Genomic DNA, 114882 nt, shown 5'->3' with positions numbered 1-114882 from the left:
TTGATATTTTAGATGAGGAGGCGCTGGAAGCGTTGGGAGCAGGCTCACTGCTTTCTGTTGGACGCGGCAGTCAAGAACCGACACGCCTTATCGTGATGAAGTACCAGGGTGCGGAAAATCCTGAAGAAGCGCCCCATGTGCTCGTGGGCAAAGGCATCACCTTTGACACCGGTGGTATTTCGCTGAAGCCCGGCGAAGGCATGGATGAAATGAAGTTCGACATGGGCGGTGCGGCTAGCGTATTCGGCACCGTCAAAGCAGTGCTCGCCATTAAGCCCAAGCTAAACGTGGTGTTTATTGTTGCCGCCGCTGAAAACATGCCTGACGGTGCGGCCACTAAACCCGGCGATATTATCAAAACCCTGAAAGGGTTGACGGTTGAAGTGCTGAACACCGATGCCGAAGGCCGCTTGGTGCTCTGCGATGCGCTGACCTACGCTGAGCGTTTTACCCCGGCCAGCGTGGTTGATATTGCCACCCTGACCGGTGCTGTCATTATTGGCCTTGGCCACCACGCAACGGGCCTGCTTTCCAACGACGATGACCTGGCGCTCGATTTGCTCGACGCTGGCGAAGCAGCCTGGGATCGCGCCTGGCACCTGCCGCTATGGGATGAGTATCAGGAACAACTAGAGTCCAATTTCGCCGACTTAGCCAATATTGGTGGCCGCCCGGCCGGTACCATTACAGCAGCGTGTTTCCTATCGCGCTTTGCCGATCACTTCCCATGGGCGCATCTGGATATCGCCGGCACCGCTTGGCACTCCGGCAAACAAAAAGGCGCCACTGGCCGCCCAGTAGGGCTATTAACCCAGTATTTGCTTGATCGTGAGACCGATGCCCAAGTAGAAAATAGCGACAGCTAACATCACAATCAGGCGATCAACGGTTGCCATTGGTTGACGTAAACGTTACATCTAAGGGCATTAGCGTGCGTGCTGTTCTCAGAGCGCACGCTACACCAAATAAACACTAACACTTGCCCTTCGGGGCTAGGCTATAGCGGAGAGAATACGCCGTGCCCACAGCTTCAGATACCCAGCTTGAGTCTCATTTTGAAACGCTGCCGTCTAATCAACCGATGGCTGATGAGATTCGTGACAACATTCTGCAAAACCCAGGTTTTGGCAAGCACTTCACTGACCATATGGCCCACGTCCGCTGGACAGTCGACGCCGACTGGCACGGCCATCAAGTGCGCCCCTATGGCCCACTAACCCTCGACCCAGCGGCCTCTGTGCTGCACTACGGTCAGGAAATTTTTGAAGGCATTAAAGCGTATCGCCATGCCGATGGCTCTATCTGGACATTCCGCCCAGAGAAAAACGCCGAGCGTTTTCGCCGCAGCGCCCGCCGTTTAGCGTTGCCGGAGCTTTCCGATGAAGATTTCATCGGTTCACTGAAAGCGCTGCTGGCCCAAGACCACACCTGGGTACCTACACCTTCCAGCGATGCCGACGAGTGCAGCCTCTACCTGCGTCCGTTTATGATCGCCTCCGAAGCCTTCCTAGGCGTACGTCCGGCTCATGAAGTCGACTACTACGTGATTGCCTCACCGGCGGCGGCTTACTTCAAGGGCGGCATAGAGCCGGTGTCTATCTGGCTCTCTTCCCACTACAAGCGCGCAGCCCCTGGCGGCACCGGCTTTGCCAAGTGTGGCGGTAACTATGCAGCCTCCCTGGCAGCCCAGAAAGAAGCCGCCGCAAACGGCTGCAGCCAAGTAGCGTTCTTAGACGCCGCTGAAAACAAGTGGATTGAAGAACTAGGCGGTATGAACCTGTTCTTCGTTTATAAAGATGGTCGTTTAGTGACGCCCCGCCTCACCGACACCATCCTGGAGGGCGTTACCCGCAACTCCGTGCTTACCTTGGCAAAAGATGCGGGCCTAACACCGGAAGAGCGTCCCATCAGCATCGATGAATGGCGCGAAGGCGCTGCGTCTGGCGAGATTACCGAAGTGTTCGCCTGCGGCACAGCAGCGGTAATTACCCCGGTCGGCGAACTGGTCACTGAAAACGAGCGTATTCGTTTACAAGGCAATGGCAACAACGAAATTGCCAAGCGCATCCGTAAAACGCTGCTCGACCTACAATATGGCCGCAGTGAAGATAAATACGGCTGGCTCACCCGATTGGTATAAATCAGTTGGTATAAATCAACGGGTATAAACCGACACCCTACCGCCGCTAGCCGCGGTGGTAGGGACGGGTTTTGAAAAAAGCGGGAACCGCTGGAGCCTTTGATGGCACGTATCGATTTTTATATCCTTCCTGACACCACCCTGGAAGCGCGTCTGCAGTTTGCTTGCAAGCTAGCAGAAACCATCCACCGCAAAGGCTATCGGTTACACCTGCACTGCGAAGATAAAGCTCTGGCCGAACAGGCTGACGAGGCCCTTTGGCAGTTCCGTGAAGATGCCTACCTCCCCCACGCGCTGGAAGACAGCGACATGGCCGCCAGCGTGCCGATAACGCTAGGCTGGCAGCAACTCCCTGTGCCAACGCAAGAAACCGCTCTACTGAACTTACACCCCGACATTCCCGACGGCGTGGAACGCTACGTCCGCATTGCCGAAATTATCAACCAGCACCAGCAAGTTCTGGTCGCCAAACGCGCCTGCTGGCAGCGCTATAAAGAAATGGGCCATGAAGTGGTGCCGCATAAGTTGGGGTAACCTTTTTACCATCTGGCCACGGATGCATAACCACTTACACTAGCGCCATACATAACAATAACTCAGAGGAAGAGTCACTCAATGCGCTTTCCTACTCGGCTTGCATCCACCCAACCTTCCCATGCTTTTTTAGCGCGCGCCCCGTTGGCGGTAATTGTCATCGCCCAGCTGTTTGGCACTTCACTGTGGTTCAGCGTTAACGGCGTAGGGCTTGCGCTTCAACAGGCCGTTGGTTTGAGTGAAAGCGACCTGGGGCTGCTCACCATTGCGGTGCAAGCAGGTTTTATTACCGGTACGCTGCTCATTGCTACCACCGGCCTTGCCGATCGCGTACGCGCCAGCCACTTGTTTGCTATCTCAGCAGTAGCAGGCGCGCTGATTAATGCCGCGTTTATTGGCGTCGCCGACAGCGTCAGCTTAGCGGTAGCAGCACGCTTTTTGGTCGGGCTGTGTCTTGCCGGTATTTATCCACTCGGTATGAAATTGGTAGTGAGCTGGACACCCAGCAACGCAGGCTCGGCACTGGGCTGGTTGGTCGGCATGCTGACTCTGGGCATTGCCTCGCCCCACTTACTGCGCGGGCTAACGCTGCACTTGCCATGGCAGTGGCCGCTGTTGCTGGCTTCTGCCCTGGCACTGCTCGCCGCACTAATGATTTTTAAACTAGGCGTGGGGCCACACCTGCCCGCCAAAGCCAGCGGCGGACGCCCCTGGGCGGGGCTGTCTGCATTCAGGCAAAAGCACTTCCGCGCCGCGGCACTTGGCTACTTTGGCCACTGCTGGGAGCTATACGCCCTGTGGGCGCTGGTGCCCTTTTTAGTTACTAGAGAGCTGGAACGTCTAAGCGCAGCGCCGGGCCTTCAGCCATGGCTAAGTTTTGCGGTGATTGCGTTGGGCCTACCTGGCTGCGTTTGGGCTGGCCGCTGGAGCCGCCGTGTGGGCAGCGCGCGAGTGGCCGTTGTGGCGCTAGCAACCTCCGGCATGCTTTGTTTGCTCTATCCACTGTTAGGTGGCACATCGCCCTGGCTACTGCTAACTCTGCTAGGGATTTGGGGCATTAGCGTGATTGCCGATTCCGCGCAATTTTCCGCGCTGGCGGCAGCCACCGCGCCACCTGAGCGCCTCGGCGCAGCGCTGGCGATGATGAATGCCATTGGCTTTGGGCTAACGATTCCGTCTATCGCCCTAGTCACTGCCCTATGGGTAAGCCAAGGCCCCTGGGTGATATGGTGGCTACTACCTGGCCCAGTGCTTGGATTAATCGCCATGCGTGGGCTCTCTTCAAGTAAATGATTAGCGCGTGTTCTTGGTAAGGTAGCCGCCTTATTATCACCACCACAAAGGTTTTCCTATGGCCCACGCTGCCCACTGGGTGCCGCTTGACGTTAAGCGCCACAGCGGTTTGATGTGGCAACGTTTTACTGCCTACCATTTTGCTCAGCACATTACCCAGGCAAGCCTAGCAGAGGCCGAATTACGCCATGCGGCCGCTAGTTTTCCAATTGGGTTCACCCAGACAGCACTAGGCTGGCAGGCCGTCGCACTGCTGGGGCTGCGCGATGAACAAAATCTCATCGTCGATAGCCAAGGGCGCTGGCGCGCGGCGTATGTGCCCGCCGCCCTGCGCAGCCACCCCTTCGGACTGCATGCTGAATATCCTGAAAAGCTATGCATCGACCAGCACTCACCCTTTGTGGTGGCGCACCTGGATGCCGAACCTTTCTTTAATCAACACGGCGAGCTAGCCAGCTTCCCCCAACACGTACTGGCTTTTCTCCAACAGCGGGAAGCGGGTTGCCAGCGAGTTGCACAGCAGCTTGATGCATTGGCCAATGCCAAGCTGCTCACGCCTTGGCAGCCAGAAGGCTATCAAGGCAGCACGCCGTTATATCAAATTGATGAACCCGCCTGGAAGGCACTATCCGCTGAACAAATGGGGCTTTTCTGGCAATTGGGTGCCGTCCCTTTAGTGTACGCTCAGCTCATATCCCAACAGCAGCTTGGCGTTCTTCGCAGCCTCCTTCAACGGCCAACGACACCGCTGCCAGAAGCAAGCGCTTCCCGCCCCCTTTCCGAGTGGCAAGAAGCGTTCAGCAGCGAAGAGCGCTATCAATGGCCGGATCCCTCTTAATTGGGTGCCAAGCACCGACGTTATTCAGGAACGTGAATGTCTTTTAATGTTGATACGCGGACACGCAAACGGCTATTACTGAGCAGCGTGGCCGCTGCGCTTTTGCTGGTAAACCCACTGTTGGCGGCTCAAACGGCGTTTGATGAACCGATTCCCGAGGCTACGCCTTTACCCGCTTCATCGCTGGAGGGCCCGGCATTTTCACCGGAACTGACGCAACTGCTAACGCGCTTTCGCTGGCAAGCAAGTCAACCAATGGAAGCCTCTCCTGCGCTAGAGGCGCTACGCCAAAAAATCCAGCACGCCTTAGAGCAACAGCCTCGCATTCTGGCCCAGCGCTCTCGTGAGCGTGAGTCGGTGCTACAAATTGATGAAGTGCGCGCCGTGCGTCGCCCTCAGGTGAACGCTGGGCTTGAGTACCGTAACGACTTGCAGCGCACTGAATCTCTGCCTGACCGCGGCTCACGCGTTGACGCGGTCGTTACGCTCAGCCAGCTGTTGGTAGATTTTGGAGCCAGCGGTGAGCGCATACGCGCGGCCGACCTTAGCGCTGAAGCGGCGTACTGGCAGTCCCAGGCAAGTGTCGAAGAAGAAGTTCTCTACGCCCTGAATGCCTACCTGGATGTTGCCCGTGTTACCGCTCAGCGCCAGCTAGCTGAGCACAATCTGCAGCAGCATCAGCGCATTTTTGAAGACGTTCAACTTCGCCGCGAGGCAGGCGCCGGTTCGCGAGCCGATGTACTGCGTGCCCAGAGCCGCTTAAGCGACGCCAACTCACGGCTAATCTCCTTAGAGGGTGAGTTAGCCCGGGCGATTAACGTCTATCAAGAAGCGTTCTTTACCCCGCCCGACGTACTGGCCTTGCCTCAAGGCGGAGCGTTGCTAAGCGAGACCAGCGCCGACCAACTGCTGGATAACGCCCTTGCCCGTAACGCCTCGCTGCGTAGCCAAACCCTTACCAGTGAGGCCAGCGAAGCCGAAGCGCAAGCTACTCGTAACGCCCGCTTGCCTAGCCTGAGCGTAGCCGTGGAAGGTCGCCAGTTCGATGTGAATGAGTTCAACGAATCGGATAATGACGTGGCGCTGTTGTTTAACCTTGATTACACACCCTACAGCGGCGGCGCGACCTCGTCGCGCATTGCCCAGGCGGTTGAACGTCAGCAGCAGAGCCAATTTGAACGCCAAGCCTTGCATCGCGAGCTGGAGCGGGAAGTGCGCTCTGCCTATACCGACACGCGCACCCGCCTAGCGGAGCTTGAAGCGCAAACCGCCACGCTTGCCGCTGAAGAAGAAGCGCTACTGGCCTACCGCGATCAGTTCGCCGTAGGGAGAAGCAGTATTAACGATTTGCTGGACGCCCAGCGGGATCTATTCCAAACCGCGCTAGAGCTAATCAATCGCCGTGTGCGCTGGGAGCAAGCTAGCTTTCAGCAACTTGCGGTAACCGGGCAGCTACTCGATGTGATGGAGATTCACCTTGAACACCGCTAATCCGCCCGCAGACGCCCTTGAGCAATGCCTGACCTTTGTGGCGGCTCGGCTTGAACTACCGGTCTCAGAAGCGGCTGTGCGCGCCCAACGGGTAGGCGCACACACCCCGCTCACTCCCGACGGCTTTATTGATGCTGCCGAGCGTCACGGCATGGTCGCTGCGCTGGGCGAACATGCCCTGGCAACGCTGGGGAACTCGCTGCTGCCAGCGGTCGCGCTGCTAAAAAACGGGCGCGCCGTGGTCATCATTGAGCGCATTGATGATAAGCGTTTTGCACTGTTTGACCCGGCATTAGGCAAACAGCCGGTCGAAACCGCGTTAAGTGCCCTGCAAGCAGAGTACATTGGCCACCTGATTGCAGTGCGCGCCCGCTACCGGCCGGTAGCCCTGAATAGCGAGCCAGCCATACAAGGCGGCCACTGGTTTTGGAGCGCCCTCTCGTCTAATCGTTGGGTGTACACCCAAGTGGTGATTGCCGCTGCGCTAACCAACTTCCTTGGGCTAGCCACCTCACTGTTTATTATGGTGGTTTACGACCGCGTATTGCCCAACGAGGCCATTGAATCGCTCGTCGCGCTAACCGTGGGTGTGAGTATCGCATTGCTGTTTGATTTTGCGGTAAAAACGTTGCGCCAACTGTTTATTGAACGGGCGGGACAAGAAGCTGACCTGCGCATGGGCAGGCGCATTTTTGACCATGTGCTCAACCTACAAATGAGTGCCAAGCGGGGCTCTACCGGTGGGTTTGCCAACACCCTGCGGGAATTTGAGTCGCTGCGCGATTTCTTCGCCTCAGCATCGCTGGTAGCCCTCGTCGATTTGCCGTTTATCTTCCTGTTTATCGGCGTGATTTATCTGATTGGGGGGCCGCTTTTTATGGTGCCGCTGATTGCCGTGCCGTTGGTACTGCTGATTGGCCTGGCGGTGCAGCCCTTTCTTAAACGCCTGTCCGGCCAAGCCTTTGAAGAGAGCCGTTCCAAGCAGGGCGTTCTGATTGAAGCGGTAGCAGGGCTGGAAACCATTAAAGCCAGTGGCGCTGCGCCAATGATTCGCCAACGCTGGGAAGAGAGCGTTCAGCAGCAATCTAACGTGGGCCGTAAAGGCCGGGCAATTCAACAGTTTGCCCTGAATGCCACCGCGTTCGCCCAGCAAGCCGCTCAGGTGAGCATTGTGGTGTATGGGGTGTTTTTAGTCGGTGACGGGGTGATTTCCATGGGTGCAATGATTGCCTGTGTGATTCTCACCGGCCGTGCACTCGCGCCGCTGGCGCAGCTGGCTCAAACCATGACCCGCATTAACCAAGCCCGCACCTCTTACCGCGCGCTTGACCAACTAATGAATATGCCTTCCGAGCGCCCCGCTGGCCGTCACTACTTAAGCCGCCCTTCTCTGGAAGGCAAAATCAGCCTGCAAGATGTGAGCTTCCGCTACCCAGAGCAAACCACTGCAGCATTGGCCAATATCAATCTGACGATCGAGCCTGGAGAAAAGGTTGCGCTACTGGGCCGCGTGGGTTCCGGTAAAAGTACCCTGGCGCGGCTACTGCTCGGCATTTACCCGCCCGAAAAAGGCGCGGTACTAGTAGACGACACCGATATTCGCCAAATTGACCCTGCGGATTTACGTCACAACATTGGTAGCGTGTTGCAGGAAGCGTGGCTGTTTTCTGGCACTGTTCGCCAGAATATTGCGATTGGTGCCCACCACCCTACCGATGAACAAATTCTCCAGGCCGCCAAACTGGCCGGTGCCCACGACTTTATCGCCCGCCACCCCCAGGGCTACGACATGCCCATTGGTGAGCGCGGCGAAGGGCTTTCCGGTGGCCAGCGGCAACTCATCTGCCTTGCCCGCGCGCTGCTGGGAGCCCCACCGATGTTGCTGATGGATGAGCCAACCAGTGCAATGGATATTCAAACCGAAAAAGAGGTGATCTCACGGCTAAAAGCCGCTAGCCAGTCGCAAACCCTGGTGGTCGTGACGCACCGCACCAGTCTGTTAGCGCTGGTTGATCGGGTGATTATTGTTGATCAAGGCCAGATTATTGCCGATGGCCCCAAGGCCCAGGTGATGCGCCCCGTTGAAGCAGCGCCCCACCGCACGCGTGAAGGAACAGCATTGTGAGCCGCCCGACGTCCCAGCTTGATTTTGAACACTTTGTACGCCATGGCCGCACCAAGCGGCCAATTGCTAGCAGCCTACTCCTGCTCACCATTATTGGCTTTTTACTGATTGGCTTCTTGTGGGCTTATCTCACGGAGGTGGACGAAGTGACCCGAGGGCAAGGCAAAGTCGTGCCCTCGCGCAGCCTGCAAGTAGTAGAAAGCCTGGAAGGCGGCGTGGTAACCGAGATTAACGTACGCCGTGGGGATACGGTCGAACAAGGCGACACGCTGATGGTGCTTAGTGGCGGCACGCTGGAAGGCGACTACGAAGAGAGCCTACAGCGCCTACGTTCCCTGCAACTACGCTTGCAACGCCTGGAAGCCGAAATCAACCAAACGCCGCTGGCACTCGATGATGCACTCAGCCAAAGCGCACCTAGTGTGGCTGCGAGCGAAACCCGCCTGTTTCATGGGCGGCAGTTGGAGCTAAGCGCCGAACTTCAAGTATTAGAACAGCAGGGCTATCAGCGCCGTCAGGAAAAAGCGGAGCTCGAAGCCGCGTTAAGCACCGCCCGTTCCGGCGTGCAGCTGGCCGAACGAGAGCTGGCCATCATTCAGCCACTGGCTCAGCGCGGCATTGAGCCAGAGACCTCGCTGCTGCGAGTACGTCAATCGCTCAACGAACTGCGCGGCGAGGTAGCCCGCCAACAAAGTGCTGTTGCCCGCGCAGAATCTTCCATCGCTGAAATTGAAGACCGCAAAGCAGCCGCTCGCAATGCTTTTGAAGCCGATGCGCTCGCCCAACTGGCCGAAGCGACCTCACAGGCCGCAGAGCTACAAAAGACGCTTCCCGGCCGAGCGGATCAGGTGGCACGCACCACCATCCGCTCGCCAGTCGCAGGGGTCGTGAATCAAGTGCATATTAGCACCGTAGGTGGCGTAGCAGGCTCTGGTGAGCCGCTCGTGGAGGTCGTCCCAGCCGATGACGCCTTGGTCGTAGAAGCGCATATTCGCCCCTCGGATATCGCCTTCCTCTACCCCGGCCAGCCGGTGAAGGTAAAACTAACGGCCTACGACTTTGCCCGTTACGGCGGCCTGGATGGCGAGCTGGTCACTATTGCCGCCGACGCCGTTCAAATGCCAGAAAGCGGTGAGTTGATGTACCCCGTTGAGGTGCGCACCGACGGCTATCTCTTCGACGCTGACAATGAACCGCTGACCATTATTCCTGGCATGGTGGCGGAAATCGATATTCTCAACGGTAAGCGCAGCGTACTGGACTACCTCATGGAACCCGTGGTGAAAGTACGCGACCGCGCCCTACGCGATTAACCGCTGTGCGGTTTCATCAACGCCCCTGACGCCAGGGGGTCGTTCGCGGTATACTTGCCACCATTTTTTTTGCAAGCCGTGAGCCGACTCCCCATGGAAAAGACCTACCAACCCGAACAGATCGAAACCCGCTGGTACGAACGCTGGGAAGCCGACAACCGCTTCGCCCCAACAGGCCGCGGTAAGCCGTTTTCGATCATGATTCCACCGCCTAACGTGACCGGCAGCCTGCACATGGGCCACGCGTTCCAGGACACCATTATGGATACCCTGACGCGTTGGAAGCGGATGCAGGGCAACAACACCCTGTGGCAGGTAGGCACCGACCACGCCGGAATCGCCACGCAAATGCTGGTTGAGCGTAAAATTGCCGCGGAAGAAGGCAAAACCCGCCACGACCTGGGCCGCGATGCGTTTATCGACAAGGTATGGGAGTGGAAAGAGGAGTCCGGCGGCCACATCACCCGCCAGCTGCGCCGCATGGGCGCCAGCGTTGATTGGTCCCGCGAGCGCTTCACGATGGATGACGGCTTCTATAAAGCCGTGCAAGAAGTGTTCGTGCGCTTGCACGAAGAAAAGTTGATCTACCGTGGCAAACGCCTGGTTAACTGGGACCCTACCCTACACACCGCGATTTCCGACCTGGAAGTGGAAAACAAAGAGCAGCAGGGCAGCTTCTGGCACTTCCGCTACCCGCTGGCCGATGGCGTCAAAACCGCCGATGGTAACGATTACCTGGTCGTGGCAACCACTCGCCCTGAAACCTTGCTAGGCGATACGGGTGTCGCGGTTAACCCCGATGATGCTCGCTATGCTTCGCTGGTCGGCAAATTTATCGAATTGCCGCTGGTCGGCCGCCGCATTCCTATCGTTGCCGACGAGCACGCCGATATGGAAAAAGGCTCCGGCTGCGTAAAGATCACCCCGGCCCACGACTTCAATGACTACGAAGTCGGCAAGCGCCAGAACCACCTGCTGATCAATGTGTTCACCAAGGATGCCACCATCCTTGAGCGCGCTGAAATCTTCGACCTAAAAGGCACTCCCCAGCCCGACGAAGACGCCACCCTGCCCGCCAAATACGCAGGGTTGGACCGTTTTGAAGCGCGTAAGCAAATTGTTGCCGATATGGACGCTCTGGGCCTTTTGGAACAGGTAGAAGCCGTCAACAACACCCTGCCCTATGGCGACCGTTCCGGCGATGTGATCGAACCGCTGCTTACTGATCAATGGTTTGTTGCGGTAGAAACGTTGGCCAAGCCCGCCATTGAAGCGGTAGAAAACGGCGACATCCAGTTCGTACCGAAGAACTACGAAAACATGTACTTCGCTTGGATGCGCGACCTGCAAGACTGGTGTATCTCCCGCCAGCTGTGGTGGGGCCACCGCATTCCTGCCTGGTACGACGCGGAAGGCAATGTCTACGTTGCCCGTAGCGAAGAGGAAGCCCGCGAGAAGCACGGCCTTTCGGCAGACGTCACCCTGACCCAAGACGAAGACGTCCTCGACACCTGGTTCAGTTCGGGCCTGTGGACGTTTGGCACCCTAGGCTGGCCAGAAAAAACCCCAGAACTGGAAACCTTCCACCCCTCCAGCGTGCTGGTGACCGGTTTTGACATTATCTTCTTCTGGGTCGCCCGGATGATCATGATGACCCTCAAGTTCACTGGCGAAGTCCCGTTCAAAACCGTTTATGTGCACGGTTTGGTACGCGACGGTCAGGGTCAGAAAATGTCCAAATCCAAGGGCAATGTACTGGACCCAATCGACCTGATTGACGGCATCACGCTAGATGCGCTGCTGGAAAAGCGCACCGGCAATATGATGCAGCCGAAACAGGCCAAGGCCATCGCCAAAGCAACCAAGGACGAATTTAAAGACGGCATTGAAGCCCACGGCACCGATGCCCTGCGCTTTACGTTCCTTTCCCAGGCAACCACCGGGCGCGATATTAAGTTTGATATGAACCGCCTGGATGGCTACCGCAACTTCTGCAACAAGCTGTGGAACGCTTCACGCTACGTGCTAATGAATGCCGAAGGTGAAGACTGTGGAACAGAGGGTGGCGACGTTGAGCTTTCACTGGCCGACCGCTGGATTATTTCCCAGCTGCAGCAAACTGAAACCCAGGTCACTAAAGCGATGGACGAGTACCGCTTCGACCACGCCTCCCAAGCGCTGTATGAGTTTGTCTGGAACGAGTACTGCGACTGGTACCTGGAGCTTTCCAAACCTGTTTTATGGGACGAAAACGCCAGTGCAGAAGCCAAACGCGGTACCCGCCGTACGCTCGTGCGCGTACTGGAAACTATTCTGCGCCTCGCTCACCCGATGATGCCCTATATCTCAGAAGAGATCTGGCAGCGCGTTGCACCGCTGGCCGGTACCTTCGTCGGTGATGGCGCGTCGATCATGCTCCAAGCCTGGCCGGAAGCCGACGAAAGCAAAATCGACGAACAGGCCACTCGGGATATCGAATGGTTAAAAGGCGTGATTATCGCAGTGCGTAACATCCGCGCCGAGATGAACATTGCCCCTGGCAAACCGCTGGACGTACTGCTCACCAAAGGCAAGCCGGAAGACGCCCAGCGCTTGGAAAGCAACCGCCACTTCCTCGCCAAGCTGGCCAAGCTGGAAAGCGCCACCTGGCTGCCCAACCCAGACGACGCACCGCTCTGCGCAACGCAGCTAGTGGGCGATATGGAAGTGCTGGTGCCCATGGCGGATCTCATCGACAAAGACGCCGAACTCAAACGCCTGGCTAAAGAAATTGACAAGCAGGACAAGTTGATCGGCGGCATTGAGAAGAAGCTCGGCAACGAAGGTTTTATCGCCAAAGCCCCAGAAGCCGTGGTTGAAAAAGAGCGTGGCAAACTCGCTGAATTCCAAGCTGCCAAAAAGCTGCTGGAAGAGCAACAATTGAAGATCGCGGCGCTGTAGAGTGAACGATTAGCTAGGTTGATTAGCTAGATTAAAGGCGACACCTCGAGGTGGAATGCTTGTCAGTTAAGCTTGCGATAAGTGGGCTTAGAAGGAGACCGTATCGGATACCGACCCGGTCTCCTTTTTACTGAAGTCATCCGAGGTGAAATCCTGAAGAGCTTCCAGTGCCTGGCTTAAGAACATAAAAAAACCCGTAGTCAGTAAACCTGACTATGGGTTTTGAAGGCTCCGAAAAAATCGGTCAGCCGATCATATTAATTTTCTTAACTGATCGGCATTACGCCATGGCGTGATTTTTTGCAAAACACATTGTGTGTATGCAATAGCGCAAATCCGTTAGGATTAGCCGCGCTTAACAGCAGCGCCAAAACGCTTGTTAAAGCGTTCTACACGGCCACCAGTGGTCGCTTGCTTCTGCTTACCAGTGTAGAACGGGTGGCAGTTGGAGCACACGTCCAGAGAGAAGTCCTGACCAGAGGTAGAACCAACCTGGAAGCTTGCACCGCAAGAACAGCTAGCGGTGACCGTGTTGTAATTCGGGTGGATACCTTGTTTCATCTTGAGCCTCATGAGCTGTATGCCGCCACCTGATCCGTTGCCAGGCACCGCATACGGGTTTGAAAAAACTGCTAACCGGTTAACCGCTCCATCCTATAGATTCAGAGCGGCCGCGCATTCTAGCAAACTAAACGCCGGAGGCCAATTGTCCGACTCTGTTTCTACCCAGGCACGCCCTCAAGACGCGACGTCATCACCTTTTCAAGTATTAAAGGTCGCACTGCCATCGCCGCTGCGACGATTATTTGACTATTTGCCAACACGCCAGCCTCCCGCGTGCGGCTGGGTGGTGGGTCTTAGAGTGCGCGTACCCTTTGGCCGCAGAGAAGTAGTCGGCGTGGTGGCAGAGCTTGCCAACGGCAGTGAATTGCCTCGCACAAAGCTACGTGCTATCAGCGAGGTGCTAGACGACGCCCCACTGCCCAACGACTGGCAGTGGCTATGCCATTTTGCCGCCCGCTATTACCAGCACAGTTTAGGCGACACGATGCAGCTAGCCATGCCCGCCCGGTTGCGCCAGGGCCATCCCATGGGGGGAAGAATGCAGACGCTGTGGCTCCCGCTGTCACGGGGTGATGAACTATCGCTTCAGCGAGCACCCAAGCAAGCCGAGCTGTATGCCCTGCTGTGCCAGCACCCACACGGGCTGGCTGGCCGGGCAGTCACTGCCCATGGTTTTACCCGGGAGCAACTTCTAGCTTTGCAGAAAAAGGGCTTCGCCCAACCCCAAGAAACCACATTAGCCGCAACACCGCCCGCTGGCGGCAACTTGCTGGCCTCGCCATCGCTTCCGCTGAATAGAGAACAAGCCTCGGCACTTGCTGTATTGCATGAAAAACTCGAAAACTACCATCCTTGCTTACTTGAAGGCGTGACTGGAAGCGGTAAAACTGAAATTTACCTTCAGCTAATTGAAGCCCTCGCCGCTAAGGGCAAACAGTCACTGGTACTGGTGCCTGAAATAGGCCTCACGCCGCAAACCCTAGCGCGTTTCAAGAGCCGCTTTAGGGTACCGGTCATGGCGCTGCACTCGGGGCTTACCGACTTGGAGCGACTGGATGTATGGGAAGCCGCTGCCAATGGCCGCGCACTCGTCATTATTGGCACCCGCTCAGCTATTTTTACTCCGCTCAAAAACCCAGGCGCCATTATCGTTGACGAAGAGCATGATGGTTCTTATAAACAGCACGATGGGCTTCGCTACAACGCTCGAGATTTAGCCGTTGCCAGGGCTCACTACCACAATATTCCCCTGCTATTAGGCAGTGCCACGCCCTCCTTCGAAAGCTTGCAGCAGGCGCTTTCAGGAACGTATCGTCATCTGCGGCTTACCCAGCGCCCTAGCCGTCACCCGCCTGCCAGGCTTGAATTGATTGACCTACGCCACCAGCGGCGCCAAGGCGGGCTTCTGCCTGGCGCTATCACCGCCATCAAAAACACCTTAAAGGCAGGCAAGCAGGCACTGGTGTTTATCAACCGGCGGGGGTTTGCACCAACGCTTGCCTGCCATAGCTGTGGCTGGATAGCCGAGTGCGGGCAATGCGATTCACGCATGACGCTGCACCGGCAGCCGCCACTACTAGCCTGCCACCATTGTGATAGTCGGCGCGCGCTGCCAGACGCTTGCCCCGAGTGTGGCAGCGGTGACCTGCGCGCTCTGGGCAGCGGCACCGAACGCACCGAAGAAACGCTTCAAGGCTTGTTCCCAAACGTTACTGTGCACCGTATTGACCGCGACAGTACACGTAAAAAAGAGAGTTTTGAGCAGATACTCAAGGAGATTCAGCGGGGCGAGCCTTGCTTGCTTGTTGGCACCCAAATGCTCGCTAAAGGCCACCACCTGCCCCATGTCACGCTGGTGGTGGTGGTCAATGCCGATGGCGGCCTCTATGCTGCTGACTTTCGCGCCATGGAACACAGCGCGCAGTTGCTCGAACAAGTCGCCGGACGCGCTGGGCGCGCAGCTCATCCAGGACGGGTTTTGGTACAAACCCTACACCCCGATGACCCGCACCTGGGCCAGCTTGCTGAGCATGGTTATGGCGCACTCGCACGCAGCTTATTAGAAGAGCGCCGTATCGCAAAACTGCCGCCTTTTTGCTTTATGGCCCTGCTACGCTTTGAAAGCCCTAACGAAGAAGCTGCTATCTCTTTGGCTCAGCAAGCTGCTCTGGCTCTACGGGAATGGTTAACAATGGTAAATCTAGCGGTTCGCTGTTTAGGCCCTGTTCCTGCCCCCATGGAGCGCCGCCAAAACCGTTATCATATACACATCATGCTGGCAGCGGATAAACGTAGCCAGCGTCACACGGCAGCTAACTGGCTGGTACAGTGGTTAGAGGCAAACCGAGACGCTCGCAAAGTACGTTGGTCTATCGATATTGACCCGCAAACTCTTGCGTAAAGATAGGCGTATTAGAGGCAACCGGCTCACCCTGTAACGGAATACGGCTTTGAAACTGCGCGCCAATTGCCGATAATGACCACTTTGCCGCTACTTGATATGAGCGCACGCACACGCCGCCACCGACGACATCCGGATATTTAAATGAAAGACACCATTATTACTTTGCTAGAAGGCGCAGTTGACGCGCTTAAGCACCAAGGCGTGCTGCCCGACGATCTACAGCCGACGATTAAAGTTGATCCGACCAAAGATAAAGCCCACGGCGACTACGCCACCAACCTAGCCCTTATGCTGGCAAAGCCTGCAGCAAAGAAACCTCGCGAGCTTGCCGACCTATTGGTTGCCGCCCTACCCGCCAGCGATGCCATTCAAAAAACCGAGATTGCAGGCCCTGGTTTTATTAATTTTTTTGCCGCTACTGATGCAGCCGCGCAAATTGTTGCTCAAGTGCTCGATAGCGGCGATGCCTTTGGACGCAGCCTGATTGGCAAAGGTGAGAAGGTTCAGGTGGAGTTTGTTTCTGCCAACCCGACAGGGCCACTGCACGTTGGCCATGGTCGAGGCGCAGCAATAGGCGACTGTATTTGCCGCCTATTGGAAGCCACGGGCTACGATGTGACTCGCGAATTTTATTACAACGATGCCGGCGCTCAGATCAAAAACCTAGCGCTGTCTGTCCAGGCTCGCGCTAAGGGCCTTGGGCCCGATGACCCAAGCTGGCCAGCAGACGGCTATCGTGGTGAGTACATTGTTGATGTGGCTAATGACTATATGGCTGGCAAAATGGTGACAGCCGATGATCGTGAAGTCACTGCGAAAGCAGATGCTAATGACCTTGATGCCATTCAAGCCTTTGCTGTGGCTTGGCTGCGCCGTGAACAAGACTTAGACCTGAAAGCATTTGGCGTTGAATTTGATGTCTACTTCCTTGAGTCATCGTTGTATCAAGATGGCAAAGTCGAAGCGACCGTCGAAAAGCTCGTTGCTAATGGCCATACCTACGAAGAAGATGGCGCTATGTGGCTGCGCACGACTGCCTTTGGCGATGACAAAGACCGAGTAATGCGTAAACGGGAAGGAGGCTATACCTATTTCTTGCCGGATGTGGCCTACCACCTGAATAAGTGGCAGCGCGGCTTTAAAACCGTGATTAATGAGCAGGGAGCTGACCACCACTCCACGGTTACTCGTGTTCGTGCAGGCTTGCAGGCACTGGAAGTTGGCATTCCAAAAGGCTGGCCCGACTATGTCCTCCACCAAATGGTCATGGTGACCCGCTCAGGCGTAGAGGTAAAACTGTCCAAACGTGCTGGCAGCTATGTCACCGTGCGCGACCTGATTGATGAAGTTGGCCGTGATGCTACCCGCTTCTTCCTTGCGGCCCGCCGAGCGGATTCACAGCTCACGTTTGATATTGACCTGGCTCGCTCGCAATCGAACGATAACCCGGTTTACTACATCCAATACGCCCATGCACGGGTATCTAGCATGCTGCGTAAAGCCGAAGATGCAGGCCAGCCCTTCAACCACGGTGTTGCTCTAGCTAATCTTGCGTTGCTTGATAGCGACCAGGAAAAGGCCGTGCTTAACCGCTTGGCACGCTACCCAGAAGTGGTTGAGAATGCTGCCAAAAATCGCGAACCGCAGCAGGTTGCTCAGTACTTATTGGATCTTTCAGGGGATTTCCACACCTGCTACAACGCCGTTAAGGTCATGGTCGAAGATGACACTCTGCGCAACACACGCTTAGCCCTTGGTTTAGCAACCAAGCAGGTGCTACGCAATGGGCTGGACCTTATGGGGGTTAGCGCCCCAGAGGAGATGTAAGCGATGGCGAGCCCTAAAGAAAAGCCTACCCGCCGAGGTGCAACCACTCAGCGTAAAGCCAGCAAACGCTCAGGGGGTGGCGGTTTCAAAATTCCCGGCTGGCTTTGGGGGATAGCAGGCGTAGCAGCAGGCTTTTTTCTGGCACAGCATCAACATGGCACGGCCCCCTGGCAAGCGCAGGAAGACACACCCCAAGCAACGGTGTTACCCAAGCCTGCCGGTAGCGATGAACGTAGTGCAGCGCGCCAAACAGAGAGCGTTACCGAACCGGCTATGCCCACGTTTGAGTTTTACACGCTGCTGCCAGATACGGAGGTTATTGCTCCAGGTGTGTCGCTACCATCAACTGTAAACCGTCCTGAAGCGGCAGCACAGCAGGCTCAAACGGCCTCAAGTAATGACGACACGGCAACCAGCGAAACAACGACTAGCAACGCCAGTGCGCGTCAAAACGATGATCCTATCGCACAGGTTATTGCCGCTAACATGCGCCCTGAAGAGCAAGTGGCTGCGGCTCAGCAAGCAACGGCTAGCCCCTCTAGCACACCTAACCGCTATATGCTGCAGGCTGCCTCATTTCGGGAATTAAGCGATGCCGAGCAGCTGCGCAGTCGTCTACGCAATTTAAGTCTGCTTGCCCAGGTTAGCGAAGTGAAGGCCAACGGCGATACCTGGCACCGCGTTCAAGTAGGCCCTTATGAAGACACCCGTGAGTTAAATCGCGCCCAGGATTTGATGAGTACACAAGGTATTGAGCCTCTACTGATCCAATTACAGAACTAGCCTATCCAAAGAACTAGCCTATCCACAGAGCTGCGTTAGCTACCTGTAACGCTAAACAAATAACGACAGGCAACTCTAAACAACGGCTAGGCGGGCTTTTATTTTCATAAACACCGTTTAAAAAACACTTTATCTGAAGGCTTTACTTAGCGGGCGGTTGATTTTTTATCAGCCGCCCGCATTTTGTTGTGAATCGCCTTTTTTGCGGTCGCGTGACGTGACCGATCAGTCATCGGGAGCTTATGCCTCCCCCAAGGAGTTATCTCCATGACCACTATTGTATCCGTACGCCGTGGTAACCACGTTGTTCTGGCAGGCGACGGCCAAGTATCGCTGGGCAACACCGTAATGAAAGGAAATGCCAGCAAAGTACGTCGTCTTTACCGTGGCAAGGTGCTAGCAGGCTTTGCTGGCGGCACCGCCGACGCCTTCACGCTATTTGAGCGATTTGAAGCGCAGCTCGAAAAATACCAAGGGCACTTAACCAAAGCCGCCGTTGAGTTGGCAAAAGACTGGCGTACCGACCGAGCGTTACGCCGCCTGGAAGCACTACTGGCCGTAGCTGACCACAGCGCCTCACTGATTATTACCGGTAACGGTGATGTGGTTGAGCCTGAGCGCGGCATTATTGCGATTGGCTCTGGCGGCAACTTTGCCCAGGCAAGCGCCCGTGCGTTGCTGGAAAACACTGAGCTTTCTGCGCGTGAAATTACTGAAAAGTCACTCGAAATCGCCGGCGACATCTGCGTGTTTACCAATCACCACGTGACGCTCGAAGAGCTGAACATCAACGACCGTTGAGGCCCCTTTTTATGACCCAGATGACCCCCCGCGAAATCGTCCATGCCCTGGATCAATACATTATTGGCCAGCAGGATGCCAAACGCGCCGTCGCTATTGCCCTGCGCAACCGTTGGCGCCGCATGCAGTTAAACGATGAGCTACGCCCGGAAGTGACGCCAAAAAATATTCTGATGATTGGCCCTACTGGCGTTGGTAAAACGGAAATTGCTCGTCGCCTTGCCAAACTGGCCAGAGCACCCTTCATCAAGGTCGAAGCCACTAAATTTACTGAAGTGGGTTATGTGGGCCGCGATGTTGAGTCGATTATTCGCGATTTGATGGAAGCTGCGATCAAAATGGTTCGCGAGCACGCTAAGGAAGAAGTTGGCCATCGCGCTGAGGATGCCGCTGAAGACCGCGTTCTAGATGCATTACTGCCGCCGCCCCGTGGCCAGGAAGATAAGCCTCGGGAAGATAGTGGTACGCGTCAAACCTTCCGTAAGAAGCTGCGAGAAGGCCAGCTGGATGATAAAGAGATCGACATTGAAGTCTCTTCACATGGGCAAGGCATCGACATAATGACGCCGCCTGGCATGGAAGAGATGACCAGCCAACTACAGAGTCTGTTCTCTAACATGGGTCAACAAAAGCGTGAGCAGCGCCGCGTGACCGTTAAAGAAGCGCTGGTGTTACTACGCGACGAAGAAGCTAGCAAACTGGTCAATGAAGAAGAGATCAAAGCTCGTGCTGTCGAAGCCGTCGAGCAGCACGGCATTGTGTTCTTGGATGAGATCGATAAAGTTGCCAAGGGTAGCGGTCAGTCCAGTGGCGGTGAAGTCTCTCGTGAAGGCGTGCAGCGTGACCTGCTGCCGCTGATCGAAGGTTCTACCGTCTCGACCAAATACGGCATGGTCAAAACAGACCATATTCTATTTATCGCTTCCGGTGCCTTCCACCTGTCGCGTCCCTCGGACCTTATTCCTGAACTACAGGGACGCTTGCCGATCCGTGTAGAGCTAGACGCGCTGACACCTGGCGACTTCAAGCGCATCCTCACTGAGCCATCAGCGTCACTTACAAAACAGTATCAAGCGCTGCTGGCCACTGAAGGACTAGATATTGAGTTCACCCCTGACGGTATCGAGCGCATTGCCGAAATTTCCTGGCAGGTGAACGAAGGCACTGAGAATATTGGTGCTCGCCGTCTACACACCGTGCTGGAACGGTTGCTAGAAGAGGCCTCGTTTAAAGGTGGCGATATGGATAGCCCGCTGGTCATTGATGCCGATTACGTCAATGCCCAACTGGGTGAGCTAGCAGTAGACGAAGACCTATCGCGCTATATTTTGTAAACGCGCTTATATCGGTATAGTCCGCAGCAGCTTGCCCGCTTTTTACACACGCAAATGCTGCTGTTCAGGCTACGCTGCGGCTAACGTTGCGCACGAGAACAACACCCCTGTTGCTCGTGCTTGATCGACGTCCTGTCGATCAAACGTTAGCCGTGGCGCTTGCCTTCACGCATTCGCTAAAGCGTAAATAGTCGGTCAACCCGTTTTAGCTCAATATCGTAAAAGGTGACGTCATCAATGAACGCTCCTATTTCTACGAATGCCCCCACCCCAACGCGGGTTCACTACCATAAACAGGCTCGCGAGCTAGAGCTTGGCTACGCAAACGGCGAAAGCTTTCGGCTGCCGGTTGAGTTTTTGCGAGTTTACTCACCATCAGCGGAAGTACGTGGCCATGGTGGCGACACCGCCGTATTGCAGGTAGGTAAAAAAGATGTCGGCCTGCAAAACATTACCCAAGCCGGTAATTATGCGCTGAAGCTGCATTTTGACGATGGCCATGATAGCGGCCTGTATAGCTGGAACTATCTGTACGATTTAGCCCAGCACCAATCAGACTACTGGCAAAACTACCTGCAACGTTTAGAAGAGGCAGGGGCTTCCCGCGAGCCCGCCAGTATTCAATTCAAACAGCTGTGACCCTGCGACTCAGGTGAAGCGCAGACAAATCAGGGGTGAGAAGGCTACAATGTCGCTAACCATTTATTGCGACGACCTTTTGGTCGATTATTACCGCCTCGAACTCGGGAGCTAAAGCCCCATGAGCCCCACAGAAAAACGCACCACCCATTTTGGCTATCAAGAAGTGTCAGTTGACGAAAAAGCCTCTCGCGTCGCTGATGTGTTTCATTCGGTAGCTGCCCGCTACGACATCATGAACGACTTGATGTCGATGGGTATTCACCGTGTTTGGAAACGCCTTGCTATTGAGCGCGCAGGCGTTCGCCCTGGCCACCATGTCCTCGATATTGCTGGCGGCACCGGCGATTTAACGCTCAAGTTCTCCCGCCTCGTCGGCCCTCGGGGCAAAGTCGTGTTGGCCGATATTAATGCCTCCATGCTCAGAGTAGGCCGCGACAAGCTGATGGACAATGGCGTTGGGGGCAACGTTGAGTATGTGCAAGCCAACGCGGAATGCCTGCCATTTCCCGATAATAGTTTTGATTGCATCACCATTGCTTTCGGCCTGCGTAACGTCACCGATAAAGATGCTGCTCTGCGCTCAATGACACGGGTACTAAAACCGGGCGGGCGCTTACTGGTACTTGAATTTTCCAAGCCCAACAATGCGTTACTATCGAAAGCTTACGATGAGTACTCATTCCGCTTGCTACCCAAAATGGGCGAGCTAGTGGCTGGCGATGGTGAGAGCTACCGCTATCTTGCCGAGTCGATTCGCATGCACCCCGATCAGGAAACCTTGAAGGCCATGATGGAGAGTGCCGGCCTGGACCGGGTGGAGTACACCAACCTGACCGGCGGTATTGTTGCCCTTCATCGTGGCATTAAATTATGACGTCAATGACTAAGAGGTCAGCATGCTAGTCACCCCGACCCTATTGCTGGCCGGATGTGAACGCACGTTGAATGCCCTGCTTGCCCGCGACCCAGCTGCGCCTGGGCGACTTGCGGCGTTAGCGGGTAGTCGACTATTGGTCAGGCTAGAAAAGCCTCATCTCCAGTTGGTGCTCCACTATCATCACGCTGGCATTGATCTGCTACGCGGTGATGATCTAGACGAAACCGATGTTGATGCCATCGTTGAGCTTACCCCAGAAACACTCTCTGAATGGCTCAGCGGTGCTTCTGTCGAGCGACTGATGTTTGATGGCAAGCTTTCCGTACGCGGTCGCATCCATCTACTGGAAGCCACCCGAGACCTGCTATTTGACTTGGATATTGACTGGGAAAGCGAGCTAGCGCGCTGGCTAGGCGATATGCCCGCCCATTCACTGGCCGAAGGCATCCGCCGCGCCGCTCGTTGGGGGCTAAGAGCAAAAGACGAACTGCTGCAAGACGTTTCTGAGTATGTCTTTGAAGAAGCGCGTTTGCTCCCTGGTCGTCAGCAGCGCGATGTGCTGCGTGACCATTTAACGGAGCTTGAGATCGCGACCGACCGTCTTGAAGCAAGACTTAACCGTCTGCATAAGCGCTTGACGCAGTTGACGGCCGACCCGTCACTAAATAAGCAGTTACACTCTGAGGAGCCGCACTGATGAGCCTGCGGTTATTGAAGATTTCTTGGATAGTGGCTCGCCATCGTTTAGATACGCTGATCCCCGCTGAACGGCTTCCGCTCTGGATGCGTATCTTAATGAACTTTTCACCTTTTAAGCTTTTTCCGGTGGGGCAGCGTAGTCGCGGCGAGCGATTGCGCCTAGCTTTAGAAGCGCTTGGGCCGATTTTTATTAAATTTGGCCAAATGCTCTCGACCCGTCGAGACCTATTGCCTGAAGACATCGCCGATGAATTAAAACGCCTGCAAGATCAAGTGCCGCCCTTCCCCGGCGAGTTAGCCGCCGCACGGGTTGAAAAGGAACTTGAAATGTCACTCGCCGAGGCATTTGCCGCCTTTGATCGCACCCCCCTCGCCTCTGCATCGATTGCCCAGGTGCATGCAGCCACGTTACATAGCGGTGAAGACGTGGTCGTCAAAATTATTCGCCCAGGCATTGACCGCATTATGCGACAGGATATGGCGCTGATGTATCAAATTGCCAAGCTGCTGGGTAAAGTACCGGACGCCAAACGCCTACGCCCGGTTGAGGTCATCCGCGATTACGAAGCCACTTTGTTTGACGAACTTGATCTCTATAAAGAAGCGGCCAATACATCGCAGCTCAAGCGTAATTTCAAAGAGTCACCACTACTGTTCGTACCAACGATTTACTGGCCTTACACTCGTCGCCACGTCATGGTACAAGAACGCATTCGCGGCGTGCCTGTGGCCGACCTAGACACGCTTATTGCCCGAGGCACCAACCTCAAAAAGCTAGCTGAACGCGGCGTTGAAATCTTCTTCACTCAGGTCTTCCGCGACAACTTTTTCCATGCCGACATGCACCCCGGTAACATCTTTGTTAACTGCGATGACCCTGAAGACCCACAGTACATTGCGATTGATTGCGGTATTGTGGGCAGCCTTACCCGCGAAGATCAGGACTACCTGGCGCGTAACTTGCTGGCGTTCTTCCATCAGGATTATTACGAAGTAGCCGCGCTGCATATCGAGTCTGGCTGGGTCGGTGAAAACACTCGTGCCAACGAGTTTGCAGCCGCAATCCGTACTGTGTGCGAGCCAATACTTGAAAAGCCGCTTAAAGATATTTCGTTTGGGCAGGTGCTGTTAGGGCTGTTTCAAACCGCACGGCGATTCAATATGGAAGTACAGCCACAGCTAGTTTTATTGCAAAAAACGCTGCTTAACATCGAAGGGCTGGGCCGCCAACTTTACCCCGACCTAGACTTGTGGAGTACTGCTAAGCCCTATCTTGAAAAGTGGATGAAAGAGCGCGCAGGTATTGGTGGCTTGTGGGAGTCGCTTAAACGCCAAGCACCAGAGCTTTCTCACCAGTTGCCTGAACTGCCGGTATTAGCCCATCAGGCTCTGAGCCGTATGGAACACGAGCACCGTCAGCGCCATCAACAGGTAAGCTCTATTAGCGCGGTTCAACAGCAATTGACGCGCCAACAAAAACGTCATTACCGTTTACGCCTCGGCTTGATTTTGATTGCCATTGCCCTGGCTTGGCAGCCGCTTATCGGATGGGCAGCGACTCAAGAGTGGCCCGTATTAGCGGCGGCGGGCGTAGGCTTACTGTTGTTATTGTGGCAATAACAAAGGCTTAGCGATAATGATAAACATCATAGCGCCGAAAATGCTGTGCCAATTGATAAAAGGATGTTTATGACTGATCCTACCCAAAGCACATATGTGCTAGATGCACTCGCCGAGGTCTTAAAGCAGCGCCGCCATGCTGATGCAGAAGATTCTTATGTTGCCTCCTTGCATCACAAGGGTTTGAACAAGATACTCGAAAAGGTTGGCGAAGAAGCAACCGAAACGGTGCTGGCTGCTAAAGATGCCGAACACGGTAATGATCAACAGCGTCAAGCGTTGATCGCTGAAACCGCCGACCTGTGGTTTCATAGCTTGGTGATGCTGTCGCACCTTGATCTTGATCATCAATGCGTTTTAGATGAGCTAGCACGGCGGTTTGGTATTTCTGGCCATGATGAAAAAGCGTCCCGTACACAACGTTAACCTGTCCCAATGAGGAAATGCATATGTTAGGTGGTATCAGTATTTGGCAGTTGCTGATTGTTCTGGGCATTATCATCCTGATTTTCGGCACCAAGAAACTGCGTAATGTGGGCACCGACTTAGGTGGTGCAGTCAAAGGCTTTAAAAAAGCAATCAACGAAGAAGAGAAAGATGCTGACAAAAAAGATGCCGACCAACCTCAGGCAAAGGTAAGCCACGAAGAGGCTGGTAACACCTACGATGTTCAAGCAGAAGAGAAACGTGCAGCCGAAGGGCGACCCACAGAACGTAACGAAGAGCGCAAATAACCCATGCTGGATATCGGCTTTCTTGAACTAATGCTGATTGGAATCGTCGGGCTTCTGGTGCTTGGCCCGGAACGCCTGCCAAGAGCCGCTCGCACAGCAGGCATGTGGATCGGTAAAATCAAGCGAACGGTATCCGGCATGCAGCGCGAAATTAGCGCCCAGCTGGAAGCAGAAGAGTTACGTCAAAAACTCAACGAGCAGCAAAAAAAGCTCGATGACAGCCTGAAGAAAGCCAAACAGGATGTTGAGGGCATTGTCGAACCGTCCGCTTCTGCTGCAAAACCTTCTTCACACTCTACGTCGTCTGACAGCCAAAATGATACCGAACAGCGGGTTGCTAACGCCAGCGCACGTCTAGACGATGCTTTGCAGACGGTACGTGAAGAAGCGCCAGCCGCGTCTACATCGACATCTTCATCACCCGCCACCTCAACGCCCCACCAAGCTACTTCCGATGAGCTACGTGCGGTCAATGCGAGTAACGAAGCGTCTAGCCAGGCTAATTTCCAGGCGGATGTTAACAAGACAGATAGTAAAAACACAGATTGTAAAAAGGCAGATATTAAAAAGGATAGTAATCACCAATGAGCATGTCTGGCGATTCACATGAACCGCGTAATGAACAAGCCCAAGCGCCTCTTATTGAGCACTTAATCGAACTACGTACGCGGCTAATGAAAGCAGTCGTAGTCATATTAGTCGTGTTCCTTGGTCTTTACGCCTTTGCCAATGATATCTATAGCTTTGTGGCTGAGCCCTTAATGGCACTTTTGCCGGAAGGCTCACAGATGATCGCTACCGAGGTAGCCTCGCCTTTCTTGGCACCCTTTAAGCTCACCTTGGTAGTGGCCGTCTTTATCGCTATTCCCTTTGTGCTACATCAGGCATGGGCCTTTGTGGCACCAGGGCTGTACGATAACGAGAAAGCACTGGCGATTCCTATTTTAGTTTCAAGCATAGCGCTGTTTTACGCAGGTGCGGCCTTTGCTTATTATGTGGTCTTTCCGCTGTTATTTGAGTTTTTCACCCAGACTGGGCCGGAAGACGTTGCCGTAATGACCGACATTAACCAGTACCTTAACTTTGTACTGAAGCTGTTTTTCGCCTTTGGCGTTGCCTTTGAAATCCCCATCGCAACGTTTCTGCTGATACTGTCTGGCGCGACCACGGTCGAAAGCCTTTCCAAAAAGCGCCCCTACATTATTTTAGGTTGTTTCGTGGTGGGCATGCTGCTTACCCCTCCCGATATTATTTCTCAAAGTCTGTTAGCCATACCGATGTATCTACTTTATGAAGTGGGCCTACTGTTTGGCAGATTGGTACGCCGTAAGGCAAAGGCAGATGACGCTGAGGAACAAGAGACCTAAAAGCACTATTAAAGATACACTGCTCAAAAAAAGCCTCTGCCATTGAAAAATGACAGAGGCTTTTTGCTCTTCATACGAGAGGCTTTTTGCCCTTCATACGCATAGTTCGGTTACCTAGAGAGCACTAGCCCATCATTTCATCCATACGGTCTACCAACTTAAAAATACCTGTGGCGGCCTCGCTGATACGGGTGGCAAGCATATAAGCAGGCGTTGTGACTACCCGGTGCTCATGATCCACCACGATCTCTTCAACGCCGCAGCTACGATGCAGGCCACCCATCGCACTAATAGCACCTGAGACACCCGGATCATGGCCAACAGTAACGGCCACACCCTCGCCCAAAAGGCGTGGCACCAGAACCGGTGCAATACACATCAGACCAATGGGCTTTGCCTCTTCTTTAAAACCTATCAGTGCTTCTTTTACGCTCTCAAGTACCTGCATGTTGTCACCCTGATCGGCAAAATCAGACAGGTTTTTAGCGACACCAAACCCACCAGGCACAATAACCGCATCAAAGTCGTTAGCGTCTAGCTCAGTAATTGGACTAATATCACCACGAGCAAGGCGCGCTGACTCCTGCAGCACATTTCGCTGTTCACCATCTACAGGCTCTTGAGTTATATGGTTAATCACATGGTGCTGAGCGACATCCGGCGCAAAGCAACGATAGCCAATCCCCAACTGATCAAGGCGCAGCAGCGTTAACGTTGTTTCGTAGATTTCAGAGCCATCAAAAACGCCGCAGCCTGCTAATACGATTGCTACCTGTTTTGTCATACTTATCTCCTTGTTGTAGCGCTTATTATCGCGGTTAAATCGTCGCCGCTTTGCGTCGCCGAGCAGCTCACTTTAGTCAGTCTATAAAGCCACTACAAGCCAGCTATCACAAGCTCGCTTTCGCTGTAGTACAAGACTGATATACTCACATTAAGCCTTTTAGGGCATCCACTTCGTGACTGTTTGGAGAACGCCGTTGAACACCTCTGCCCCCCGCCACTTCCCTGCTACACGACTACGCCGTATGCGACGTGACGATTTCTCCCGTCGCTTAATGCAAGAGTCAACATTAACGCCCAATGATTTGATTTTGCCGGTTTTCGTACTCGAAGGCGAAAATCAGCGTGAAGCGGTTGCCTCTATGCCTGGTGTTGAGCGTCTTTCCATCGATCTGTTGATTGAGCAAGCACGGGAAGCTTATGCGCTCGGCATTCCCGCTTTAGCTCTATTCCCTGTTATCGGTGCAGAGCAAAAAAGCGAGTTGGCAGAAGAGGCTTATAACTCCAGCGGCCTTGTACAGCGCAGCGTGCGGGCGCTAAAAGAAGCGCTCCCTGAGCTTGGCATTATTACCGATGTGGCTCTTGATCCGTATACCAGCCACGGCCAGGACGGCATTCTTGATGAGCATGGCTATGTGCAAAACGATCGTACGGTAGACACCCTGCTCAAACAGGCGCTCTCTCATGCCGAAGCAGGTGCCGATGTAGTAGCGCCTTCCGATATGATGGACGGTCGTATCGGTGCCATTCGCCAAGTGCTAGAGCAGGAACACCTGCATAATGTGCGCATTATGGCGTATAGCGCCAAGTATGCCTCTAAATATTATGGCCCCTTCCGCGACGCCGTGGGCTCTGCCGCCAACCTTGGCAAAGCGGATAAACGCACTTACCAAATGGATCCTGCCAATAGCGATGAAGCGCTGCATGAAGTCGCTATGGATATCGCCGAGGGTGCCGATATGGTGATGGTGAAACCCGGCATGCCTTACTTAGATATTGTACGTCGTGTAAAAAGCGAACTTCAGGTACCTACGTTCGCTTACCAAGTGAGCGGCGAATACGCAATGCATCGCGCCGCTTTCGATAATGGCTGGCTTGAGGCTGAACCAGTGATTCTTGAATCACTAATGTGCTTCAAACGAGCAGGAGCCGACGGCATCTTGACGTATTTTGCGTTAGAAGCTGCACGCTTGTTACAACGATAAAATAACGTCTTACGCTTTAAAGATGACAAACAGGTGACACCTATTTGTCATCTTTTCCCGGCATACTCCCATTAACAATAGTTATCAACGATAGTTATTAACAAGAGCTATCAGGCTATGATGGGTATGAACCACCACCGGGGGCAACCATGGACGATCAGTCAATAGATTCCACTCCAGCAGTTTCAAACGAGCCCACCAGTAGCGAAGGTGATATTTTACCATTGCGCATTAATCGTACGCCTACTGGCGTTCACGCCAGAGAATCGCACTCAGAAGCTGACTTGGATGACCCTCAGCTTTATTTCAATCGTGAACTGTCCCATCTGCAGTTCAATATTCGCGTACTTGAACAAGCACTTGATGATGCGCATCCGCTACTCAATCGGCTGATGTTTTTGCTGATATTTTCATCCAACATGGATGAGTTTTTTGAAATCAGGGTTGCTGGGCTTAAACACCAAATGGCACTAGGTGACGATACCACTGCCGCCGATGGTCGCTTGCCTAAAGCTTTACTAGCTGAAATTTCCGAAATCGCGCATCAGCAAATTGCACGTCAATACCAGATATTAAATGATATTTTGCTGCCTGCCTTAGAAGCGCAAGGCCTACGTTTCCGTCGTCGCGATCAGTGGACCGACGAACAAAAAGCCTGGGTACATGCGTTCTTTGATAATGAAATCATGCCGGTGATCAGCCCTATCGGCCTAGATCCTTCGCACCCATTCCCACGGCTAGTTAATAAAAGCCTCAACTTCATTGTTGAACTAGAAGGAAAGGATGCCTTTGGTCGCGCTGGTGGCATGGCAATCCTTCCTGCGCCTCGCTCGCTGCCTCGCTTAATGGCGTTACCAAAGGAGCTGTGCGCTGAAGGTTTTTCTGAGTATATTTTCTTATCGTCGATGATTCACGCCCATGCCGAGGAACTATTCCCCGGTATGCGTGTGCGCGGTTGTTATCAGTTCCGGCTGACCCGCAATGCCGATATGACCGTCGACCCCGAAGAAGTCTCAGATCTGGCATCTGCGTTACGTGGCGAACTATTGGCGCGTCGCTATGGTAGTGGCGTAAGGCTTGAGGTTGCCGACAATTGCCCAGATGACTTAACCAGCTTTTTATTACGTCAGTTTGAATTAGAAAATAGCGATTTATACCGTGTCCAAGGGCCGGTGAATTTGACTCGCATGATGGCTGTATTGGGCGATGTCGACCGCCCGGAGCTACTTTACCGCCCTTATTCGCCTAGCGTGCCAAAAGCACTGAAAGGCGGCAGCCTGTTTAGTGCGATTGCCAAAAGCGATATTTTGCTCCACCACCCGTTCCAGTCCTTTTCGCCTATCGAAGATTTACTGCGCGAAGCCGCCCGCGACCCAGACGTACTGGCCATCAAGCAGACGTTGTATCGCACTGGTGCTGATTCAACAATAGTCAGCGCGCTAGTCGATGCCGCTAGCCAAGGTAAAGAAGTTACCGTAGTTATTGAGCTACGGGCACGGTTTGATGAGGCGGATAATCTACAGCTAGCATCACGCTTGCAAGAAGCTGGCGCCATTGTGATTTACGGCATTATGGCCTATAAAACCCACGCTAAAATGCTGCATATTGTGCGGCGTGAGAAAGGCGAACTGCGCCACTACGCACATTTAGGCACTGGCAACTACCACTCTAAGACCGCAAAACTGTATACCGATTACAGCCTACTGACCGCCAATAAAGCGCTATGCGCCGATGTACATAAAGTCTTCCAGCAGCTTTCTGGCATGGGCCGCGCGCGTAAGATTGATACGCTGTTGCACGCGCCCTTTACACTTCACGAGCGCTTAGTCGAAATGATTGATCGTGAAGCTCAGGTGGCGCTTAGGGGTAAGCGTGGGCATATTATTATTAAGTGCAATTCACTCACCGAACCCAAGCTTATCAAGGCGCTATATCGTGCATCTCAAGCAGGCGTCGAGTGTGACCTGATTATTCGTGGTATGTGTTGTTTGAAACCCGGTGTTGAGGGTATATCAGATAATATTCGCGTAAGGTCGATTATTGGTCGTTTTTTAGAACATACCCGCGTTTTCCACTTTCACAACGACGGCAAATCAGAGACCTGGTGCTCAAGCGCTGATTTTATGTCACGCAATATGTTTCATCGCGTAGAAACCTGCTTTCCGCTGCTGGATAAAAAGCTGGCCACGCGGGTGCGTAAAGACTTGGAGACCTATCTAGTCGATAACTGCCAAAGCTGGCTGCTTAAAAGCGATGGCAGTTATCAGCTACAAGACCCTGGCAATGGTGACGCGATTAGTGCCCAGGAAACGCTGCTCTATGCCTATGCCTCAAAAAGCTAGCCATCACCGCTAGATACACAATAAGCCCCGTTGCCTGTTGCAGCGGGGCTTAATTAAATGGCAATTAGCTATGTAGTCAGAATTAGCTTTTGGCACCCATACTTACTTATCTAGCGGATGATCGGTTAATGCTGGTTCTACCACGTTACGCTTATCGTCTTTACGCATAACGCTCACGCAGTTGATTTGCAGCTTCCACCATATTAGCCAATGCAGGCTCCACTTCTGCCCAGCCACGGGTTTTCAGACCACAATCAGGGTTTACCCATAGCCGCTCAGCAGGAATTTTTTCCAGCGCTTTTTCCATCAACGCCACCATCCATGCGACATCTGGAATATTGGGCGTATGGATATCATAAACTCCCGGCCCAATTTCGTTCGGGTAAGCAAAATCCTGGAAAGCGTCCAGCAGTTCCATATCGGAACGTGAGGTTTCAATGGTGATCACATCCGCATCTAGCGCGGCGATGGCCACAATGATGTCGTTAAACTCCGAGTAGCACATATGCGTATGAATTTGGGTGCTGTCTGCAACGCCTGCAGCGCTTAGCTGGAAGCTTTCTACTGCCCAATCCAAATAGGATTGCCACTCGTTCTGCCGCAGCGGTAAGCCTTCACGTAGCGCGGGCTCGTCAATTTGAATGATCTGAATACCCGCTTTTTCCAAATCGACAACTTCGTCACGCAGTGCCAGCGCAATCTGACGGCAGGTGGTTGCACGGGGCTGATCATTACGCACAAACGACCATTGTAAAATCGTCACAGGCCCTGTCAGCATGCCTTTCATGGGTTTTTCGGTGAGCGATTGAGCGTATTCACTCCAGCAAACGGTCATTGGTTTGGGGCGAGAAACGTCACCGAAAATAATCGGCGGTTTTACGCAGCGGGAGCCATAGCTTTGCACCCAGCCAAAGCGCGTAAAAGCAAAGCCATCAAGTTGTTCACCAAAGTACTCCACCATGTCGTTGCGCTCGGCTTCACCGTGAACGGGCACATCTAGACCAAGCGCTTCCTGGCGCTCAACGACATATGCGATCTCTTCGCGCATACGCGCTTCGTAATCTGCCTGGCTCAGCTCACCGGCTTTAAATGCCCGACGGGCGGCGCGTATTTCACCTGTTTGCGGAAAAGAGCCAATGGTGGTGGTGGGAAACAGTGGCAGTGCAAGCGCTCGACGCTGAGACACGCTGCGCTGGGCATAAGGCGACTGACGCTGACTATCTTGAGCCGTTATCGCCGACAAACGGCCACTCACGGCAGGCTGATGAATGCGACGCGATTCCCGGCGCGTATCCAAGGCACGCGTTGCCTCACTCACCCGCTGTTCATCAACAGGTGTGGCTCGGTTATCAATCAGCCGGGTAAGAGTCACTACTTCATCCAGTTTTTGACGCGCAAATGCCAACCAGCTGGTTAGTTCACTATCCAGTTCAGTTTCTTGAACCAAGTCTACCGGCACATGCAACAATGAGCAGCTGGGTGCCAGCCATAGTCGCTGCCCTAAACGTACTTTTAGGGGCAGCAGACGCTCTCTTAGGGCCGCCAAATCAGCACGCCAAATATTACGCCCATCCACCAAGCCAATCGAAAGCACTTGATGAGGGCTTAAACGATCAACCACGCTCTCTACCTGTTCGGCTGCACGAACAGCATCAATATGCAATCCCGCTACTGGCAGGCGTGTCGTAAGCGAAAGGTTATCACCTAACCCACCAAAGTAAGTGGCAACAAGCAATTTTAGCGGGGCGGATTGTAGGCGATGATAAGCACGCTCGTAAGCCTGTTGCCACGCTAAGGGCAGGTCTTGCACCAAAGCAGGCTCGTCTAGCTGCACCCACTCAATGCCTTGTGTCGCTAAGCGTGAAAGAACTTCGCTGTATACATCCAGTACACTATCCAACAAGCTCAGCCGATCGAACTCACCACCTTTGGCTTTACCCAACCACAGCCAAGTGAGCGGGCCAGTCAGCGTCACTTTCGGCGTAAAACCTGCCTGTAAGGCCTCATTAACTTCGTTGAATAAGCGGTCAGATGCTAAAGTAAACGCCTGCCCATCATGCAATTCAGGGACTAGGTAATGGTAATTAGTGTCAAAATACTTAGTCATTTCACAGGCGGCGGCAGGCTCACCGCTTGGGGCTCGGCCACGGGCCATACGAAAAGCGGTATCTAAATCAACGTTGCCTTCACTCACTTCGTGCTGCGCATTAAAACGTGCGGGGACCGCTCCCAGCATGACGGAAACATTAAGTACTTGGTCATAAAACGCAAAATCGCCAACGCTGACAAAGTCGAGGCCAGCGTTTTGCTGGGTCTGCCAGTGAGAGAGCCTCAATGCCTGCCCTGTTGTTTCAAGCTCGTTCCGTGAGATGTCTCCTTTCCAATAGGCTTCGGTGGCTTTTTTAAGTTCGCGCTGAGCGCCAATCCGGGGATAGCCGAGAATATGAGAAACTGTCATGATGGAACCTTTAAACATGAATGATTTCGCACAGTCTGCTTATCTTAAAATCATGAATCAAACTAAAGTTTTTAATACAAAACATGAAAAATACTCACAATGATTGAATTACGCCATTTGCGCACGCTGCTCGCCCTGCGGGAAACCGGTTCTTTAGTGGAGGCTGCAGAGCGGGTTCACCTAACCCAGTCGGCGCTTTCCCATCAGTTAAAAGATTTGGAAGGCCGCGTTGACAGCGCACTGTTTGTACGTAAAACACGCCCAGTGGAATTCACTAGAGCGGGGCTTCGCCTGTTGGCACTGGCAGATGAGATTTTGCCTGAAGTACGTAAGGCTGAGCGTGACTTAGCGCGCTTGGCAGGTACGGAGCAGGGTCGGCTGCATATGGCCATCGAGTGCCACAGCTGTTTCCAATGGCTGATGCCAACCGTGGATTACTTTCGCGATCACTGGCCAGAGGTCGAAATTGATATCCCCAGTGGCCACCACTTCGACCCGCTGCCTGCCCTTGCTAGAGAGCAGTTAGACCTGGTGATCACCGCCGATCCTCAGCCATTGGAAGGAGTACACTACGCGCCGCTGTTTCGTTATGAAGGTCTGCTAGCGGTTGCTCGGCAGCACTCTTTTGCAGGCCGTCCGTTTATCGAACCAAAAGCATTAGCCGAGGAAACACTAATCACCTATCCGGTCGAACACGCTCGGCTGGATGTGTTTACCCAATTTTTGGCTCCCGCCAATGTTCGACCAAAAGAAATCCGCACTGCAGAGCTCACCATCATGATGATGCAGCTCGTTGCCAGCGGTCGAGGCGTCTGTGCACTGCCCAACTGGGCACTCACCGAGTATTTAGAGCGGGATTATGTTAGCGCCGTAAAACTGGGCGAGAACGGCATTTGGAGCACGCTTTATGCCGCTATTCGAGAGGAGAATTTAGAAGCGCCTTGGATGCAGGACTTTTTGCGCACCGCTAAAGAGACCTCATTTGCAGTGCTATCAGGCATTAAGCCGGCGACTCGCGACGAGGAATCAGCAACGTAAAACGCGCGCCACCAAGTGTAGGGCTGGTATCAACAGTGACGCTACCCCCGTGGCCTGCCATAATTTTTTGCACAATGGACAGACCCAATCCATAACCACCAGAACTACGTGCGCGGCTATTATCGAGTCGAGCAAACGGCTTAAAAATATCACCGCGGGCCTCAGGCGGTATGCCGGGCCCATCATCTTCAATATCGATACGCACCAGGTGAGGTTCGTCACACAAACGAATCACGACGTGGGACTTGGCATGGCGGCAAGCATTGCTGACTAGGTTTTGCAGTGCGCGCTGTAAATAACGTGGCTCTGCGTAAAGTTCAACCTCTGAGTTGCTTTCTAACGTTAATGATAAACTTTGGTGAAGCGGTGACAGCGTATCAATAACGCGCTCGGCCATTGCCCGACACTCAACCAGCGCCATTTCCAACTCTACGCCATTAATGGATTCCCCTCCTAAACGCGCGTAGGTGAGAATTTCATCAACCAACTCGTCTAGCTCGGCGATATCAGCATCAATTCCCTGAAGCTGACGACGAATCGCAGGCTGATCCGTCATATCTTCGACCATTTGTACTGCAAAGCGTATGCGAGCGACCGGCGTGCGTAATTCATGAGACACTGCACGAATCATCTCTTGTTGGCCTCTTAGCAAACTTTGGACCTGATTCGCCATGCCATTAAAGGCCATGCCTACTCGACCTAAAAAATCACCGCTCTCTACTTTTACACGGGTTTCCAAACGGCCACTGGCGATTCTGGTTGCCGCTAGCTCTAAACGCGCCATGCGCGCTTCGATACTGCGCATAATTAAGTAAATAATCAGGCTGAGCACCACCATCAACCCTACCAGTAAAGGAAGGTGCAAGTTGACCGGCAGCGTATCACCGCGAGAGGTTGGGCCAGCCTGTAACCATTGGTTCTCGCCTGGCAGTTGATAAATTAGCAACAAGGAAAGCTTATCCGAAACCAAACGCGTCAGCACACCTCCTAACGCGAGCTGAAACTGCTGCTCTGAGGTGAGCCCGTGAGGGGCAGTAACAAGCAGTGAAAGCGGCCAGCTGCCAGTGTTCAGAGAAGCCAAAGCGTCAGCTCTTGCTTCAGGAGGCATACTGGCAAGCCAGTCTCCAATCAATACCATACTGCCTTGCCACTGTTGCTCACTCCACGCGGCAAACGTCGCTTCTAGCATCCACTCATCATTGGGTATGCGTTGCCGCAGCTTCCAAGGGTCTCCGGTCACTAAAACGGACCCCCGCTCGACACGCGATCGTTCAAAGTAATTCAGCTCTGCATCTTCAATTCGTTGAAGTGAGAGTTGCATGCCGAGCTGTTCTGAAAAGCGCGCAAGTGAGGCTTCTCTTTCAGCCACTTGGCTTGACGCTAGCTGCTGCGTCATTAACGACATAGGTAACGCGGCGAGTTGTTCACGATAATCTTCGCGACGAACCTGCTCAATAAAAGAGCGCCCACCCAGCGCAATAAAAAACACGACGCAAAGTGCCAAGCCCAGCAGAAGATAAAATCTCAAAAAAGAACCGTGGCCCAACACTCGCCGCATACGGTTAACCTCGCTCGATTAATTAACTATCTTTAACAAAAAGATAACCTTTGCTGCGCACCGTTTTAATGCGGTGTGGCTGATTAGGATCATCGCCTACTTTGGGACGAATACGCGATACGCGATACGCGAACATCGATCGAACGATCCTGTCCATCGTATTTGATACCACGCAGCTCATTGAAAATTTCTTCGCGCGTCAAGACTCGCCCCGCGTTGCTTGCCAATAGCCACAGTAGATCAAACTCGGCACTGGTAAGGTCAATGCGCTCGCCAGAAAGCCACGCTTCGCGGGTGGCGTTATCTATCTCTAGATTTTCGAAGCGCAAGCGCATTTCACCACCGGGTGCAGGCGCATCCGCGCGACGAAGTAACGCCCGCATACGCGCTAAAAGCACACGAGGTTGAACCGGTTTAGGCACATAGTCATCAGCCCCCATCTCCAAGCCCAGCACTTGATCAAGATCATCAGTACGGGCCGTTAACATCATAATAGGGCCGGCAAAATTAGGCCGTACACGACGACAAATAGCCAAGCCATCTTCACCCGGTAGCATTAAGTCAAGAATCACCAAGTCAGGCTGAAGCGTTAAAATACGATCAACGCCTTTAGCCCCATCCGCCTCCAGCGTCACTTGAAAGCCATTCGCTTCTAGGTAGTCGCGAGTAAGCTCTGCCAAACGCTGGTCATCTTCAATAATCAACACATGATCTTGATCGGGATAATCTGGTGTTACGGCGTCTTGAGCCCCAAGCGCCTGAAATTGCTGTTCCAAGTGGTCTACCATCCTGTATGTTCACTCCGCTTAGGCAGTTTGTGTTATCACCCGCTCACCCTTACATAACCGCAGGCTGTAATATTTCCCAGGATACCTCAAAACCACTCAAACGCCTGCCCCTTGGCTATTTCCTAATCGTATATTCAATGATTTGCCTGCTAGGTACCTTGATTCTGAAGCAACCAAGCGCTAATGTGAGTTGGCTAACTGTCGGCAATCTGACAGGAGGAGGATTTCATGGGAAACAGCAAAGCCAAAAGTATTATCAAACGTGTTTATGTACCCACCCAAGTGCGCGACTTGCCTAATGGGGAAAAGCTAACGATTCCTGGGCATTACAAGGCACCTCCACGCGGGTAAAACGATTGATGCGCTCATCCACGTTGCGCTTCATTAAGTAACCTAATAGTTGGGTTACTAAAAAGGCAGCCCACCATAGTGGACTGCCTTTTATTATTTAGAGATAGCGTGTTGCTCGCTACCCTTTGGGACCAAGTAGAAACCACGCGATCAGCCCAACCAGTGGAAAAAACAATAACGCCAAGATCCACAATAGCTTTGCAAGGCCACTGGCTGAACTCTTAGCGACTTTAACAATGGCCCATATAACGATAATCAGCCAAATAAGACCCAGTAATCCACCTACTTCAATACCCATAACGACTCCTTAGCGGGTTTACTTCCATGAATTTTCAGCTAAGCACATCGTGCCGATGCCGACAAGTAAGTTTCACTCTTTAGGCAGGCTTAGCAGCATTTCTCCACTACGTATCTCAATCGTTAATAAATTAAGAAAACTCATGCCCAGCAGCACAGTGTCGTTCTCCATACCGGGGCTTATAGAGCCTTGCACATCATTCATACGTATGTTGCCTAAAACCACTTCATTTAACTGTGTCAACGTTCCCTCTGCACGCCCATTTGCAGTGTTAAACCATGCACTGCGCCCTGGCGACAACCCCAGCTCGCTAGCTAAGTTGCCGGGTACTGCAACATAGGTAGCTCCAGTGTCCAACAAAAATGTAACCGGTTTACCATTAATTTTACCTGGCGCTTCAAAATGGCCTGCACGGTTGCGCGTTAAACTAACAGGCCCATCCTCGGGAGAGGCATACATTACATGGGCATTCGGGGTCATTACCTTTTCAAAACCCCCATCCAGCAGCCATGTACCCCCGGCCAATAGTAGCATCCAAAAGAGTAGCATTAGGGCGATACCACCACGCTGCATAGCGAGGATTTTCATATGCCACCTCCGAGCTAAACGCTCCTTTCCCAGGCGAGTGCAGCATCGCGCCCCCGTTGTTCATTAACCACAGCGCATATCAGCATCGCGATAACAAACAGTGCCACACATAGTAGGATAGACGCTTGCAGACCAATTAACGTTTGCAAAACGCCTAGCATGACAATTCCAAATACCCCTGCCAATTTATTAGCAAGCCCCCAAAAGCCGAAAAACTCGGCGGACTTCTCCAGTGGCGAAAACAAGCCTACCAGCGCCCTGCTGGCTGACTGGCTAGACCCCAGGCTAAGACCTGCCAAACAGCCAACTACCAGGAAAACGTGCTGTGCCTGCCACTCTACGGCATAACGGCTATTCACCCAGTCGGTTAGCTCTGGCGTCGCCCATATTGCGATAATAGCGATGACCCAAAGTGCCAAGGTCATTTGATATGTGCGTTTAGCACCCAGCTTATCCTGTAGAAACCCGAACCCCAACGCGCCTGCCGCTGCCGTTACTTGCACAATAATAAACATAATATTGCGCACACCCTCTTCCCAACCAATTACTTGAGCGCCATAAATAAAGGCAAACGCAATAATGATGTAGACACCTGCCATCGAGAATAGCAGCGAGACTAAGAAGATGGTTAAGTCTTTAAAATAGCGCAGCTCGGCAAACGTTGAACGCACACGCTGCATCGCAATACGTCGATAGGAAACACCATGGGGCTGAGGAACACCACGCTCTTTCATCCACAGAAAAGTGGGTATAGCCGCCACCAAGAAAAAACCTGCAGCAAAGGGCCCCACCCAACGTATGCGCTCAAAGTTGTCGGCGGTGGCCTCCCCCAGCACCATCAGTGTAAAACCAGCAGCAAAAAGGCCTCCAATATAGCCAAGCGCCCAACCAAATCCTGAAATTTTACCTAGCGCATCAGGCGGCCCTAACTCTGGCAAAAAAGCGGCAATAAACGACTCACCCATCGAATAAGCGTAGTTTGACAGTATGATTAACAGCAGCCCCACCACCACATAGCCAGGCTCAACAAAGTACAGCATGGCAGTAGTTGCCACGGTGGCGAGGTAACTAATTAATAAAAATCGCTTTTTTTCTGCTCGATAATCCATCACCGCGCCGCATAGCGGGGCAGTTAATACGACCATGAGATAGCTCAATGCCAACGCGAGACTCCACAAAAAATTCGCTAGGCGAAAGCCATCTCCTCGATCGCCTACAATGACCGTTGTGAAAAGCTCTCCAAACACAACGGTGATAATCAGCAAGGTGTAAGCTTGGTTGGCAAAATCAAACATTGCCCAGCCAAATATTTCACGTCGCGATGCGTAGGTGGGAGCAACCTTGGCGGGGTTAGCAGGCAGCATGCAGGCTCTCTCAAAAAGTGTGTAGTAGCGTCATCACCATATTAACGGCAGTTAGTTCATGACGATAAGATGGCATGTGTTTATTCAGAAAAGCGGCTTAACCGCGGTCGGGGCCTTAAAAACAAACGCTCGGCATAGCCGAGCGTAACGCGCTGATCGTTGTTGCTGAACCATCCATGGCAATCCAATTCATAGCAACCAGTGGGCTGCCACGGCCGCAGTACCCACCACCATCGCTGTGACCACAGCAACGGTGACAATGCGATCCAGCCAGCGATCAAAAACCACTCTTTTGGGCTTTTTCCTCGTGGCACCGTGGTGTCCTTGCCGGGCCATTAGCACGCCTTGTCCATGTGTGCGTTCCCTGTAAATAAGCGAATGATTTAGCTATTAATACGCCGATTGACGACGTTTGGAGCACGGCGTAGGCGCTCTTCTTCACCCAACTGCTCCGCTTCAAACGCATCGGCACCCACTGGCGTTTCCCCATGGCGACGATATAACTGCGTCAGCATCGCTTTGCGGTCAGCCCTTAGCTCGCGAACTAACACTACAATCATCATATACAAAATAAAGGTAAACGGTAATGCTGAAAGCACTGCTGCCGACTGGAGACCAGAAAGCCCCCCCGCCACTATTAACGTTAAGCAAATCGCCGCGATCAAAACTCCCCAAATAATGCGCTTGTATAGAGGTGGATTGATAGAACCGTTATCGGTCATTTGCGCCACGATATAAGACGCAGAGTCAGCTGACGTTACCAGGAAAATAAAGATAAGCATCATAGCTACTACCGACAATACCCCGGTGAAAGGCATCAGCTCGAACATCTCGAATAACGCTACGGTAATATTGGCTTCAGTAGCGGCCGCCAACCCTACATCACTGCCCGACATTTCCAAATTAAGCGCAGCACCGCCAAATACGCCAATCCATAAACAGGCCAATAGCGGCGGCACAAACAGTACGCCAAAGACATACTCCTTAATCGTACGACCTCGAGAAACCCGTGCCACAAAGGTACCGACAAAGGGAGACCAGGCAATCACCCATGCCCAATAGAAGATAGTCCAGCTGCTCGCCCACTCGTTATCGCTATAAGGGGAAATCCGCAGACTCATACCGATAAAATTTTGTAAGTAATCACCAATACCTAAGGTAATAGTCTCTAAAATAGCAACGGTAGGGCCGGTAATTAACACATATAGCATCAAGCCAATACATAAAATCATGTTTAGGTTTGATAATCGCTTAATCCCTTTATCCAAGCCTGACCAGGTCGATGCCATATAAGCACAGAACATGACAAACAGAATAACAAACTGCCAAAAGCCATTTTCCGGCAAACCGAACACCGCATTAAGGCCACCATTCATTTGCAACACACCTAAACCAAGCGAAGTGGCAACCCCCATAACGGTGGCAACCACGGCAAAAATATCCAACCATGATGCGTAAGGGCGAACGCGGGGATGTTTAGCCGTCACCGAAGAGAGTACAGAAGACACCAGCCCGGCTTGCCCTTTCCGAAATTGAAAGTAGGCAATAATCAAGCCCACAACAGAAAACGCCGCCCACTGGTGGATGCCCCAGTTAAAGTAGCTGTATTGGATGGCATAGCGTGCGGCAGCATCCGTTTCGGCAGGAACATCGCCATAAGGGGGATTAATATAGTGAGTCATTGGCTCAGCCATCCCATAGAACACCAGCCCGACGCCAAAACCGGCAGCCAGCAACATGCTAATCCAAGAGAAAAAACTGTAGCTAGGCGTGCTATCTTGAGGGCCAAGACGCACTTTTCCGTACTTACTCAGTGCAAGTCCGATCAAAAAAACCACAAAACCAAATACTGAAAATAAGTAAAACCAGCCAAACAGCTCAGTAATTGATGTAAGCGCTGCTTGGGCTGCATTACCAAAGCCTTCTGGAAATGCAGCGCCAATAATAACTAAGCCGAATATAATGATCGCTGATGCGACAAAAACCGACTTACCGCCATGATTTGCCATATAACCATCCTGTTAGATGAGCGTTGTGTACCATAATGCAAACGGTACAGATAAATGCTGGCATTATGAAATACCGAATGTATACCAGTTACTTAACATCAAACGTACCAAGTTAGGCCATTAACCTAACATAGGCATATAACGGGTTGCCGCCCCCAAAATAAAGAAATGTTAACCCAGGCCAGGAACTTGACACCCCGTCTGTGTTCCAACAAATGCATACGAACGATGGAGGCTTTCATGCCGCAAATGAATCGCGATCAACGCAATGCCGCGTGGCAAGCTGCTAACCAGTGGCGTGCACGGGCAGCCCAAACCCAGCCAACTGGTCTAATGGGTAGCTTTAAACTGCTACTAACATGGCTAGCGTTTGGAGCGCTGATGATCGTTGGTGTCGTGCTCGGACTTTTTTTCCTGCTTATCGGATGGGCAATGATGCCTTTTGTCCGCCATAAAATGAAAAAACGCATGGAGCAAATGCGCGCTGACCATGCTCAGGATATCGGTGGTGGTTACGCTCACAGTGATGCATCTAAGGGCCAGTACGATGCACTAGAAGGTAGTTACGAAGTTAAAGACGAACACCGCCGTTCTTAATCAACCGTTGAATATCGCCGCTGTTAAGGCGGCGCTTGTATCCAGGCAAATGCCGCTGCTAATGTCAGCGGCATAACGATTAAGCTACCTAAATTGCCGATCAGCACCAATGAAGCCACTTTTTGTGGGGCGAGTTTATACTGCTCTGCCACTAAGTAATTCAGAACTGCAGGTGGCAGTGCAGCAAACACCAGTAGCACGGCCGTTTGTAGCGGATTTAACGGCAGTAACCACATGAGTGGAAGTGCGATCACTATGCCAGAAAGCGGACACAGCACCGCGCCTAACAGGCCAGTCCGCCAGTCACTAAAGTCAATTTCTAGTAGCCGAACGCCCAGCGCGAACAGCATCAGTGGAATACAGATACCACCAAGCATATGCATTGCTTCCAACAACCAGCTCGGCAGCGGCACGCTTCCCACATTAACTACCAACCCTGCTAGGCTTGCAGCAACAATGGGCATGCGTAACAGTCGCCAAAGTGACGTGCGTGGGTCCAACATATAAAGACCCACTGAGAAGTGCAGTAGCATCTCGACAATAAACACGACCACTGCGGCTGGCAGCACCTCTGGCCCAAAGGCAAGCACCAATAGTGGCACCCCCATATTGCCAGAGTTATTAAACATCATTGGCGGCAAAAACACTTTTGTATCCAGCGACAGCCATTTAGCTACCGGCCAAAGCACCAAACCAGACCCAAGCACTACGGCCACCGCCGCAATGGCAAGCCACGCATAATCTGCTAAAGGGGCTTGGCGATCTGCCAGCACAGCAAATACCAGCAGTGGAACAAATAGCTCCATATTGAGCGTATTGAGACTACGAATATCAGGGTTACGGTAACGCCCATAGACCGCACCACAGCCAGCAATTAAGAACACCGGTAACAAAGTGGCAAGAATATGACCGATCATGCGCCCTCCGCCGATCGGAGGGCGTAAAGACGAACTGTAGCTGGCATAGGGAGTACATCCTTATTGTTATCAGGCTATCTTCCCTATCGATGCTACTGAAAAACACTCACCTCGCCAATCAAGGTTCAAGAAAACGCTGCCAAAGTGCGATAACCACATCACGATGGGCTTTGAATGCCTGTGCATCAACGATGGTTTTTTCCCCAGTTAACGCCGCACGATGGGTATGGCTACGATAAGCGAGATACGCTTCCCGAAGCTGCTCCGCTTCTGACTCGGTGAGATGCCCACTCTGCGCGAGAGTTTCTAAAATGCGGATATTATCGCTATACGTTATTAATGCAGGTGTGTCGTGAGCGAGTGATAACACTGCGTACTGGCAGAGAAATTCGATATCGACCATGCCTCCCGCATCATGCTTCAGGCTAAACACTTCCCCTTCTGCATTATCTGGCTGTCCTTTTGAGCTCTGTCCTTTTGAACCCTGCCCTTTTGAACCAAGGTGATCACGCATTTTATGGCGCATGTTAACAACATCGTCTCTCAGAGCGTGTGGGTCACGCTCACGACACAACATTTCACCACGGATTGCATCAAATTTTTCCGCAAGCTTAGTATTTCCTGCTACGACGCGAGCGCGTACTAACGCCTGATGTTCCCAGGTCCAGGCGTTTTGGCGCTGATACTCTGCAAAGGCATCTAATGAGGTAACCAACAAACCTGCGTTGCCCGAAGGGCGCAGGCGCATATCCACTTCGTAGAGACTACCCGCCGGAGTTATGGCCGTTAATAGATGAATAATGCGCTGGCCTAATCGCGTAAAAAAGACTGGCGTATCAATAGGCCTAGCGCCATCGGTGACTCCCTTCCCATCACTATCATGAAGAAAAACCAAGTCCAGATCAGAGCCATAACCAAGCTCAATGCCCCCCAGCTTGCCATACCCTACAATCAGAAACGCTGGCTCCTGTGTATTGAGACCTTCTGGCACACCATGTTTACGCGTGACATGTTTCCATGCCATCGCTAGCACGGCATCCAAAATAACTTCAGCGATATACGTTAAGTAGTCGCTCACCTTCATCAAATGGCGTGTTCCGGCGATATCCGAGGCAGCAACGTGAAGCATCTGCGCATGCTTAAACACGCGAAGTGCTTCCAGCTGCGCCTCATCATCTTCTTCTGGCAAGCGGCTCAACGTTTGGCGTAGCTCGTCTGCCAAACGTGACTTGTCAGCGGGGGTGTAGAGCGTGTCCGGCGTTAGTAGCTCATCAAGCAGGATGGGGTAGCGCGCCAGCTGTTCAGCAATCCAGTGACTGGACGAGCACAGTTTCATTAGGTGTTCAAGCGCTTGGGGATTTTCACGCAGCAGTGCAAGGTAGGCGGTACGCCTTAACACTGATTCGATCAACGGTTGAACGCCGCTAAGCGCGTTATCCGGTAAGTCACTTTCCGCAACCGCAACCAGCAGTAGTGGCATAAGCGCATCCAGCCGTTCAAAGCCAATACGCTGCATACTTTGTACCTGGCGGGAGTGGTAAAGACCATGCAGTCGTTTAAGCGCTTTCGCAGGTTCAAGAAAACCGGCATCAGTCAACAATGCTAACGCTTCTTCTTGCTCTAGCTCGCCGCGCCACAGTAACCGCCACTGCGACAGGCCAAGGTTGTCGTCGCTGCTTTCTGAATCGCTATCCTCTTCTGGATCCGCGATCACTGCATCAAAGTGCTGACGGACGCGTTCGCGCACTTCATCCAACTGCGCGATGAGCCCAGGCCAGTCTTCATGCCCCAAGGCAAAAGCGACCCGTTCACGGTCTTCATCATCAACGGGGAGCGTTTGGGTTTGGCGGTCTTCTAGCGCCTGAATAGCGTGCTCCACATCACGAAGATACTCATAATCCGGCAGCAGATCGTCAACGACCGTTTGGGGTAATAGCCCCAGCTCGGGCAGCCGGTTCAGGGCAGTCTTAAGCGACGTCACTTGAAGCTCGGTATCGCGCCCACCGCGAATCAACTGAAACGCCTGTACCACAAACTCAACTTCTCGGATTCCACCAGGGCCTAGCTTGATATTACTTTGCATACCCTTGCGCTTTACCTCGCGATTGATCATCGCCTTGAGTTCACGTAGCGACTCAATTGCACCAAAATCCAGGTAGCGGCGGTAAACAAACGGTCTGAGACTAGCGAGCAGCTCATGCCCCCCGTCAATATCTCCTGCGACGGGGCGAGCCTTGAGCATGGCATAGCGCTCCCACTCACGGCCCTGGTCTTGATAGTAACTGGAAAGCATCGAAAAACTGCCCACCAGTGGGCCACCGTCTCCCAGTGGGCGTAGGCGCATATCGACTCGAAAGACAAAACCGTCGGCCGTCATGGCATCTAAAGCAGCAATCAGCTTCTGGCCAAGCTTGGTGAAATACTCCTGGTGTTCAAGAGGCTTACGCCCCCCTTCGGTCTCGCCTTTTTCAGGAAAGGCGAAGATCAGGTCGATATCAGATGAGAGATTGAGCTCTCCCGCGCCGAGCTTACCCATGCCTAGTACGACAAGCCGCTGATCCGAGCCGTCCGCGCGCGTCGTAGGCCCCCCCCAGCGAGGGGCATAAAAACGCTCAAGCCAGCTTAGCGCAGCTTCAATACAAATTTCCGCCAGCCACGAGACCGCCTGAGCGGTGTCCCACATGGTGTAACCGTCAGGGCGATTCAGGTCACGCCATACAATGCCAAGCATGCGGGCACGACGAAAACGGCGGATAGCACGATGCATAGCCTCTTCTTCATCGGCATTCTCCAGCGCATCATCCAACCAGCTTGCTTGCATTTCTTTACTTGCCGTCGCATCCAGCTCACCAGCCACATCCAAATCAATTAGCCAGTGGGGAAAGCGCGCTAAGGTATCTAGGGCAAAGCTTGAGATAGAAACGACTTTCGCTAACGCTTCACGGCGCGTGTTGGAAAGTGCCTCCCAACTGCTAGAAGGCAACGGTTGCTTGGTCATTGAGGCAATATTATCAGCTTGGCTAAGCGCTTCACTTAACCGCTGCCATGCACGCTGTGCAGAAGGCCTAAGCGCTATTGGCAACTCATCCTGGGGTAAAAACGCGTCGTTTAACTGCATAACCACCTCTCCGCCAAGCATCTATTATGTTTGTTAATGGAGCTAACCACTGTATGAGTTGCGTGGCAGCAAATTAGCCCATCAGTTTTTGCCAGCCTAACAGCCCCCAGGTTAAGCCTGCCATGATCAACGACAGCATAACCGCCGCCGAGCCAATATCTTTAGCACGCCCTGAAAGTACGTGATGCTCGGTGCCAATGCGGTCAACAACATTCTCGATGGCACTATTAAGCAGCTCCACAATTAGCACAAGAAACAGGCTGCCAACCAGCAGCAGCCAGCTAATAGGCCCTTCTCCAATCCACCAAGCCAGCGGCAGCAATACCGCTGCAATAACCACTTCTTGTCGAAACGCAGCTTCATTTCTGAAAGCGGCTTTTAGCCCTTTCCATGAATAGCGCGTTGAGTGCAGTAAATGGGTTAATCCCGTATGTCCTGGCTTCATGCCCGTTGCCTCGGCGGTAAAATTAAGATTAATTAGCCAATATCATCGCATCTAAATCCAGCGACAGCGGATCTAACACCTCGGGCCAACTAAGATAAGGGGTACTGCCGCTACCGTTAACTAGCACACTAAACACGCCCCAACGCCCCTGAGAAGTACGGAAATAGCCAGCGACAGCACGAACAGCAAACGGCTGATTGAGCGTACCTGTTTTCAACATGACGTTATTCTGGAAGGTCGGTGATCCACGGCGAATAAAGCGCATAACCCCATTGGCGGGCGATTGAAAGGAAGCAACAAAGCTAGGGAACAAGGCACTTTGGTGAAACATGTCCTCCAACATCACATTGACACCATGAGCGGAGGTACGGTTATCCGTCGTCAACCCACTACCGCTATGTAACGTCAGCGGCCCGTGGCCGGACAAGCTCTGCGCATAGGCTTCTATCGCCTGTCCTGCCTGGCGCAGTTGCGCCTGGGGTGTTTCCACCAGATTCAGCGCCAGCACATCAGCCATATAATTATTAGAGTAGTTCATGGTACGCAGCAGCAGCTCCTGGAGCGGTTTACTATCCACTGCCGCTAAACGCTGCGCACTGCTAGGTGGTTGTGTTGAACTAACCCGCCATGGGTCACGCACGCTGACACCTGCCTGATTTAGCATGCTCAACAATACTTGTGCCGTTTTCTCTGCTGCATCGCCGGCGCCACGGTAAACATCACGGGCGGAAGCATTGGTTGAAATCTGCCCAGTGAGGCGCAGGACATCACCACGCTCGTCGGTAATGCGCTCTGCACTGATGTCAGTGCCGCTATTTGCCGGGCGCGTGATAACTTGGTTATCAATCGCAACTAGCGGCGCCTGACTATCGCATAATCCCACGCGTGCAGGCTCTCCCGCTGCTGCCGCAGGGGCTATATTGGCGCACCAGCTACCAAAGTTGACACCTGCCGAGGTGAGCGGCGCACTGTAAGCGTTGGTGACACGGGTACGTGCATTACAACGGTCTGTGGTAATACACTCCACAGGACCAAAGCGCCACTGACTAACAATCAACGCGCCATCCACTTCGCGCACACCGGCCAGCTGCAGGCGCTGAACTAACCGCCAAAGGTCTTCAGTAGTCAGTCCTGGATCCCCCCCACCTTCGAATACCAAGTCGCCGCGCAACACGCCATTATCCACGTTGCCTGTGCTGACGAGTTGGCTGGTAAAGCGATGCTGGGGCCCAAAACGATTGAGTGCCGCAGCAGACAGATAGGCTTTAGTGACCGAAGCTGGCGACAGCTGACGATCAGGGTTTAGGCTACCCAATAATGCATTACTGCCGGTATCCGCATCGAGTAAGCGCGCTTCAGCGCTAATAGAGAAACCTTTGCTTTCTAGCTGACCAAGGCGGCTGAAGTCGGCATACAGTGCTGGGCTTGCACACAATACAGTGCTGGCTACACCAATGACTAACGCCCGACGCCAGCGGCATATGGATGATTTAACCAAATGATTAACCGCTGAAAACTTCATATCCGAGCACTTAATATCTGAGCACGTCACGCTTACCTTCCTCAATGCACGTTCATTTTTGAAAAGACTTGAAGTACGACTACTCCAGCCACGATCAAACTAATGCCAATAACGGCGGGTAAATCAGGTTTTTCGCCGAAAACCACAATACCAACCAGCGTGACCAATACGATGCCCAAACCTGCCCAAATGGCGTAGGCAATACCCACAGGCAAGGTCCGTAACACGAGGCTCAACAAATAAAACGCTACGCCGTAACCAACAACAACCATGACGCTTGGAAGCGGTCGCGTGAACCCCATTGAAGACTTGAGAGCACTAGTAGCGATAACTTCGGCAACAATAGCCAGCACTAGATATACAAACGTCATGTCCGCTCCAATTCAATCTGCAACTGCCAAAGCGCTTGCCCGCTTTGATCATACTTTGCTTCAAATGGCGTTAAATAGCTGCCGTTAGGAGCCAACGAGGCAATCAATGCCTGCTTACCCGTTACCAGAGCGGTCGCCAGAGCAAACTCTTCCACATATAACTGCCAGTTGGTTCGCACTTCTAAATGCCCACCAAGGGCTAGCAGTGTGGGGAAAACAGGATGTCCATGCCAGCGCATTTTTAAATGCGCTGCTTTTGGGTAAGGGTTGGGGTAAAGCAGATAGTGGCGCTCGGGCGCCCAGTTTGCTTGTTCAGCTAGACGCCAGAAATCGACAAGGTCAGCCCGCACCAACAGCGCGTTAGTAGGCAGCTCACCATGATCTCGACGTAGCCGATCCTCGCTGCGGTCGATGCCGATCACCGCATGCGCTGGAAACCTCTCTGCTAAGCGGCGGGTCGAAAGACCCACGCCGCAACCAGCGTCTAAAATCAACGGCGCTTGCTGATTTATTAACCACGTTTGGGCGTATTGAAACGCTTGTTGCGTATGCGCAGCGATTGGCTTCCGCAGCGGGTTTTCCAAGGCACGTGCCACCCGGCGTGCCACATCTTGATGCGGGCCTGGCTGATTGGAAACCACGGGTCGTGATGTATGCTGCATGCCATCCCCTGCTTAAAAAAAACGTGATTCTACCAGTCTACCGCGCACGCGGCATGACGCCGTTGTATGCCCGGTGCTATGATCACGCCCAAGCGTATTATTAAGCTCAGATGAGCAGCACTTTTTTGCTACGCCTCTGACAATAACTGTTACTAAAACCACCGCACCACGAGGAACCCGGCTTGTCACACTTACCGGTGATTGTCGGCATGGGCGGCATCAATCCCGCCGGCAGAACCTCGGGCCATCAGGCCTTCCGCCGCACCGTGCTTGATGCTCTTCCAGCTGACCAACAGCGCCAAACACTGGCAAGCTTGGCAGCGCTAATGCGCCTTGCCGAGCATTACGATAACGGCGGGCATGATAGTGCTGGCCAGGCCATTGCCCCTGCCGCTCAAACCCTGCGCGATCATGTGCTTAATCACACATTGATTCGGCGCAACGAAGACCCGCGCTTTCTCGCTCCCGGCTTGCCAGCCAACCGACGGGCAGAAATGACGCTAACCGAGCCGATGCGCTTTACCTTGCGCCGCCGCCAGCTTCCCGAACAGTTACCTGAAGGATGGCAGGTAGAGGACCTTGATGCGAAGGAAGTCGCTGTCACCGTGCCTGCGGGAAACTTTAGTGCCCTACTGCCTGACGCCTTAGAACCAAAGGTGCGTGCGGCTGCCCAACTGCCCAGTGGCTTCGACCCCGCCAGCCTTTACCGCAGCGTGCATCATCCACGCGGGCTGTCTATGGCAATATTTGCTGCTAGTGACTGCCTAGGTGCTAGCGGGCTCGCTTGGGAATCGATTCGCCAACGGCTAGACCCTGACCATATTGCGGTATACGCGGGCAACTCCATCGGCCAGTTGGATGAGCAAGGATGGGGGGGGTTGCTCAAGAGCTTGGTTAGCGGTCAGCGCGCTACCTCTAAGCAAATGCCGCTAGGCTATGGGCAAATGCCTGCCGACTTCCTCAATGCCTATGTATTAGGCAGCGTGGGTAGTACTGGTGCAGCCTTAGGTGCCTGCGCCAGCTTTTTATATAATCTGCGCCTGGGTATTGATGACATCCGTGCCGGACGATGCCGGGTCGTTATGGTAGGCACCGCCGATGCGCCAATCACCCCCGAAATCATCGAAGGCTTTCGTGCCATGGGCGCATTGGCCGATGATGCCAGTCTGAAAGCACTGGATTCTTTAGAGCTGCTTACCAACGCCGACTACCAGCGCGCATGTCGCCCATTCGCGCGTAACTGTGGCTTCACCATGGCGGAAGCGAGCCAGTTCGTGCTGTTAATGGACGATGCGTTAGCGCTTGAATTAGGGGCGGATATTTTAGGTGCGGTGCCCGATGTATTCGTTAACGCCGACGGTTTTAAGCGCTCTATTTCCGCCCCCGGCATTGGCAACTACATCACCTTAGGTAAAGCCGCCGCTTTAGTAAAAGATATGCTGGGCGAAAAAGCGCTCAAAGAGCGTACATTCCTGCATGCCCATGGCACCAGCACCCCTAAAAACCGTACTACCGAATCCCATGTTTTCGATGAAATTGCCCGCGCAAATGGTATCGAGAACTGGCCAGTGGTCGCCATTAAAGCATTTATCGGCCACTCCCAAGGGTCTGCAGCAGGCGACCAACTGGTAAGTGCACTGGGTAGCTTTGCCCATGGGCTGCTGCCCGGCATTCCCACCTTGGATGCAGTCGCGGATGATGTGTTCGCTAAGCGGCTTCGCTTTTCTACCACCCCAGTGGCGTTTGACGCCGATGCCGCTTTTATTAATGCCAAAGGGTTTGGCGGCAATAATGCCACCGGCGTAGTGCTCTCTCCCCAGGTCACCGAGCGCTTGCTCATAAAACGTCATGGTAGTGCAGCTATCAACGCTTGGAAAACACGTCGGGAAGCTGTTCGAGCAAATGCTGAGGCTTATTTAGAAAGTGCTGACCGTGGGCACTATGCGCCTCGCTATCAGTTCGGTGAAGCGGTACTCGAAGGCCCAGAGCTTGAGATTCATGCCGACCGTATTCATATTCCAGGTTATGAACACGCCGTTTCGCTCACGGCGGACAACCCTTTCGGTCAGCTTGACGAACAGGAGACACCAAAATGAGCGATCAACGTGTAAACATTGCTGTTTACCCTGGCACTTTTGACCCTATCACCAACGGCCACTTTGACCTTATTGAGCGCGGTGCGCGGATGTTCGATAAGGTAGTTATTGCGGTCGCAGCCAGCCCCGGCAAGCGGCCTAGCCTTGAGCTAGAAACTCGCATCGCGCTGGCCAAAACAGTGTGTGCTTCGCTACCTAACGTAGAGGTCATCGGCTTTTCAACACTGTTGACTACCATGATGCATGAACAGGGAGCCACCATTATTCTACGTGGCCTACGGGCTGTCTCGGATTTCGAATACGAACTACAGCTAGCCAATATGAATCGTGCGCAAAACCCTGAACTTGAGAGCGTATTTCTCACCCCAGCGGTGGAAAACTCCTATATTTCGTCCACTATTGTGCGTGAAATCGCCAAGCTGGGCGGCGATATTTCACCGCTTGTTCATCCGCAGGTCGCAGAGGCACTGCGTAAGCACTACACTATCTAGCTATCGATAATGTTGAGTAAAACGCTCAGGTATATCACTACCTGGGCGTTAAGCCATTCGTGAGGTATGCCCATGGCCCTAATGATCACCGACGAATGCATTAACTGCGACGTCTGCGAACCTGAATGCCCCAATGACGCCATCTCTCCTGGTGATGAGATTTACGTTATTGATCCCAATTTATGCACAGAATGTGTAGGGCACTTTGATGAGCCACAGTGCCAACAAGTGTGTCCAGTGGACTGTATTCCCCTCGACCCAGAGCGTCCCGAAAGCCACGAGAAGCTCATGGAGAAATACCGCATTATTACTGCGGCCTAGAGCCCTAAGACGTGCGTATTTGGACCCTTGCTTGGCCCATTATTCTTTCGAATATAACCGTTCCCTTATTGGGCCTGGTTGATACGGCGGTCGTCGGGCATCTGCCCGACTCTCGCTATTTGGCTGCCGTGACCCTCGGTGCAACGCTATTTAGCTTCCTCTACTGGGGATTTGGTTTTCTACGCATGGGCACCACCGGCCTAGTGGCCCAGGCAATTGGGCGCGAAGCGCATAGCGATGTGCGCAACTTGCTAGGTCAGTCACTCATTATGGCGTTCGTTATTGGCGCACTGCTGATTATCTTTGGCTCGCCGCTGATTTCGCTCGGCCTATGGCTGTTAGATGGCAGCGAAGCGGCGACGCCACTGGCACGTGAGTATGCTGAAATACGGCTTTGGTCAGCCCCGGCAGTGCTTGCGAACTACGCCATCCTCGGTTGGTTTTTGGGCCAACAGAATGCCCGCGTCACGCTAATGATTTTAGTGCTGACCAACAGCGTCAATATCGTGCTCGATCTTTGGTTTGTGGTGGGGCTAGGAATGACCAGCGGCGGCGTTGCCCTGGCCAGCGTAATTGCCGACTATAGCGCGCTCACCTTTGGTGGCTATTTAGTCCTACGCCAGCTTGGCCATCTGGAAGGCTGCTTTCAACGGCAGCGTCTTTTGGTGCTATCAGCCTATTCAGCGCTATTTAGTGTTAACGCCAATTTGTTTGTGCGCACCTTAGGGCTGCTGTTTGCCATGGCCTTTTTTACCGCTCAAGGAGCGCGCCAGGGCGACACTGTATTAGCCGCTAATGCCGTGCTGTTGCAATTTATTATGCTGACTAGCTATGCACTCGATGGCTTCGCCCACGCGGCGGAATCGCTGGTGGGGCGCGCCTATGGGCGCCGAGACTGGGGTGAATTTGCCGCAACCGTTCGAGCGGCTGCGCGTTTCTCGTTATGGACAGCCACGGCAGCCACCCTTGCCTTCGCATTAGGCGGAAATTACTTAGTCGCCCTGCTGACAGGGCTAGCAGAAGTTCGTGCTACCGCCGCGAGCTACCTGCCGTGGATGATAGTGATGCCATTGATTGCCGTATGGAGCTATTTACTCGACGGCGTCTTTATTGGCACTACCGCCGTGCGCGAAATGCGCAACAGCATTTTTACCGGTTTAGCAGTTTACTTACCTGCTTGGTGGCTTTTTCAAGGGCTTGGCAACCATGGTTTGTGGCTAGCCTTTTCGCTCTTTATGCTCACACGCTCAGCGGTACTGATTGCCTACTATTACCACTATCGCCAACGCCATTGGTGCCCTCAAAATTAAAGCTTCCTATCGTGAAACCTACAACGCTAATCGCATGGCTCCGTTCCACCGTTGAAGCCCATCACGCTTAGTAGTTGCCAACTGGGCTACCGTAATAGTGTGTATCTAAGCAAGCGCCTAAATAAGCATCGGCATAAGTACCAGAGCAAGCACCTGACAATGGATGAAAAAATCGCTGTACCGCCGTATATTAGCCACGCACTTCCTAATAACGAATAAAGAGAGCACTCATGCTAAAACTCATATCAAAACCAGCCGTTAAGCTGGTTGAGCGCTACTTGCCAGATCCCTATATCTTTGTTCTGCTCCTTACGTTAATTGCCTCCATTGCTGCCATCGCCGTTGAGCGCCAAACGCCGTTGGCCGTACTGCGTATGTGGGGTGATGGTTTCTGGGGACTACTTACCTTCTCCATGCAGATGTTACTGGTGCTCGTCACTGGCTTTATGCTGGCAAGCTCGCCACCGGTAAAACGCATTCTGCAGAAAATCGCTAGCACCGCGAAAAGCCCTGGTGGCGCGATTATTTTAGTAACGCTCGTTTCGCTTGCTGCCAGTTGGATTAACTGGGGATTTGGGCTGGTTGTTGGGGCACTATTTGCCAAGGAACTCGCCCGTTTGATACGGGTCGACTACCGTCTTCTAGTTGCCAGCGCTTACTCTGGTTTCGTTGTATGGCATGGTGGCCTTGCGGGTTCAATTCCGCTAACCATTGCAACGGAAGGCCACTTCTCCGCTGACCAAATAGGCGTTATTGGTACCGGCTCGACTATTTTTGCCTTCTTTAACTTAGCAATTGTGATTTGTCTGTTTATCGCCGTACCGCTGGTTAACCGCTTGATGCTGCCAGATGAAAAAGACAGCGTGTATGTAGATGCCAAACTGCTAGACGATGAACCTGAAGTTCAGGGCCGTATTACCCGCCCAGCGGAAAAGCTCGAGAATAGCATGCCGCTAGCCCTTTTAGTGGGCGTACCAGGGCTTCTGTTCCTGCTTGACCACTTTCTACTGCGTAGCGGTGGTTTAAACCTCAACGTCGTCAATTTCCTGTTCTTATTCTTGGCTATTGTGCTGCATCGTACCCCACGCAACCTGCTCAATAGCTTAAATGAAGCTATTAAAGGCGGCGCAGGTATTGTCATTCAATTCCCCTTCTACGCAGGCATTATGGCCATCATGGTGCAGTCGGGATTGGCCCAAAGCATGTCGGAGTGGTTAGTCTCTTTCGCCACCGCGACTTCACTGCCTTTCTGGTCATTTCTAAGCGCGGGCATCGTAAACCTGTTCGTACCTTCCGGCGGAGGCCAATGGGCCGTTCAAGCGCCTGTTATGCTACCTGCCGCAGAAGCGCTGGGTGCTGACATTTCTCGTGTGGCTATGGCAGTCGCCTGGGGCGATGCCTGGACTAACTTATTACAGCCTTTCTGGGCACTGCCAGTATTGGCTATCGCAGGTCTGAAAGCGAAAGACATCATGGGCTTCTGCCTCATTCAGCTGTTTATCACCGGCATTATCATTTCTGTTGGCCTAGTATGGTTTTAAGAAGTGATAGCCACTAACGTCGCGATAGTTTTAGAACACTAACTGTCTGTTTAGCGCCCGCCCCTTGGGGCGGGCATTTTTCTCTATGTAGGTTTTTATGTATGTCAGACACCCACGTTGAACATAGCGCCCTACCCGGCCAGCATGAACTCTCCATGACCGTGTTAATGACACCCGACATGGCCAATTTCAGTGGCAAAGTACACGGCGGTGCTATTCTTAAAAAACTCGATGAGGTGGCCTACGCTTGCGCAAGCCGCTATTCGGGTCACTATGTTGTCACGCTTTCCGTCGATCAGGTGTTGTTTAAACAGCCTATTCATGTCGGCGAATTGGTGACTTTCTTAGCTAGCGTTAACCACGTAGGGCGCTCTTCTATGGAGATCGGGGTTAAGGTAGTGGCCGAAGATATTCGTGAAAAGCTGATTCGTCACACCAATAGCTGCTATCTCACCATGGTGGCGGTAGATTCAAATGGCAAGCCCGCGCTAGTGCCACCACTCGCCCTTAAAACCTCGCTACAGAAACTACGATTTGAAAAAGCAGCACTGCGTAAAAAACTACGTAAGCAAGCAGAGCAAGAAGAGTTGCTTACCCATCAACACCACCATCAACACCACTCTTAACGCTAAAACACACCGCAGAGCAAGGAGCCCTCATGCCCGTCAGGGAGCGCTACCCACACCTACCTAAAACCGTTGAGTATGCGCATATCGGTTGGGATTTTTTTATTCTCGCTGCGGTTATTATCAACCTTAGCCTGCTACTGTTTGACTCGCTGTTTCTGATTGGGCCAATTAACGATGCTATTGCCAGCCTTACGCCCAGTTTCCACGCGTTTTACGACTCAGTAGTTCACAGCCGCTTTATTACTATTGATTTATTTTTTGTCGGTATCTTTATAGCGGATGTACTGCTGGGATGGGCGGTAGCGATTGCCGAACGCCGTTATCACCGCTGGTTTTTCTACCCCTTTGTCCACTGGTATGACGTACTGGGCTGCATTCCACTCAGCGGGTTCCGCTTATTGCGCGTGCTGCGCGTGGTATCGCTATTAAATCGGCTGCATCGACTGCGCTTAATTGATGTAACAAGTTGGGACAGCTACCGCTTTTTTGCCAAGTATTACGATATCCTGCTAGAAGAGCTTTCCGACCGCATTGCACTGCGCTTACTAGGTAATGTACAAGAGCAAATTGTGGCTAGCGATTCACTAACAGAGCGGGTCATTGATCGCGTTATCCTCCCTCGCAAGGCCCAGCTAATTCATGAAATTGCTCAGCGATTAGAAACAACGGTGGGGCAAGCCTATCAACAAAACCGTACCACTATCATGGCGGCGATTGATGACTTAGTTAGCCGAACACTACGGGAAAGCCCAGAAATTCAAAAACTACACCGCCTCCCCATGGGAAACACAGCCTCAAACGCTATGCAGGCCTCTCTTAGTGGGGTTGCTCAGCGGCTAGTGGATGAACTCGCCCAGGGCATTCACTCAGCTGAGTTTCGCCAACTGGTTGAGCGTACGGCTGAAACGGGCTTCAACAGTTGGCTAACCGTGGATGAAACAAGCGCGCATGTCACCGAACAAGTGCTTTACGACATTCTCGAAATGCTCAAAGAGCAGGTACGCCACCAAGGATGGAAAGACCGTTATAAATAGCTTGTTATGAGTAGCTTGTTTATCAACAACAGGGCTATTAATAGCCCTGTTATACGGTAATAGTTGCCAACGGCGGCTGAGCCAAGCACTGCTTAATAACATTCAGTGCCTGGGTTAATGTCTGCCTGTCTGCAGCAGCCCCAATGCAAATCCTAATTGCCTGGGGCGCTGGCGTACTTCCCACACAAAAAGGCTCCGCACTTGAAACTTTAACGCCTTGCAGCTGCAAGCGTTCACACAGCTCAATGGCACGACTTCCCTCCGGCAACGTAAGCCAGACATTGCTGCCGTTATGACTTCGGCCCAGCGTGTAACCGAAAAATATCTCTGTCACTATTTGCTGTCGCGCGGCTAGCTCCTCGGTTTGCCACGTAAGCAGTGAAGCAGCCTCGGGCTGAGCGATCCAATAACAGGCAATATCAACCATCAGTGGCGGCACCATCCAACTTTGTGCCCTTAATCCGGCGGCAAGGCGTTCAAGCAGTTTATTAGGCGTCCGCAAGACACCAATACGCAGCCCACCCGCTAGTACCTTTGCGGTACTGAAGACAAACAGCGTTCGCTCTGGCGCTAACTGATACAGCGGTGTGCCGCGCTGCTCAGCAGGCAAATACTGCACACCATCTTCCAGTAGCCAACTGTCATAACGTCTGGCAAGCGCCACTAATTGCTCTCGCCGAGCCTCGCTAAGACAAGCGCCGGTAGGATTATTCTGATCAGGTGTCACATAGATTAACCTGGGTGCCTGGCAGGCGCACTGAGCCTCCAGCGCCTCCATACACATTCCCGATTCATCAAAGGCAATGCCCACCATTTTTAGGTGTGCTTGCTGGGCAGCGCTAATTGCGCCTGGATAGGTCAAGGCATCGGTCGCTATCAGTTCACCAGGGCGCAGCAACGTGCTAAGCACAAGACTAATGCCATGCTGCCCTCCCTGAGTAATCAGCAGTTCATCTGCGTTCAGCGACATACCTAACTGCGCTAGCCATTCTGCCAACCTCTCGCGGTGACCTTCGGCTCCCCTCGCATCAAGATAGGAGACTCCTCGCGTTACTGCAGAAGGCGATTCGCTCATTGCCTTTAAAGCAGCACTGAACGCCTGCAAACGAAGTGGGTGAGGCGGCGGCAAACTTAAGCTTAAATCGATGACATCACTGTCATCACCCGTCCGCCATGCCATGTCAAAAACGGTTTTTGGCGCAGGTTGCTTGACGAAGGTTCCACTGCCTACTCGAGCGGTTACCCAGCCATGGTGCTCTGCCTCAGCATACCCCCGGGTAACGGTGCCTACGGTCACCCCCAATGCATCCGCTAAGCGCCGCTGAGGTGGCAAGCGTTCGCCTGGGGCAAGCTCGCCGGCCGAGATGGCTGCGCCAATGGACTGGGCAATAGCGCGATAGCGTGGCCCAGAAAAACACTCAAGTGAAGGCACCCAAATTGTCATGGTGACAATAAAACCTTTGACGTAGATTTACCCGCCATTATGCTTACAAAAGCGATCAAAAAACAATCTAAACCACAAAATTGTATGGATACAAAATGAACAACGAATGGCTACTGCTTGGCCCGGCTGCGCTTTATATGATGTCGATGACGCTTACCCCTGGGCCAAACAATATTATGCTGACCGCCTCTGGGGCGAATTTTGGTTTTCGCAGAACTATGCCTCATATGTGGGGCATTTTAGGCGGCTGTTTTCTGCTGTTTTCCGGTATCGCGCTGGGGCTTGGCGTCTTGTTTGAACGCTTTCCTATGGTGCAAATAACACTCCGCTGGGTGGGTAGCGCCTATCTGCTGTATTTAGCTTGGAAGATAGCCACTGCACCGCCGCCGAATCTCAAAGGAACTCAACACGGCGTGCCGCTAACTTTTTTGCAAGCCGCAATGTTTCAATTCGCTAATCCTAAAGCTTGGGTAATGGGGCTGGCGTTGATGGCAGGATTTCTCCCCGAAAACGGGCAGCCAGTAGTAAATGCGCTAGTGTTAGCTGGTTTTGCAGAATTGGTCGCGCTGCCGTGTATTGCTTTATGGGCAGCGTTTGGCAGCGCTATTGGGCAGTGGATAAAAAGTGATAAAGCTTGGCGGCTGTTTAATATCACCATGGGGTTATTAACGGCCGCCTGTGTTGTACTGATCTTACGCTAGCCGCAGCGCAACGCTTCAATCATGTCGTTACTTTCAAGCAGAATATTTAAGCGATCTTCTCGGTAGTCTAAGGTAGCGGCACTGTTAGGCCTGAGTACTCGTACCTGCTGAGCGCCGCTCTCATTTTGTAGAGTGGGTACATTGGCTTCATCAAAAGGAGCGCCAATAGCGTACTGAACTGCTTCAGCATCGCACCTAGTGTTCATCTCAGCAGAAGGCTGGCCTACAGTAGGTGGCTTTGGGGCAGGGACATTCTCGGGAGAACCAGCACATGCCACCAACAAGACCGAGACTGGTAATACCGATGCGAGTAATACCGTAAGGCTACCCAATTTTTTCTTAGCGTAGCGTAATGGGTGATTCATGATGATTCTTCCTTGTTTGGCTAATAACTACCCACAATGCAAAACGGGTTAGACAACTATGCCTAACCCGTTCATTCACGCCAAGACGTACCAATAATAAATCGCCTTAACTTGCCGCATCCTGTACCGCTTGACCGCCCTCTTCAACATCCTGTCCTGCACCTGAAATAGTGTTGCAGCCCGCTAGAGCGCCCGCCGTCATTAAAAGAATAAAGCTAATACCCATGAGTTTTTTCATCTGTGTTCTCCTTAACAAAGTATTCAACAATCGGGAAGCTCCGACGGCAGCCTTACCGTCTGGGAGTGCTTTCAGCGTAACAGATTTTAATAATTTTGCCTGTTTCGGTACCGACTTAGCCGTTATTGGCAAGAGGCAGAGGAACTGAGCAGCTGCTATGCTAGCTTTTATTATGTAAAGGAGTACTTAATTGAAAACGTTTGAACTTGATCCGCGACTAGAAGCGGATACATTGCCGCTTGCCGACCTTCCTCTATGTCGTGCGCTGTTAATGAACGATGCACGCTACCCTTGGGTAATTCTGGTACCTAAGCGCGATTCAATTAGCGAAGTGTTTGAACTTAGCCACGAGGACCAGACACAGCTATGGCGGGAAGCCACGCTGCTAGGAGCTGCGATGAAGGAGGCTTTTCACGGTGATAAGCTCAATATTGCCACCTTAGGCAATGTTGTCAGCCAGCTGCATATTCACTTGGTAGTGCGCTATAAAGATGATGCCAGCTGGCCTGCACCGGTATGGGGAAACGGCAGCCCTGAGCCTTATGAGCTAGCCCTTCAAGGCAGCCGACGTGAGCAGTTGCTTGCCCAGATTGAGGGGTTGAAGTTTTAACAAACAAAGCATTGCTTAATTCCCTAGCAATGGTCCCTGCCTTGATGGTGGCTCGCTGAGCAATGGGCCACTAGCAGGCTGGGCAGCGCCAGCCATGGAAAGCGATATGCCTAGCGCAACAATGAGCGCACCGCCAGTAAGCGCTGCCCAGCCAGCCGCTTTTTCAACCACCTGTCGGCTGCTCTGTTGCTGTAACCGTTTAGCCGCCCAACCGCGAGCTAAGATGCTTGCCAGCGCCAGCACAGAAACGGTAATACCGGTACCCAGCGACATGGCTAACACCGAAGCGACTCCCACATAAAACTGCCCCAGCAGGCTAGCAGCCCCCAACATCAACACTGCCCCAGTACAGGGTCTCATACCGATCGCACCGACGGTCATCAATGCGGTGCGCCAGTCGAGCGCTTGCTGAGGTTCAATATGATGAGCGCCTCCGCAGCAGTGGGAATGATCATGGCTATGACTGTGTTCAGCAGCATGGCTAGCGTGTGCGGAATAAGCGTGGCGCAATTGTTTAATGGCGCGCCAGCATAACCAGCCACCTAACAGTGCTACTAACATAAAACTGGCTTGTTCCACCCACGCTACGCTACCCATTGCCTGACGGGTCAGCCAGCCAAGGCCATGTACGAGTACAGCCACCATGGCAATCGCTGTAATCCCTTGTAGCAAGGCTGCCGCAAAGGAAAGCCCCAAGGCGCGCCGGGTGGCACCACCGTGAGACGCTAAATACGTCGCTAATACCGCTTTACCATGCCCAGGCCCTGCAGCATGAAAAACGCCATAAGCAAAACTTACCCCTAGTAGCGTCAGCCACGTAGTGGCAGAAGGCGTGCGGGAAAGCTCGGTAATAGCAAGTGTCAGAGTACGGTGTAAATCTCGCTGCCAAGCCAGCAGTTGAAGACTAACCCCCTGCAAATTAGCCTGTACGATGACGACCAACAGCAGCGCCCCAAACACGGTCAGCGCTCCCCATAGCAGTTGTTGCCGCGTTAAAGGCATTGCCCCTCCACTGAAAAGTTATAAAGTAACACTGCTGTCAAGTAACACTTTATACACGACCTTTCAGGTTTTCCGCTAGTCGCATTCAACCCGCCCCGTTTCTGCAAAATGGCGGCCCAATCCTGGCTCACCTTCTTCGTCCACATCTAACAGCGCGGCTTGCATAACCAGTTCCGGATCAGGGTCAGCAGGTAACACGCTTAAACGACAGTCAGGTTCACCATTAAGAATCAGTGCCTGCTCAGAGGGTGCCCCTTCCTCTTCTTCGTGCACCACTTCGATATAGTAGGTTGGATCAAAGACCTGATACTCCAGCATTCGTCCGGCCAATGGCTGAGGCGTTGCTAACGGCAGAATAAACATAAAGGTTAAGCGGCCATCACGCTCCAACGCCGTGTATTCAGACACCTCACCCAGCGCTTGTGGTTCGCCATCTACACGAATCTCCGTAAAGTAGTGCTGCTGCGACAAGTTGTCGCGGATGTCGCTGCCTAGCTGGTCAAGGCCTTCTTGCAGATTGCTGCCTTGAACCTGCTGTAACTCTTCGAACACCACCAAACTGTAAAAAGGGTCCATTCGCCACGTTTGATGAAGCCCTGTTGCAATCCCCTCATTGTTTGTTATCACCCGCACACTGAGATCGACCCAGCCATGGGGGTGAGCCATCACCGGACTGCTGCTTAACGCGCCGCTAACACCTACTGCCAACACTACCCAGTAACCGCGGAGTTTATTCAGCAAATTTCCATGCGCGGGCAATACGCCTATCACGGCAATTCTCCTAATTTATGTTGCAGCTCAACCAACCAAGGATCTAATACACGCGGTGGCAGTGGCTGATTCCCACGCAACGCCGATAAGCTGACATAGCTACCACCAGCCACCTCACTTACCTGTAGTTGCAGGCGATACTCAGGCCAGCGGGCTAGCGTTGCCTCTGCGCGCCCTAGCGCTAAATCAGCGTGCCGCACGATATAGCCCTGCTCCATCATTAACTCAATGGCTTCGCGGAACGTTTGCTCTGGGGAAGCGTTGTAACGTAGCTCTCGCGGCTCTAGTGGCTGTGTCGTTGCACAGCCTGCCAGCGTAATAGTCATGAGTAGCGCGGTGGCCGTTAAAAAGAAGTGCTTACGTAGTGGTTTCATAACGCCCCCGGGGTAGCTGCTGCTTGCTTAAACGCAGTTTGGAAACGCTGACAAAAATCATCATTGCTCGCGCTGTAAGATTCACGCAGATCCCCTAAGTGGTCAAAGCGACGAATATCTCGTGAAAGCCGGATATAGCCATCGCGAGCCAGTAGCGACACTCGCTCTACTTCGACGGGTTGGTGCCGGAAACCAGCTCCAAACCCACCACCAATCCCCAGCCCAATGCTTGAACCACCGCGCCCCAAACCGAAGCCACCAAATACCCGCATGTTTCGCCCATACCCAAAGTCGTTATCATAAGGGTCATAGTAACCAATTAAATCTCGCTGCCGACTAGCGGTCACAAGCCCTAGATCGGTGTCAGTAGTTTCAAGCTCAAAACCCCATGTTTCCAATACGCCAATACTTTGTGTCAGCACCTCCAACGATGGAGTCTTTTGACTAGGCTGATCGCTTGGAAAATAGCAGGCTGCCGAAGGGGCTGGCTCCGCTTGAGGAAGGCGCTCAGGCACTGTTTGGCAGCCTGTCACTAGTAACAAGCACGTCATGCTAATCGGTAGTATTGCCTTCATGAGTGATCCTCTCGCCCCAGTGGCGGCTGGTGTGTCATCGAACGCCGCGCTAAGCTCGCTGGCAACCATTAAGATAAATGATAAAAAACTACGACAAATAGTTATGACAACGCATTAAGGAGGCTGTGCGATGAATGTTCTGCTTTGCCCCGATAGTTTTAAAGATGCGCTTAGCGCTGAACAAGCGGCAAGCGCCATGGCAAGCGGTATTCAGCGGGCTGCGCCAACCGCCACGATTAACCTTTGCCCGCTGGCCGATGGCGGCGAAGGCAGCTTGGAAGCGCTTATTGCCGCCACCAACGCCGAACGCTGTCAGCTAACCGTACAAGATGCCTTGGGGCGGCCGCGACAAGCATCTTGGGGCTGGCTAAGCGAGCAGCGTACCGCGTTTATCGAGCTGGCAGAAGCCAGTGGGCTGCAGCACCTAACCACTCACCAACGTAATGCCCTGCATACCACCACTTACGGCGTCGGAGAATTGTTTCTCGCAGCGCTGGACGCTGGTGCCACGAGGGCGCTGCTTTTTTTAGGTGGTAGTGCTACCAATGACGCAGGAGCAGGCATGCTCCAAGCACTGGGAGCCAAATTAGTAGATAAGAACGGCGATTCGCTTCCTCCCGGTGGCGCAGCACTCCAGCAGCTTGCAACGCTCGACCTTTCCACGCTAGATCCGCGTTTAAACAACCTAGAGGTTGAAGCCGCCGTGGATGTCGATAACCCCCTATTAGGGCCTCGTGGGGCGAGCGCTGTCTTTGGCCCGCAAAAAGGCGCATCACCTGATGATGTCGACACCCTTGACCGCGCAATTGGCCATTTTGCTGACCTAAGCGCCCAAGTGTTGGGTCGCGATGAGAAAGAATTAGCAGGTGCAGGAGCGGCGGGTGGTATGGGGTTTGCTGCTCGCTGCTTTCTTAACGCCACCCTTACGCCAGGCATTGAGATGATTATGCAGCAGGCCAAGCTTCCCAGCCTGCTTCCTAACGTTGACCTAATCATTACTGGAGAAGGTCGTCTCGATGGCCAAAGCCTTTCGGGTAAAACGCCCATTGGCGTTGCGCGGCTTGCCAAGCGCCATGGCAAGCCCGTCATTGTGCTGGCCGGTAGCCTAGGTGATGGCTGGCAGGCGTGTTTAGAAGAGGGTGTTACTGCCGCATTTGCCCTTGCCGATGGTCCAATGGCGCTTGAAGACGCCCTACCACGTACTGCAGAGTTGCTTGCTGACCGCTGTGAGAGTATTACAAGACTTTGGCTTGCTCGGTAAGCCAGCCGCCCCTTGAAAACACATCTCCCCTTGAAAAACTAACTTAGCGCCTATATCTCTTTTATTAGACGCACATTCAGCGGCATATCAGTACTGTACTACGTTGCGTCAGCGATGAGTCAGCCGTCGCCAGCTCACCGCCAAGGTAATGTTATGACGCTATTGACGCGATGCAGAAAACTTGTTTTGCAACGCCCACTAAGCGTCTTAAGCTAAATCAAACGATTTGATAACCGTACTGTTTTTAGCGCGGCTACCACCATGGAGGAGCACGATATGAGTGATACAAATAGCATCGGCTTACACGAAGGCAGTGCAAGCCAGTTGGCTGAAAAATTGAATCACCTGCTGGCCAATTACCAGATTTTCTATATGAACGTTCGTGGCTACCATTGGAACGTTAGAGGCAGCGATTTTTTTGAGCTACATGCCAAGTTCGAAGAGTTTTATACGGATCTGCTGACTAAAGTCGACGAAGTGGCGGAGCGAATTTTAACGCTCGGCCACAAGCCCATTCATGCGTATAGCGACTATGTAAAAATTTCGCGTATTGAAGAAGATAAAGACGTTCATGATGGCCAAACCTGCGTAAAAGGCGTACTCACCGGTTATCAAACACTGATTGAATTACAGCGGGAATTGCTAGCAATTGCGTCGGATGCTGACGATGAAGGCACCGCTGCGCAAGCTGGTGACTACATTCGCGAGCAGGAAAAAACCGTATGGATGCTCAACGCTTACCTGAGCAAATAATGCGATGTTTACGATGTTTACCTTGCTGACGGCTGACGTGAGCATCAGGTAAGCACTATCAAAAACGGCACCCATAGCGGTGCCGTTTTTTTGTGGTGATTTGTCTAACGAGACTTCGCCAACGTTTCAATGAAATCGCGCAACATCTCCCAGAACTCTGCTACCGATTCAATTTCTACTCGCTCGTCTGGCGAATGCGCGCCGCGAATCAGAGGGCCAAACGAAATCATGTCTAAATGTGGGTATTTACTTCCTAAAATGCCACATTCAAGGCCTGCATGAATCACCTTAACCTCGGGTTCGCGGCCCATTAATGCAGCATGCCGAGTGTTAAAAATAGCAAGCAAGGGGCTTTGTGGATTGGGTGCCCAGCCGGGGTAGCCATTTTCCACTTTTACTCTAGCGCCCATCAGGCCAAACAGCGCCTGAAAACGACTCGACATCGCGTCAGTGGCACTGTCATGCAATGAACGCACCAGTGCACAAAGATGGAAACGACCGTTTTCCACGCTTAATACACCCAAATTGTTCGAGGTTTCCACTACCCCCGGCACATCCGCACTCATGCGCTCAACCCCACAAGGGACTGCATGCAGCGCAGCCAGCAGCATCGCACTGGCGTCCCGCGTTAACGGTTCAGCGTCAGCCAGCTCCACTCGCTCCGCAATGAGCGCCATATTGCTATCGCCACTGCCCAATTCAGTTTTCAGTGTATCGGCAAGCGCTTCCACCATCCCCAACGCCGCGTTAACTTCATCAGCAGGCAGAGCAACTTGTGCAAACGCCTCACGGGGGATGGCATTACGCAGCGTGCCCCCCTGGTAACTAATCAGCCGCACACCAAAGGTTTCCAATGCCCACAGCACGCGGACTAGCAAACGGTTCGCGTTACCCAGAGGCTTATCAATATCCATCCCTGAGTGCCCGCCTTTCAAGCCGGTCAGCGCCAGCGAGATCACTTGTTCATCTTCTTGTAGGACGGTAGTGGGAAGTTGCGCATTCACCACTACATCAGCACCACCCGCACAACCAATATACACTTGGCCGCGATCTTCGCTGTCTAAATTGAGTAGCAACGACCCTTCCAGCCAGTTCTCGGCGAGATTGAGCGCGCCGCCCATAGAGGTCTCTTCCTCTAGCGTAAACAGCGCTTCTAAAGGACCATGAGTAAGCTCTGGATCTTCTAAAACAGCGAGTATGGCTGCCACCCCAAGGCCATTATCAGCCCCTAGTGTGGTGCCATCAGCAAATAACCAACCCTCTTTTTCATACGTCTGAATAGGGTCACGGGTAAAATCGTGGTCATGCCCAACGTTAGCTTGCGCCACCATATCTAGATGGCCCTGCAACACGATGCCTGGCGCGCTTTCACAGCCGGACGTGGCGGGCTTACAAATGCGCAGGTTGCCAAAAGCATCCCGGTCGTGGGATAGCCCCTGGGAATCAGCCCAGGCCTCTAGCGTCGCCACTAGCGCGGCTTCATGGCCAGAGGGGCGTGGCGTATTACATAGTGTGCGAAAGTGCTGCCACACTAAACGTGGCTCGAGGGCTTCTAGATGTGCGTTCATGGAAACTCTTCATTATCGATAACCAGTTTACTTTACCCGCCTGAGCTACTGGGGAAAAGCGTGCGCTGTTCAATAATTTGTTGAGTCGCACGACGAATTAGCCGCACTGACTCGCCGTGTGCTTTCGCTAACGGCTGGTTTTGAAAGGCCCAGGCAATCAGCTGTTGGTGGGCTATTTGCACCTCTTGTCCTAATAACCAATGGCTAGCCTCTCTGGCCAGCGCCTGAAGCGACGTTCTTGCCAATGCAGGGTCACGGTGCCCATACGCCACATCTTCTACTGCCTGAGTATCAGTGCTGCTAAGCGGTAAACGAGGCAAGGACGGCAACAGTAACGCGACGATCGGTGCGGGCAGTGTCGCTAACTCAAAGGCTAATAGCGTTATCAACGAGGCCGCAAAAGAGTCATGCAGAGACGTCAGCACTGCTTGCCCTTCGCTTGTCAGCGCTCGCGCCACCATAATGGCGTACTCGCCGGTCGCCGCTTCTCGGGTGATACCTAAGCGAACAGGTACGAAACCGAGCGCCAACCAAAAGCGAAGCAACGAGGCTTCGGCACCAAAGGTAGCCCCGTAAAGCGCGACCCCTTGCTGGCTAGCATCGGCTATATCGTCTTCTAACAACCAACGCCCTAATCCTTCACGGCGCCGCTCTGGATGAGTAGCAATGCGCGCTACCCGCCGCCAGCGAGAGGTTAACGCCTCACGACTGCCACTGTGAGCCGCTAACGACTGGGCCAGTAGATGACCTTGAGGACGCCGCTCACCACGAGCCACCTGCTCAGCAAGTGCAGCATTAAAGTCACCTTCTTCCCGAGTCACCAAAACGGCCTGAGGCTCTTTTGATGCGATGATTGTGCGAATAGCGGTGCCAGGGCCATCCAACAGTTGGCGTAAATCACTGGGCGTGGTGCGATAGTGGGACTGCACTAGCAAGCCAAACAGTTTTGCTAAGCACTCAGGCTGCTTGGCTAACTGAGCCTGAGCAAGTGCAATAGAGACGGTCTGACACTCCGTACCAGCGTGTGACTCAGGTAACTGAGCCTCAGGTAGCGGAGCATTGAGCAGCAGCAACGTTTGAATAGTCGCTTCTAAAGGGTCGCCCGCTGACCAGCGAATAGGAGCTTCAAGAGCTAGCTCTCGCCACTGGGGTGCTTTGCTATTTAGCACCTCGCGAAAACGTAGTGCAAAGCCGCGCCCAGAACCTTCATAACCATGCACGGTGGTGGCAAACGCGATACGGGGGAATGCAACCAACCACTGGGCTAACAAGGCCGCAGGAATAGCTGCCGCTTCATCGACAAGTAAATAGCTGCCACTGCCGCCGAGCGCTGCTTGGTGAACTTGTTCGTTTAGCGCATCAGGAGGAAGAAAACACAGCGAGCTACCATTCGGCAGTTCAAACCGCGCGTGGCTGAGACGCTGGCCTTCCGGGCATAACGCTACCACTCGCGCAAATAGGCTTTCCACTGAACTAAGACGAGGTGCCGTCACTACCAGTTGCGTAATGCTTTTCTTCAATAAGCGAGCACAAGCAATCCCCAGTGCAGCGCTTTTACCCCGCCCTCGATCGGCAGTAATAACCAATGGTCGGCGACGCTTTAGTTTTACTAGTGCATTTACCGCACGAGCCTGGTCGGCAGTTAAACAGTCTGTGTCATCAAACGGAGCCGCACGCGATTCACGAATAGCTAGTTTGGGCAGCGTGAGGTGACCGTCAACTTCCCAGCGAACAATAGTGCTCTCACCCGTCAGTTGAAGCGCTAACCGCTTAAGGTAATGAGCGCTCAATGAAGCCCAGCGCCACGGGTAATCGGCAAAGCGGGCATAGTCAGGATCAGGCTGTTCACCCCAGCGGCTTGGCGTAATGATCACCAATAACCCACCAGCACTCACGGTGCCTGCCAAGGCTCCAAGCGCATCTGGATCTAATCCCTGGCTACCACTAGCATCTAGGACAACTAGCTGATGTTCCGCACCGAGCCGTGTGCGCGCTTTACTGGCTGGTAAACAGGGCGACACCGACGTCTCTTGCTCAGCTCCCACCCATAACGGCGCCTGCCACATTCGCACGTCCCATAGCCGTTGCGCCTGGTGGCGAGCCTTTTCAGGTGGCCCGTAGAGCCATACCAGTGTCCGCCAGCGCCGGCGCTGCAGACGGACGGCATGATGATCCAAGGCCGATACTTGCTTCATGACCGTCATTGGTTTTTCAACGCGGCAGCCCACGCGCATAGCATCTCCTTAGAATGTCTTTTGCTTACAACTTTGGTTGTAGGTTGGCGTGATTTTCAACGCTTTTAGAACTAACCATATGGTCAAAAAAGGCATCAAAAAGTATACAAATAACTGTTTTTAATGATTTTAATTTTTCAAAGAAGCTTCGTATAGGACGTTAAACTCTTTGGATTACTGATATTGCGCTGCAGTAGGTGGAGTGTGCTAGCTTAGCGATGCAGTCTAGCGGTATTTACTTTACGTAAACGTAAGCCATACCCGCTGCACTTTCCTGCTTTCAGGTAATGAACACTAATAACGCCAACCGCCAAAGTACCAGGAAACTCGCAATGAAAAAGATGACTAAATTTGCCTTAACTAGCCTCGCCGCTGGTGTCGCATTCGCCGCACTCACCTCTACTGCTCAAGCGCAAGAACAGTGGACAATGACCACTACCTGGCCAGAAAACCTCGACCTGATTAAGATTGATCAGCACTGGGCAGAGCTTGTAAACCAGCTGGCAGGCGACGAGGTACAGATTAATTTCCGCGCTGGGGGCACGCTAATGCCCGGCACTGAAGTCTTCGATGCTACCGAAACCGGTGCTATTCAAGCTGCTGGTGATTGGCCGGGCTACTGGGCAGGTTTGAACCCGGCATTTTCTCCACTTGCCACCACTACTAGCTTATTTAATGGCGTTGATTACTTGAACTGGATTCAGCAGTGGGGCGGTTTTGAGCTCTACCAAGAGATCTACGGTCAATACAATATGGTGTATTTGCCTTACGGTATTACCAACAATGAATCTGGCTTCATGGGCCGTACGCCAATCGAAAGTATCGCAGACCTTGAGGGTAAGCGCTTGCGCCTATCTGGACGTGACCAGGGCCGAGTTCTCGAAGAGTTAGGTGGCTCGCAGGTTACGCTAGCCGGTGGCGAAGTGTACCAAGCGATTGAACGCGGCGTGATCGACGCCGGTGAGTTCTCTACTCCAGGCGTTGACTTTAACGCAGGCTTTGCCGAAGTTGCCGACTACTGGGCGACACCTGGTTGGCACCAGTCAGCGAGCGTTTTCGGCGTTATGATCAACAAAGATTCCTGGGACGCCCTGTCTGAAGAGACCCAAGCGAAGCTAAGAACTGCCGCTGAAGCCACCATGGCATGGTCACTTTCCTGGTCAGAGCGTGAGTCTACTGAGGCTACGCGGAAGTTTATTGATGCGGGCGTCACCATTAACCAGTTCTCTGAAGAAGATCTGGCGCGCATTCAAGAAATTACCAATGAAGTGATCGTTCGCGGTGCTTGTGAGCACCCAGATCATGCAAAAGTTTACCACTCCATGATTAGCTACCTAGAAGACTACGCAGCATGGCGGGATGTTACCGCGCCATTCAACATGAGCCGCACCATGGATAACCTGCCTTCACTGGAAGAGATCGAAGCCTGCCTATAAGGCGTTCAAGTACTGCCCCAGCACGGCTGGGGCGGTTGGTGCTTAGCTGCGGAGACCTTCCATGAATGCGATTGCCAAGGCGATCGATGCAATTAACGAGCTGCTGGGCCGCATCATCGCACCGTTAATTGCCATCATTACTCTGATAGTGCTTTACGACATCGTGTCGCGCTTCTTCTTTGGCCGCCCTAGCGACTGGGCGTTTGATGTCACCAAGATGCTGTTTGGCGCGCACTTTATGCTAATGGCCGCTTATGGGTTACGTCACCATGCCCACGTGGAAGTCGACGTTATTAAGCGTCTGCTATCACGCAAAAAGCAGGCCGTACTAGACCTGCTCGGCTATTTAATCTTCTTTGTGCCGTTCATCTGGCTGCTGCTGACCTATGGCTGGCGGTTTTTTGAGCGTTCGTTTAGCCGTGGCGAAACGACCTACGGTATGGTCTCAATCCCGGTGTACCCAGTGAAAGGCGTTATCGTGGTCGCTGCTGTGCTTATTTTGTTGCAGGCGGTTGCTATCGTTCTGCGCGCCATTATGCAACTGCGTGAGGAGAAATCCGCATGAGTGCAGAACTACTGACGCTGGTGATGTTTGGTGGGCTTTTAGTTGGCTTGTTTATGGGTCATCCGCTTGCTTTTGTACTGGGTGGCATGGCAGTCATCGGCGCATATTTAGGGCCTGGCATCAACACCCTGGGGATCATCATTAACAACGTCTATGGCAACGCTATGGACAACTATGTATTAGTGGCTATCCCGCTGTTTATTTTGATGGCGCGCTTTCTTAATGATTCGGGCGTCACCGAAAAAATGTTTGATGCGATGCGGCTACTGCTAGCGAACCTTCGCGGTGGACTAGCCCTTACCGTGGTCGTTGTATCTGTATTACTTGCAGCTACCACCGGTATTGTTGGCGCGTCGATTGCCGTTATGGGCATGATTGCCCTGGTGCCAATGCTGAAATATGGCTATAACAAAGAGTTAAGCGCAGGCGTTATCATGGCCAGCGGCTGCTTGGGCATTTTGATTCCCCCCAGCATTATGCTGATTTTGATGGCGAGCTATTCGCCTGTCTCCGTGGGTGCACTCTTTGCTGGTGCGTTGATTCCCGGCCTGATGCTGGGAGTGATGTATGCACTATACGTGCTGGTGATTTGCTGGCTAAAACCCAGCTATGGCCCTAAAGTGCCTGCGGCAGAACGGGCAGAAGTCAGCACAAAACAGCTGCTGATCATGCTGGGTAAGTACGTTGTTCCACCCATGTCGTTAATTCTCGGCGTATTGGGGGCTCTGTTTACCGGTGTAGCAACGGCCACTGAAGCATCTGCTATTGGTGTATTTATCGCCTTCCTGCTGTTTTTAATCTTCGGCGACCGCAAGGTGTCTACCTGTTACAACACACTGATCGAAGCTGGTAAAACGACAACCATGGTAATGCTAGTGCTCGTCGGGGCCACAGCGTTTACCGGGGTGTTCTCGATTGGCGGCGGCATGACGGTGATTAGTGACTTTGTACTAGCCGTTCCAGGCGGAACTGTTGGTGCCCTACTGTTGATGCTGTTCCTGGTATTTATCCTCGGTATGTTCCTCGATTGGACCGGCATCGTGCTGCTAAGCTTCCCCATTATGCTGCCCATCATTGCACAAATGGATGTGGATGTGCTGTGGTTCGTCGTCATGGTAGCGGTAGTGCTGCAAACCTCCTTCCTAACGCCACCCTTTGGCTATGCACTGTTCTATTTAAAGGGTGTAGCACCACCAGGAGTAGAAATTGTTGATCTCTATAAAGCAGTCGTACCCTTTGTAATCATCATTCTCTTCGCTTGTATACTGATGGCGCTTTTCCCTAGCTTGATTACGGGACTACCAAGCATGTTAGTGGGTTATTCGTAACCACACGCTATTAGCGCTAAACGCCTAACATCCCCCCGCCTAGCGGGGGGATTTTTTTGTTAGCAGTAATGTTGGCTGCAGCCGCCTAACGCAAGTGATACTATTTGCAGCTGCTATTTCTTCGCATTGACGAGCCAAGCTGCCCCTCATCCAAGGAGACAACGACGTGTCTACGCCAGCTCGCCGCTCACCATCGGCCCTGTTTTCAGGTTTTGCCTCACGCTTTTCGCTGTCGCTTAACCCTTGGTCAATCGCCCTATTTTTGATCGCCCTCGTTGTCGCACTGCCCATTATTGTGGTTCTTAGCCATATTTTTGTGCCGACAGAAGGCGTTTGGCAGCACCTAGCAAGCACTGTATTGCCACGCTATCTCTCTAATACGTTTTGGCTGGTGCTATGGGTTGGCATTGGCACTCTAATTTTGGGGGCTGGTACCGCGTGGCTGGTCGTTATGTGCCGTTTTCCAGGCAAGCGTCTATTTGAATGGGCACTGTTGCTGCCACTAGCGGTACCGACGTATGTCATTGCCTACGCTTATACAGATTTTTTCCAGGTAGCGGGGCCGTTACAAAGCGCGCTACGCGAGTGGCTTGGCTGGCAAGTGGGCGACTACTATTTCCCTAATGTGCGCTCATTGGGCGGTGCAGCAACCCTGATTACATTTGTGCTTTACCCATATGTGTACCTGTTAGCTAGGGCTTCTTTTCTTGAGCAATCGGTCTGCGTGTTAGATGTAGGTCGCACATTAGGGCGTGGCCCTTGGCGCTTATTTGCTAGCGTAGCGCTGCCTCTTGCCCGGCCAGCGTTAGTGGGAGGTGTTTCACTGGTTCTAATGGAAACGCTTAATGAATTTGGGGCAGTGCAGTTTTTTGGCGTAGATACCTTCACCACCGGCATCTATCGCACGTGGTTTGGCTTAGGTGAGCCTGTGGCCGCCGCTCAGCTAGCGGCCTGCTTGCTAACCTTTGTCATAGTGCTGGTTCTTTTAGAGCGCTATTCGCGGGGTAAGCGGCGCTACTTCCATACCACCAACCGGTATCAGCAGCTACCAGAATATCGTCTGCATGGATGGCATGCACTAGGGGCTACTCTTGCGTGTTTGCTGCCCATTGTTATTGGCTTTTTACTACCCAGCGGCATTTTGCTCAATATGGCGATTAAAACAGGCGATAGCCTGTTCGGCACGCGGTTTATTGGCTTTGCCGTGAATAGCCTTAGCCTTGCGACCATTGCCGCATTAATCGCAGTAGGGTTAGCCGTGTTATTGAGCTATGGGGTAAGGCTCAACAATTCACCAAGCGCACGATTTTTCACGCGTATCGCCGCGATGGGTTATGCCATTCCCGGTTCGGTGGTAGCTGTTGGCATCCTGATTCCATTTGCCTGGCTAGATAACTCGCTGAACATGTGGCTACACGAACACTATGGAAAAATCATTGGTCTGGTATTTAGCGGCTCAGCGTTTATTTTGATTTACGCCTATGTGGTGCGCTTTTTAGCTGTCTCGTTTAATGCGGTAGAAGCGAGCCTTGGCAAGGTAACGCCTAGCATGGACGCTGCCTCTCGCACATTAGGCCAAACCGCTGGCGGCACGCTACGCCGGATTCATACGCCGCTGATGCGGAGCAGTCTGCTAGCAGCCGGGATTTTGGTATTTGTCGATGTGATGAAAGAGTTACCCGCCACGATCATCTTGCGGCCTTTCAACTTTGACACCTTAGCAGTGCGTGCCCACAGCTTAGCCTCAGATGAACGCCTAGCAGAGGCATCCACTGCTTCGCTGACGATAGTGGTGGTTGGCATTTTACCAGTGATTTTACTCAGCTTGGCAATGCGCCGGGCACGTCCTGGTAGCCAGGCCGAGTAATGAAAGCGGCTAGCCGTTGAAACCGCCAGCCGCCAAAAACGATAGATTAAGCCGGAAAGATAAACACCTGGGAGTGGTCTAAGTCGATATCAATCGGCTGCCCCTCCTGGGGTAAGAATACCCCAGGCACACGGGCGTGAAGGTGGGCTTCTTGTCCGTCGTTACCATGGGCACATAAGTGAATGAGGCTTGAGCGCCCCAGCAGCTTAGCCATAACCACGTGGCTATGATTATGCGGTTCCGCAGGCACATCACGCTCTCTAATACGTAATGCTTCGGGACGAATCATCACCTGAGCATGGCTACCTTCTGGCAGCCAGCTGGCATCCACCGGACCGACGGGCGTAGCCACAAAGCCCCCCTTAACGACACCGCTTAATTCATTCACTTCGCCAAAAAACGTGACGACAAAGGGGTCTACAGGCGCGCAATAAAGCTCGCGTGGGGTCCCTGTCTGGACGATTTTACCATCCCGCATCAGTGCAATGCGATCTGCCATAAACATGGCTTCTTCAGGGTCATGAGTCACTAGCAGAGTTGCTGAGCCGAGCTTTTTCAACACGTGCAGCGTATCGTCTCGGATACGATCCCGTAGCCGCGCATCCAGGCTAGAAAATGGCTCATCCAGCAACATCAATTTAGGCGTAGGAGCTAGGGCACGCGCCAGTGCCACACGCTGCTGCTGCCCACCTGACAACATATGCGGATAACTTTCTGCATAGTCGGCCATGCCTAGTTGAGCTAGCAGCTCAAGTGCACGCTCCTGGCGCTGACTTGAAGGCAAACTTTTCAGACCGAAGGTAACGTTTTCGAGCACGCTAAGGTGTGGAAATAGGGCAGAGTCTTGGAAGGCAAGGCCTACATTACGCTTTTCCGGCGGAACATGACGCTTACCCGGTGCCGCAATAGAAAGACCATCAAGACTCACCGATCCTTCCTGCACAACCTCTAACCCCGCAGCAATCCTAAGCAGTGTGGTTTTGCCACAGCCAGAAGGGCCAAGCAAGCACACTACTTCGCCTGGAGCGATATCAAGATCAATGCCTTTTACCACTTTATTCGCCGCAAACGTGTGCTGAACACCACGAAGCGACAATGCTGATGCAGGAGCCGACACATCGGAAAGTGACACAGTTGCCGTCATTATTTCACCATTGTCTCGTCCACCCGCGACATGATAAACGCATGCCGCTGCGAACACGGTTGAAAGTTATTTGCATTCTATTTTCTATTGAGCAGAGATGCACGCTTCTTACTAAATAGAGGATGCGTTTCATTAGCATTTAACTTGACGCCAACCGAGAGAAGCGTTTCAATACGCGATGTCGCTAATGCAACTTATTATCATAAACATTCAGGGTGTTTGTTATGAAAAAAGCACGTCTCACGGCTACCGTAGCTGCCATCATGGCAGGTTCTGCTTTTGCAGGTAGCGCGCTCGCCAACGAAGTCAACATTTACTCCGCTCGCCATTACGATTCTGACGAGATTCTCTACAAAGCGTTCACAGAAGAGACCGGGATCGAGGTTAACGTACTAGAGGGCGATTCCGACCAGTTGATGGAGCGCATGCAGCGTGAAGGCATTGCGAGTCCTGCTGACGTAATGCTCACCGTTGACGCGGGTCGCCTATGGCGCGCCGAGCAGGATGGCCTTTTTCAAAGCGTAGACTCGGACGTGCTTAACGAGCGCCTGCCAGAATCAATGCGTCACCCTGAAGGTTTGTGGTTTGGCTTTAGCCAGCGTGCACGGGTTATTTTCTACAACCGCGAGAACTTTGACCCTAGCCAAATTGCTACTTACGAAGATCTGGCCGACCCGCAGTTTGAAGGCCAAGTATGTATCCGTTCTTCCAACAACATTTACAACCAGTCGCTGCTCGCCTCAATGATTGAGCATCACGGCGAAGAAGGCGCGCAAGAGTGGGCTGAAGGCGTTGTTAGCAACATGGCACGCGATCCAGAAGGCGGTGATACCGACCAGATTCTTGGCGTTGCAAGCGGCGAGTGTGACTTGGCAGTTGCGAACCACTACTACTACGTTCGTCTGCTACATTCTGATGACGACGCTGACCGCGAAGCGGCACGCAAAGTAGGGATGATTTTCCCCAATCAGGATGATCGCGGCACCCACGTTAACGTTGGCGGTGCAGGCTTGGTGGCTAACGCACAGAACCCAGAAAACGGCATTCGCTTCCTGGAGTTCTTAGCCTCTGACGAAGCTCAGGAAGTACTGGCTGATCGCAACTACGAGTTCCCTGTTGTTGAAGGCATCAAGAAAAATCCGGTGCTCGAATCTTGGGGTGATTTCACCAAAGACGATATCAACATCAGCATCTTGGGCGAGAACAACCCAGAAGCGATCCGTATTTTTGATCGCGTAAGCTGGCGTTAAGCGCTGTGGCCCTTTGGGCCACAAGCCTGTACTAAAAAACACCTGCAGCTTAGCTGCAGGTGTTTTGTGTTAGATTATCGATTACGAGCCCGTAACGTTTAAGCCTTACTTAGCCTAGCGGGCTTAATACTAGTGGGCTTCATCCCAGTTAGCACCGCTTTCCGCTTCAACAATCAGTGGCACGTTTAGGGTCGCGGCGGCTTGCATTCGTGTTTGGACCTGCTCGATAAACGCCTCAACTTGCGCGTCGGCCACTTCAAACACTAGCTCATCGTGTACCTGCATGACCATGAGTGCATCGAAATCGCCTTCAGCAAGCCAAGCATCAACATCAATCATCGCCTGCTTAATAATGTCTGCTGCCGTGCCCTGCATGGGCGCATTAATCGCAGTGCGCTCAGCGCCCTGACGGCGGTTGCGGTTTTGCGAGTGGATCTCGGGTAGGTACAAACGCCGCCCTAGCACGGTTTCTACAAAGCCATCTTCCGCGGCCTGGGTGCGAATACGATCCATATAGCGAGCAACGCCAGGATAACGGTCAAAATAGCGGTCGATATAAGTTTGCGCCTGGTTGCGGTCAATATGCAGCTGGCGTGACAAGCCCCAGGCACTCATGCCGTAAATCAGGCCAAAGTTGATGGCTTTGGCGCTGCGCCGCTGATCGGCAGAAACCTTTTCAAGCGCGGTACCGAACACTTCAGCGGCAGTTGCGGTGTGGATATCTCGCCCTTCTGCAAAAGCACTTAACAAGCCTTTATCTTCAGACAGGTGCGCCATAATGCGCAGCTCAATTTGCGAGTAGTCGGCCGCCACAATGCGATAGCCTGGACGCGCCACAAACGCTTGGCGGATTTTGCGCCCCTCTTCTGTACGAATCGGTATGTTTTGCAAGTTAGGGTCAGATGACGAGAGACGCCCTGTCGCTGTTACCGCTTGGTGATAGCTGGTATGCACCCGCCCCGTCGTTTTATTGAGCAGGCGCGGTAGCTTATCGGTATAGGTAGATTTCAGCTTTGCCAACCCACGGTGCTGCATAATCACCTTGGGCAACGGATAATCTAGCGCCAGCTCTTCTAGCACTGCTTCGGCGGTTGAGGGCGCGCCTTTGGGGGTTTTCTTGATCACCGGAATCTTCTGCTCTTCGAACAGAATCTGCCCCAACTGCTTGGGTGAACCAAGGTTAAACTCACGACCTGCTAGCTCAAACGCTTCACTCTCAAGCTCGCGAATACGTCGCTCTAGTTGCTGGCTCTGTTCGTGGAGGCGCTCGGCATCCAACGCCACGCCATTGCGCTCAATCCGCGACAGCACGTTAATCAGTGGTAATTCAAGGTGATCCAGCACCTCTGCTAAACGCCCTTCCCTTTCAACCTGGGGACGCAGTATGTCTTGCAGCCGCAACGTGATATCCACATCTTCACAGGCATAAGGAACCGCTTGCTCTAAGGCAATCTGGTTAAACGTGAGCTGCTTCGCCCCTTTTCCTGCGATCTCTTCGAAGGAGATGGTTTTTTCGCCCAGATACTTCAGCGCCAGCGAATCCATGTCGTGGCGAGTGGCGGTGGAGTTCAGTACGTAAGAAGCGAGCATGGTGTCGGCCAGCGGGCCCACCACACCAATATCATAGTTTGCTAGCACGGAAATATCGTACTTAAGGTTCTGGCCGATCTTGGTTTTTTTAGGATCTTCCAGTAGCGGCTTCAACGCCTGTAGTACCTGTTGGCGATCAAGCTGCGCGGGCGCATCCAGGTAGTCGTGGGCCAGGGGGATATAGGCGGCTTCACCGGCTTCAAGTGCCAAACCAACGCCTACAATATCGGCGTCCATATAATTCAAGCTAGTGGTTTCTAAATCGAAGCAAAAACGCTCGGCTTTCTTCAAACGCGCTAACCACACATCAAACTCAGCTTGCTCTACAATGATATGGTCATCGCGCTGGCTAGCGGTCGCGGTATTATCGGCCGTATCAATATCGGCATTATTAGGCGCGGGCTCGCCACCCTTAACGTCATCAACACCCTCGTCGTTGCCTGCCAGCAGCTCAGCCAACCACTGCTTAAACTCCATCTCTTTATAGAGTTCCACCAGCGCTTCGCGGTCTGGATGCGCAATATCCAAGTCATCCAGCCCCACGGGTAGGTCGCAGTCGGTCTTAATGGTTGCTAGCTGATAAGAGAGAAAGGCCTGCTCACGGTGCTCTTCAAGCTTCTTCGGTAACGTTTTCGCGCCACGGAAACTAAGCGTTTTGACGCGTTCCAGATCACCATAAATTGTCTCTAAACCACCTTCCATGCCTTGTAATAGACCAATGGCAGTCTTTTCGCCCACCCCCGGCACGCCGGGAATGTTATCAACCTTGTCACCCATCAGGGCCAAGAAATCAATAATCAGCGCTGGAGGGAGACCAAATTTTTCTTTAACACCCGCTTCGTCGAGCGTTTCCTCTTTCATGGTATTAACCAACGTAATATGGGCGTTTACCAACTGTGCCATATCTTTATCGCCGGTCGAGATCACCGCATCACGGCCAGCCTGGGTGGCATGGTGAGCCAGAGTGCCAATCACATCATCGGCTTCCACCCCTTCAATACACAGAAGCGGTAAGCCTAGTGCTTTTACACAGGCATGTAGCGGTTTAATTTGGCTGCGCAAATCGTCCGGCATGGGCGGCCGGTGGGCTTTATAGTCGCTATACATCTCATCGCGAAAGGTTTTTCCTGGCGCATCAAACACCACAGCCATTGGGCTTTCGGGATAATCTTTGATCAGACGCTTGAGCATATTCAAGACGCCTTTCACAGCTCCTGTGGGCTGGCCGCTAGAGGTCGTTAACGGTGGTAGCGCGTGAAAGGCGCGATATAGGTACGAGGAGCCATCGACAAGCACGATAGGGGCACGGGCCATAACCAATTCCATTGTTAGCAACACAGTAAGAAAGTCTATTGGCTATGATACGCGTTCACGTCACTGGCTGCAGAAACAACCGCTACGAATAACGCATTTCAACCTCACACAACGCTGCCAACTGACCCTGCAAGCCGCTACAATAAAGGGCTTAGCAACCTGGGCGAGATTCTCATGGCTGTATTTACTCCGCTGAGCGACGTTCAGGTCGCCGCGTTTTTAGAAAAATTTGATGTAGGCAGCTTCGTTTCGCTACAAGGCGTAGCTGGCGGTACAGAAAACTCAACGTTTTTTGTAACCACCGATCGTCGTGAGCTGGTGCTAACCCTGTTTGAGCAGGGCGAGCATGAGGAGTTGCCGTTTTTCGTCGATTTGTTGGATTATTTGGACGAACACCGTTTACCGGTGCCCGGTACCATTCATGACCGTGAAGGTATCGCGCTACACAGTCTGGCGGGCAAACCTGCGCTGCTATTTCCGCGCTTGCCGGGCAAGCACCCTAGTGCGCCTAACCTTGCCCAATGCCAAGCGCTGGGCAATACGCTGGGGCATTTGCATGTTGTCTCCCAACGTTTTCCTGGCCATCGACCCAATCCGCGCGATCTTCACTGGCTGCGAGCAGTGCATCACAAGGTGCTAACGTATATTAGCCCTGATGATCAGACGCTGATGAAAGATGAGGTTGATGACTTCGAAAGTGCGTTTAGCCAGCACGGCGAGCTACCTCAAGGAGCTCTTCACGGCGATTTGTTCCGTGATAACACGCTGTTTGAAGGCGACCAGCTAGGCGGCATTATCGATTTTTACAATGGTTGCACAGGTGATTTGCTGTTTGATCTGGCTATTGTCATTAACGATTGGGCAACTAATGAGGATGGCACCTTAAACGCTGATCGTTATGAGGCCATTCTTAGCGCTTACCAGGCGCGTCGCCCTCTCACAGCAGATGAACGTGCGCTATGGCCGATCATGCTGCGCATGACCGCGCTGCGGTATTGGCTATCGCGCCTGCTGGTCGTTTATGTTGATCCACCTGCCCATGACCTAACGCCTCATGACCCTGAGCGTTTCCGGACCATTTTAAAAGCGCGCATCGCATTTGGCGCACTTCCGCTCCCAGAGGTTCCTTGATGATTGAATCGGTGACCACCAGCACCCCGGCCTTGCGCGCCCGACGCACATGGAATATCGACCAATGGGGTAGCGGCTACTTTGACGTGGATGACCACGGACACGCGTTGGTTCGTCCGCTAGGCAGTGACGCTGAAGGGCCAGCCCTACCGCTTAGTGGGCTTGTGCGCCAGCTGCAAGCTGCAGGGCTGCGGTTGCCAGTGTTAGTCAGATTTAGCGATATTCTGCACGACCGAGTAGAGCAACTGTGCGGTGCATTTGATATCGCGATGCAGGATATCGACTACCAGGGCGGCTATACGGCGGTTTATCCAATTAAGGTCAATCAGCAGCGCCGCGTGGTGGAAGAAATACTCGCTACCTCCGAACGTGGCAATGGCCGTGTAGGATTGGAAGCCGGTAGTAAGCCAGAACTATTGGCAGTATTGGCGCTGTCTGATGGCGGCTCCTCGCTCATCGTCTGTAATGGGTATAAAGACCGTGAATACGTGCGCCTAGCGCTGCTGGGTGAAAAGCTAGGGCACCGCGTTTACCTGGTGGTAGAGAAGCTTTCAGAGCTGGAGCTTATTTTAGAAGAGGCTCGTGAGCTGGATGTCACACCGCGCATTGGCTTGCGGGCACGGCTAGCTTCAGTGGGTAAAGGTAAATGGCAAAACACGGGTGGCGAGAAATCAAAGTTTGGCCTGACAGCCAGCCAAATCCTTGATGTAGTCGCGACCTTGCGCGATCAAAATGCGCTAGAAAGTCTACAGCTGGTGCACTTCCACCTTGGCTCGCAAATTGCCAATATTCGCGACATTCAGCGCGGCCTTCGGGAATGCGCCCGTTTCTACCAAAACCTGATGAGCCTGGGTGCGCCGATTGATACCGTCGATGTTGGCGGTGGTTTAGGAATCGACTATGAAGGCACTCGTTCACGCAGCTACTGCTCGGCCAACTACTCTATGCAGGAGTATGCGCGTAACGTAGTTAGTGCCTTTGCACAGCTGTGTCAGGAAGCTGATCTTCCCCAGCCTCACCTGATTAGCGAATCAGGCCGCGCCCTAACAGCTCACCATGCTGTGTTGATCACTAACGTGATTGGTGAAGAGCGCGTAAATGCTTCGCCGCCAGAGCGCTCCTCCCAGGAAGACCCCCAGGTAGAAGCACTCTGGCGAGTTTTTGAGCAGTTAGCCGAGAGCCAAGAGCCTCGCGTTCTAGTGGAAGCTTGGCACGATCTTCTGCAAGCGGTAAGTGAGTTGCAAGACCGCTTCGTACTGGGATTAAGTAATATCAATGCCCGCGCCGAAGGCGAGCGGCTCTATATGGCTGCCTGTGCACGCTTACGCGGACAGCTCGACACCCGTAACCGCGCCCACCGGGAAATTATGGATGAGCTCGCTGAAAAGTTGGCCGATAAGCTGTTCGTCAACTTCTCACTCTTCCAGTCGGTGCCAGACGTTTGGGGAATCGAGCAGATTTTTCCTGTTCTGCCACTAAGCGGCCTAGACCAGCCCCCTACCCGCCGCGCAGTGATTCAGGACATCACCTGCGACTCTGATGGCCGTATTGATAGCTATGTGGATGGCCAGGGCGTGGAAAGCACGCTCCCTCTGCCTGAATGGGCAAGCGACGACGAACGTTGGTTAGGCTTCTTTTTGGTCGGTGCTTATCAGGAAATTCTCGGCGACTTGCATAACCTATTCGGCGATACCGATTCAGTCGATGCTGCACTAGGAAAGGATGGCGAGTGGGTACTTTCTAACTTACAGGCAGGCGATACCGTAGCCGATGTTTTAGCCTATGTGAATTTTGATGCACGAGTGCTAAAGCAAAAACTCACCGAGCAACTGATCACTAGCGGTTTTTCTACCCAAGAGCAGGCAACATTTGCCGCTAGCCTGAGCGAAGGCCTAGAGGGTTACACCTACTTAGAGTAGCACTGAGGCAGCGAACGTTAACCACGGCAACGAAAAGGCCACCGACAATGTCAGTGGCCTTTTGCTTAATTGCTTGCGTTTAACTACTGACACTTAACTACTTAGCGCCATCACCTATTCTACAACGCTAGTGGTAATGTCTAACCCGCCGGTCAGCGTTAAGCGCAGCGAGGCACCACGCGGCAATTCACCAACACCCGCAGGCGTACCTGTCAAAATAACGTCGCCAGGTTCTAGTGTGAAGTGGCGACTCATCTCTGCTACCAGCGTTGGTATCGCAAAGATCATATCAGCCCCCTCCCCGTGTTGACGCTCTTCACCATCAATTTCAAGGGTGAAGGCTAACGCATTCCAATTGGGTATACGGGTTAGCGGCAAAAATGATGATAGCGGGCAAGCACCATCAAACGCCTTTGCAATTTCCCAGGGGTGGCCTTTCTCTTTTAGCTTGGTTTGTACATCACGAAGTGTTAAATCCATCGCCAAGCCGATGCCTGCAATAGCACGCTCAGCTTCATCTTGGGTAGCGTGGGTTAGGGTCTCTCCCACTAACAGCGCGAGTTCGACTTCATAATGCACATCCCCCCTGGAAAACGGCGGATTAAGGGGTTTGCTCAAATCCACCACGCTCGTGGCGGGTTTCATAAATAACAGAGGTTCACTGGGAACCGGGTTATCCAATTCCTTGGCATGGTCGGCATAATTGCGGCCGACGCAGACGACTTTGCCCAACGCGTGGGGAAACTCCTGGCCATCGGTAAACTGTGGAACAAAACGCATGGCGGGTCTTCTCCTTCTCATTATGCGTGCCGCATTCGCAACGACAGGCGCAACAGTCTACCCTAGCTATGCGTATGTTCCACAATCTCTTCCACAGCTTTTCATACATACCACTAGTGATACGTTAGATTATGCGTCGGGCGCCCAACGATCGTCAGCCCCATGCGCCAGAAAGCTAGGGCGCTGCTTCGGTGCAGCAAACGGAGCAACACAGCGATTATCCGGACGATTAAACACAAAGAATACGTTACTACGTGGGTCAGGCGACAAATTAGCGTTAGACGCATGCAGTGTATTGCAGTCAAACAGCAACAAGCCTCCTGCTTTGCCTTTTGGCGCTTCAATGCCGTATTTAGACACCAACTGAGTTAACGCTTCAGGGCTAGGAACGCCAACCTCTTGTGCTTTAAGCGAGCTTTTATGGTTATCTTCCGGCGTTTCTCCCAAGCAGGGCACAAATTCCAGATGAGAACCGGGAATCAGCATCAGTGGGCCGTTAAACTCATGATTGTCAGTTAAGATCAACGAGGCGCTAACGGCGTGCATGTTCGGCATACCGTCTTCTGCGTGCCACGTCTCAAAGTCAGAGTGCCAATTGAACCCTTTACCCGCAAAGCCTGGCTTATAATTAATCCGTGACTGATGCACGTAAGGATCATCACCAATAATTTGCCGGGCAGCACCTGCTAACCGCTCATCACTCGCCAGCTGGCCTAATCGTTCAGAAAGCTTATGCACGGCAAACAGCGAACGAATTTCGTGGCTTTCTGGCTCAGTAACACTGAATTCCTTATCACGATAAGCATCGTTGTTCATCAGTGACTTCATTTCTTTACGAAGCGCTTCAAGCTCTTCACCCGAAATAAGGTTGGGAATAAACAAAAAACCTTTGCGCTCAAATTCATCAAGCTGTTCTTGAGACAACGGCCCTGACAGCTCACGCCCTTTCACCACCGCATCACGGCGCGGCTGGGTTAGTGAAGCTGGAGCTGAGGCTAAGCGAGTTGGGTAAGCATCTCGCACTGTTGAACGTTGTGCTGAGGGCATATCCGTCATTTCACTGTACTGCTTATGGGCAGTAATGGTAGTGAGGGGGTAATTGCTGACTGTCATCTAATCCACTCCTTGTATGATTAAATTTCAGATCATTGGAAAACAAACTCTATGTCTTCATCTTCATATAACGCAAACAGTAGGATAGCTAAAAGTTTACTTCTTGCAACCTATACAAGTCGATTTATAACGTGTGTTATGAAATCCAACCACCACCCTTAAAAACCACATAACACCTACAACAAAAAATCAACAAACTTTGATTATAGTTAATTCAAACACACACACCCATAAATAAAATCTCTATCAAATTCCGTGTTTCTAGCCATCTCTTCTGGCTCTAAAAGCTTAATACTATTACGCGTTTTTCGAATATACTTCTTTTGCTCAAGCGCTGTCATACAACGGCTAACATGAACACTTGTGATACCAAGCAGCTCACCCACCACCTCTTGCGTTATGGAAAAATCAAAAACATCACCTTCCAAAAGTCCTTTAAACTTAAACCTAAAATATATTTCAAGCAAAAAGTGCGCAACGCGCCCTTCAGAACGATGATGAGTACAGCTCCTTAAACGCTCCAACGTAATATTATCATTAATCATGACATAGGATATAATTGCATTCCTAATTTCATCATTATTTTTAAATAATTTATGTAACCCTTCAGCAGAAACTTTTAGAAACTCACAATCAGTCACCGAATGAATAACAACATCATGATTTTCAAAAAAACTTTCGCGCAGACCAATAACATCGCCAGGCATAAAAACATTACAAATATCTTGCCCTCTAGCACCTGCTGCATGGGAAAGACTAGCCCACCCCTCTCTTAAAACAAAAATATCAGCCCGCCCCTCGCATACCGAGAAAAACTGTTGATTTTTCTTTAGCTCGACAGTTTTCTGCTTCAGCTGTGATAACTCTTCAAATGAAGAACTACCAACTTTCCCGTACAAATTTAAAATATCTGCCACATTTATGCTGTTACGGTGTCCGTTAATCACTCCGCCAATGTCACCATTACTCGTTAAAGGGGAGCAATCACTTACAGCCAATTTGTTCATCTCTACACTCCATTGTAGTTAGATAAAATTAGTTAGATAAAATTAGTTAGATAAAATTAGTTAGATAAATTTAGCTAAACAATTAGTTAGACAATAGCTATCCAAACCAACGAGACTGCACAACAATCCGTATAAAAAACACGTCGTCAGCGCTTAAAAAATATAGTCAACTATAAAATATTAAACAAGAATAACTCTTAACTTAAGCTATCAAAATAAATTATAAACATATAATTTAACTTTTGTTAAAACCAAACACAATACTTTAGTATACGAAATCTCATAAATATCAAAATAGCTTGATAAGCCATTAAAATTAAAAAAACAAAATATTCATATGCAAGTTAAATAAATTTAAAATAATTAAAACACCTTAAAAACTTAAGGATACCGGTGAAAGCATCAAAAATGTCTACAAATTAATTTAACTAATTTGATATGAAATAGAATATTAAAAAATAAATAAAGTATTTTTAATAATATTAAAAGAGAGGCAAAAAAATTGCATCTTTAAACCATTACCTGACTCTCGCCTCCCCAACGATGGGTTTACAGTCGCCCATTAGTGTGGGTATGTCGGCAGGTAAATAGTGCTCCTATGCAGCAACTCCTGACTTACCTGGTGATCAACGCGAAGAGTGGACAACTGCTTACCTGTATGCGCCAACGGACAAAGCAACGACCAAGGGCGTTTTCGAATTAATGAAACGGGACTGACATTCACCGCAGTGCATGAGAGTACTATAGTAAGTGACGGATGACTTCACATCGGCACGTGCTGAAACCCTTACGGAAAGCCATTTCAAGCGTGATGACTGAGATACGGAAATTTATACTCATACTGCCTTCACGTGTGATGAAACACACTTTTACGTTCATGCACAGCTTGATGATTATGAAAACTCTTTTCGCGTTTTTTCTAAAAATTGATCTTCTAAAGTACAGCGAGAACATCTATAAGGCACTTTCCTTTAATACATAACCTCGTTACACGTTCCTTAAAGAGTGGGTAACTTCTCATACGTTTAAAAACCCCAGTAAACAATACCGGGGGTGGTAGAGGCTCAGAACTAAGGGATAGTTTAGCAAGGTAAAGGCGCTTTAAACATAAAGGCGCTTTAAACATAAAGGCGCTTTAAACATAAAGGCGCTTTAAACATAAAGGCACTTTAAACAGCACCGGCCCCGTTAAACAACGGGGGCCGGTTCAATCAGATTTACTTCTTAGCTTGGACATTGTCATCATCGGCACGGGCTAAAAAAGAGCGGGTGGTTTCATCAAGATGCTGCGATCAGCGCTTTATAGCTGGCAATTTCGAAGCATTCAAAGGCATAACTGGCGATCCCCCCTTTTACCACTTCATCACCAGCCATCATTCCACCCAGCGCTTGACCAAAGGCAGAAAGCTTACCCCCCATGTCTTTAAGTGCTGACGTATCAATACCCAGTTCGGTCATTAAACGCTCAAGCTTGTCAGATTGATGGGTGGTTTCTTCCAGATGTTGATCAATCCTAGCCCGCAGCGCTGGGTAATGCTCTAAGCGTTTAGCCTGTGATTTCAACATTTCTTCTGCTTGCTTTTCCATAGCATGAGCATCGCGTAACCAATTTTCTAAATACTTGGTTTCCATCGTGCAGCCTCCTTATTAACAAGCAGCATGGTAACGTTTATTTAGCGGGATCAATTTGCTCTTTTTGCGCGCCAGATTTCTCTTTTGCTTGGCCTAGGCTAGGTTCTTGGCCTTCCGGTGCAGGCTGGTTACGCACGCTGTATTCACTGCGTCCATCCAATGAAGGACCTTGCGACCAGCGCCCTTGTGGGGCTTCCTTATCCAGCAAAGTATTTAAGTAATAATAAGAGTGCTGCATCGCCTCATTGTCTTCTGGCGTCGAATTAGGAATTGGTAGCTGTTTCTCAATACCACCCAACTCTTCAATAACAGCCAACCACTGTTGCTGATGATAGGTATCACGAGCGATTAAGAAAGATAAAAAATCTTTCATGCCATGATCATCAGTCCAGTTATACAACCGTGATGCTAATACTCGGCCACCTGCCTCTGCTGTGACATTAGCCAGCATATCTGCAGCAATATTGCCGGTGGCGTACACATGGCTCATATCAAAAGGCACGCCATTTGAATTTACCGGCATCGCTGAAAGCCCGGACGACAAGAGATGACGAGGATTAGCTCCGCCTAAGATGGCATTCATAACGGGGTCTTTGGCAGTCGCCTCTTGATAAGAAACGGGCGCCCCTTCTAAGTTTAGCGCTACCGCATGTCCCAACATTTCGATATGCGAGAGCTCTTCCGTTGCCGTGGACATAAGCATGTCACGAATACGATCATCTCCACGCGCGCCCATTGCCTGAAAGAAATACTGCATGGCAACCCGTATTTCGCCTTCAATACCGCCAATTGCTTGTTGTAGCAACATAGCAAACTCAGGGTTAGGCTTATCGACTTTAACGGGATACTGTAGTTTTCCAGAGTGATGAAACATCGCGCTACTCTCCTTGGCTTATTACCACTCGACAAAAACTCATACTTATTAATAAGAGTCTTTTTCCTTGAGGAAACGGCAGATAGAACTCAGCATTTTACTTGCCATCATATTATCTTCGCATCATATGAAAGCTTTTATTGCTCAAGAAATTTTAGGTTAGTCAACTAAAAGGGGTAATCAAGCAGTGATGCATAAAGTGCGTAATTTTTAATATTTATAAAAACAAAAGTCAGACTTAATCAATATTTTATGAGCTATTAATTAATGTAATTTAAAGTAGCGAAAACTTGGCGCCCTGTTTATCCTTTACGTAATGAAAAATCTAGAGAAATGCCTTATGAACAAAATGCCCCTCATCGCCTCTGTGATGATAATTCTGCTAGCCAGTGGATGCCAATCACACTCGGCAACTCACCAAACAACAAAGCCTAATGAAACGCTAACCAATACCTATTGGAAATTGGTCACGCTTGGCGATCAACCCGCCTCCACCACTGATAACTTCCGCGAGCCTCACCTTGTACTCCATGAAGAAAAATCTCGGCTAGCCGGATCAACTGGCTGCAACACTTTGCTTGGCACTTACCGTCTTAGCGGCAAACGGTTAGTGTTTGAACAAGTAGCTACCACAATGATGGCCTGCCCCGAGACGCAGATGCGTAACGAGCAGGTAATGCTCAATGTCCTGCAGCAAGTAAACGCGTGGCAAGTAGATGGTAGCGTGCTGTCACTCAAAAACGCCAATGGCAAACCAGTGGCAGTGTTTGAGGCAGTGCATCTTTATTAAAAGGTGGTATTTCGACAGCATCGTTTTATTACGGGGTAGACACTTTATAGACAAAAACGAAAAAGCCGCCCTTTCGGACGGCTTTATCTAATTCTCTAACGCTTTGCTTTTAAACCACTTTTAGTGGTGCCGACACCAGGAGTCGAACCCGGGACCTACTGATTACAAGAACCTTACCTACTAACTCACAGCAGCATATTTAGCTTTAAATCAGACACTTACACACCCTCGAAAATTCATTACAGCACACTAAAGCATACTTCTGTGGACAGTTTTTACTTCTTACCTATCCCAGCTTTTACCAACTTTTCAGCAACCTCTCCAACACCTTTTAGGCTATCAGTAGGCTTAGGGTTCTGAATCTCATTTTCGCTAAATTCGTTACTACTAAATATAAAATCTTCATATTTAGCAATGCTTGCACCACAGTCTTTCCCATATTCCTTAACGAACTTGACATGCCCTTCTATATAAACCGATATTGCTGACTTTAACTCAAGCTCTTGAAGACGCTTAACATTCCCTTGATAAATAGACAAAAAAACTCTAAAGAAATATATCCCTAAGAATATAAAAGTCGAAGAAATCATAAATAGTTTAACATCTATAAGCCTGATTTCCTCCCAAAACATCAAGCTATTAAAACCTTCATCAATGCTTAAAGAAAATGGCAATCCTTGATTAGCACCTAGATAAACAGCAACTGAAAAAAGATATAAAACAGTAATAATTGCAAATATAAAAACAGCTTGAAAAGCTCTTCTCTCTCTAACTCTTGCACTTTCTTCTAATTTGTTAAAAACTTTTGATGACGATAGAAAGCTAGCATCACCTTTCAGCGCAGAAACATTTTTCTTCAACTCATCTAGATGATAATTTAAATCTTCCTCTTTATCCTTATACTCTTTCAACCTTTTACTTATTTCTTTATTTATCATTGACTCTGAAGCTTGAGCTTTTCTATAAAGATCTAACCCTTTCCTTATGCCACTAGCATACTTATCAAAAGAGTCAATTTGCTTTTTATTTTCCATCTTTTTTAAATATACTTCCCTTGCACTTAAAAGCTTATCTAAATCCTCCTTTAGCTCTTTATAACCAGTTATATAAAATATCTCAAAAATAAAAACCAAACATAAATCTAAAACTTCCGCCCAATCTGAAGACTTATTTTCAAGATTGTTAGCAACATTGATTTCCACCTTATCTTTAAACCTATCTTTAAACCATTCCCACTCTTCATAACCATCATTTTCTTTTAATTGTTCTGAATTATTAAGTATTACTTCTAGGCATTTTTTTAAGCTGACTCTTTCATTTTCTTCAGTTATGAAAAACACCCCTCCTGGTACTATAGAGCTGATAGACCACTCAAGAACCTCATTAAGACCTTTTTCACTCACCATACAGCCCCCTCTGCACCTTATTTATATCGTCTATAAGCCCTAGCTCTAACTTCAGCCGCTTCGCTTCCAATCTCTCTCTTTCAGCTCTAGCAGATAAATACTGTTTCTCTGACCTCTTGATTCTAATCGTTTCATCTACAAGCTTTTTATAATTCAACACATATACACAACAGCACCATATAAAAACACCCAAAGCTATCAATAAGACCAGATCAATAAAAATTGCATAGTAAACTGCTTGCTGCATTCCTATTTCAAAGTCACGCCATGCGCTTGTTAAAGCTCTATCAAAGCTATCCACTATTTACGCCCCCTGCGTTTATTCTTCCACTTTCTCAATAGTTTATTTTCTATCCAAATATAAAAAATGCCCACCCCGCCAAACAGGATGGCCATTTTTATGACTTGGTGAAAGATTTCCCTCATTGCATCTTCTGGCCCCATCACCCCAGCTCCCTGTTACCCACAACCCCTACCTCCTTGGAACCATCTATCCACAACCCTTTGTGCTAGTCGGTATCCGTTCCCGTTTTCTTCAACGTGCTGCGCGCCCTCTCTATATCGGGGCTTATTTGTCCGCACGTCTCGTCTGTCATCCCAGTCATTAGCCAAAGCGTATATTTCGGCCACTGCTTGCAGATCGCCTCCAACATTTCTCCTTTGGGCGCTCTTCCAGCCTGCTCAATGCTCTCAACAGTTTTTTTATTAAAACCAATTAGTTGTGCAAATTCTGCGCGGCCTGATGTTTCGACCTCACGAATTTCTCGCATTTTTTGGGCTAAGTCACTGGACATATACCAACTTCTTCGTATACTAATTTCATCGGATACCAATTAATTGGTACACCGCCTAGGTAAAGTTCTGCAATAAGCAGTTCTGATCTGAAGATACCACAACATGCCACAGCGAGCAGGTACAGCATGGAAACGAGCAACACGCCCCACGTCTCAGCGCCTCAAGTGCCCGTCATGACGATCGAGCGTTTCTCCGAGCTTTCTGGCCTATCCCCCGACACCGTTCGCGGCCAGATGAACCAAGGGAACCTCCCCATTATCAAGGTGGGTCGTCGTCGCCTCGTGAACGTCGCGCTCTTTACCGCTGAGTGCCTGCAATCGGAGGACTGGAACTAATGACCGCTCTAGCCCCTATCGTCACGCTGGCAGCCTCCTGCACCCTGCTGGAATCTAACGGCCTCACCATCGCTACTCAAAAGCTCCTGTTCGACGGTGAAAGCGCCCCTGGTGGCGTGGTACTGCATCACCATATTGTTTCAGCAGGAGGGTTCTTCTTCATCAATGTACCTGCCGCGCACATGCTCGCCTTAAACCTGGATGACAGCACCATTACCCGCGTCTCCGTCCACGATGAAGACCAGAGATACAGCATCGTTTTCAAGCACCTGCAACACGCCCTGGTCTACCTCGCCAAGCACTACGGCCTTTCCCTGGCCGATCACTGCGCCCTTTCAACCACCGATGCCGCCCCCTGCTCGTCGGTCATTGTTGTTCCTGCGCATCTATCCACACCCCCACGGCTAACGCGTCGCCCGTTATCCACAACGGCCTTTAGCCCTTTCGGAGTTATGCACATGGCTAAAAAACAGCCCATCCGCGTGTTTCTCGACCAAGAGATTCACAGCCGTTACTTAATCCAGGCAGGCACCAACAGCCTGACCCCTTCGGCACTGGGGGAACTGCTGATTGAGTACGGCATTACCCAGTTAGAACGCGGCGACAAGGCACCGCTGAAAGCTCCTGCCGGTGACGCCTCCCCCGCTCCCCACGACAACGAGGCTTAAAAATATGTCCCCTGCCCGTCATCCGTCGCCCTTCGGTCGCACGGCTTCTAGAGCCCTCACCGGTGCGGCTGTCATACCCGAGGCACGAGCGGTTGACAGCCGTGCCGGGGTGGGCTGCCGTGCGGAACGACCGAAGGGCACGGATAGGGCCAAGGGGACAACCCCCTGCCTCGATTCCAGAGCTTTGAGGGAGCGGGGCCAGCGGTGCCTACACGGTAGGGACTATGCACGCGCCGCGACGTACTACGCCCAGGCTGAATACTGCCTATTAGTCGTCGATGGCATTACACCTGAAACCACTGAGCTAGCCATTCTCGCGGACTACTGCCTAACGCAAGCCGCCAGAACCCAACGCTAACGAAAAGGAATTATGACCATGATCAACACTATTCAAGCCCACGTTATCGGCGCATCACGTTACAGCATGGATAACGGCGTTAAAGGCGCAAAAATCACCGTTATGCAGTCGGCTTCTGCTGACAACGAAAACGTCTTAGGCAACCAGGTCAGCGTCATGACCGCGCCTTATGAAATCTTCGACCAGCTCCACGCCTCAGCCCCCCACATGCCTTGCAGCATGGAACTTGATATTGAACTGCGCACCTCGGCCGCATCGGCGGGTGGCAAAACCACCATTCACGTTATTGCCGCCCGCAAACCTAACGCCACCGGTAGCCCCCAGCATCAACCAGCTACCAACAGCGATAAAAAATAGGATTTTGAGCCATGGACACTAGTGAACTCGCTGGTCTGTGGCTCCTGGTTTATTGCGTCGGCCTCGTCTTGGCCTTCGGGATCGGCGCGATAAATGGGGGCCAACGATGAACGATCCCAGCCTTACGTTTGTTGTTGGTTCTCTTTTCACGTCCTATGCCCTCGGTTGGGCTTTTGGACACATCATTCTTACGTTGAAACGCTTTATGGAGTCTGTCTCATGACCCTTAACACCATCGCACAACACGTTAAACACGCCGCTACCACCACACGCGGCAAAATTGCTGGCGGTGCTGCCCTGCTAATGGGTTCGGCAGCTGCCCACGCACAAACCACCGGTGCAGAGTCCGCCTTCTCTGAAGTACAGGCAGCCGGTGCTGATATGGCCGGTTACGCATGGCCGGTAGTGGCTTCCATCACCGCTGCGCTGATCGGTATCAAGCTTTTCAAGAAGTTTGCCAACCGCGCTTCTTAATACCGCTCAGCAGGGATCAACCAAGGGGCGGAAACGCCCCTTTTTATATCGCGAGGGAAACATGATTAAAAAAGCTGCTCTATTAACTCTTACCGCGCCTTTTTTAATGGTGTTTTCTGATTATTCTTTTTCTAATGATGAATACGAATATAATAAATTTAGGCATCTAACTCCTGCAAATGAGATTGAACAGCTTAATCTATTATTGTCAGACTCTGGTAGCAATTGTTCTATTGGTCGCGATGGCCCTAGTAATACTATGAGTTATTATTCTTCTAGGGGGAGAAAATATGTATTTTTCTCTTATGTTGAAAGTTATCGAAATGGTACTCCTAAATATCATGCTTTTTTTAAAACATCTGGCTGTAATGGTTTTAATCTTAATGGTTTCATAACTGATAATTCTCTTGATTTAATCCCACTTAATGAACCTCTTACAGACGAGCAATGTTCATCGATGTTTGGTGGTAGTAGATCAAATTATGTTTCTTCTTACTCTGATTCTGGTGTCTATTCAACTGGCGGCGGTGCTTGTTCTATTTCTTCTACTGGTACTATTTCCCAGTTTTGTTATGGTGTTGATGAGCTTCAATGTCATTCAGATTGGGATGCTTCTTCTACGGGGCAGGTTTTCAATTTATCTTTAATTGATGGCCCTTCAACCGAAATAAAAATTCCTGATTATTTAAACGAACTTCCTGGCGCCTGTTCTGATTCTTCTATTTGTTTAACTATCGGTGACACTTCCTATTTAGTTGATTGGAATTCTGCTCCTGACTGGTTTAGTTATGTTGGCTCTGATGGTCAAACGTATTCTAAACCTGTTGATACTGGTGGCGATGAGACCGGCGGCGATACTGGTGGCGGTTCTGGTGCTGGCGATTTCGGTGGCGGTGATAGCTCTGGTGGTGACTCTGGTGGAAGCGATAGCGGCGGATCTACCGGTGGTGGTGACTCTGGTGGATCGTCTGGCGGCGATTCCGGCGGTGGTACTGGGGGCAGTGATTCCGGTGGTTCATCGGGTGGTAGCTCTGGTGGTTCGTCCGGCGGCTCGACGGGTGGTGGTAGTTCCGGTGGTTCAACTGGCGGTGATACTGGGGGCAGTGATTCCGGTGGCTCAACTGGCGGTGGTTCTTCCGTTCCCGATTTCGAGTTTGATGAATCCGGCATTATTGAGGCAATTGGTTCTGCTGGCGAATCCAACCAGGCAGGGCTAGACGCCGTTTCAAATGATGTGACGGGTGCCATTGGCGAACAGACCGAAGAAACCAAAGGTATGTTCGATGGCCTGGGCAACACGATCACCAACGCTCTGGGCTTGGGCACCTGCTACCCCGACAGCCAACAAACCGAGGAAGGACACACTGCTGCCACCAGTGATAAAGGTTTACTCGGCTGCGTTCAAAGCATTGCTAACGGCATGGTTAACAAGCTTGCCGAAAAATTCACGGAAGACGTTGGCGATGGTAACGATCTATTTAACTCCTCTGGCGTCGACCAAACCCTCGACGGCTTAGCCGAAGAACAACAGCTCTATAACGACGACGTAAACACATTAATGGATGAGATCGGTGATGGTTCAAGCTCCGATATCGCTAATCAGATAACGTCCCGTTTGCCCTCTCTCCCCTCTGGCAGCTGCTCACCTCTCCCGTTTGGCCCCATGGAAATTTCTTGCCAAGCGTTCAACACCATCAAGCTTTGGCTTTCCTGGATCGTCTATTTCTGGACGGTCGTCAGCGTCGTAGACACCTTCTTCCGCTCTGGTATGAGGACTGCATAAATGGCCTTACCTGCAATGCTTGGCATGGGTGCCATCATGGCGTTTGCTACCCGTGTTATTGAATGGATTGTTACCCGCATCGCATCCCGCTTTACCAATCGGTTAGCGGGAATCCTGATCTGGACAACGCTCTATATCTCACTTTTGGTGGGTTTGGCCGTCACGTTTGCCGCCATTATCAGCGGCATTAGTGCCACCCTTCCCAGCGATCTTGCCCAGGGCATCGGCGCTATTAAGCCCAACAACTTTGAAGCCTGCATAGCGGCTATTTACAGCAGCAAAGTAGCTGTTTGGGTCTTCCAACAGAAACGCCAGTTGATCGACTGGGAACAAGGGAGGCCCGTTATCTAATGGCCGTTTACGTTGTCACCGGCAAATTGGGTGCCGGTAAAACCCTGGTCGCTGTCGGTAAGATCAAGGACAAGCTTACCCACGGTTGTAAGGTCGCTACGAATCTAGATCTAAACCTAGATAAGCTCATTGGTGAAAAAGCCAAAGAAACCCGCTGCTATCGCATTCCTGATAAACCCGTTCTTGCTGACCTGGAATCTATTGGCACCGGTACCGACGCTTACGACGAAAACAAGAACGGCTTACTCGTCCTGGATGAGTGCGGCACTTGGTTCAACGCCCGATCCTGGAACGACAAAAGCCGCCAAGACGTTATCAACTGGTTTCTCCATGCCCGTAAATTGGGCTGGGACATTATTTTTCTGATTCAAGACTTGTCGATCATGGACAAGCAAGCCCGTGTCGCCCTGGCGGAACACGTTGTTTACTGCCGTCGCCTGGATCGGGTCTCTATCCCCTTTATCGGCGCTATTTACTCGCTGTTCATGGGCTCAAAAATACCGTTGCCGAAAGTCCACCTCGGCATTGTTAAGTATGGCGACTCCCCGCAAAGCCTCACCGTTGAACGCTGGACCTACACAGGCCGTGCGCTTTACCCCGCCTACGACACCAAACAAGCCTTCTCTGATCACTACCCCCACGGCACGTACTCCGTGCTGCCGCCCTGGTATACCCACGGCATGCACCGCGTACCCCATGACGCGAGGTTCTATATGAAAATGACCCGTATCTACTGGAAACGCTTCAACCGCCCGTTTCTTTCGTTCGCCTCGTTTGGTCTCGGCTGCCTACTCACGGTATCCGTTTTGGTGGCTGATCGCGTGAATGCTCGCGCCCAGGATCAACCGCCCCCCGCTGCACCGCTAGAACTTCCCAACCTAAGCACCACCCGCATCGCCAGCTTTAGCCAGTTTGGCGACCACACTAACTACCGCCTCATTGATAGCGACCGCAACACATCCACCACTGACGATCTCGCCCGCCAAGGCTTCTCCATCGTCCCTGTGAATGCTTGCCTCGTCCGCGTAGAAAATGGAGTTACCCATGCTGAAATTCGCTGCTAATACCGTTGCCGCTTTTGCCTTCGCCACACTCACCAGTACCGCCAACGCCACACCGATACAGATGCAAGACACCGATATCCGTGACTTTGTGCGTTGGTACGTAGAACAAACAGATTCCCCGTTGGCCATTCACCCTACCGCTACCGGTACGCTCACCGTTTATGCACCGGATGTGCCCGATCACCAGCTTGATGAGTTCTTTCAAGGTGTATTGAGTTCACACGGTTACACCATACTGCCAGGTAACCCGCCCACCGTTGCACCTGCTAGCCAACGCGCAACCGCATCACCGACTGAAAAAACACCAGGTGTTTCTTTAGCATCGACCGATCCCACTGACGCGATCGTCAACGCACCCACGCTTACCCCGCCACCAGTCCCGCAGGCAACACACCTGTTTTCTTTCGACAACGTGCGCGCCGATGACATTGCCCCACTGATCACCAGTTTTCTCACTCAGAACGCTCAGGACGGCATTACCCCACCTCGGGTACAGGTGCTTCACGCTTCCAACGCTATCTTAGCTAAGGGACCAGAAAAGCAGCTTGAACAGCTTCAAGGTTTCATCCCTCAAGTGGACGTTGCCCATCCTCAGTTACTCATCCAAGCGGTAATTTTTGAAACCACGGATGGCGATACCTTCGATCTTGGTGTTGCTCTCGGTCGTGCTACCGATTCCCGTGTCGCAGGTGGGTTTAACACTGCCAATCTTGGCACCTCTTTAGCATCGTCGGGCGGTACTTTCGGGATCTTCGACGGCAACGTTCTAGCTTTTGCCATCAACGCGTTACAGCGCGATTCAAGCTCTAACGTGTTATCCACACCGCAAATACTTACCCTCTCCGGTAAGCGTGGCACGATCTCCATCGGTCAGAATGTGCCGTTTGTCACTGGTCGTGTCACTGGTGAATCTGCCGACGTTAATAGCCCTTTCCAGACAATTGAACGCCGCGATATTGGTATACGTTTAAACGTGCTCCCTGTGGTCACTGCCTCTGGTTTAGTGATCATGGATATCACTACCTCGGCTGACTCTCTGACTGATTCTGTGCTAGCCTCTGACATTATTACGAATCAACGGCAGATCAATACCACCGTTCAGATACGTTCCGGCCAAACGCTTCTTCTAGGCGGCCTCTCGTCCCAAAACGACCAACAACATGTCTCGGGCGTTCCAGGCTTACAGAGCGTTCCCGTTGCCGGTCGTCTATTCCAGAACGAATCCAACTCCCGCCAACGTACCAATCTACATGTGCTGTTACAGGCAACTGTGCTGCCTCGCTATGACGCTAACCAGCTCGTCACCGACCATAACGCCGCTCAAACCGTGGCAGGTCTGATGACTACAAGCTGGCGTCACGAGGTCGAGACCCTCCCTGTAACACGTCTCGCAGAGTAATCATCCAACTTGAGCTATTGGCTCACTACAGCACATTGCGACATTTAGAAATTTACAGGGAATAGGCCATGGAACGTTGGAATCGTTATTCGTTGGCATCGTTACAGCGAGGAGAAGAAGATCAATTTGGCAAGCTGCTGATTAGCTCCGCTGGGCAGCGTGAAATGCACAAAATTCATCTTCTGAATGCTGGCGTCGATACCGTTCGCCAGCTTTACCAAGGCAAGCCGTGCCTTACCCAATTTGATGAGATCATTAACGTTTACAACGAGGGCAAAGGCGCAACCATGCGTCTCTTTGATGTAGATTGGGCAGTAGGTGCCGGCGCAGCCGGTTCTGGCTTCCGCTATCGACTCCAGAATAACGAACTAGGCGTTATCGTCTTCTTCCAAGCACGTCACGTCAAAATCGAGAACATTGGCACCCACCTAAAGATCGAGCTTTCCCCTCACTTCATCCAGGAGCGCAGCCCTCAGCAATGCCAAGACTTCATGTACAACATTGCGGCTCACATGCTCTCTCATGTTGAACCTATAGGCTGTGCGATACACCTGGCGTTAGACGTACAAGGCTGGGAGCCACCTAGCGACTTTATGCAGCGCTTTGTGACCCGTTCCAAGAAGATCATGCGGATCGACGGCATTGATACCTTAGAGTTCGCCCACGGCAATATTGCTACCACCTATGGCCGCGGTGAAACCTACATGTTTGGTACGGCTGGGGCGCTCCAATGCTGTATCTATAACAAGACACTTGAAGCCAAACACCGCGACAAAATGCACTTCTGGGAAGGCATCTGGCAAAACGCTGTCGATGACGACCTAAATGCCACCTATAACCCCGAAGCCCCCGTTTGGCGTATCGAATTACGCTTCCATCAATCCGTCCTTCGTGAATATGCTCAAGGCATTCCCTGCAATGTCGATACCGGTGAAGTGTTAGATGCCTCCCACGGCTTCAACCGCTTCATAGACGTAGTACCGCACCTCTCCGGCCTCTGGCGTACTGCCATGCAATCCTATCGACTGGATGTTCGTCGCAACCTTATTGATCCCGCGTGGCAAGTGATGCAGGAGGACGCCCGCTTCTACTGTCATGAGCCTGGTTTCATGTACAAACGCACCCGCAAAGCGCCCGGGCTTGGCAACGAAAAGAACGTAACCCTGGCGTTTGGCAACCTCATTAGCATTTACGCCCGCCAGGGTTTCCGCACCCATGAAGCTGTTCGCTTTCTCCAACGCTCCGGCATGTGGGAAGACCTAGCAGAATATTACCGACGACGAGGCGTCGACTCCGGCCAATTCAGACAGATCGTAGAACAGAAATTGATAGAGCGGCGATTGGTAGGTAAGGCGGCGTAAACATGGCTATTAAAAAAGTAGAAAACGGGTGGCAGGTCGATGTTCGCCCCTTTGGTGCGCATGGCAAGCGCATACGTAAAGTGCGGCCCTCCAAAGCAGAAGCCTTAGCCCTGGAACGCCGCATCTTGGCAAGCCCTGACAGCTATGTCACTCAAACAGGTGATAGACGCCGTTTACAAGATCTCGTCGAGCAATGGTACGAGCATCACGGCCACACGCTAAAAAGCTCTAGGGATCGTGTCCGCTCGCTTCGCAAGTTGGCCGATGCACTTGGAAACCCACTCGCCAAAAAGTTTACGGCTCAACAGTGGGTCGAGTACCGCGCTAAACGCCTAAAAGAAGTCAAAGCCAACACCATTAACCATGAACACACTTATCTAAAAGCGGTCTTCTCAGAGCTTGAGCGCCTCTCACTATGGTCATACGGCAACCCCCTTCAAAAAGTCCGCAAGGTACGCACTGACGAAACAGAGAAGGGCTATCTCGACGGTTATCAAATTAGCCTGCTGCTTGATCACCTTCGCGCCCAGGAGACCGACGACTGCTACTACATCACCGTTATATGCCTATCCACAGGCGCACGTTGGGGCGAAGCCCAGTCACTCAGAGCGGAGAACGTCCGCAAGGATCGCATCGTTTTCATTGGCACTAAGTCGGGCAAAACCCGAACCGTACCCATAGACCACGACTTGGCCAAGCAGCTACGCCAACGGCGGAAACTCGGACGCCTTTTCGGCAATCGCTACAAAGCCTTTGCCCGAGCTATTAAGGAACTCAAGATAGAACTACCGGAAGGACAGTTGACCCACGTGCTACGTCACACCTTCGCGAGTCACTTTATGATGAACGGGGGAAACATTCTGGTGTTACAGCAAATACTAGGGCATCAGTCGATCACAATGACCATGCGCTATGCCCACTTTGCACCGGATCACTTGGAGGAGGCAGCAAAGTTTAATCCAATCGCCACGCAGTGCTAGAAACCACTTGTTCAAAGTGTCCAACCGTTGGACACTTTATGGACAAAAACGAAAAAGCCGCCCTTTCGGACGGCTTTATCTAATTCTCTAACGCTTTGCTTTTAAACCACTTTCAGTGGTGCCGACACCAGGAGTCGAACCCGGGACCTACTGATTACAAGTCAGTTGCTCTACCAACTGAGCTATGTCGGCGCTTCACGCTTTCTTGAGAACATGATTGCTTCGCTATTAAGCTCTACAATCAACAAGAAATCTTGTTGGCAATGGCTGGGGTACCAGGATTCGAACCTGGGAATGCCGATACCAAAAACCGGTGCCTTACCACTTGGCGATACCCCAACGTTTGGTGGCCAGAGACGGAATCGAACCGCCGACACGGGGATTTTCAATCCCCTGCTCTACCAACTGAGCTATCTGGCCGCTGCCAACGGTGCGTATTAAACTAAAAACTCAGCATTTCGTCAACACTTTCGTGAAACTTTCTTGCGAGTCACGTGCTTAGGGAACTTATTGGCGCTACCAAAAACGGCCAGAAGCCGCGCCAGCTGTAAGATTGCGCTGCATTCATCCCTTCTCACAATCTTCACTAATTGCTTACGCCTGGGTTGGCGGTACGTAACCTTCTGCTTGATCCGTAGTCTCATTATCTAGAAAACGCTGCATTTGATCCATCAGGTAGGCGCGTGCCTCGGGTTCTAACATGTTGAGATGCTTTTCATTAATCAGGCGCGTTTGTAGTGCTTGCCACTCTTCCCAGGCCTGCTTAGACACTGTGGCTTGAATTTCTTGGCCCTGCTTACCCGGCAACGGCGGAAATGGCAGAGCCGTTAACTCTTGCTGGTACTTGCGGCAGAAAACGGTGTTGCTCATGGTGTACTCCTTTATGAATAACAGTACGCGAAAATAAGTAATAACGCGGAAGAGGTTAGTGTGACGGACCTGGCGTTGGATCGAGGGTAAATGGCACTAACTGGCTCAGCAGCGATTTAACCGGAGCTGCCAAGCCCAGCGCCGAGGGGTGGTTGATGTCATACCATACGCCGCCCTCTCTTACACCACTCAGCCTATCGCAACTAACCGGCTGAGGCGTAATCGATAGGCGAAAATGACTAAAGGTATGGGTAAAGCTGGGTAGGGGCGCATGGCGTTTAGGGGAAACGACATGATCGGCAAGCCAGTCGTTAAGCTCACCATGGCGTTCAAATTGAGGCAGGCTCCATAGGCCTCCCCACAGGCCGCTGGGTGGTCGTTGCTCTAACCACACCCGTCCTTGACTGTCTTGCAACATCAGCATGATAGTGTCACGGGTCGGCAGGGCCTTTTTGGGCTTGGATTCCGGATAGCGTTGCGGCTCACCTTCGGCATAGGCGCGACATGCGTCGTTAAACGGGCAAATTGGGCAATCCGGCTTGCTGCGTTTACAGAGCGTGGCGCCGAAATCCATGATGGCCTGGGTATAGTCAGCAAGCCGGGTATCAGGCGTGTAATACTCGGCCAGTGCCCACAGTGAGCGTTCTATCGCTGGCTTACCTGGCCAGCCAGCGATGGCATGTAAGCGGGTCAGAGAGCGCTTTACATTGCCATCTAGAATCGCTGCCTGTTTATCAGCACTTTGCGCGATAATCGCGCCAGCAGTGGAACGCCCTATGCCTGGCAACGCCATCAACGTTTCTACGCTATCGGTGGGTAGTTCTTCCCCATAAGCTGCGAACGCCACTTGAGCCGCTTTGTGCAGGTTACGAGCACGGGCATAGTAACCAAGCCCGGTCCAAAGATGCAGCACATCATCTTGGGGAGCATTTGCCAGTGCTTCTAACGTAGGGAAACGCGTCATAAAACGCTTGAAATAGGGAATGACGGTAGTGACCTGGGTTTGTTGGAGCATAATTTCAGATACCCAAACCCGGTAGGCACTGCGAGGCGACTGCCAAGGCAGGTCATGCCGACCATACTGATCGAACCAAGTAAGCAGGCGGCGTTGAAACTCTTCCGCCGTAAGACACGGCGTTGGCATGTCGGCCATAAAAACTCCTTAAAACAGTAAAACTGTTAACAGCCATTAGCAGGTAGGCAATCTTTTCACAGCGGTCACTAGCACCAAAAAAAGCGCCGGCGTTGGGACCGGCGCGACACTTATTGGTTGAATACAAAGCTTATCTACATGCTTAATTAAATAGACGACGGATCCCTTCACGCAACTCCTGACCAGCGCCTTCTCCTAAACGTTCATCAATACGATCAAGCGAGTCGCCTAGCCGTTCTTCCAGCTCTTCCTCAACTCGGCTGCCAGCTTCATTACGCAGGAGGTCTACCACCGCAGCTTGGAAAGCAGAGCGATCAAAGCGGCACCATTGGGTTTTATCGTCGCCTACATGGCCTTCACAGCGTACCGGGAGCGGCAGCTGCTCTAAACGCGGGTTCACATTACAGGCAGCATCAGCGGTATCGACCAACCTCGCATTCGCTTCCGTGGTGAAGTTCAGCGTATTGAGATTGAGCTCCCCCTCCCCCTGCACATCAATGCCTGGAAGAGTGATCAGCAGATCGTCGCTGTTCACAACACCATTGCGTACTTGAAAGGTTGCGTCAAATCGCTCAAAGCGTGTGTCAGGCTCCCACTCTCGTAGGGTGCCTTCGCCCTCTAGCTGCGCCACTACCTCACACAATTGCTGGGAGATATTCGTTTGCAGAATAGCGCCATCGTTCAGCCGTGCACTTAGCTCTCCGTTAAGATTACTCGTGAGCACGTCACGGCGATTGCCTTGAGTTGTCAGCGCTCCTTCTAAGTTAAAGCGGCCTCGCAATGGTGACGCTTCCTCGCTAAACGTTTCGATGAGTGGTGCCACCTGAACATCACTGACACGTGGAGAAAGCTGCCATTCGAGCACGTCAGCAGTGGCATCAAGACGACCTGTCGAGCTAAGCTCGCCCCCATAGAAACGCGACTCAAAGGCCGTTAGTTGGTGGTTACCGTTCTCTCCACGTAAGCTTAGCGAGGTCTCATCGAACACTAATCCAGACAGGATAAGCTGATCAACGCTTAAGTCCCCCTCTAGCGATAGCGTACTCAGCCATGCCTGAGGTAATAGCGCCCCGTCGGTTTGAGCGAAGGCGTTGCGCAGTAAACCTCGGCTAGCTTGCTGCGCCGTTTCAGGACCAGGCAGGTAATGATCAATATTCAGTTGGTCGCCTTCTAGATTAAAGGTAAGCTGAGTTCCGTCTAGCGCAGCGGAAACGTTGCCTGTGAAGGTACTGTCATCAACCACTAAAGAGAGCCGCGGTAGTGCAACCTGCGCCGTGTCACCTTCAATCGGACTGGTCATTGCCACATCACTTAAGGCAGCTTCGCTAGCTGTTGTCAGCGTAACCCCTAACCGTGATAGCCACGGACGCAGTGTAAAGGGAGCTGCGGTTAGTTGGCCGCTATAGCGAGGAGCATCAAGTAGCTGCGCGATATTGAGGTGTCCACTGACTCTCAGCCCATCTGGTCCGGTTAATTGAGCATCTTTAAGTTGGGCGGTTTGAGCCGCAAAGTCGCTTTCTAAACCAAATGCCAACGATAGCGCGAGGCTACCCTGCCAGTTTTCTGGATGACGTAAACCCGCGTCTACGACACCCTCGCGAATCGTCAGTTGTTGCTCCCCCATCCGGGCAACGATTTCAGCTGCTTTCAAGCTGAGCTGCTGCGGATCACTTTCTCCAGCGCGTCGCGTACGGGTCGTCAACTGAGTGTTTTCAAAAACCAACTGTTCATCTTTTAAGCCTAAACGAAGACGGGTTTCGAGATTAACTTCGCTGGTCAGGTCGGGCGTGCGCTCCAGCACTTCTGCATCTAAGCGATTATGCTTAGTCAGTGTAAACATGGTTTTTAACGGAAAAGAACGCACAGGATTAACATTGGTGCCTGAAATATTGAGCGGCTGCACTCGCCAAAGCGCTTGGCTTTGCTCATCACGAAAGCGAATGTCAGCATTCTTCACTTCAACACTGGCGATGTTCAATACAACCGATAAATTACCAGCATCTGCGTTAGGGCCAGCACTTGCGGGCGCCAGAACGGTTTCCGCTGTTTCGTTGCCCTGTTCAGCAAGACGCTCTAGTAACGGCTGCCAATTCCCTTCCCCTTGCTCATTCTTTTCAAGGTTCAGACGCATACCGTCTAGGGTTAATCCATCGACAGCGATTTCGCCGCGCAATAAGGGGGCGAAAGCCACGCTAACTTCAGCCCGATTAATGGCAGCAAACGCACTGTCATCCTGAGATTGCTCAGGCAACCATGCTCTTGCCTGCTCAACACTAACCCCGATACGCGGATAAAATGACCATGTAATAGGGCCTTCCAACGCTAGGTTTAGGCCAGTTTGTTCTTCTACCACAGCGGTTAGCCGAGGCTTGAAGTCTTCCGGGTCAAGAAAGGTGGTGACATACACCACTGCGGCAACGGCGACGATCGCTAAAATACCTACCGCGGCCAGCAAAATACGGAGTAGCTGCTTCATTACCCTTTTCCTTGTGGGTCTAACTCGACAAAATCACTGGTGATGGGTGCATCCGTCTGCGCGGCTGATTCGTTAGCGATAGGGCGATAACCAAGCTTGGAAAGCAGTACACGATCAGCTAACGGTAGCGACGACGTTTCGATGCGCAGTACACGCCCTTCTTGTTTTGCCTGTTCGCCCAGAAGTGCCATTAATCGCGTGCCTACACCGCGCCGCCGGGTGGGTTTACGCACGCACAGTTCTGAGAGCCACCACGCGCGGTCGGCTGTTTCTTTTATTGCAACGGCACCAAGCAAGCGATCGTTAAAATGTGCACAGGCAAAAAAATGCTGCCCTTTCAAGTGCTGCTCAATAAAAGGAGTGACCGTTGGTGTGGGCATTCGCTCTTGGGGTGCATCTTCATAAATGCGTATTAGGTCAATACGCACTTGCTCTTCTGCTTCCCAACGAGCCTGGTCGACGTAGTGCAGTGTCACCGGCATGGTGAAATCCTCTTTGCCAAAGCAGCAAGGCTGCTATTCTACCGCCAGCAAAGGCGGCTACCTTTCGCGCATTGTAGCGGATGGGGGCACCGATTCACTATAATGGCCGCTTTGGTCATAAGTTATGCATTGATCCAGCGGTGATAACATTACCCAACGATCCACCATCCCCCTTCAGAGTGCGCATCAGCGCAGGAGATGTAACATGTCAGCGCGTATTGCCACGGTAAGCCGTGACACCAACGAAACGCAGATTACGGTCAGCGTCAACCTTGATGGTGAAGGCCGCCTCCGCAGCGACACCGGCGTTCCGTTTCTTGATCATATGCTTGATCAGGTGGCTCGTCATGGGATGGTGGATCTCGATATTGACGCAAAGGGCGACCTACATATCGATGATCACCATACGGTTGAAGACCTAGGCATTACGCTAGGCCAAGCGTTTCATCAAGCGATAGGCGATAAGCGCGGCATTTATCGCTATGGGCATGCCTACGTGCCGCTTGATGAGGCACTATCGCGAGTCGTCATCGATTTTTCTGGCCGCCCAGGTCTTTATATGAATGTCGACTTCACCCGCGATACCATTGGCCGTATGGATACCCAACTGTTTTGGGAGTTTTTCCAAGGCTTTGTCAATCATGCGCGTGTAACACTGCATATCGATAATATAAAAGGCTTTAATGCGCATCACCAGGCTGAAACTATTTTTAAAGCGTTTGGTCGCGCGCTGCGCATGGCAGTGGCAGAAGACCCACGTATGGCGGGGCAAATGCCGTCTACTAAAGGGAGCCTATAATGCCGAGCATTACGGCTAGCGATAGCTCGCTAACGATAACAAGGAGCGCTTTATGACCATCGCAGTAATTGATTATGGAATGGGCAACCTGCACTCTGTGGCAAAAGCGCTTGAGCACGTTACTCACGAAAATGTGATTATCACTCGCGACCCCCGGCGCATTTTAGGTGCAACACGCCTAGTGCTCCCCGGCCAAGGGGCTATTCGGGACTGTGTGGGCGAGCTGGAACGTACCGAACTACGCGGTTTAGTCGACGACATTCTTACCCGTCAAGCCAAACCACTATTGGGCATATGCGTGGGCCAGCAGATGCTGATGGAACGTAGCGAAGAGAACGGCGGCGTAGATTGCCTGGGCTTTTTCCATGGCAGCGTCGACCGTTTTCCGGCCAATATGCGTGATGATTATGAGCAGCGCCTGAAAGTACCGCACATGGGCTGGAATCTCGTGGCACAGCATCACGACCACCCGCTATGGGCAGGCATTGACGATCACGAACACTTCTATTTTGTGCACAGCTACTACGTCAATGCGGCTGAAGATGCCCAAGTGTTCGGCACCACCCAGTACGGCAAGGTTTGCGCTCATGTAGCGATTGGTCGCGATGCCACCTTCGCTGTGCAGTTCCATCCTGAAAAAAGCTCCCGCGCGGGCCTGCGCCTGCTAGAAAATTTTGTCACCTGGACGCCCTGAGAGGTTTCACTATGTTAGTAATTCCCGCGATTGATCTCAAAGACGGCCAGTGTGTGCGCTTGAAGCAAGGCCGCATGGAAGATGCAACCTCTTATGGTGATGATCCCGTTGCCATGGCTGCCCGCTGGGTAGAAGCGGGCGCTCGCCGCCTGCACTTAGTTGACCTAAACGGCGCCTTTGAAGGCAAGCCAGTAAATGGTGATGCTGTTACTGCGATTGCCCGTGCCTACCCTAACCTACCCATTCAAATTGGTGGCGGTATCCGCTCCGCGGAAACCATTGAGCATTATCTAAATGCCGGGGTGTCTTACGTTATTATTGGTACGAAAGCGGTCAAAGAACCCGACTTCGTCGGCGAAATGTGTCGTGCATTTCCAGGCCACATCATTGTTGGCTTAGATGCTAAAGATGGCTATGTAGCTACCGACGGCTGGGCGGAAGTATCCACGTTAAAAGCGACTGAACTTGCCAAGCGCTTTGCCAATGACGGCGTCTCAAGCATTGTCTATACCGACATTGCCCGCGACGGCATGATGCAAGGCGTCAATGTGGAAGCCACTGCTGCGCTAGCTCGTGAAGGCGGCTTACCGGTGATTGCTTCCGGCGGTGTCACCAATTTAGATGACATTCGTGCGCTGTGTGATGTCGCGGACAGTGGCATTTTAGGCGCCATTACCGGCCGCGCGATCTATGAAGGCAGCCTAGATGTAGCAGAAGCCCAGCGCTTAAGCGACCAGCTTAGCGGAGGCCAAAAATGAGCTTAGCGAAACGTATTATCCCTTGCTTAGATGTCGATGCTGGGCGCGTAGTGAAAGGCGTTAACTTTGTAGGAATCCGTGATGCTGGCGACCCGGTTGAGATTGCTCAGCGCTACAATCAACAAGGTGCCGATGAAATCACCTTCCTCGACATTACCGCCAGCCACGAAAACCGTGACACAACGGTCGATATGGTAGAGCGCATCGCTGGTGAAGTGTTTATTCCCCTCACGGTTGGGGGCGGCATCCGTAGCTGCGATGATATTCGTACCATGCTCAATGCTGGTGCTGATAAAGTCTCAATCAATACAGCGGCAGTGACCAACCCAGAATTTGTCCGCGAAGCGGCTGAGCGCTTTGGTAGCCAGTGTATTGTGGTGGCGATTGACGCTAAGAAGGTGTCTAAAGAAGGCGAAACGCCGCGCTGGGAAATTTTCACCCACGGTGGACGACGTCCGACGGGCCTAGATGCCGTCGAGTGGGCCAAAAAGATGGTGGAATTTGGTGCTGGCGAGTTACTGCTAACCAGTATGGATCGAGATGGTACTAAAGTGGGTTTCGACCTGGGGGTTACCCATGCTATTTCTGAAGCCGTCAGCGTGCCGGTGATTGCTTCTGGCGGTGTGGGAAACTTAGACCACCTAGTCGATGGTGTACTGAAAGGCGGTGCCGATGCGGTTCTGGCAGCAAGTATCTTCCACTTTGGTGAGTACACCATACCTGAAGCAAAACGCTATATGGCCGAGCGCGGCATTGAAATGCGCCTTTAATGAGGCACCTTAGCAACTCCCCCCTTCGCAGGAGCACTACATGCCTCGTTCTTATCAATGGTTGGGTGGGATAGCAGGAATATGGCTGAGCACCAATGTCTCAGCCTTTTCTTTGCCTGATTGGCCGCCAGTGTTGGCGCTCGATCACACGCTGGTACAAACCAGTTTACTCACACGCCACTTCGACCCTGACCCCGAGCACACCAATCAGCAGAGCTTGATCAGTATTGAGCTGCATAATCCTAACCGCTGGTTAACAGGGGCGGCATGGTTTAAAAACTCTTTTGATCAACCGACCTGGTACTTCTATGCGGGTCGTGAGTTTCCTCTCTGGCAAGTTGCTGAAGGGCTCAACGTGCGCGCCAAGCTGACTGGCGGACTATTGCGTGGCTATAAAGGTGAATACCGCGACAAAATTCCCTTCAATCATTTAGGGGTAGCGCCTGCGCTTCTACCCAGTATTGGCGTGCAATGGGGGCGCGTAGAATCAGATCTGATTATCTTCGGCACCGCCGGCATGATGGTGACGGCGGGCCTGCGGTTCTAACCGACGTTGCCAGTTACTCTTCGCCCTCGTCTAAGGTTAAACCTAGATTACTAATGCCGTTATTACGTCCTAGCTGACGAATTTCTTTGAGGGAAGCTTTATTAATTGGCTCACTCACGGCGTCCAAAACAGCGTCCTGGAAATCGTTTTCGTCGGCCATCAAGGGATGGTCGCGAATGATCAGCGCAAGCGCCTGGGCATCTTCCTCACCTTCGGTTAGCTCGATAAACGCGCGCACCCCCGCCCGCGATGTGCGACTGACATCCAGCACAGCTTCAGGCGACTCACCTTGCAACGTATCTAACAGCGCGGATACAGAGACAACGGCATCTAACGCTCGGCGCGCGCCAAAGCTTTCATCATTTTCCGGAGGTTCGCACTCCGCCAGCTTTTCCGCCTGCCGAGCAAAGTCGATACTCGCGTTTGGAACACTTAATCGCTCCCATACCAAACTCAACACGGTACGCAGCGTATGCTCATCACCTAGGCCCGTGGTTTGTTGATAAAGCGCGTAGTTAGGTAGCAGACGCTCACAAAGGGCTGCCATAAACGCTTGCTGAGCGGGCAACGGCAACTGTTGAAGCCGCTGGTAAAATCCTAGGGGTTTAGCCACCATGCTGATTTCCTGGGTCACAATATTGGTGAAATGAACGCGATACGTTATCGTCGCACAAACGCGGCAGGAGATCCCTATCGCGCTATTAACATCGGCCGGCGAGGAGATTACCATGCATATCCATCTGCTACAGCACGGCCCTGACCATGGCCCCGCTCGTCTAACTGACTGGCTTGAAAGTATGGGCCATAGTTATACCGTGTTTCACCTTTACGCAGGCGAATTAACCCCGCGGCTCGGTGAGTGCGATGCATTAATTATACTGGATGGCCCCGAGCCTTTCGTGAATGATCCCCCCGATTGGTTTAAAGCTGAGCGAAAGCTAATTCATCGTTATCTCGATGGTCAAAAACCCGTATTAGGTATTGGTTTAGGCGCACTGTGGATAGCACAAGCGCTAGATGCGGTTATTGCACCGGGCACCTACCCTGAAATCGGCTGGCACCCAATAACATTGGCCCCAGAAAGCACTTTTGACCTGCCCGAACACTTCGAGGCATTTATGTGGCACCGCTTCGTATTTAGCTTACCGGAAAGTGCACTTCCGCTCGGAGGCAGTGCGGCTGCACCGCTACAAGGGTTTTCCTGGGACGCAGGGCGGGTGATCGGTTTGCTATGCCACTTTGAGACTACCCTCACCAGCGTGATTCCACTACTCCATACAAGTGAGCGACCACAGCCCAAAACGGCCGCGGCAGGGCGTTTTATACAAACCAATGAGCAGATTTTGGACGATGCTTCCCGCTTTCATCAGTTAGCGCCCCTACTAGACCGCGTGATGACCCAATGGCTGAAAGTTGCATAAGCTGCTGCATAAGCCAAGCCGTTGGTGAATAAAACGCCGCTAGGTGCTCCATTGCTTAGCGGCTTCTAAACAACTTTCCCAATCGCCAACGTGCAACTGCATAGGGCGACTATCTCGATTTTTTTCAAGATGATAGCGATAAAGTGGGTCGTAATATTCTGTTAGTAGTGGCGCAAGCCATGCCTCATGGGCTTGGATATTGCCTCGCGCATGGGCACCAAAGGCCATGGCCTGCAACCGCTGCAGACGCTGCAAACGAGCATTTCCTAGCCGCTTAGCCAAACGCTCTAAGGCATTAGCCAGCTGGCGCTGCATACGCTGCCAGCCCTCTTGCTGGCCGTAACGAGCGATATAATTCCGTCCAAGTGCTTCGATATAGTCGCGACGCAACTGCTCTAAGCGCCAATCTAGGGGCATCTCAATACGTATGCGTGGTGCACGTTGCATAGCTTGCCAGAAGGGAAGCGGGATATTGGCATTGCCGATTTGTCGCGACTCATCCTCTATCACCAATTTTCCTGACAGACCAATTAAACGCTTAGCCAAAGCATGCTCAAAATTAATTTGGGTCGTCGGCTCTTCTGGCTGTCGGCCAAAAGCCGATCCTTTATGATTGGCAAAAGCTTCCAGATCAATGCCGTTACTCAATTGATTAATAAGCATCGTTTTTGCGCAGCCGGTCAGCCCCGCCACCACTAACATCGGTTGGTTGGATGCTTCATCAATGCGCTGACATAGCCGTTGACGCAACGCTTTCCAACCACCGTCAATACGTGGCCTGCTTATACCTGACTCGGCTAGCCACTGCTGTGCAATTTGCGAACGTAGTCCTCCGCGAAAACAGTAGATAATAGCCTCTGGGTGGCTCACTACGTACGCCTGCCACGCAGCAACACGTGCTTGCTTAGTCTTACCGCTAACTAAACGCTCACCTAGACCGATTGCCGCCTGCTGCCCCTGTTGTTTATAAGCAATGCCAACGTGATGACGCTCATCATCCACCATTAGCGGTAAGTTAACCGCGCCAGGCAACCCCCCTTGAATAAACTCAACTGGAGCACGCACATCGATTAGCGGCGTTTCTTTCGCGATTAAGTTTAACGAGGCCGGTACAGTGGCTAAGGTCATCCAATAACCTCTATCAAAACGTCGCCCTGAGAAATTTTCATAGTGCCAAACGGTACCAACGTAATGCCATGCTCTCGACCAATGCGCTCAACATCATCTTCCCAAGCAGGATCAACACTCACCAACAAACCACCTGACGTCTGAGGGTCGCACAGCCATTGCCAATGAGCATCGTCCATCACAGGTAGCGCTTTACCCAACGCATCGCGGTTACGCTGAGAACCTCCTGGAACAGCCCCCTGTCGACGGTAAGCTTCGGCTTCTGCTAAGCGGGGTAAGCGGCGAAAATCGATCTGCGCCATCACACCGCTTGCGCTGCACATTTCAGCTAAGTGTCCAGCAAGGCCAAACCCTGTGACATCCGTCATGGCGTTAACGCCTTTCACCTTAGCTAACTCAACACCAATATGGTTGGACTTGAGCATCGTTTCGCGGGCAAGGCCGTGGTGCCCAGCTTCCAACAAACCACGTTTTTCGGCCGTAGTTAATAGCCCCACGCCAAGTGGCTTGGTTAGAAATAATAGGTCATCAGGCTTTGCTTGGCTGTTGAGCTTTAAATGCGCTAAATCGACCAAACCATTAACCGCTAAACCAAACATCGGCTCAGGGGCGTCGATTGAGTGTCCTCCCGCTAACGCCACACCTAGTTCACGACAGACAGCCTGGGCACCGGCAACAACATCGCCCGCTATTTCAGCACTGAGTTTATCTAGCGGCCAACCTAAAATCCCTAATGCCATGACAGGCGTGCCACCCATAGCATATACATCGCTAATCGCGTTAGTGGCAGCAATACGACCAAAATCAAAGGGATCATCGACAATCGGCATGAAGAAATCGGTGGTCGCAATCATGCCGCGACCATCACCCAAATCATATACCGCTGCGTCTTCGCGCCCTTGATTGCCAACAATGAGCCGCTTATGGCCCGCCGCAGGGCCCGCTTTAGCAAGAATTCCATCCAGCACGTCTGGGGCAATTTTGCAGCCACAACCCGCTCCGTGACTATATTGAGTTAACCGAATCGAGCTCATAACGTTTCTCCTTAACCATGGTGTTATTCCTTAGCGTAGCTTACGCTACAGCGCGTCCAGGGCATCACTCAGTTTATCGACGGGAATGACCTCCATGCCTTTTGGCGCCTGTTTAGGCGCATTTCCACGCGGCACAATTGCCCGTAAAAAACCGTGTTTAGCCGCTTCAGCAATGCGCTCTTGTCCACTTGGCACTGGTCGTATCTCTCCTGATAGCCCCACCTCGCCAAATACCACTAACTCTTTTGGTAGTGCGCGATTCTGTAAACTAGAAACCACCGCCAGCAGTACCGCCAGGTCGGCACTGGTTTCAAGCACTTTCACACCCCCAACCACGTTTAGGAAAACATCTTGATCACCAGTAAACAGACCACCATGGCGATTTAACACGGCTAGCAGCATAGCCAGTCGGTTTTGATCAACGCCAACGGCTACACGGCGAGGGTTACCCAGTGCAGACTCATCGACTAACGCCTGCACTTCTACCAAAATTGGTCGGGTTCCTTCCCACACCACCATAACCAAACTGCCAGGCGCCTGTTCTTCTTGGCGTGATAGGAAAATCGCGCTGGGGTTTTTAACTTCTTTTAAACCCTGCTCGAGCATTGCAAACACACCCAACTCATTCACCGCACCGAAGCGGTTTTTTTGACCACGTAATGTTCTAAAGCGCGAGTCAGCCCCACCTTCTAACAGCAATGAGGCATCAATCATATGCTCCAATACTTTAGGGCCAGCCAGCGTGCCATCTTTCGTCACGTGGCCTACCAGCAACAATACTGTGTTCGTTTGCTTAGCAAAGCGTGTCAGCGCTGCTGCAGACTCACGCACTTGGGCAACGCCGCCCGGCGCTGAGCTAATATCTTCAAGATGCATGGTCTGTATAGAATCGATCACTAGAATTTCGGGTTTTTCTCGTTCGGCCACCGCTAGAATTGTTTCAACACTGGTTTCCGCTAACATCTTTAACCCATTAGTAGGCAGCTGTAAGCGGTGGGCACGCATTGCCACTTGAGAAAGCGACTCCTCCCCGGTGACATAGAGAATACGCCGCTGTTGGGCAAGCTTGCAGGCGGTTTGTAACAGTAAAGTGGACTTACCAGCACCTGGATTCCCCCCTAGCAATACGGCAGACCCTGGTACTAGGCCGCCGCCTAACACACGATCAAACTCAGCAAAAGTCGACGTCAGGCGGGGGACCTCACTTAGATCCACATTACCAAGATCTACCACTTCACGTGATAAGTCCCCTGCATACCCTGTTCTTCCCGTTGCAGCTCCATTGCCAGGACGCGCACTGGCCAAACGAATCTCGCTCAGCGTGTTCCATTCCTGACAGCTGGAGCACTGGCCTTGCCACTTTCGATACTCTGCACCACATTCGGTACATACAAAGGCACTTTTTGCTTTCGCCACCGCCTTATTGCTCCTGTTGTGATCGCCCTTTATATCGCCACTGAACGTCATACGCCAAATGGCTAGAAATGCAAAAGGCGGCCAATGGCCGCCTTTGAGCGTCGCTTCATACTTTATTGACGCTGTAACTGCAGCATCTCACCATTTTCGAAACGACGACGCTCTGGGTCGATCAGCTCTAGCGTGCGCTCATTAATACGCTGGAAGTAGTAGATCTGACCATCGCCATTCGGGGTTAACTCATAGACGGTAGCATCTGGATCAGAGGGGGTGCCTGACAATACTTCCCAGTTTCCCTCATAGTTTTCGTCTGGCGGTGTTTGAGGATGATTACGGTAAGTGGCGTTTAAGGTGAACGTCCTTTCTTCAGGAGCACTCATTTCTTCGCCCATCATCGTTACATTCAGATCGATACCATCACAGTTGCGGCAAGGCAGCGTACCTTGGTAATTAGTCTGAGAAGCAGTCATCCCAGCGTCTTCACCCTGGTCCGTTGGGCCAGATGCACAGCCCGCCAGCAGTGCCAACATAGCCGAGCCGGCTAGCAAACTCCTAAATTGCATTGAGTGTCTCCTTATCGTGTTGGACATACATTTCTTTCGCGCGCTTATGACAGCATAACCGCTACAAGGTGCGACGCCCACCCCTCCCTAATTGAATGCTTGGTGAATGCTTGCGCTCCGGCAGCCATCAGGCGACCATGGAGGTATTCTGTCAGGACAATTAGGTTACCCACATGAGCCAATACTGGAGTCCAGCCGTTAGGGGACTTACCCCCTATGTGCCTGGTGAACAGCCCCGTGAACAGGTTACTAAACTCAACACCAATGAAAACCCTTACCCCCCAGCGCCAGGGGTAAGCGAGGCGCTACGCAATTATGCTACCGATCATTTGCGCCTCTATCCTGACCCAACTTCACACGCACTGCGTACAACGTTAGCAGAAAGCTATAATGTTAGCGTAGCAGAAACTTTCGTCGGTAATGGGTCTGATGAAGTACTCGCGTTTGCGTTTCAGGCTTTCTTCTGCCATGACGCACCGCTTGATGTTCCCTCAATTACCTATAGCTTTTATCCTGTTTATGCCAACCTTTATGGCATCACTCTTCGCAAGCATCCACTGAATGACCAGTGGGAAGTCGATGTTGATGCTCTAGCGAATGCCTCAGAGCGCAGTGGTGTTATTTTTGCTAACCCAAATGCGCCAACTGGCCATGCGCACTCACTCGATACCATTGAGTCGCTGCTTAAACGCGTGACGAACCGGGTTGTATTAATTGATGAGGCTTATGTTGATTTCGGCGCAGAAAGCGCTGTCTCCTTAATTAAGCGTTACCCTAACTTGCTAGTCACTGGGACGTTTTCTAAATCGCGCAGCTTAGCTGGTTTACGCTTAGGCTACGCGATTGGTTCACCGGAGCTTATTGATGGCCTTCAGCGGGTTAAAGACTCATTTAATTCCTATCCCGTCGATAGCTTGGCAAGTTTGGTAGGAATTGAAGCACTAAAAGATAAAGACCACTTTGATGCCTGCCGGAATAACGTCATCGCAACGCGCGAGCGCACACGTCAGCGACTTGAACAACTAGGCTTTGAGGTTTTACCTTCAAAAGCTAACTTCGTGCTTACTCAACATCCTGATTTTGAAGGCGCTCAGCTGTTTGCAGGCCTTCGCGAGCGGGGAATTTTGGTACGTCATTTTAATACTGACATGCTCAACAACTTCTTGCGTATCACCATCGGCACAGATGATGAAATGGATAGCTTAATAGAGGCGCTGGAAGCGATCTGCCGCTAATCCTTACATTTTCTAAACATAAAAACACCCCGAAGGTTAGATTATGTGTCCAACTCTCGGGGTGCACAGTTCAAAGCCCTGGGGGACTTTTTCGAATAAGTCACTGACGATGACTTACCCCAGCCCTCCGAGCCGCCCTCGTCATTCCCGCAGGCCCTTAGCGGGAATCCATGTTGACCTGGGGTTTTGGGCTTCAGCAAGCCAAGGTCAAGGTGGATTCCCAGTACCCCCACTCGGGAATGACGGTGTGGTAGGCACCAACAAAAAACCCCAGCTTCAACTGAAGCTGGGGTTTTTCTTAATAAATGCCTGACGATGACCTACTCTCGCATGGGGAGACCCCACACTACCATCGGCGCTAAGCGGTTTCACTGCTGAGTTCGGCATGGGATCAGGTGGTTCACGCT

At 52.0% G+C, this 114882-nt stretch carries 107 protein-coding genes, 3 tRNA genes, 1 rRNA gene and 1 pseudogene (1 of these 112 only partly in view); 64 read left to right on the top strand and 48 right to left on the bottom strand.

All coding sequences use genetic code 11. The annotated features are described in order from the left end of the window. The 9 genes from CR46_RS0117375 to CR46_RS0117335 form a co-directional block, all read left to right on the top strand. Nucleotides 1-866, top strand: the 3' portion of a protein-coding gene (locus tag CR46_RS0117375; protein ID WP_030074833.1) for a leucyl aminopeptidase. The gene continues 655 nt to the left of window position 1, outside the view; the window shows 866 of its 1521 coding nt (coding positions 656-1521); the start codon falls outside the window, past its left edge; the stop codon is at nt 864-866. A gap of 152 nt (nt 867-1018) precedes the next feature. Beyond that, nucleotides 1019-2140, top strand: a complete 1122-nt coding sequence (locus CR46_RS0117370) for a branched-chain amino acid aminotransferase (protein ID WP_030074831.1) — start codon at nt 1019-1021, stop codon at nt 2138-2140. Nucleotides 2141-2242: 102 nt separating this feature from the next. Then, the gene (locus CR46_RS0117365) at nt 2243-2674 is read left to right on the top strand and encodes a DNA polymerase III subunit chi (RefSeq protein ID WP_030074829.1); all 432 of its coding nucleotides are present in this window, start codon (nt 2243-2245) and stop codon (nt 2672-2674) included. 81 nt (nt 2675-2755) lie between these two features. Next, nucleotides 2756-3967, top strand: coding sequence for an MFS transporter (locus tag CR46_RS0117360; RefSeq protein WP_051690216.1), 1212 nt, complete (start codon nt 2756-2758; stop codon nt 3965-3967). Nucleotides 3968-4025: 58 nt separating this feature from the next. Continuing rightward, entirely contained in the window at nt 4026-4805 is a 780-nt protein-coding gene (locus CR46_RS0117355) for a SapC family protein (RefSeq protein ID WP_030074824.1), read from the top strand. Nucleotides 4806-4841: 36 nt separating this feature from the next. Then, the gene (locus tag CR46_RS0117350) at nt 4842-6296 is read left to right on the top strand and encodes a TolC family protein (RefSeq protein ID WP_030074823.1); all 1455 of its coding nucleotides are present in this window, start codon (nt 4842-4844) and stop codon (nt 6294-6296) included. Next, nucleotides 6283-8421 carry a type I secretion system permease/ATPase gene (locus CR46_RS0117345; RefSeq protein WP_030074820.1) on the top strand — a complete coding sequence of 713 codons (2139 nt, stop codon included), beginning with the start codon at nt 6283-6285 and terminating at the stop codon, nt 8419-8421. Before CR46_RS0117350 ends, CR46_RS0117345 begins: the two co-directional genes overlap by 14 nt. Then, a complete protein-coding gene (locus tag CR46_RS0117340; protein WP_030074819.1) occupies nt 8418-9734 on the top strand; it encodes an HlyD family type I secretion periplasmic adaptor subunit in 1317 nt (438 codons plus the stop codon). Before CR46_RS0117345 ends, CR46_RS0117340 begins: the two co-directional genes overlap by 4 nt. 93 nt (nt 9735-9827) lie before the next feature. Beyond that, a complete protein-coding gene (locus tag CR46_RS0117335) occupies nt 9828-12674 on the top strand; it encodes a valine--tRNA ligase (RefSeq protein ID WP_030074817.1) in 2847 nt (948 codons plus the stop codon). Between the two features lie 345 nt (nt 12675-13019). Here CR46_RS0117335 and rpmE read toward each other — a convergent pair whose 3' ends face one another. Next, nucleotides 13020-13235, bottom strand: coding sequence for a 50S ribosomal protein L31 (rpmE, locus tag CR46_RS0117330; protein ID WP_009724828.1), 216 nt, complete (start codon nt 13233-13235; stop codon nt 13020-13022). Between the two features lie 19 nt (nt 13236-13254). Here rpmE and CR46_RS0117325 point away from each other — a divergent pair, with 19 nt between their 5' ends. The 13 genes from CR46_RS0117325 (at nt 13255) to tatC (ending at nt 26326) form a co-directional block, all read left to right on the top strand. Beyond that, complete coding sequence (locus CR46_RS0117325) at nt 13255-15639, top strand: primosomal protein N' (RefSeq protein ID WP_030074814.1); 2385 nt, start codon at nt 13255-13257, stop codon at nt 15637-15639. Nucleotides 15640-15783: 144 nt separating this feature from the next. Next, nucleotides 15784-17469, top strand: a complete 1686-nt coding sequence (gene argS, locus CR46_RS0117320) for an arginine--tRNA ligase (protein ID WP_030074812.1) — start codon at nt 15784-15786, stop codon at nt 17467-17469. A gap of 3 nt (nt 17470-17472) precedes the next feature. Then, complete coding sequence (locus CR46_RS0117315) at nt 17473-18252, top strand: SPOR domain-containing protein (RefSeq protein WP_030074810.1); 780 nt, start codon at nt 17473-17475, stop codon at nt 18250-18252. Between the two features lie 267 nt (nt 18253-18519). Next, a complete protein-coding gene (hslV, locus tag CR46_RS0117310; protein WP_030074808.1) occupies nt 18520-19053 on the top strand; it encodes an ATP-dependent protease subunit HslV in 534 nt (177 codons plus the stop codon). Between the two features lie 11 nt (nt 19054-19064). Beyond that, nucleotides 19065-20387, top strand: coding sequence for an ATP-dependent protease ATPase subunit HslU (hslU, locus tag CR46_RS0117305; RefSeq protein ID WP_030074806.1), 1323 nt, complete (start codon nt 19065-19067; stop codon nt 20385-20387). A gap of 237 nt (nt 20388-20624) precedes the next feature. Then, on the top strand, nt 20625-21026 hold the full coding sequence (locus tag CR46_RS0117300; protein ID WP_030074804.1) for a gamma-butyrobetaine hydroxylase family protein: 402 nt from the start codon (nt 20625-20627) through the stop codon (nt 21024-21026). Nucleotides 21027-21147: 121 nt separating this feature from the next. After that, a complete protein-coding gene (gene ubiE, locus CR46_RS0117295) occupies nt 21148-21903 on the top strand; it encodes a bifunctional demethylmenaquinone methyltransferase/2-methoxy-6-polyprenyl-1,4-benzoquinol methylase UbiE (protein ID WP_030074801.1) in 756 nt (251 codons plus the stop codon). A 22-nt stretch (nt 21904-21925) separates the two neighbouring features. After that, entirely contained in the window at nt 21926-22603 is a 678-nt protein-coding gene (locus CR46_RS0117290) for a ubiquinone biosynthesis accessory factor UbiJ (protein ID WP_030074799.1), read from the top strand. Next, complete coding sequence (ubiB, locus tag CR46_RS0117285) at nt 22603-24225, top strand: ubiquinone biosynthesis regulatory protein kinase UbiB (protein WP_030074797.1); 1623 nt, start codon at nt 22603-22605, stop codon at nt 24223-24225. The genes CR46_RS0117290 and ubiB overlap by 1 nt, the downstream gene beginning before the upstream one ends. Before the next feature lie 69 nt (nt 24226-24294). Further along, a complete protein-coding gene (locus CR46_RS0117280; RefSeq protein ID WP_030074795.1) occupies nt 24295-24651 on the top strand; it encodes a phosphoribosyl-ATP diphosphatase in 357 nt (118 codons plus the stop codon). 23 nt (nt 24652-24674) lie between these two features. Then, nucleotides 24675-24959 carry a Sec-independent protein translocase subunit TatA gene (gene tatA, locus CR46_RS0117275; RefSeq protein WP_030074794.1) on the top strand — a complete coding sequence of 95 codons (285 nt, stop codon included), beginning with the start codon at nt 24675-24677 and terminating at the stop codon, nt 24957-24959. Between the two features lie 3 nt (nt 24960-24962). Then, nucleotides 24963-25547 carry a Sec-independent protein translocase protein TatB gene (tatB, locus tag CR46_RS0117270; RefSeq protein ID WP_030074791.1) on the top strand — a complete coding sequence of 195 codons (585 nt, stop codon included), beginning with the start codon at nt 24963-24965 and terminating at the stop codon, nt 25545-25547. Beyond that, nucleotides 25544-26326: a twin-arginine translocase subunit TatC gene (tatC, locus tag CR46_RS0117265; protein ID WP_030074790.1), complete on the top strand. Its 783-nt coding sequence runs from the start codon at nt 25544-25546 to the stop codon at nt 26324-26326. The genes tatB and tatC overlap by 4 nt, the downstream gene beginning before the upstream one ends. 124 nt (nt 26327-26450) lie before the next feature. Here the strand turns inward: tatC and elbB are convergent, their stop codons facing one another. Further along, nucleotides 26451-27110, bottom strand: coding sequence for an isoprenoid biosynthesis glyoxalase ElbB (elbB, locus tag CR46_RS0117260; RefSeq protein WP_030074788.1), 660 nt, complete (start codon nt 27108-27110; stop codon nt 26451-26453). A 196-nt stretch (nt 27111-27306) separates the two neighbouring features. Between elbB and hemB the strand changes: the two genes are divergently transcribed. Beyond that, nucleotides 27307-28314 (top strand): porphobilinogen synthase, encoded by a 1008-nt coding sequence (gene hemB, locus CR46_RS0117255; RefSeq protein WP_030074786.1) that lies wholly within the window; start codon nt 27307-27309, stop codon nt 28312-28314. Nucleotides 28315-28463: 149 nt separating this feature from the next. Then, nucleotides 28464-30656, top strand: coding sequence for a polyphosphate kinase 1 (gene ppk1, locus CR46_RS0117250; protein WP_030074784.1), 2193 nt, complete (start codon nt 28464-28466; stop codon nt 30654-30656). A 160-nt stretch (nt 30657-30816) separates the two neighbouring features. Here ppk1 and metE read toward each other — a convergent pair whose 3' ends face one another. After that, nucleotides 30817-33114 (bottom strand): 5-methyltetrahydropteroyltriglutamate--homocysteine S-methyltransferase, encoded by a 2298-nt coding sequence (metE, locus tag CR46_RS0117245; protein WP_030074783.1) that lies wholly within the window; start codon nt 33112-33114, stop codon nt 30817-30819. A 99-nt stretch (nt 33115-33213) separates the two neighbouring features. Between metE and CR46_RS0117235 the strand changes: the two genes are divergently transcribed. After that, nucleotides 33214-34152, top strand: a complete 939-nt coding sequence (locus CR46_RS0117235) for a LysR family transcriptional regulator (protein WP_030074781.1) — start codon at nt 33214-33216, stop codon at nt 34150-34152. Here the strand turns inward: CR46_RS0117235 and CR46_RS0117230 are convergent. Then, nucleotides 34115-35710 carry an ATP-binding protein gene (locus CR46_RS0117230; protein ID WP_030074779.1) on the bottom strand — a complete coding sequence of 532 codons (1596 nt, stop codon included), beginning with the start codon at nt 35708-35710 and terminating at the stop codon, nt 34115-34117. The genes CR46_RS0117235 and CR46_RS0117230 overlap by 38 nt on opposite strands. Before the next feature lie 22 nt (nt 35711-35732). Continuing rightward, nucleotides 35733-36498 (bottom strand): annotated as a pseudogene (locus CR46_RS17900) (response regulator). A 228-nt stretch (nt 36499-36726) separates the two neighbouring features. Here CR46_RS17900 and CR46_RS18655 point away from each other — a divergent pair. Then, nucleotides 36727-36849: a hypothetical protein gene (locus tag CR46_RS18655; protein ID WP_264018851.1), complete on the top strand. Its 123-nt coding sequence runs from the start codon at nt 36727-36729 to the stop codon at nt 36847-36849. A gap of 118 nt (nt 36850-36967) precedes the next feature. Here CR46_RS18655 and CR46_RS0117215 read toward each other — a convergent pair whose 3' ends face one another. From CR46_RS0117215 to CR46_RS0117195, 5 genes are all read right to left on the bottom strand, one after another. Beyond that, a complete protein-coding gene (locus CR46_RS0117215; protein WP_030074777.1) occupies nt 36968-37147 on the bottom strand; it encodes a PLDc N-terminal domain-containing protein in 180 nt (59 codons plus the stop codon). Nucleotides 37148-37219: 72 nt separating this feature from the next. Next, nucleotides 37220-37735, bottom strand: a complete 516-nt coding sequence (locus tag CR46_RS0117210) for a retropepsin-like aspartic protease family protein (protein WP_030074775.1) — start codon at nt 37733-37735, stop codon at nt 37220-37222. 14 nt (nt 37736-37749) lie between these two features. Next, nucleotides 37750-39099 (bottom strand): MFS transporter, encoded by a 1350-nt coding sequence (locus CR46_RS0117205; RefSeq protein WP_030074774.1) that lies wholly within the window; start codon nt 39097-39099, stop codon nt 37750-37752. A gap of 189 nt (nt 39100-39288) precedes the next feature. Beyond that, complete coding sequence (locus CR46_RS18475) at nt 39289-39435, bottom strand: hypothetical protein (RefSeq protein WP_198023744.1); 147 nt, start codon at nt 39433-39435, stop codon at nt 39289-39291. A 47-nt stretch (nt 39436-39482) separates the two neighbouring features. Further along, a complete protein-coding gene (locus CR46_RS0117195) occupies nt 39483-41108 on the bottom strand; it encodes a BCCT family transporter (protein ID WP_030074772.1) in 1626 nt (541 codons plus the stop codon). Between the two features lie 240 nt (nt 41109-41348). Between CR46_RS0117195 and CR46_RS0117190 the strand changes: the two genes are divergently transcribed. Next, nucleotides 41349-41705: a hypothetical protein gene (locus CR46_RS0117190; protein WP_030074770.1), complete on the top strand. Its 357-nt coding sequence runs from the start codon at nt 41349-41351 to the stop codon at nt 41703-41705. Between the two features lie 23 nt (nt 41706-41728). Here CR46_RS0117190 and CR46_RS0117185 read toward each other — a convergent pair whose 3' ends face one another. The 6 genes from CR46_RS0117185 to trmB form a co-directional block, all read right to left on the bottom strand. Beyond that, nucleotides 41729-42622, bottom strand: coding sequence for an AEC family transporter (locus tag CR46_RS0117185; RefSeq protein ID WP_030074768.1), 894 nt, complete (start codon nt 42620-42622; stop codon nt 41729-41731). A 118-nt stretch (nt 42623-42740) separates the two neighbouring features. After that, nucleotides 42741-45740: a bifunctional [glutamate--ammonia ligase]-adenylyl-L-tyrosine phosphorylase/[glutamate--ammonia-ligase] adenylyltransferase gene (gene glnE, locus CR46_RS0117180; RefSeq protein WP_030074766.1), complete on the bottom strand. Its 3000-nt coding sequence runs from the start codon at nt 45738-45740 to the stop codon at nt 42741-42743. A gap of 73 nt (nt 45741-45813) precedes the next feature. Next, nucleotides 45814-46185, bottom strand: a complete 372-nt coding sequence (locus CR46_RS0117175; RefSeq protein WP_030074764.1) for a diacylglycerol kinase — start codon at nt 46183-46185, stop codon at nt 45814-45816. A 28-nt stretch (nt 46186-46213) separates the two neighbouring features. Further along, entirely contained in the window at nt 46214-47707 is a 1494-nt protein-coding gene (gene dacB / locus CR46_RS0117170) for a D-alanyl-D-alanine carboxypeptidase/D-alanyl-D-alanine endopeptidase (RefSeq protein WP_051690215.1), read from the bottom strand. 41 nt (nt 47708-47748) lie between these two features. Then, nucleotides 47749-48078, bottom strand: coding sequence for a DMT family transporter (locus CR46_RS0117165; RefSeq protein WP_030074760.1), 330 nt, complete (start codon nt 48076-48078; stop codon nt 47749-47751). Further along, on the bottom strand, nt 48075-48740 hold the full coding sequence (gene trmB, locus CR46_RS0117160; RefSeq protein WP_030074758.1) for a tRNA (guanine(46)-N(7))-methyltransferase TrmB: 666 nt from the start codon (nt 48738-48740) through the stop codon (nt 48075-48077). The genes CR46_RS0117165 and trmB overlap by 4 nt, the downstream gene beginning before the upstream one ends. Before the next feature lie 209 nt (nt 48741-48949). Here trmB and CR46_RS0117155 point away from each other — a divergent pair, with 209 nt between their 5' ends. From CR46_RS0117155 to CR46_RS0117125, 7 genes are all read left to right on the top strand, one after another. Continuing rightward, nucleotides 48950-50836: a beta-ketoacyl synthase gene (locus CR46_RS0117155; protein WP_035537023.1), complete on the top strand. Its 1887-nt coding sequence runs from the start codon at nt 48950-48952 to the stop codon at nt 50834-50836. Continuing rightward, nucleotides 50833-51327: a pantetheine-phosphate adenylyltransferase gene (gene coaD, locus CR46_RS0117150; protein WP_030074754.1), complete on the top strand. Its 495-nt coding sequence runs from the start codon at nt 50833-50835 to the stop codon at nt 51325-51327. The genes CR46_RS0117155 and coaD overlap by 4 nt, the downstream gene beginning before the upstream one ends. A gap of 72 nt (nt 51328-51399) precedes the next feature. Next, on the top strand, nt 51400-51648 hold the full coding sequence (locus CR46_RS0117145) for a YfhL family 4Fe-4S dicluster ferredoxin (protein WP_030074752.1): 249 nt from the start codon (nt 51400-51402) through the stop codon (nt 51646-51648). Nucleotides 51649-51659: 11 nt separating this feature from the next. Continuing rightward, nucleotides 51660-52958, top strand: a complete 1299-nt coding sequence (locus CR46_RS0117140) for an MATE family efflux transporter (RefSeq protein WP_030074750.1) — start codon at nt 51660-51662, stop codon at nt 52956-52958. A gap of 230 nt (nt 52959-53188) precedes the next feature. Then, a complete protein-coding gene (locus tag CR46_RS0117135) occupies nt 53189-54499 on the top strand; it encodes a short-chain fatty acid transporter (protein WP_030074748.1) in 1311 nt (436 codons plus the stop codon). Nucleotides 54500-54600: 101 nt separating this feature from the next. Then, nucleotides 54601-55125 carry an acyl-CoA thioesterase gene (locus tag CR46_RS0117130; protein WP_030074747.1) on the top strand — a complete coding sequence of 175 codons (525 nt, stop codon included), beginning with the start codon at nt 54601-54603 and terminating at the stop codon, nt 55123-55125. A gap of 32 nt (nt 55126-55157) precedes the next feature. Then, nucleotides 55158-56162, top strand: coding sequence for a hypothetical protein (locus CR46_RS0117125; RefSeq protein ID WP_030074745.1), 1005 nt, complete (start codon nt 55158-55160; stop codon nt 56160-56162). A 49-nt stretch (nt 56163-56211) separates the two neighbouring features. Here CR46_RS0117125 and CR46_RS0117120 read toward each other — a convergent pair whose 3' ends face one another. Then, nucleotides 56212-57606 (bottom strand): aminotransferase-like domain-containing protein, encoded by a 1395-nt coding sequence (locus CR46_RS0117120; protein ID WP_030074743.1) that lies wholly within the window; start codon nt 57604-57606, stop codon nt 56212-56214. Between the two features lie 95 nt (nt 57607-57701). Here CR46_RS0117120 and CR46_RS0117115 point away from each other — a divergent pair, with 95 nt between their 5' ends. Continuing rightward, on the top strand, nt 57702-58307 hold the full coding sequence (locus CR46_RS0117115) for a LysE family translocator (RefSeq protein ID WP_030074741.1): 606 nt from the start codon (nt 57702-57704) through the stop codon (nt 58305-58307). On the opposite strand, the gene CR46_RS0117110 is transcribed toward CR46_RS0117115, so the two are convergent. Both CR46_RS0117110 and CR46_RS0117105 read right to left on the bottom strand, forming a co-directional pair. Beyond that, nucleotides 58304-58672 (bottom strand): I78 family peptidase inhibitor, encoded by a 369-nt coding sequence (locus CR46_RS0117110; RefSeq protein ID WP_030074740.1) that lies wholly within the window; start codon nt 58670-58672, stop codon nt 58304-58306. The genes CR46_RS0117115 and CR46_RS0117110 overlap by 4 nt on opposite strands. A 106-nt stretch (nt 58673-58778) precedes the next feature. Next, complete coding sequence (locus CR46_RS0117105; protein WP_030074738.1) at nt 58779-58910, bottom strand: entericidin A/B family lipoprotein; 132 nt, start codon at nt 58908-58910, stop codon at nt 58779-58781. A gap of 190 nt (nt 58911-59100) precedes the next feature. Between CR46_RS0117105 and CR46_RS0117100 the strand changes: the two genes are divergently transcribed. Next, nucleotides 59101-59520: an HIT family protein gene (locus CR46_RS0117100; protein ID WP_030074736.1), complete on the top strand. Its 420-nt coding sequence runs from the start codon at nt 59101-59103 to the stop codon at nt 59518-59520. Nucleotides 59521-59535: 15 nt separating this feature from the next. Here the strand turns inward: CR46_RS0117100 and CR46_RS0117095 are convergent, their stop codons facing one another. The 4 genes from CR46_RS0117095 to CR46_RS0117080 all read right to left on the bottom strand — a co-directional run bounded on the left by CR46_RS0117095 (nt 59536) and on the right by CR46_RS0117080 (nt 62242). Beyond that, nucleotides 59536-60522 carry a nickel/cobalt transporter gene (locus CR46_RS0117095; protein ID WP_030074734.1) on the bottom strand — a complete coding sequence of 329 codons (987 nt, stop codon included), beginning with the start codon at nt 60520-60522 and terminating at the stop codon, nt 59536-59538. Nucleotides 60523-60597: 75 nt separating this feature from the next. Continuing rightward, the gene (locus tag CR46_RS0117090; protein WP_264431409.1) at nt 60598-61233 is read right to left on the bottom strand and encodes a DUF1007 family protein; all 636 of its coding nucleotides are present in this window, start codon (nt 61231-61233) and stop codon (nt 60598-60600) included. A 56-nt stretch (nt 61234-61289) separates the two neighbouring features. Next, complete coding sequence (locus tag CR46_RS0117085) at nt 61290-61667, bottom strand: hypothetical protein (protein ID WP_030074730.1); 378 nt, start codon at nt 61665-61667, stop codon at nt 61290-61292. Next, complete coding sequence (locus CR46_RS0117080; protein ID WP_030074728.1) at nt 61664-62242, bottom strand: hypothetical protein; 579 nt, start codon at nt 62240-62242, stop codon at nt 61664-61666. The genes CR46_RS0117085 and CR46_RS0117080 overlap by 4 nt, the downstream gene beginning before the upstream one ends. A gap of 130 nt (nt 62243-62372) precedes the next feature. Here CR46_RS0117080 and CR46_RS0117075 point away from each other — a divergent pair, with 130 nt between their 5' ends. Both CR46_RS0117075 and CR46_RS0117070 read left to right on the top strand, forming a co-directional pair. Further along, nucleotides 62373-63503 (top strand): glycerate kinase, encoded by a 1131-nt coding sequence (locus CR46_RS0117075; RefSeq protein WP_030074726.1) that lies wholly within the window; start codon nt 62373-62375, stop codon nt 63501-63503. A gap of 276 nt (nt 63504-63779) precedes the next feature. Continuing rightward, entirely contained in the window at nt 63780-64256 is a 477-nt protein-coding gene (locus CR46_RS0117070) for a Dps family protein (RefSeq protein WP_009724882.1), read from the top strand. Nucleotides 64257-64360: 104 nt separating this feature from the next. Here CR46_RS0117070 and CR46_RS0117065 read toward each other — a convergent pair whose 3' ends face one another. Continuing rightward, nucleotides 64361-65824 carry an aminoacyl-histidine dipeptidase gene (locus CR46_RS0117065; RefSeq protein WP_030074724.1) on the bottom strand — a complete coding sequence of 488 codons (1464 nt, stop codon included), beginning with the start codon at nt 65822-65824 and terminating at the stop codon, nt 64361-64363. A 32-nt stretch (nt 65825-65856) separates the two neighbouring features. Further along, nucleotides 65857-68058: a tRNA(Met) cytidine acetyltransferase TmcA gene (locus CR46_RS0117060; RefSeq protein WP_030074722.1), complete on the bottom strand. Its 2202-nt coding sequence runs from the start codon at nt 68056-68058 to the stop codon at nt 65857-65859. A gap of 332 nt (nt 68059-68390) precedes the next feature. Between CR46_RS0117060 and dctP the strand changes: the two genes are divergently transcribed. The 4 genes from dctP to CR46_RS0117040 all read left to right on the top strand — a co-directional run bounded on the left by dctP (nt 68391) and on the right by CR46_RS0117040 (nt 73254). Further along, complete coding sequence (dctP, locus tag CR46_RS0117055; protein ID WP_030074720.1) at nt 68391-69494, top strand: TRAP transporter substrate-binding protein DctP; 1104 nt, start codon at nt 68391-68393, stop codon at nt 69492-69494. 61 nt (nt 69495-69555) lie between these two features. After that, nucleotides 69556-70059, top strand: coding sequence for a TRAP transporter small permease subunit (locus CR46_RS0117050; protein ID WP_009724886.1), 504 nt, complete (start codon nt 69556-69558; stop codon nt 70057-70059). Further along, nucleotides 70056-71387 (top strand): TRAP transporter large permease, encoded by a 1332-nt coding sequence (locus CR46_RS0117045; RefSeq protein ID WP_198023743.1) that lies wholly within the window; start codon nt 70056-70058, stop codon nt 71385-71387. The genes CR46_RS0117050 and CR46_RS0117045 overlap by 4 nt, the downstream gene beginning before the upstream one ends. A gap of 166 nt (nt 71388-71553) precedes the next feature. Beyond that, nucleotides 71554-73254: an ABC transporter permease gene (locus tag CR46_RS0117040; RefSeq protein ID WP_030074716.1), complete on the top strand. Its 1701-nt coding sequence runs from the start codon at nt 71554-71556 to the stop codon at nt 73252-73254. A gap of 46 nt (nt 73255-73300) precedes the next feature. Here the strand turns inward: CR46_RS0117040 and CR46_RS0117035 are convergent, their stop codons facing one another. Continuing rightward, nucleotides 73301-74398 (bottom strand): ABC transporter ATP-binding protein, encoded by a 1098-nt coding sequence (locus tag CR46_RS0117035; protein ID WP_030074714.1) that lies wholly within the window; start codon nt 74396-74398, stop codon nt 73301-73303. A 224-nt stretch (nt 74399-74622) separates the two neighbouring features. Here CR46_RS0117035 and CR46_RS0117030 point away from each other — a divergent pair, with 224 nt between their 5' ends. Then, nucleotides 74623-75648 (top strand): Fe(3+) ABC transporter substrate-binding protein, encoded by a 1026-nt coding sequence (locus CR46_RS0117030; RefSeq protein ID WP_030074712.1) that lies wholly within the window; start codon nt 74623-74625, stop codon nt 75646-75648. Nucleotides 75649-75777: 129 nt separating this feature from the next. Here the strand turns inward: CR46_RS0117030 and polA are convergent, their stop codons facing one another. After that, nucleotides 75778-78552: a DNA polymerase I gene (gene polA / locus CR46_RS0117025; RefSeq protein WP_030074710.1), complete on the bottom strand. Its 2775-nt coding sequence runs from the start codon at nt 78550-78552 to the stop codon at nt 75778-75780. A gap of 174 nt (nt 78553-78726) precedes the next feature. Between polA and CR46_RS0117020 the strand changes: the two genes are divergently transcribed. Both CR46_RS0117020 and speA read left to right on the top strand, forming a co-directional pair. Further along, nucleotides 78727-79683, top strand: coding sequence for a homoserine kinase (locus CR46_RS0117020; protein WP_030074708.1), 957 nt, complete (start codon nt 78727-78729; stop codon nt 79681-79683). Then, the gene (speA, locus tag CR46_RS0117015) at nt 79683-81602 is read left to right on the top strand and encodes a biosynthetic arginine decarboxylase (RefSeq protein WP_030074706.1); all 1920 of its coding nucleotides are present in this window, start codon (nt 79683-79685) and stop codon (nt 81600-81602) included. The genes CR46_RS0117020 and speA overlap by 1 nt, the downstream gene beginning before the upstream one ends. A 114-nt stretch (nt 81603-81716) precedes the next feature. On the opposite strand, the gene CR46_RS0117010 is transcribed toward speA, so the two are convergent. From CR46_RS0117010 to CR46_RS0116985, 5 genes are all read right to left on the bottom strand, one after another. Next, complete coding sequence (locus CR46_RS0117010) at nt 81717-82382, bottom strand: fumarylacetoacetate hydrolase family protein (RefSeq protein ID WP_030074704.1); 666 nt, start codon at nt 82380-82382, stop codon at nt 81717-81719. Nucleotides 82383-82511: 129 nt separating this feature from the next. Further along, nucleotides 82512-83495, bottom strand: coding sequence for an ectoine hydroxylase (thpD, locus tag CR46_RS0117005; protein ID WP_030074702.1), 984 nt, complete (start codon nt 83493-83495; stop codon nt 82512-82514). A 209-nt stretch (nt 83496-83704) separates the two neighbouring features. Then, entirely contained in the window at nt 83705-84502 is a 798-nt protein-coding gene (locus CR46_RS0117000) for a Crp/Fnr family transcriptional regulator (protein ID WP_030074700.1), read from the bottom strand. Between the two features lie 1278 nt (nt 84503-85780). Next, nucleotides 85781-86134, bottom strand: coding sequence for a DUF892 family protein (locus CR46_RS17895; protein WP_420038472.1), 354 nt, complete (start codon nt 86132-86134; stop codon nt 85781-85783). A 37-nt stretch (nt 86135-86171) separates the two neighbouring features. Continuing rightward, nucleotides 86172-87008 carry a manganese catalase family protein gene (locus tag CR46_RS0116985; protein ID WP_030074698.1) on the bottom strand — a complete coding sequence of 279 codons (837 nt, stop codon included), beginning with the start codon at nt 87006-87008 and terminating at the stop codon, nt 86172-86174. A 340-nt stretch (nt 87009-87348) separates the two neighbouring features. Between CR46_RS0116985 and CR46_RS0116980 the strand changes: the two genes are divergently transcribed. Continuing rightward, a complete protein-coding gene (locus CR46_RS0116980) occupies nt 87349-87798 on the top strand; it encodes an META domain-containing protein (protein WP_051690214.1) in 450 nt (149 codons plus the stop codon). Between the two features lie 275 nt (nt 87799-88073). Here the strand turns inward: CR46_RS0116980 and CR46_RS0116975 are convergent, their stop codons facing one another. From CR46_RS0116975 to CR46_RS17890, 3 genes are all read right to left on the bottom strand, one after another. Further along, nucleotides 88074-89204 carry a hypothetical protein gene (locus tag CR46_RS0116975; RefSeq protein WP_030074694.1) on the bottom strand — a complete coding sequence of 377 codons (1131 nt, stop codon included), beginning with the start codon at nt 89202-89204 and terminating at the stop codon, nt 88074-88076. Further along, a complete protein-coding gene (locus tag CR46_RS0116970; protein ID WP_030074692.1) occupies nt 89194-89505 on the bottom strand; it encodes a hypothetical protein in 312 nt (103 codons plus the stop codon). The genes CR46_RS0116975 and CR46_RS0116970 overlap by 11 nt, the downstream gene beginning before the upstream one ends. 208 nt (nt 89506-89713) lie before the next feature. After that, nucleotides 89714-89998, bottom strand: a complete 285-nt coding sequence (locus CR46_RS17890; protein WP_035537000.1) for a helix-turn-helix domain-containing protein — start codon at nt 89996-89998, stop codon at nt 89714-89716. Between the two features lie 174 nt (nt 89999-90172). On the opposite strand from CR46_RS17890, the gene CR46_RS0116955 reads away from it, so the two are divergent. The 11 genes from CR46_RS0116955 (at nt 90173) to CR46_RS0116900 (ending at nt 99129) form a co-directional block, all read left to right on the top strand. Next, the gene (locus tag CR46_RS0116955; protein ID WP_084180535.1) at nt 90173-90334 is read left to right on the top strand and encodes a MerR family transcriptional regulator; all 162 of its coding nucleotides are present in this window, start codon (nt 90173-90175) and stop codon (nt 90332-90334) included. Next, nucleotides 90334-91002: a hypothetical protein gene (locus CR46_RS0116950; protein WP_030074687.1), complete on the top strand. Its 669-nt coding sequence runs from the start codon at nt 90334-90336 to the stop codon at nt 91000-91002. Before CR46_RS0116955 ends, CR46_RS0116950 begins: the two co-directional genes overlap by 1 nt. Nucleotides 91003-91378: 376 nt before the next feature. Beyond that, nucleotides 91379-91717 carry a hypothetical protein gene (locus CR46_RS0116940; protein WP_030074683.1) on the top strand — a complete coding sequence of 113 codons (339 nt, stop codon included), beginning with the start codon at nt 91379-91381 and terminating at the stop codon, nt 91715-91717. Between the two features lie 11 nt (nt 91718-91728). Then, a complete protein-coding gene (locus CR46_RS18710) occupies nt 91729-91827 on the top strand; it encodes a tail virion protein G7P-2 (RefSeq protein ID WP_420038471.1) in 99 nt (32 codons plus the stop codon). 109 nt (nt 91828-91936) lie between these two features. Next, the gene (locus CR46_RS0116930; protein ID WP_051690213.1) at nt 91937-92191 is read left to right on the top strand and encodes a major coat protein; all 255 of its coding nucleotides are present in this window, start codon (nt 91937-91939) and stop codon (nt 92189-92191) included. Nucleotides 92192-92252: 61 nt separating this feature from the next. Next, the gene (locus tag CR46_RS18375) at nt 92253-93974 is read left to right on the top strand and encodes a hypothetical protein (protein WP_051690212.1); all 1722 of its coding nucleotides are present in this window, start codon (nt 92253-92255) and stop codon (nt 93972-93974) included. Beyond that, the gene (locus CR46_RS0116920) at nt 93975-94325 is read left to right on the top strand and encodes a DUF5455 family protein (RefSeq protein ID WP_030074677.1); all 351 of its coding nucleotides are present in this window, start codon (nt 93975-93977) and stop codon (nt 94323-94325) included. Continuing rightward, a complete protein-coding gene (locus tag CR46_RS0116915) occupies nt 94325-95389 on the top strand; it encodes a zonular occludens toxin domain-containing protein (protein WP_030074675.1) in 1065 nt (354 codons plus the stop codon). Before CR46_RS0116920 ends, CR46_RS0116915 begins: the two co-directional genes overlap by 1 nt. After that, complete coding sequence (locus CR46_RS0116910) at nt 95370-96788, top strand: secretin N-terminal domain-containing protein (RefSeq protein ID WP_030074673.1); 1419 nt, start codon at nt 95370-95372, stop codon at nt 96786-96788. Before CR46_RS0116915 ends, CR46_RS0116910 begins: the two co-directional genes overlap by 20 nt. A gap of 68 nt (nt 96789-96856) precedes the next feature. Next, a complete protein-coding gene (locus CR46_RS0116905) occupies nt 96857-98149 on the top strand; it encodes a hypothetical protein (RefSeq protein ID WP_030074672.1) in 1293 nt (430 codons plus the stop codon). A 2-nt stretch (nt 98150-98151) separates the two neighbouring features. Further along, entirely contained in the window at nt 98152-99129 is a 978-nt protein-coding gene (locus CR46_RS0116900; protein ID WP_030074670.1) for a phage integrase, read from the top strand. A gap of 116 nt (nt 99130-99245) precedes the next feature. Here CR46_RS0116900 and CR46_RS0116895 read toward each other — a convergent pair. From CR46_RS0116895 to CR46_RS0116865, 7 genes are all read right to left on the bottom strand, one after another. Further along, nucleotides 99246-99321: transfer RNA gene (locus tag CR46_RS0116895), tRNA-Thr, on the bottom strand. Between the two features lie 72 nt (nt 99322-99393). Further along, a tRNA-Gln gene (locus tag CR46_RS0116890) sits at nt 99394-99468 on the bottom strand. 5 nt (nt 99469-99473) lie between these two features. Then, nucleotides 99474-99549: transfer RNA gene (locus CR46_RS0116885), tRNA-Phe, on the bottom strand. A 174-nt stretch (nt 99550-99723) separates the two neighbouring features. Beyond that, on the bottom strand, nt 99724-99999 hold the full coding sequence (locus tag CR46_RS0116880; protein WP_030074668.1) for an oxidative damage protection protein: 276 nt from the start codon (nt 99997-99999) through the stop codon (nt 99724-99726). A gap of 55 nt (nt 100000-100054) precedes the next feature. Next, the gene (mutY, locus tag CR46_RS0116875; RefSeq protein WP_030074667.1) at nt 100055-101152 is read right to left on the bottom strand and encodes an A/G-specific adenine glycosylase; all 1098 of its coding nucleotides are present in this window, start codon (nt 101150-101152) and stop codon (nt 100055-100057) included. A 142-nt stretch (nt 101153-101294) separates the two neighbouring features. Next, nucleotides 101295-103628 carry an AsmA family protein gene (locus tag CR46_RS0116870; RefSeq protein WP_030074665.1) on the bottom strand — a complete coding sequence of 778 codons (2334 nt, stop codon included), beginning with the start codon at nt 103626-103628 and terminating at the stop codon, nt 101295-101297. Then, complete coding sequence (locus CR46_RS0116865; protein WP_030074663.1) at nt 103628-104110, bottom strand: GNAT family N-acetyltransferase; 483 nt, start codon at nt 104108-104110, stop codon at nt 103628-103630. The genes CR46_RS0116870 and CR46_RS0116865 overlap by 1 nt, the downstream gene beginning before the upstream one ends. A gap of 205 nt (nt 104111-104315) precedes the next feature. On the opposite strand from CR46_RS0116865, the gene hisB reads away from it, so the two are divergent. Genes hisB through CR46_RS0116835 form a run of 5 tightly spaced genes read left to right on the top strand, consistent with a single transcriptional unit; the run spans nt 104316 to nt 107678 of the window. Further along, a complete protein-coding gene (hisB, locus tag CR46_RS0116855; protein ID WP_030074661.1) occupies nt 104316-104909 on the top strand; it encodes an imidazoleglycerol-phosphate dehydratase HisB in 594 nt (197 codons plus the stop codon). A 52-nt stretch (nt 104910-104961) separates the two neighbouring features. Continuing rightward, nucleotides 104962-105603: an imidazole glycerol phosphate synthase subunit HisH gene (hisH, locus tag CR46_RS0116850; protein WP_030074659.1), complete on the top strand. Its 642-nt coding sequence runs from the start codon at nt 104962-104964 to the stop codon at nt 105601-105603. An 11-nt stretch (nt 105604-105614) separates the two neighbouring features. Beyond that, a complete protein-coding gene (gene hisA / locus CR46_RS0116845) occupies nt 105615-106361 on the top strand; it encodes a 1-(5-phosphoribosyl)-5-[(5-phosphoribosylamino)methylideneamino]imidazole-4-carboxamide isomerase (RefSeq protein ID WP_030074657.1) in 747 nt (248 codons plus the stop codon). Beyond that, the gene (hisF, locus tag CR46_RS0116840) at nt 106358-107131 is read left to right on the top strand and encodes an imidazole glycerol phosphate synthase subunit HisF (protein ID WP_030074655.1); all 774 of its coding nucleotides are present in this window, start codon (nt 106358-106360) and stop codon (nt 107129-107131) included. The genes hisA and hisF overlap by 4 nt, the downstream gene beginning before the upstream one ends. Nucleotides 107132-107171: 40 nt before the next feature. Continuing rightward, nucleotides 107172-107678, top strand: a complete 507-nt coding sequence (locus CR46_RS0116835; protein WP_030074654.1) for a hypothetical protein — start codon at nt 107172-107174, stop codon at nt 107676-107678. Between the two features lie 13 nt (nt 107679-107691). Here the strand turns inward: CR46_RS0116835 and CR46_RS0116830 are convergent, their stop codons facing one another. Further along, the gene (locus CR46_RS0116830; RefSeq protein ID WP_030074653.1) at nt 107692-108294 is read right to left on the bottom strand and encodes a YjaG family protein; all 603 of its coding nucleotides are present in this window, start codon (nt 108292-108294) and stop codon (nt 107692-107694) included. A 112-nt stretch (nt 108295-108406) separates the two neighbouring features. Between CR46_RS0116830 and CR46_RS0116825 the strand changes: the two genes are divergently transcribed. Continuing rightward, nucleotides 108407-109099 (top strand): type 1 glutamine amidotransferase, encoded by a 693-nt coding sequence (locus CR46_RS0116825; RefSeq protein ID WP_030074652.1) that lies wholly within the window; start codon nt 108407-108409, stop codon nt 109097-109099. A gap of 39 nt (nt 109100-109138) precedes the next feature. Here CR46_RS0116825 and mnmH read toward each other — a convergent pair whose 3' ends face one another. From mnmH to CR46_RS0116805, 4 genes are all read right to left on the bottom strand, one after another. Beyond that, nucleotides 109139-110227 (bottom strand): tRNA 2-selenouridine(34) synthase MnmH, encoded by a 1089-nt coding sequence (mnmH, locus tag CR46_RS0116820; RefSeq protein WP_030074651.1) that lies wholly within the window; start codon nt 110225-110227, stop codon nt 109139-109141. Next, nucleotides 110224-111261, bottom strand: a complete 1038-nt coding sequence (gene selD, locus CR46_RS0116815; RefSeq protein ID WP_030074650.1) for a selenide, water dikinase SelD — start codon at nt 111259-111261, stop codon at nt 110224-110226. Before selD ends, mnmH begins: the two co-directional genes overlap by 4 nt. Before the next feature lie 45 nt (nt 111262-111306). Next, nucleotides 111307-112677, bottom strand: coding sequence for a DNA repair protein RadA (radA, locus tag CR46_RS0116810; protein WP_030074648.1), 1371 nt, complete (start codon nt 112675-112677; stop codon nt 111307-111309). Nucleotides 112678-112790: 113 nt separating this feature from the next. Continuing rightward, nucleotides 112791-113240, bottom strand: coding sequence for a copper resistance protein NlpE N-terminal domain-containing protein (locus CR46_RS0116805; RefSeq protein ID WP_030074646.1), 450 nt, complete (start codon nt 113238-113240; stop codon nt 112791-112793). A 173-nt stretch (nt 113241-113413) separates the two neighbouring features. Here CR46_RS0116805 and hisC point away from each other — a divergent pair, with 173 nt between their 5' ends. After that, nucleotides 113414-114475, top strand: a complete 1062-nt coding sequence (hisC, locus tag CR46_RS0116800) for a histidinol-phosphate transaminase (RefSeq protein ID WP_030074643.1) — start codon at nt 113414-113416, stop codon at nt 114473-114475. Between the two features lie 307 nt (nt 114476-114782). Here the strand turns inward: hisC and rrf are convergent. Beyond that, a 5S ribosomal RNA gene (rrf, locus tag CR46_RS0116795) occupies nt 114783-114882 on the bottom strand; the annotation flags it as partial.

The sequence above is a fragment of the Vreelandella neptunia genome (assembly GCF_000712975.1).
Classification (GTDB): Bacteria; Pseudomonadota; Gammaproteobacteria; order Pseudomonadales; family Halomonadaceae; genus Vreelandella; species Vreelandella qaidamensis.
The sequence above is the reverse complement of the archived record's forward strand: the minus strand, read 5'-3'. Positions and strand labels throughout refer to the sequence as shown.

What these genes read in the sequence shown, in the direction of transcription:
- CR46_RS0117280 (WP_030074795.1), top strand. Translation starts at nt 24,295, where the DNA reads ATGACTGATCCTACCCAAAGCACATATGTGCTAGATGCACTCGCCGAG.
- CR46_RS0116915 (WP_030074675.1), top strand. Translation starts at nt 94,325, where the DNA reads ATGGCCGTTTACGTTGTCACCGGCAAATTGGGTGCCGGTAAAACCCTG.
- CR46_RS0117315 (WP_030074810.1), top strand. Translation starts at nt 17,473, where the DNA reads ATGGCGAGCCCTAAAGAAAAGCCTACCCGCCGAGGTGCAACCACTCAG.
- mnmH (WP_030074651.1), bottom strand. Translation starts at nt 110,227, where the DNA reads ATGACCTTAGCCACTGTACCGGCCTCGTTAAACTTAATCGCGAAAGAA.
- CR46_RS0117210 (WP_030074775.1), bottom strand. Translation starts at nt 37,735, where the DNA reads ATGAAAATCCTCGCTATGCAGCGTGGTGGTATCGCCCTAATGCTACTC.
- hisA (WP_030074657.1), top strand. Translation starts at nt 105,615, where the DNA reads ATGTTAGTAATTCCCGCGATTGATCTCAAAGACGGCCAGTGTGTGCGC.
- CR46_RS0116865 (WP_030074663.1), bottom strand. Translation starts at nt 104,110, where the DNA reads ATGCCGGTGACACTGCACTACGTCGACCAGGCTCGTTGGGAAGCAGAA.
- CR46_RS0117360 (WP_051690216.1), top strand. Translation starts at nt 2,756, where the DNA reads ATGCGCTTTCCTACTCGGCTTGCATCCACCCAACCTTCCCATGCTTTT.
- CR46_RS0117365 (WP_030074829.1), top strand. Translation starts at nt 2,243, where the DNA reads ATGGCACGTATCGATTTTTATATCCTTCCTGACACCACCCTGGAAGCG.
- CR46_RS0117125 (WP_030074745.1), top strand. Translation starts at nt 55,158, where the DNA reads ATGCCCGTCAGGGAGCGCTACCCACACCTACCTAAAACCGTTGAGTAT.
- CR46_RS0117230 (WP_030074779.1), bottom strand. Translation starts at nt 35,710, where the DNA reads ATGCGGCGAGTGTTGGGCCACGGTTCTTTTTTGAGATTTTATCTTCTG.
- CR46_RS0116975 (WP_030074694.1), bottom strand. Translation starts at nt 89,204, where the DNA reads ATGGTGAGTGAAAAAGGTCTTAATGAGGTTCTTGAGTGGTCTATCAGC.
- CR46_RS0117350 (WP_030074823.1), top strand. Translation starts at nt 4,842, where the DNA reads ATGTCTTTTAATGTTGATACGCGGACACGCAAACGGCTATTACTGAGC.
- hisF (WP_030074655.1), top strand. Translation starts at nt 106,358, where the DNA reads ATGAGCTTAGCGAAACGTATTATCCCTTGCTTAGATGTCGATGCTGGG.
- CR46_RS0117215 (WP_030074777.1), bottom strand. Translation starts at nt 37,147, where the DNA reads ATGGGTATTGAAGTAGGTGGATTACTGGGTCTTATTTGGCTGATTATC.
- CR46_RS0117060 (WP_030074722.1), bottom strand. Translation starts at nt 68,058, where the DNA reads ATGCGCGTGGGCTGCCGCGTTGAAAAACCAATGACGGTCATGAAGCAA.
- CR46_RS0117070 (WP_009724882.1), top strand. Translation starts at nt 63,780, where the DNA reads ATGAGTGATACAAATAGCATCGGCTTACACGAAGGCAGTGCAAGCCAG.
- tatB (WP_030074791.1), top strand. Translation starts at nt 24,963, where the DNA reads ATGCTGGATATCGGCTTTCTTGAACTAATGCTGATTGGAATCGTCGGG.
- polA (WP_030074710.1), bottom strand. Translation starts at nt 78,552, where the DNA reads ATGGCCCGTGCCCCTATCGTGCTTGTCGATGGCTCCTCGTACCTATAT.
- CR46_RS0116985 (WP_030074698.1), bottom strand. Translation starts at nt 87,008, where the DNA reads ATGTTTCATCACTCTGGAAAACTACAGTATCCCGTTAAAGTCGATAAG.
- CR46_RS0116825 (WP_030074652.1), top strand. Translation starts at nt 108,407, where the DNA reads ATGCATATCCATCTGCTACAGCACGGCCCTGACCATGGCCCCGCTCGT.
- CR46_RS0117325 (WP_030074814.1), top strand. Translation starts at nt 13,255, where the DNA reads ATGCCGCCACCTGATCCGTTGCCAGGCACCGCATACGGGTTTGAAAAA.
- CR46_RS0117195 (WP_030074772.1), bottom strand. Translation starts at nt 41,108, where the DNA reads ATGGCAAATCATGGCGGTAAGTCGGTTTTTGTCGCATCAGCGATCATT.
- CR46_RS0117130 (WP_030074747.1), top strand. Translation starts at nt 54,601, where the DNA reads ATGTCAGACACCCACGTTGAACATAGCGCCCTACCCGGCCAGCATGAA.
- hslU (WP_030074806.1), top strand. Translation starts at nt 19,065, where the DNA reads ATGACCCAGATGACCCCCCGCGAAATCGTCCATGCCCTGGATCAATAC.
- CR46_RS0117235 (WP_030074781.1), top strand. Translation starts at nt 33,214, where the DNA reads ATGATTGAATTACGCCATTTGCGCACGCTGCTCGCCCTGCGGGAAACC.
- CR46_RS18375 (WP_051690212.1), top strand. Translation starts at nt 92,253, where the DNA reads ATGATTAAAAAAGCTGCTCTATTAACTCTTACCGCGCCTTTTTTAATG.
- thpD (WP_030074702.1), bottom strand. Translation starts at nt 83,495, where the DNA reads ATGACAGTCAGCAATTACCCCCTCACTACCATTACTGCCCATAAGCAG.
- CR46_RS0117045 (WP_198023743.1), top strand. Translation starts at nt 70,056, where the DNA reads ATGAGTGCAGAACTACTGACGCTGGTGATGTTTGGTGGGCTTTTAGTT.
- CR46_RS0116880 (WP_030074668.1), bottom strand. Translation starts at nt 99,999, where the DNA reads ATGAGCAACACCGTTTTCTGCCGCAAGTACCAGCAAGAGTTAACGGCT.
- CR46_RS0117135 (WP_030074748.1), top strand. Translation starts at nt 53,189, where the DNA reads ATGCTAAAACTCATATCAAAACCAGCCGTTAAGCTGGTTGAGCGCTAC.
- CR46_RS0117030 (WP_030074712.1), top strand. Translation starts at nt 74,623, where the DNA reads ATGAAAAAAGCACGTCTCACGGCTACCGTAGCTGCCATCATGGCAGGT.
- CR46_RS0117020 (WP_030074708.1), top strand. Translation starts at nt 78,727, where the DNA reads ATGGCTGTATTTACTCCGCTGAGCGACGTTCAGGTCGCCGCGTTTTTA.
- CR46_RS0117165 (WP_030074760.1), bottom strand. Translation starts at nt 48,078, where the DNA reads ATGACGTTTGTATATCTAGTGCTGGCTATTGTTGCCGAAGTTATCGCT.
- CR46_RS0117120 (WP_030074743.1), bottom strand. Translation starts at nt 57,606, where the DNA reads ATGACAATTTGGGTGCCTTCACTTGAGTGTTTTTCTGGGCCACGCTAT.
- coaD (WP_030074754.1), top strand. Translation starts at nt 50,833, where the DNA reads ATGAGCGATCAACGTGTAAACATTGCTGTTTACCCTGGCACTTTTGAC.
- mutY (WP_030074667.1), bottom strand. Translation starts at nt 101,152, where the DNA reads ATGGCCGACATGCCAACGCCGTGTCTTACGGCGGAAGAGTTTCAACGC.
- CR46_RS0117185 (WP_030074768.1), bottom strand. Translation starts at nt 42,622, where the DNA reads ATGATCGGTCATATTCTTGCCACTTTGTTACCGGTGTTCTTAATTGCT.
- CR46_RS0117110 (WP_030074740.1), bottom strand. Translation starts at nt 58,672, where the DNA reads ATGAATCACCCATTACGCTACGCTAAGAAAAAATTGGGTAGCCTTACG.
- dacB (WP_051690215.1), bottom strand. Translation starts at nt 47,707, where the DNA reads ATGAAGTTTTCAGCGGTTAATCATTTGGTTAAATCATCCATATGCCGC.
- ubiE (WP_030074801.1), top strand. Translation starts at nt 21,148, where the DNA reads ATGAGCCCCACAGAAAAACGCACCACCCATTTTGGCTATCAAGAAGTG.
- CR46_RS0117065 (WP_030074724.1), bottom strand. Translation starts at nt 65,824, where the DNA reads ATGAACGCACATCTAGAAGCCCTCGAGCCACGTTTAGTGTGGCAGCAC.
- selD (WP_030074650.1), bottom strand. Translation starts at nt 111,261, where the DNA reads ATGAGCTCGATTCGGTTAACTCAATATAGTCACGGAGCGGGTTGTGGC.
- hisC (WP_030074643.1), top strand. Translation starts at nt 113,414, where the DNA reads ATGAGCCAATACTGGAGTCCAGCCGTTAGGGGACTTACCCCCTATGTG.
- CR46_RS0117105 (WP_030074738.1), bottom strand. Translation starts at nt 58,910, where the DNA reads ATGAAAAAACTCATGGGTATTAGCTTTATTCTTTTAATGACGGCGGGC.
- CR46_RS0117075 (WP_030074726.1), top strand. Translation starts at nt 62,373, where the DNA reads ATGAATGTTCTGCTTTGCCCCGATAGTTTTAAAGATGCGCTTAGCGCT.
- speA (WP_030074706.1), top strand. Translation starts at nt 79,683, where the DNA reads ATGATTGAATCGGTGACCACCAGCACCCCGGCCTTGCGCGCCCGACGC.
- CR46_RS0117050 (WP_009724886.1), top strand. Translation starts at nt 69,556, where the DNA reads ATGAATGCGATTGCCAAGGCGATCGATGCAATTAACGAGCTGCTGGGC.
- CR46_RS0117095 (WP_030074734.1), bottom strand. Translation starts at nt 60,522, where the DNA reads ATGCCTTTAACGCGGCAACAACTGCTATGGGGAGCGCTGACCGTGTTT.
- CR46_RS0116930 (WP_051690213.1), top strand. Translation starts at nt 91,937, where the DNA reads ATGACCCTTAACACCATCGCACAACACGTTAAACACGCCGCTACCACC.
- CR46_RS0116910 (WP_030074673.1), top strand. Translation starts at nt 95,370, where the DNA reads ATGCTGAAATTCGCTGCTAATACCGTTGCCGCTTTTGCCTTCGCCACA.
- CR46_RS18655 (WP_264018851.1), top strand. Translation starts at nt 36,727, where the DNA reads ATGGGAAACAGCAAAGCCAAAAGTATTATCAAACGTGTTTATGTACCC.
- CR46_RS0117085 (WP_030074730.1), bottom strand. Translation starts at nt 61,667, where the DNA reads ATGAAACCACTACGTAAGCACTTCTTTTTAACGGCCACCGCGCTACTC.
- CR46_RS0117175 (WP_030074764.1), bottom strand. Translation starts at nt 46,185, where the DNA reads ATGAAGCCAGGACATACGGGATTAACCCATTTACTGCACTCAACGCGC.
- CR46_RS0116950 (WP_030074687.1), top strand. Translation starts at nt 90,334, where the DNA reads ATGACCGCTCTAGCCCCTATCGTCACGCTGGCAGCCTCCTGCACCCTG.
- CR46_RS0117335 (WP_030074817.1), top strand. Translation starts at nt 9,828, where the DNA reads ATGGAAAAGACCTACCAACCCGAACAGATCGAAACCCGCTGGTACGAA.
- CR46_RS17895 (WP_420038472.1), bottom strand. Translation starts at nt 86,134, where the DNA reads ATGGAAACCAAGTATTTAGAAAATTGGTTACGCGATGCTCATGCTATG.
- metE (WP_030074783.1), bottom strand. Translation starts at nt 33,114, where the DNA reads ATGACAGTTTCTCATATTCTCGGCTATCCCCGGATTGGCGCTCAGCGC.
- CR46_RS0117145 (WP_030074752.1), top strand. Translation starts at nt 51,400, where the DNA reads ATGGCCCTAATGATCACCGACGAATGCATTAACTGCGACGTCTGCGAA.
- ppk1 (WP_030074784.1), top strand. Translation starts at nt 28,464, where the DNA reads ATGGACGATCAGTCAATAGATTCCACTCCAGCAGTTTCAAACGAGCCC.
- CR46_RS0117010 (WP_030074704.1), bottom strand. Translation starts at nt 82,382, where the DNA reads ATGCGTTTTGTTCCACAGTTTACCGATGGCCAGGAGTTTCCCCACGCG.
- CR46_RS0117080 (WP_030074728.1), bottom strand. Translation starts at nt 62,242, where the DNA reads ATGAAGGCAATACTACCGATTAGCATGACGTGCTTGTTACTAGTGACA.
- CR46_RS18475 (WP_198023744.1), bottom strand. Translation starts at nt 39,435, where the DNA reads ATGGCCCGGCAAGGACACCACGGTGCCACGAGGAAAAAGCCCAAAAGA.
- ubiB (WP_030074797.1), top strand. Translation starts at nt 22,603, where the DNA reads ATGAGCCTGCGGTTATTGAAGATTTCTTGGATAGTGGCTCGCCATCGT.
- CR46_RS0117205 (WP_030074774.1), bottom strand. Translation starts at nt 39,099, where the DNA reads ATGCTGCCTGCTAACCCCGCCAAGGTTGCTCCCACCTACGCATCGCGA.
- CR46_RS0117290 (WP_030074799.1), top strand. Translation starts at nt 21,926, where the DNA reads ATGCTAGTCACCCCGACCCTATTGCTGGCCGGATGTGAACGCACGTTG.
- hisH (WP_030074659.1), top strand. Translation starts at nt 104,962, where the DNA reads ATGACCATCGCAGTAATTGATTATGGAATGGGCAACCTGCACTCTGTG.
- CR46_RS0117000 (WP_030074700.1), bottom strand. Translation starts at nt 84,502, where the DNA reads ATGAACAAATTGGCTGTAAGTGATTGCTCCCCTTTAACGAGTAATGGT.
- CR46_RS0116835 (WP_030074654.1), top strand. Translation starts at nt 107,172, where the DNA reads ATGCCTCGTTCTTATCAATGGTTGGGTGGGATAGCAGGAATATGGCTG.
- CR46_RS0117115 (WP_030074741.1), top strand. Translation starts at nt 57,702, where the DNA reads ATGAACAACGAATGGCTACTGCTTGGCCCGGCTGCGCTTTATATGATG.
- CR46_RS0116870 (WP_030074665.1), bottom strand. Translation starts at nt 103,628, where the DNA reads ATGAAGCAGCTACTCCGTATTTTGCTGGCCGCGGTAGGTATTTTAGCG.
- tatC (WP_030074790.1), top strand. Translation starts at nt 25,544, where the DNA reads ATGAGCATGTCTGGCGATTCACATGAACCGCGTAATGAACAAGCCCAA.
- CR46_RS0117035 (WP_030074714.1), bottom strand. Translation starts at nt 74,398, where the DNA reads ATGACGGCAACTGTGTCACTTTCCGATGTGTCGGCTCCTGCATCAGCA.
- CR46_RS0117300 (WP_030074804.1), top strand. Translation starts at nt 20,625, where the DNA reads ATGAACGCTCCTATTTCTACGAATGCCCCCACCCCAACGCGGGTTCAC.
- CR46_RS0117190 (WP_030074770.1), top strand. Translation starts at nt 41,349, where the DNA reads ATGCCGCAAATGAATCGCGATCAACGCAATGCCGCGTGGCAAGCTGCT.
- CR46_RS0116830 (WP_030074653.1), bottom strand. Translation starts at nt 108,294, where the DNA reads ATGGTGGCTAAACCCCTAGGATTTTACCAGCGGCTTCAACAGTTGCCG.
- CR46_RS0116980 (WP_051690214.1), top strand. Translation starts at nt 87,349, where the DNA reads ATGAACAAAATGCCCCTCATCGCCTCTGTGATGATAATTCTGCTAGCC.
- glnE (WP_030074766.1), bottom strand. Translation starts at nt 45,740, where the DNA reads ATGCAGTTAAACGACGCGTTTTTACCCCAGGATGAGTTGCCAATAGCG.
- elbB (WP_030074788.1), bottom strand. Translation starts at nt 27,110, where the DNA reads ATGACAAAACAGGTAGCAATCGTATTAGCAGGCTGCGGCGTTTTTGAT.
- dctP (WP_030074720.1), top strand. Translation starts at nt 68,391, where the DNA reads ATGAAAAAGATGACTAAATTTGCCTTAACTAGCCTCGCCGCTGGTGTC.
- CR46_RS0116940 (WP_030074683.1), top strand. Translation starts at nt 91,379, where the DNA reads ATGATCAACACTATTCAAGCCCACGTTATCGGCGCATCACGTTACAGC.
- hslV (WP_030074808.1), top strand. Translation starts at nt 18,520, where the DNA reads ATGACCACTATTGTATCCGTACGCCGTGGTAACCACGTTGTTCTGGCA.
- CR46_RS18710 (WP_420038471.1), top strand. Translation starts at nt 91,729, where the DNA reads ATGGACACTAGTGAACTCGCTGGTCTGTGGCTCCTGGTTTATTGCGTC.
- CR46_RS0116900 (WP_030074670.1), top strand. Translation starts at nt 98,152, where the DNA reads ATGGCTATTAAAAAAGTAGAAAACGGGTGGCAGGTCGATGTTCGCCCC.
- trmB (WP_030074758.1), bottom strand. Translation starts at nt 48,740, where the DNA reads ATGCAGCATACATCACGACCCGTGGTTTCCAATCAGCCAGGCCCGCAT.
- CR46_RS0116905 (WP_030074672.1), top strand. Translation starts at nt 96,857, where the DNA reads ATGGAACGTTGGAATCGTTATTCGTTGGCATCGTTACAGCGAGGAGAA.
- CR46_RS0117355 (WP_030074824.1), top strand. Translation starts at nt 4,026, where the DNA reads ATGGCCCACGCTGCCCACTGGGTGCCGCTTGACGTTAAGCGCCACAGC.
- rpmE (WP_009724828.1), bottom strand. Translation starts at nt 13,235, where the DNA reads ATGAAACAAGGTATCCACCCGAATTACAACACGGTCACCGCTAGCTGT.
- CR46_RS0116920 (WP_030074677.1), top strand. Translation starts at nt 93,975, where the DNA reads ATGGCCTTACCTGCAATGCTTGGCATGGGTGCCATCATGGCGTTTGCT.
- CR46_RS0116955 (WP_084180535.1), top strand. Translation starts at nt 90,173, where the DNA reads ATGACGATCGAGCGTTTCTCCGAGCTTTCTGGCCTATCCCCCGACACC.
- hisB (WP_030074661.1), top strand. Translation starts at nt 104,316, where the DNA reads ATGTCAGCGCGTATTGCCACGGTAAGCCGTGACACCAACGAAACGCAG.
- CR46_RS0116805 (WP_030074646.1), bottom strand. Translation starts at nt 113,240, where the DNA reads ATGCAATTTAGGAGTTTGCTAGCCGGCTCGGCTATGTTGGCACTGCTG.
- CR46_RS0117155 (WP_035537023.1), top strand. Translation starts at nt 48,950, where the DNA reads ATGGGCGGCATCAATCCCGCCGGCAGAACCTCGGGCCATCAGGCCTTC.
- argS (WP_030074812.1), top strand. Translation starts at nt 15,784, where the DNA reads ATGAAAGACACCATTATTACTTTGCTAGAAGGCGCAGTTGACGCGCTT.
- tatA (WP_030074794.1), top strand. Translation starts at nt 24,675, where the DNA reads ATGTTAGGTGGTATCAGTATTTGGCAGTTGCTGATTGTTCTGGGCATT.
- CR46_RS17890 (WP_035537000.1), bottom strand. Translation starts at nt 89,998, where the DNA reads ATGTCCAGTGACTTAGCCCAAAAAATGCGAGAAATTCGTGAGGTCGAA.